The 115,343-nt window shown below is 51.3% G+C and carries 102 protein-coding genes, 1 tRNA gene and 1 pseudogene (2 of these 104 cut by a window edge); 35 read left to right on the top strand and 69 right to left on the bottom strand.

What is annotated here, in order from left to right:
- From HCX92_RS06380 to HCX92_RS06340, 9 genes are all read right to left on the bottom strand, one after another.
- On the bottom strand, nucleotides 1-207 hold the 5' portion of the coding sequence (locus tag HCX92_RS06380; protein WP_169294104.1) for a hypothetical protein. Its footprint begins 147 nt before the window's first position; the window shows 207 of its 354 coding nt (coding positions 1-207); its start codon is at nucleotides 205-207; the stop codon falls past the left edge of the window.
- Nucleotides 208-292: 85 nt separating this feature from the next.
- Complete coding sequence (gene fabF, locus HCX92_RS06375) at nucleotides 293-1,522, bottom strand: beta-ketoacyl-ACP synthase II (RefSeq protein ID WP_169294103.1); 1,230 nt, start codon at nucleotides 1,520-1,522, stop codon at nucleotides 293-295.
- Between the two features lie 199 nt (nucleotides 1,523-1,721).
- The gene (acpP, locus tag HCX92_RS06370; RefSeq protein ID WP_169294102.1) at nucleotides 1,722-1,958 is read right to left on the bottom strand and encodes an acyl carrier protein; all 237 of its coding nucleotides are present in this window, start codon (nucleotides 1,956-1,958) and stop codon (nucleotides 1,722-1,724) included.
- Nucleotides 1,959-2,214: 256 nt separating this feature from the next.
- On the bottom strand, nucleotides 2,215-2,961 hold the full coding sequence (gene fabG / locus HCX92_RS06365) for a 3-oxoacyl-ACP reductase FabG (RefSeq protein ID WP_169294101.1): 747 nt from the start codon (nucleotides 2,959-2,961) through the stop codon (nucleotides 2,215-2,217).
- A gap of 9 nt (nucleotides 2,962-2,970) precedes the next feature.
- Entirely contained in the window at nucleotides 2,971-3,903 is a 933-nt protein-coding gene (fabD, locus tag HCX92_RS06360; RefSeq protein WP_169294100.1) for an ACP S-malonyltransferase, read from the bottom strand.
- Between the two features lie 24 nt (nucleotides 3,904-3,927).
- Nucleotides 3,928-4,902: a beta-ketoacyl-ACP synthase III gene (locus tag HCX92_RS06355; protein WP_169294099.1), complete on the bottom strand. Its 975-nt coding sequence runs from the start codon at nucleotides 4,900-4,902 to the stop codon at nucleotides 3,928-3,930.
- Nucleotides 4,903-4,959: 57 nt separating this feature from the next.
- Nucleotides 4,960-6,009 carry a phosphate acyltransferase PlsX gene (gene plsX / locus HCX92_RS06350; RefSeq protein WP_169294098.1) on the bottom strand — a complete coding sequence of 350 codons (1,050 nt, stop codon included), beginning with the start codon at nucleotides 6,007-6,009 and terminating at the stop codon, nucleotides 4,960-4,962.
- A gap of 58 nt (nucleotides 6,010-6,067) precedes the next feature.
- The gene (rpmF, locus tag HCX92_RS06345) at nucleotides 6,068-6,250 is read right to left on the bottom strand and encodes a 50S ribosomal protein L32 (RefSeq protein ID WP_169294097.1); all 183 of its coding nucleotides are present in this window, start codon (nucleotides 6,248-6,250) and stop codon (nucleotides 6,068-6,070) included.
- A 64-nt stretch (nucleotides 6,251-6,314) separates the two neighbouring features.
- Entirely contained in the window at nucleotides 6,315-6,908 is a 594-nt protein-coding gene (locus tag HCX92_RS06340; protein WP_169294096.1) for a DUF177 domain-containing protein, read from the bottom strand.
- 106 nt (nucleotides 6,909-7,014) lie between these two features.
- On the opposite strand from HCX92_RS06340, the gene HCX92_RS06335 reads away from it, so the two are divergent.
- Both HCX92_RS06335 and HCX92_RS06330 read left to right on the top strand, forming a co-directional pair.
- Nucleotides 7,015-7,629, top strand: coding sequence for a Maf family nucleotide pyrophosphatase (locus HCX92_RS06335; protein WP_169294095.1), 615 nt, complete (start codon nucleotides 7,015-7,017; stop codon nucleotides 7,627-7,629).
- Complete coding sequence (locus HCX92_RS06330; RefSeq protein ID WP_169294094.1) at nucleotides 7,622-8,332, top strand: SAM-dependent methyltransferase; 711 nt, start codon at nucleotides 7,622-7,624, stop codon at nucleotides 8,330-8,332. Before HCX92_RS06335 ends, HCX92_RS06330 begins: the two co-directional genes overlap by 8 nt.
- 24 nt (nucleotides 8,333-8,356) lie before the next feature.
- On the opposite strand, the gene HCX92_RS06325 is transcribed toward HCX92_RS06330, so the two are convergent.
- The 4 genes from HCX92_RS06325 to HCX92_RS06310 are packed head-to-tail and all read right to left on the bottom strand — an operon-like array spanning nucleotide 8,357 to nucleotide 11,571.
- A complete protein-coding gene (locus tag HCX92_RS06325; protein WP_169294093.1) occupies nucleotides 8,357-9,184 on the bottom strand; it encodes an N-acetylmuramoyl-L-alanine amidase in 828 nt (275 codons plus the stop codon).
- Nucleotides 9,185-9,217: 33 nt separating this feature from the next.
- Nucleotides 9,218-9,895, bottom strand: coding sequence for a sulfite oxidase heme-binding subunit YedZ (locus HCX92_RS06320; protein WP_169294092.1), 678 nt, complete (start codon nucleotides 9,893-9,895; stop codon nucleotides 9,218-9,220).
- Nucleotides 9,896-9,913: 18 nt separating this feature from the next.
- Entirely contained in the window at nucleotides 9,914-10,591 is a 678-nt protein-coding gene (locus tag HCX92_RS06315; protein ID WP_169294091.1) for an HAD-IIIA family hydrolase, read from the bottom strand.
- Between the two features lie 23 nt (nucleotides 10,592-10,614).
- On the bottom strand, nucleotides 10,615-11,571 hold the full coding sequence (locus HCX92_RS06310) for an RluA family pseudouridine synthase (protein ID WP_169294090.1): 957 nt from the start codon (nucleotides 11,569-11,571) through the stop codon (nucleotides 10,615-10,617).
- A 542-nt stretch (nucleotides 11,572-12,113) separates the two neighbouring features.
- Here HCX92_RS06310 and HCX92_RS06305 point away from each other — a divergent pair.
- Entirely contained in the window at nucleotides 12,114-15,290 is a 3,177-nt protein-coding gene (locus HCX92_RS06305; protein ID WP_169294089.1) for an Rne/Rng family ribonuclease, read from the top strand.
- A gap of 164 nt (nucleotides 15,291-15,454) precedes the next feature.
- Here HCX92_RS06305 and HCX92_RS06300 read toward each other — a convergent pair whose 3' ends face one another.
- The 8 genes from HCX92_RS06300 to HCX92_RS06265 all read right to left on the bottom strand — a co-directional run bounded on the left by HCX92_RS06300 (nucleotide 15,455) and on the right by HCX92_RS06265 (nucleotide 24,803).
- A complete protein-coding gene (locus HCX92_RS06300) occupies nucleotides 15,455-16,381 on the bottom strand; it encodes a tripartite tricarboxylate transporter substrate binding protein (protein WP_169294276.1) in 927 nt (308 codons plus the stop codon).
- A 503-nt stretch (nucleotides 16,382-16,884) separates the two neighbouring features.
- A complete protein-coding gene (locus tag HCX92_RS06295; RefSeq protein WP_169294088.1) occupies nucleotides 16,885-17,067 on the bottom strand; it encodes a hypothetical protein in 183 nt (60 codons plus the stop codon).
- A 13-nt stretch (nucleotides 17,068-17,080) separates the two neighbouring features.
- Nucleotides 17,081-18,775: an FAD-dependent monooxygenase gene (locus HCX92_RS06290; protein WP_169294087.1), complete on the bottom strand. Its 1,695-nt coding sequence runs from the start codon at nucleotides 18,773-18,775 to the stop codon at nucleotides 17,081-17,083.
- A 126-nt stretch (nucleotides 18,776-18,901) separates the two neighbouring features.
- Nucleotides 18,902-19,345, bottom strand: a complete 444-nt coding sequence (locus HCX92_RS06285) for a MarR family winged helix-turn-helix transcriptional regulator (RefSeq protein WP_169294086.1) — start codon at nucleotides 19,343-19,345, stop codon at nucleotides 18,902-18,904.
- A gap of 159 nt (nucleotides 19,346-19,504) precedes the next feature.
- Nucleotides 19,505-20,380 (bottom strand): acetyl-CoA carboxylase, carboxyltransferase subunit beta, encoded by an 876-nt coding sequence (gene accD, locus HCX92_RS06280; protein WP_169294085.1) that lies wholly within the window; start codon nucleotides 20,378-20,380, stop codon nucleotides 19,505-19,507.
- Nucleotides 20,380-21,222: a tryptophan synthase subunit alpha gene (gene trpA / locus HCX92_RS06275; RefSeq protein WP_217734475.1), complete on the bottom strand. Its 843-nt coding sequence runs from the start codon at nucleotides 21,220-21,222 to the stop codon at nucleotides 20,380-20,382. Before trpA ends, accD begins: the two co-directional genes overlap by 1 nt.
- A 9-nt stretch (nucleotides 21,223-21,231) precedes the next feature.
- Complete coding sequence (gene trpB / locus HCX92_RS06270) at nucleotides 21,232-22,431, bottom strand: tryptophan synthase subunit beta (RefSeq protein ID WP_169294083.1); 1,200 nt, start codon at nucleotides 22,429-22,431, stop codon at nucleotides 21,232-21,234.
- A gap of 53 nt (nucleotides 22,432-22,484) precedes the next feature.
- A complete protein-coding gene (locus HCX92_RS06265; protein WP_169294082.1) occupies nucleotides 22,485-24,803 on the bottom strand; it encodes a bifunctional (p)ppGpp synthetase/guanosine-3',5'-bis(diphosphate) 3'-pyrophosphohydrolase in 2,319 nt (772 codons plus the stop codon).
- A 57-nt stretch (nucleotides 24,804-24,860) separates the two neighbouring features.
- Here HCX92_RS06265 and HCX92_RS06260 point away from each other — a divergent pair, with 57 nt between their 5' ends.
- Complete coding sequence (locus HCX92_RS06260; protein WP_169294081.1) at nucleotides 24,861-25,364, top strand: flavodoxin family protein; 504 nt, start codon at nucleotides 24,861-24,863, stop codon at nucleotides 25,362-25,364.
- 164 nt (nucleotides 25,365-25,528) lie between these two features.
- Here the strand turns inward: HCX92_RS06260 and HCX92_RS06255 are convergent, their stop codons facing one another.
- Both HCX92_RS06255 and pncB read right to left on the bottom strand, forming a co-directional pair.
- Complete coding sequence (locus tag HCX92_RS06255; protein WP_169294080.1) at nucleotides 25,529-25,879, bottom strand: RidA family protein; 351 nt, start codon at nucleotides 25,877-25,879, stop codon at nucleotides 25,529-25,531.
- A gap of 31 nt (nucleotides 25,880-25,910) precedes the next feature.
- Entirely contained in the window at nucleotides 25,911-27,086 is a 1,176-nt protein-coding gene (pncB, locus tag HCX92_RS06250) for a nicotinate phosphoribosyltransferase (RefSeq protein WP_169294079.1), read from the bottom strand.
- A 112-nt stretch (nucleotides 27,087-27,198) separates the two neighbouring features.
- Here pncB and fdxA point away from each other — a divergent pair, with 112 nt between their 5' ends.
- The 5 genes from fdxA (at nucleotide 27,199) to nth (ending at nucleotide 31,109) form a co-directional block, all read left to right on the top strand.
- Nucleotides 27,199-27,522: a ferredoxin FdxA gene (gene fdxA / locus HCX92_RS06245; protein WP_169294078.1), complete on the top strand. Its 324-nt coding sequence runs from the start codon at nucleotides 27,199-27,201 to the stop codon at nucleotides 27,520-27,522.
- A gap of 24 nt (nucleotides 27,523-27,546) precedes the next feature.
- Entirely contained in the window at nucleotides 27,547-28,317 is a 771-nt protein-coding gene (locus tag HCX92_RS06240; protein ID WP_169294077.1) for a ferredoxin--NADP reductase, read from the top strand.
- 180 nt (nucleotides 28,318-28,497) lie between these two features.
- Nucleotides 28,498-29,730 carry a polyhydroxyalkanoate depolymerase gene (locus HCX92_RS06235; protein WP_169294076.1) on the top strand — a complete coding sequence of 411 codons (1,233 nt, stop codon included), beginning with the start codon at nucleotides 28,498-28,500 and terminating at the stop codon, nucleotides 29,728-29,730.
- 54 nt (nucleotides 29,731-29,784) lie between these two features.
- Nucleotides 29,785-30,468, top strand: a complete 684-nt coding sequence (gene rsxB, locus HCX92_RS06230) for an electron transport complex subunit RsxB (protein ID WP_169294075.1) — start codon at nucleotides 29,785-29,787, stop codon at nucleotides 30,466-30,468.
- Between the two features lie 2 nt (nucleotides 30,469-30,470).
- Nucleotides 30,471-31,109, top strand: coding sequence for an endonuclease III (gene nth, locus HCX92_RS06225; protein WP_169294074.1), 639 nt, complete (start codon nucleotides 30,471-30,473; stop codon nucleotides 31,107-31,109).
- Nucleotides 31,110-31,221: 112 nt separating this feature from the next.
- Here the strand turns inward: nth and HCX92_RS06220 are convergent, their stop codons facing one another.
- From HCX92_RS06220 to HCX92_RS06205, 4 genes are all read right to left on the bottom strand, one after another.
- On the bottom strand, nucleotides 31,222-31,965 hold the full coding sequence (locus HCX92_RS06220; protein WP_169294073.1) for an ABC transporter ATP-binding protein: 744 nt from the start codon (nucleotides 31,963-31,965) through the stop codon (nucleotides 31,222-31,224).
- The gene (locus HCX92_RS06215) at nucleotides 31,962-33,785 is read right to left on the bottom strand and encodes an ATP-binding cassette domain-containing protein (protein WP_169294072.1); all 1,824 of its coding nucleotides are present in this window, start codon (nucleotides 33,783-33,785) and stop codon (nucleotides 31,962-31,964) included. The genes HCX92_RS06220 and HCX92_RS06215 overlap by 4 nt, the downstream gene beginning before the upstream one ends.
- A gap of 4 nt (nucleotides 33,786-33,789) precedes the next feature.
- On the bottom strand, nucleotides 33,790-34,830 hold the full coding sequence (locus tag HCX92_RS06210; protein ID WP_169294071.1) for a branched-chain amino acid ABC transporter permease: 1,041 nt from the start codon (nucleotides 34,828-34,830) through the stop codon (nucleotides 33,790-33,792).
- A 118-nt stretch (nucleotides 34,831-34,948) separates the two neighbouring features.
- Nucleotides 34,949-36,124, bottom strand: a complete 1,176-nt coding sequence (locus HCX92_RS06205; protein ID WP_169294070.1) for an ABC transporter substrate-binding protein — start codon at nucleotides 36,122-36,124, stop codon at nucleotides 34,949-34,951.
- A gap of 264 nt (nucleotides 36,125-36,388) precedes the next feature.
- On the opposite strand from HCX92_RS06205, the gene msrB reads away from it, so the two are divergent.
- From msrB to HCX92_RS06185, 4 genes are read left to right on the top strand one after another with little or no spacing between them, the layout of a single operon-like run.
- Nucleotides 36,389-36,781, top strand: a complete 393-nt coding sequence (gene msrB, locus HCX92_RS06200) for a peptide-methionine (R)-S-oxide reductase MsrB (RefSeq protein ID WP_169294069.1) — start codon at nucleotides 36,389-36,391, stop codon at nucleotides 36,779-36,781.
- On the top strand, nucleotides 36,778-37,323 hold the full coding sequence (locus HCX92_RS06195) for a septation protein A (RefSeq protein WP_169294068.1): 546 nt from the start codon (nucleotides 36,778-36,780) through the stop codon (nucleotides 37,321-37,323). Before msrB ends, HCX92_RS06195 begins: the two co-directional genes overlap by 4 nt.
- Before the next feature lie 7 nt (nucleotides 37,324-37,330).
- The gene (locus HCX92_RS06190; protein WP_169294067.1) at nucleotides 37,331-37,591 is read left to right on the top strand and encodes a BolA family transcriptional regulator; all 261 of its coding nucleotides are present in this window, start codon (nucleotides 37,331-37,333) and stop codon (nucleotides 37,589-37,591) included.
- Between the two features lie 17 nt (nucleotides 37,592-37,608).
- The gene (locus HCX92_RS06185; protein ID WP_169294066.1) at nucleotides 37,609-38,400 is read left to right on the top strand and encodes a peptidylprolyl isomerase; all 792 of its coding nucleotides are present in this window, start codon (nucleotides 37,609-37,611) and stop codon (nucleotides 38,398-38,400) included.
- A gap of 274 nt (nucleotides 38,401-38,674) precedes the next feature.
- Here HCX92_RS06185 and ligA read toward each other — a convergent pair whose 3' ends face one another.
- The 3 genes from ligA to smc are packed head-to-tail and all read right to left on the bottom strand — an operon-like array spanning nucleotide 38,675 to nucleotide 45,351.
- A complete protein-coding gene (gene ligA, locus HCX92_RS06180) occupies nucleotides 38,675-40,717 on the bottom strand; it encodes an NAD-dependent DNA ligase LigA (RefSeq protein WP_169294065.1) in 2,043 nt (680 codons plus the stop codon).
- A gap of 17 nt (nucleotides 40,718-40,734) precedes the next feature.
- Nucleotides 40,735-41,799 carry a cell division protein ZipA C-terminal FtsZ-binding domain-containing protein gene (locus HCX92_RS06175; RefSeq protein ID WP_169294064.1) on the bottom strand — a complete coding sequence of 355 codons (1,065 nt, stop codon included), beginning with the start codon at nucleotides 41,797-41,799 and terminating at the stop codon, nucleotides 40,735-40,737.
- 21 nt (nucleotides 41,800-41,820) lie between these two features.
- Nucleotides 41,821-45,351, bottom strand: coding sequence for a chromosome segregation protein SMC (gene smc / locus HCX92_RS06170; protein WP_169294063.1), 3,531 nt, complete (start codon nucleotides 45,349-45,351; stop codon nucleotides 41,821-41,823).
- A 245-nt stretch (nucleotides 45,352-45,596) separates the two neighbouring features.
- On the opposite strand from smc, the gene lplT reads away from it, so the two are divergent.
- Nucleotides 45,597-46,910 carry a lysophospholipid transporter LplT gene (gene lplT / locus HCX92_RS06165; RefSeq protein ID WP_169294062.1) on the top strand — a complete coding sequence of 438 codons (1,314 nt, stop codon included), beginning with the start codon at nucleotides 45,597-45,599 and terminating at the stop codon, nucleotides 46,908-46,910.
- 61 nt (nucleotides 46,911-46,971) lie between these two features.
- On the opposite strand, the gene HCX92_RS06160 is transcribed toward lplT, so the two are convergent.
- Together HCX92_RS06160 and tsaB are read right to left on the bottom strand one after the other, a co-directional pair.
- Nucleotides 46,972-47,883, bottom strand: a complete 912-nt coding sequence (locus HCX92_RS06160) for a uracil-DNA glycosylase (protein ID WP_169294061.1) — start codon at nucleotides 47,881-47,883, stop codon at nucleotides 46,972-46,974.
- A 6-nt stretch (nucleotides 47,884-47,889) separates the two neighbouring features.
- Nucleotides 47,890-49,179 carry a tRNA (adenosine(37)-N6)-threonylcarbamoyltransferase complex dimerization subunit type 1 TsaB gene (gene tsaB, locus HCX92_RS06155; RefSeq protein ID WP_169294060.1) on the bottom strand — a complete coding sequence of 430 codons (1,290 nt, stop codon included), beginning with the start codon at nucleotides 49,177-49,179 and terminating at the stop codon, nucleotides 47,890-47,892.
- Between the two features lie 366 nt (nucleotides 49,180-49,545).
- On the opposite strand from tsaB, the gene ompR reads away from it, so the two are divergent.
- Genes ompR through HCX92_RS06140 form a run of 3 tightly spaced genes read left to right on the top strand, consistent with a single transcriptional unit; the run spans nucleotide 49,546 to nucleotide 52,306 of the window.
- Complete coding sequence (gene ompR, locus HCX92_RS06150) at nucleotides 49,546-50,280, top strand: two-component system response regulator OmpR (RefSeq protein WP_169294059.1); 735 nt, start codon at nucleotides 49,546-49,548, stop codon at nucleotides 50,278-50,280.
- 15 nt (nucleotides 50,281-50,295) lie between these two features.
- Nucleotides 50,296-51,699, top strand: a complete 1,404-nt coding sequence (locus tag HCX92_RS06145; protein ID WP_169294058.1) for an ATP-binding protein — start codon at nucleotides 50,296-50,298, stop codon at nucleotides 51,697-51,699.
- 58 nt (nucleotides 51,700-51,757) lie between these two features.
- Complete coding sequence (locus HCX92_RS06140; RefSeq protein ID WP_169294057.1) at nucleotides 51,758-52,306, top strand: peroxiredoxin; 549 nt, start codon at nucleotides 51,758-51,760, stop codon at nucleotides 52,304-52,306.
- A gap of 192 nt (nucleotides 52,307-52,498) precedes the next feature.
- Here HCX92_RS06140 and ispF read toward each other — a convergent pair whose 3' ends face one another.
- The gene (gene ispF / locus HCX92_RS06135; RefSeq protein ID WP_169294056.1) at nucleotides 52,499-52,984 is read right to left on the bottom strand and encodes a 2-C-methyl-D-erythritol 2,4-cyclodiphosphate synthase; all 486 of its coding nucleotides are present in this window, start codon (nucleotides 52,982-52,984) and stop codon (nucleotides 52,499-52,501) included.
- Nucleotides 52,985-53,113: 129 nt separating this feature from the next.
- On the bottom strand, nucleotides 53,114-53,812 hold the full coding sequence (ispD, locus tag HCX92_RS06130) for a 2-C-methyl-D-erythritol 4-phosphate cytidylyltransferase (protein ID WP_169294275.1): 699 nt from the start codon (nucleotides 53,810-53,812) through the stop codon (nucleotides 53,114-53,116).
- 243 nt (nucleotides 53,813-54,055) lie between these two features.
- Here ispD and mfd point away from each other — a divergent pair, with 243 nt between their 5' ends.
- Both mfd and serB read left to right on the top strand, forming a co-directional pair.
- Entirely contained in the window at nucleotides 54,056-57,490 is a 3,435-nt protein-coding gene (gene mfd / locus HCX92_RS06125) for a transcription-repair coupling factor (protein ID WP_371808397.1), read from the top strand.
- A 57-nt stretch (nucleotides 57,491-57,547) separates the two neighbouring features.
- Nucleotides 57,548-58,402 carry a phosphoserine phosphatase SerB gene (serB, locus tag HCX92_RS06120; RefSeq protein ID WP_169294055.1) on the top strand — a complete coding sequence of 285 codons (855 nt, stop codon included), beginning with the start codon at nucleotides 57,548-57,550 and terminating at the stop codon, nucleotides 58,400-58,402.
- Between the two features lie 299 nt (nucleotides 58,403-58,701).
- Here serB and HCX92_RS06115 read toward each other — a convergent pair whose 3' ends face one another.
- The 21 genes from HCX92_RS06115 to HCX92_RS06015 all read right to left on the bottom strand — a co-directional run bounded on the left by HCX92_RS06115 (nucleotide 58,702) and on the right by HCX92_RS06015 (nucleotide 81,322).
- Entirely contained in the window at nucleotides 58,702-59,199 is a 498-nt protein-coding gene (locus HCX92_RS06115) for a DUF2818 family protein (protein ID WP_169294054.1), read from the bottom strand.
- Between the two features lie 10 nt (nucleotides 59,200-59,209).
- On the bottom strand, nucleotides 59,210-60,694 hold the full coding sequence (nuoN, locus tag HCX92_RS06110) for an NADH-quinone oxidoreductase subunit NuoN (RefSeq protein WP_169294053.1): 1,485 nt from the start codon (nucleotides 60,692-60,694) through the stop codon (nucleotides 59,210-59,212).
- A 9-nt stretch (nucleotides 60,695-60,703) separates the two neighbouring features.
- Entirely contained in the window at nucleotides 60,704-62,185 is a 1,482-nt protein-coding gene (locus HCX92_RS06105; RefSeq protein ID WP_169294052.1) for an NADH-quinone oxidoreductase subunit M, read from the bottom strand.
- Between the two features lie 10 nt (nucleotides 62,186-62,195).
- Nucleotides 62,196-64,205 (bottom strand): NADH-quinone oxidoreductase subunit L, encoded by a 2,010-nt coding sequence (gene nuoL / locus HCX92_RS06100; protein ID WP_169294051.1) that lies wholly within the window; start codon nucleotides 64,203-64,205, stop codon nucleotides 62,196-62,198.
- 13 nt (nucleotides 64,206-64,218) lie between these two features.
- On the bottom strand, nucleotides 64,219-64,545 hold the full coding sequence (gene nuoK, locus HCX92_RS06095; protein WP_169294050.1) for an NADH-quinone oxidoreductase subunit NuoK: 327 nt from the start codon (nucleotides 64,543-64,545) through the stop codon (nucleotides 64,219-64,221).
- A complete protein-coding gene (locus tag HCX92_RS06090; protein ID WP_169294049.1) occupies nucleotides 64,542-65,168 on the bottom strand; it encodes an NADH-quinone oxidoreductase subunit J in 627 nt (208 codons plus the stop codon). Before HCX92_RS06090 ends, nuoK begins: the two co-directional genes overlap by 4 nt.
- Before the next feature lie 18 nt (nucleotides 65,169-65,186).
- A complete protein-coding gene (nuoI, locus tag HCX92_RS06085) occupies nucleotides 65,187-65,675 on the bottom strand; it encodes an NADH-quinone oxidoreductase subunit NuoI (RefSeq protein WP_169294048.1) in 489 nt (162 codons plus the stop codon).
- Between the two features lie 14 nt (nucleotides 65,676-65,689).
- Entirely contained in the window at nucleotides 65,690-66,784 is a 1,095-nt protein-coding gene (gene nuoH, locus HCX92_RS06080) for an NADH-quinone oxidoreductase subunit NuoH (RefSeq protein WP_169294047.1), read from the bottom strand.
- Nucleotides 66,784-69,093, bottom strand: coding sequence for an NADH-quinone oxidoreductase subunit NuoG (nuoG, locus tag HCX92_RS06075; RefSeq protein WP_169294046.1), 2,310 nt, complete (start codon nucleotides 69,091-69,093; stop codon nucleotides 66,784-66,786). Before nuoG ends, nuoH begins: the two co-directional genes overlap by 1 nt.
- Before the next feature lie 9 nt (nucleotides 69,094-69,102).
- Nucleotides 69,103-70,461 carry an NADH-quinone oxidoreductase subunit NuoF gene (gene nuoF / locus HCX92_RS06070; protein ID WP_169294045.1) on the bottom strand — a complete coding sequence of 453 codons (1,359 nt, stop codon included), beginning with the start codon at nucleotides 70,459-70,461 and terminating at the stop codon, nucleotides 69,103-69,105.
- The gene (nuoE, locus tag HCX92_RS06065; protein WP_169294044.1) at nucleotides 70,458-70,949 is read right to left on the bottom strand and encodes an NADH-quinone oxidoreductase subunit NuoE; all 492 of its coding nucleotides are present in this window, start codon (nucleotides 70,947-70,949) and stop codon (nucleotides 70,458-70,460) included. Before nuoE ends, nuoF begins: the two co-directional genes overlap by 4 nt.
- 26 nt (nucleotides 70,950-70,975) lie before the next feature.
- Nucleotides 70,976-72,232 carry an NADH-quinone oxidoreductase subunit D gene (locus HCX92_RS06060; RefSeq protein WP_169294043.1) on the bottom strand — a complete coding sequence of 419 codons (1,257 nt, stop codon included), beginning with the start codon at nucleotides 72,230-72,232 and terminating at the stop codon, nucleotides 70,976-70,978.
- 1 nt (nucleotide 72,233) lies between these two features.
- Nucleotides 72,234-72,842 carry an NADH-quinone oxidoreductase subunit C gene (locus HCX92_RS06055; RefSeq protein ID WP_169294042.1) on the bottom strand — a complete coding sequence of 203 codons (609 nt, stop codon included), beginning with the start codon at nucleotides 72,840-72,842 and terminating at the stop codon, nucleotides 72,234-72,236.
- Nucleotides 72,843-72,874: 32 nt separating this feature from the next.
- Nucleotides 72,875-73,360: an NADH-quinone oxidoreductase subunit B family protein gene (locus HCX92_RS06050; RefSeq protein WP_169294041.1), complete on the bottom strand. Its 486-nt coding sequence runs from the start codon at nucleotides 73,358-73,360 to the stop codon at nucleotides 72,875-72,877.
- Nucleotides 73,361-73,381: 21 nt separating this feature from the next.
- Nucleotides 73,382-73,741: an NADH-quinone oxidoreductase subunit A gene (locus HCX92_RS06045; protein WP_169294040.1), complete on the bottom strand. Its 360-nt coding sequence runs from the start codon at nucleotides 73,739-73,741 to the stop codon at nucleotides 73,382-73,384.
- Between the two features lie 187 nt (nucleotides 73,742-73,928).
- Nucleotides 73,929-74,309, bottom strand: a complete 381-nt coding sequence (locus tag HCX92_RS06040) for a porin (RefSeq protein WP_169294039.1) — start codon at nucleotides 74,307-74,309, stop codon at nucleotides 73,929-73,931.
- A gap of 382 nt (nucleotides 74,310-74,691) precedes the next feature.
- Nucleotides 74,692-75,903 (bottom strand): porin, encoded by a 1,212-nt coding sequence (locus tag HCX92_RS06035; protein WP_169294038.1) that lies wholly within the window; start codon nucleotides 75,901-75,903, stop codon nucleotides 74,692-74,694.
- 487 nt (nucleotides 75,904-76,390) lie between these two features.
- Nucleotides 76,391-77,275 carry a formylglycine-generating enzyme family protein gene (locus HCX92_RS06030; protein WP_211182293.1) on the bottom strand — a complete coding sequence of 295 codons (885 nt, stop codon included), beginning with the start codon at nucleotides 77,273-77,275 and terminating at the stop codon, nucleotides 76,391-76,393.
- A gap of 220 nt (nucleotides 77,276-77,495) precedes the next feature.
- Entirely contained in the window at nucleotides 77,496-78,989 is a 1,494-nt protein-coding gene (nirK, locus tag HCX92_RS06025) for a copper-containing nitrite reductase (protein WP_169294037.1), read from the bottom strand.
- A gap of 583 nt (nucleotides 78,990-79,572) precedes the next feature.
- Nucleotides 79,573-80,928 carry an esterase-like activity of phytase family protein gene (locus HCX92_RS06020; protein WP_371808396.1) on the bottom strand — a complete coding sequence of 452 codons (1,356 nt, stop codon included), beginning with the start codon at nucleotides 80,926-80,928 and terminating at the stop codon, nucleotides 79,573-79,575.
- A 317-nt stretch (nucleotides 80,929-81,245) separates the two neighbouring features.
- Nucleotides 81,246-81,322 (bottom strand) — tRNA-Arg (locus HCX92_RS06015).
- 101 nt (nucleotides 81,323-81,423) lie between these two features.
- Between HCX92_RS06015 and HCX92_RS06010 the strand changes: the two genes are divergently transcribed.
- The 4 genes from HCX92_RS06010 (at nucleotide 81,424) to HCX92_RS05995 (ending at nucleotide 84,710) form a co-directional block, all read left to right on the top strand.
- A complete protein-coding gene (locus tag HCX92_RS06010) occupies nucleotides 81,424-82,047 on the top strand; it encodes an L-threonylcarbamoyladenylate synthase (RefSeq protein ID WP_169294036.1) in 624 nt (207 codons plus the stop codon).
- Nucleotides 82,048-82,200: 153 nt separating this feature from the next.
- Nucleotides 82,201-83,103 (top strand): 4-hydroxy-tetrahydrodipicolinate synthase, encoded by a 903-nt coding sequence (gene dapA, locus HCX92_RS06005; protein ID WP_169294035.1) that lies wholly within the window; start codon nucleotides 82,201-82,203, stop codon nucleotides 83,101-83,103.
- Between the two features lie 19 nt (nucleotides 83,104-83,122).
- On the top strand, nucleotides 83,123-84,259 hold the full coding sequence (gene bamC / locus HCX92_RS06000) for an outer membrane protein assembly factor BamC (protein WP_169294034.1): 1,137 nt from the start codon (nucleotides 83,123-83,125) through the stop codon (nucleotides 84,257-84,259).
- A 76-nt stretch (nucleotides 84,260-84,335) separates the two neighbouring features.
- Nucleotides 84,336-84,710 carry a tautomerase family protein gene (locus HCX92_RS05995; protein WP_169294033.1) on the top strand — a complete coding sequence of 125 codons (375 nt, stop codon included), beginning with the start codon at nucleotides 84,336-84,338 and terminating at the stop codon, nucleotides 84,708-84,710.
- 350 nt (nucleotides 84,711-85,060) lie between these two features.
- Here HCX92_RS05995 and HCX92_RS05990 read toward each other — a convergent pair whose 3' ends face one another.
- Both HCX92_RS05990 and HCX92_RS05985 read right to left on the bottom strand, forming a co-directional pair.
- A complete protein-coding gene (locus HCX92_RS05990) occupies nucleotides 85,061-85,336 on the bottom strand; it encodes a hypothetical protein (RefSeq protein WP_169293966.1) in 276 nt (91 codons plus the stop codon).
- Nucleotides 85,327-86,230 (bottom strand): annotated as a pseudogene (locus HCX92_RS05985) (LysR family transcriptional regulator). The gene HCX92_RS05990 and the pseudogene HCX92_RS05985 overlap by 10 nt, the downstream one beginning before the upstream one ends.
- A gap of 190 nt (nucleotides 86,231-86,420) precedes the next feature.
- On the opposite strand from HCX92_RS05985, the gene HCX92_RS05980 reads away from it, so the two are divergent.
- From HCX92_RS05980 to gdhA, 3 genes are all read left to right on the top strand, one after another.
- Nucleotides 86,421-89,978 carry an indolepyruvate ferredoxin oxidoreductase family protein gene (locus tag HCX92_RS05980; protein WP_169294032.1) on the top strand — a complete coding sequence of 1,186 codons (3,558 nt, stop codon included), beginning with the start codon at nucleotides 86,421-86,423 and terminating at the stop codon, nucleotides 89,976-89,978.
- A 154-nt stretch (nucleotides 89,979-90,132) separates the two neighbouring features.
- Nucleotides 90,133-90,543 (top strand): heme-binding protein, encoded by a 411-nt coding sequence (locus HCX92_RS05975; RefSeq protein ID WP_169294031.1) that lies wholly within the window; start codon nucleotides 90,133-90,135, stop codon nucleotides 90,541-90,543.
- A gap of 203 nt (nucleotides 90,544-90,746) precedes the next feature.
- Nucleotides 90,747-92,099, top strand: a complete 1,353-nt coding sequence (gene gdhA / locus HCX92_RS05970) for an NADP-specific glutamate dehydrogenase (RefSeq protein WP_169294030.1) — start codon at nucleotides 90,747-90,749, stop codon at nucleotides 92,097-92,099.
- Between the two features lie 326 nt (nucleotides 92,100-92,425).
- On the opposite strand, the gene pnp is transcribed toward gdhA, so the two are convergent.
- Nucleotides 92,426-94,579 carry a polyribonucleotide nucleotidyltransferase gene (pnp, locus tag HCX92_RS05965; protein ID WP_169294029.1) on the bottom strand — a complete coding sequence of 718 codons (2,154 nt, stop codon included), beginning with the start codon at nucleotides 94,577-94,579 and terminating at the stop codon, nucleotides 92,426-92,428.
- A gap of 155 nt (nucleotides 94,580-94,734) precedes the next feature.
- Complete coding sequence (gene rpsO, locus HCX92_RS05960) at nucleotides 94,735-95,004, bottom strand: 30S ribosomal protein S15 (protein ID WP_169294028.1); 270 nt, start codon at nucleotides 95,002-95,004, stop codon at nucleotides 94,735-94,737.
- A 202-nt stretch (nucleotides 95,005-95,206) separates the two neighbouring features.
- On the opposite strand from rpsO, the gene HCX92_RS05955 reads away from it, so the two are divergent.
- Nucleotides 95,207-95,725 carry a hypothetical protein gene (locus HCX92_RS05955; protein WP_169294027.1) on the top strand — a complete coding sequence of 173 codons (519 nt, stop codon included), beginning with the start codon at nucleotides 95,207-95,209 and terminating at the stop codon, nucleotides 95,723-95,725.
- On the opposite strand, the gene pssA is transcribed toward HCX92_RS05955, so the two are convergent.
- From pssA to HCX92_RS05925, 6 genes are all read right to left on the bottom strand, one after another.
- The gene (pssA, locus tag HCX92_RS05950; protein WP_169294026.1) at nucleotides 95,722-96,486 is read right to left on the bottom strand and encodes a CDP-diacylglycerol--serine O-phosphatidyltransferase; all 765 of its coding nucleotides are present in this window, start codon (nucleotides 96,484-96,486) and stop codon (nucleotides 95,722-95,724) included. The two genes, HCX92_RS05955 and pssA, sit on opposite strands and share 4 nt — an antisense overlap.
- Before the next feature lie 9 nt (nucleotides 96,487-96,495).
- Nucleotides 96,496-97,149 (bottom strand): phosphatidylserine decarboxylase, encoded by a 654-nt coding sequence (locus HCX92_RS05945; protein ID WP_169294025.1) that lies wholly within the window; start codon nucleotides 97,147-97,149, stop codon nucleotides 96,496-96,498.
- Between the two features lie 175 nt (nucleotides 97,150-97,324).
- The gene (gene pcaF, locus HCX92_RS05940; RefSeq protein WP_169294024.1) at nucleotides 97,325-98,527 is read right to left on the bottom strand and encodes a 3-oxoadipyl-CoA thiolase; all 1,203 of its coding nucleotides are present in this window, start codon (nucleotides 98,525-98,527) and stop codon (nucleotides 97,325-97,327) included.
- 40 nt (nucleotides 98,528-98,567) lie between these two features.
- Entirely contained in the window at nucleotides 98,568-99,203 is a 636-nt protein-coding gene (locus HCX92_RS05935) for a 3-oxoacid CoA-transferase subunit B (RefSeq protein ID WP_169294023.1), read from the bottom strand.
- Nucleotides 99,204-99,216: 13 nt separating this feature from the next.
- Nucleotides 99,217-99,897: a 3-oxoacid CoA-transferase subunit A gene (locus HCX92_RS05930; RefSeq protein WP_169294022.1), complete on the bottom strand. Its 681-nt coding sequence runs from the start codon at nucleotides 99,895-99,897 to the stop codon at nucleotides 99,217-99,219.
- A 168-nt stretch (nucleotides 99,898-100,065) separates the two neighbouring features.
- Nucleotides 100,066-102,156 (bottom strand): 3-hydroxyacyl-CoA dehydrogenase NAD-binding domain-containing protein, encoded by a 2,091-nt coding sequence (locus tag HCX92_RS05925; protein WP_169294021.1) that lies wholly within the window; start codon nucleotides 102,154-102,156, stop codon nucleotides 100,066-100,068.
- Between the two features lie 245 nt (nucleotides 102,157-102,401).
- On the opposite strand from HCX92_RS05925, the gene HCX92_RS05920 reads away from it, so the two are divergent.
- From HCX92_RS05920 to HCX92_RS05910, 3 genes are all read left to right on the top strand, one after another.
- Nucleotides 102,402-103,595, top strand: coding sequence for an acyl-CoA dehydrogenase family protein (locus tag HCX92_RS05920; RefSeq protein WP_169294020.1), 1,194 nt, complete (start codon nucleotides 102,402-102,404; stop codon nucleotides 103,593-103,595).
- A gap of 63 nt (nucleotides 103,596-103,658) precedes the next feature.
- A complete protein-coding gene (locus HCX92_RS05915) occupies nucleotides 103,659-104,807 on the top strand; it encodes an acyl-CoA dehydrogenase family protein (protein ID WP_169294019.1) in 1,149 nt (382 codons plus the stop codon).
- A 23-nt stretch (nucleotides 104,808-104,830) separates the two neighbouring features.
- Entirely contained in the window at nucleotides 104,831-105,259 is a 429-nt protein-coding gene (locus HCX92_RS05910) for a PaaI family thioesterase (RefSeq protein WP_169294018.1), read from the top strand.
- Nucleotides 105,260-105,926: 667 nt separating this feature from the next.
- On the opposite strand, the gene HCX92_RS05905 is transcribed toward HCX92_RS05910, so the two are convergent.
- The gene (locus HCX92_RS05905; protein ID WP_169294017.1) at nucleotides 105,927-106,754 is read right to left on the bottom strand and encodes an IclR family transcriptional regulator; all 828 of its coding nucleotides are present in this window, start codon (nucleotides 106,752-106,754) and stop codon (nucleotides 105,927-105,929) included.
- 384 nt (nucleotides 106,755-107,138) lie between these two features.
- Here HCX92_RS05905 and HCX92_RS05900 point away from each other — a divergent pair, with 384 nt between their 5' ends.
- From HCX92_RS05900 to HCX92_RS05890, 3 genes are read left to right on the top strand one after another with little or no spacing between them, the layout of a single operon-like run.
- The gene (locus HCX92_RS05900; protein ID WP_169294016.1) at nucleotides 107,139-108,104 is read left to right on the top strand and encodes a nitronate monooxygenase family protein; all 966 of its coding nucleotides are present in this window, start codon (nucleotides 107,139-107,141) and stop codon (nucleotides 108,102-108,104) included.
- A gap of 55 nt (nucleotides 108,105-108,159) precedes the next feature.
- Nucleotides 108,160-108,915 (top strand): enoyl-CoA hydratase/isomerase family protein, encoded by a 756-nt coding sequence (locus tag HCX92_RS05895; RefSeq protein ID WP_169294015.1) that lies wholly within the window; start codon nucleotides 108,160-108,162, stop codon nucleotides 108,913-108,915.
- Nucleotides 108,912-110,066 carry an acyl-CoA dehydrogenase family protein gene (locus HCX92_RS05890; RefSeq protein ID WP_169294014.1) on the top strand — a complete coding sequence of 385 codons (1,155 nt, stop codon included), beginning with the start codon at nucleotides 108,912-108,914 and terminating at the stop codon, nucleotides 110,064-110,066. The genes HCX92_RS05895 and HCX92_RS05890 overlap by 4 nt, the downstream gene beginning before the upstream one ends.
- A 506-nt stretch (nucleotides 110,067-110,572) precedes the next feature.
- Here the strand turns inward: HCX92_RS05890 and HCX92_RS05885 are convergent.
- A complete protein-coding gene (locus tag HCX92_RS05885; RefSeq protein WP_169294013.1) occupies nucleotides 110,573-111,529 on the bottom strand; it encodes a LysR substrate-binding domain-containing protein in 957 nt (318 codons plus the stop codon).
- Between the two features lie 273 nt (nucleotides 111,530-111,802).
- On the opposite strand from HCX92_RS05885, the gene HCX92_RS05880 reads away from it, so the two are divergent.
- Nucleotides 111,803-112,507, top strand: a complete 705-nt coding sequence (locus tag HCX92_RS05880) for a pirin family protein (protein ID WP_169294012.1) — start codon at nucleotides 111,803-111,805, stop codon at nucleotides 112,505-112,507.
- A 96-nt stretch (nucleotides 112,508-112,603) separates the two neighbouring features.
- Nucleotides 112,604-113,197, top strand: a complete 594-nt coding sequence (locus tag HCX92_RS05875; RefSeq protein WP_169294011.1) for a nitroreductase family protein — start codon at nucleotides 112,604-112,606, stop codon at nucleotides 113,195-113,197.
- Nucleotides 113,198-113,317: 120 nt separating this feature from the next.
- Here HCX92_RS05875 and HCX92_RS05870 read toward each other — a convergent pair whose 3' ends face one another.
- Together HCX92_RS05870 and HCX92_RS05865 are read right to left on the bottom strand one after the other, a co-directional pair.
- Nucleotides 113,318-114,286: a tripartite tricarboxylate transporter substrate binding protein gene (locus HCX92_RS05870; RefSeq protein ID WP_248290008.1), complete on the bottom strand. Its 969-nt coding sequence runs from the start codon at nucleotides 114,284-114,286 to the stop codon at nucleotides 113,318-113,320.
- 451 nt (nucleotides 114,287-114,737) lie between these two features.
- Nucleotides 114,738-115,343, bottom strand: partial view of a tripartite tricarboxylate transporter substrate binding protein gene (locus HCX92_RS05865; protein ID WP_169294010.1) — the 3' portion only. It continues 369 nt past the right edge of the window; the window shows 606 of its 975 coding nt (coding positions 370-975); its start codon lies beyond the right edge, outside the window; the stop codon is at nucleotides 114,738-114,740.

The following is a 115,343-nucleotide window of genomic DNA, read 5'->3' as shown; positions in this document are numbered from 1 at the left end:
CAGGGTCAGCCAGAAAGGCCCCTGCCAGAATTGTTGCAAGACCAGAAGCTGGTGTGAACCATTACCGGAAAGTTCCCATGGCTGGGCAGCATGGATCTTGAGAAAAGAAGAAGTGGATTGTGAAGACCGGGCATACGCCAGATAAATGGCCGCCAGCCCAAGCCCCAAAGAAAACCCGGCAAGACATGCTGCCGCAACAAACAACATGCATGCCTTGCCATAACATTCAAACCTGCCTGGTCGTATTTCAAGCAAACACGACCAATGAAGATTCAAGTGTGAAGTGGACAAATTAAACCCGTTTCACAACCATTGAGCCATTTGTGCCACCAAAACCAAATGAGTTGGACAGTGCATATTCTATTTTCATTTCACGAGCCTGGTTGGCACAGTAATCAAGGTCACAGCCCGGATCCTGATTGAAAATATTGATGGTGGGCGGTGAAATCTGATGATGAACCGCCAGGGTCGTGAAGACGGCTTCGACACCGCCTGCGGCGCCCAGCAAATGTCCGGTCATGGATTTTGTTGAGTTGACGACGGTTTTATAAGCGTGGTCACCCAAAGCCAGTTTAAGTGCATTGGTTTCGTTTTGATCGCCCAGCGGCGTTGAGGTACCATGCGCATTCACGTAATCGACCTGATCAGGGTTGATTTTTGCATTATTCAGGGCGTTCAGAATACCACGACGCGGGCCATCGCTATCGGGAGCGGTAATGTGGTGAGCATCGGAACTCATGCCATAGCCGGTAAACTCACCATAAATGCGGGCACCCCGTTTTTTGGCATGTTCATACTCTTCAAGCACCAGCACGCCAGCACCCTCACCCAGCACAAAACCGTCACGATCGGTATCCCAGGGACGCGAAGCGGTTTCAGGGTCATCATTGCGGGTTGAAAGCGCACGCATGGCGGCAAAACCACCAATACCCAACGGTGAAACGGTTGCCTCGGCACCACCTGCAATCATTACATCGGCATCACCGTATTCGATCAGGCGAGCGGCATCACCAATGGAATGCAAACCGGTTGTGCAGGCGGAAACCACGGCATAGCTGGGTCCTTTCAGGCCAAGCATGATAGTGAGGTGACCGGAAATAAGGTTAATGAGTGAGGCCGGCACAAAGAATGGAGAAATGCGGCGTGGACCTTTAGCCAGGTATTCGGTTTGTGTTTCTTCAATACGGTGAAGACCGCCAATGCCCGAACTGACAATCACGCCAATACGCTCGGCATTTTCTTCGGTGACTTCAAGCCCCGAGTCGCGCCAGGCATCAATACTGGCCGCAATGCCATAGTGGATGAAGGTATCCATTTGTTTGCCTTCCTTGGCAGACATGTATTGGGTCAGATCAAAATCCCTGACCTCGCCGGCAATCTGTGAATTGAAGCCCGAAGCGTCAAATCGGGTAATACGACCGACTCCGGAACGTCCGTTGATAATATTATCCCAGGCTGTATCAATTGAATTTCCTACCGGGGACACAATACCCAAGCCAGTAATTACGACACGTCTTTTCACAGAAGACTCCTACCTTAATTTATATTTAAATGAATGGAATGATTGCCTTGACATACTGCCATAAACAAAAAAACGCTTGGGAAAACCATAATGCAACATAACCTGAAAATCTTCCAGACTACTGACACAACGCTTTCCCAAGCGCTTTTGCATCAACCTGCCATTGACCCGTAAAGGATCAATGGCTGGTACGGCTACATTAAGCTTTATTCTTGTTAATGTACTCAACAGCTTGCTGAACTGTTGTGATTTTTTCTGCTTCTTCGTCTGGAATCTCTGTTTCGAACTCGTCTTCCAGAGCCATTACCAGCTCAACCATATCCAGTGAATCGGCACCTAAGTCGTCAAGAAAAGAAGACTCGTTTTTGATTTCAGCTTCATTAACGCCAAGCTGTTCTGCGACAATCTTCTTGACGCGTTGTTCGATGCTATCCATTTAACTCTCCAAAGGGAATGAATCCCGCGAATTATAGCCAACTGCTTATAGAATGCAAAAGGCTGTTGTGACAAAAAAAATTATTTTAGCAAATAAGTATTAAAAAACTTATAAAACCAAAATACCATCCAAAAAGTTAAAATGCGTGTACTGCCAACTGTGCATTTTATTAAAAATTAACCTTTTGTCTTTAAAAAAAGACAAACAGTGCAAATAAATTATTTGCAATACTACCTGAAGTACCGGAAAAACCGCACTACTGCATGTACATTCCACCATTTACATGCAAGGTTGTCCCGGTAATGTAAGCGGCTGCAGGACTGGCCAGAAACGCCACTGCATTGGCGACATCTTCGGGCTGACCAAGACGGCCCAGAGGGATCTGGCTTAGCAACGCCGTGGTTTGCGACTCACCCAAGGCACGCGTCATGTCGGTATCGATAAAGCCGGGCGCCACGCAGTTAACGGTAATGTTGCGACTGCCAAGTTCACGGGCCAGCGCCCTGCTCATGCCGGCAACACCTGCCTTGGCGGCCGCATAGTTGGCCTGACCGGGGTTACCGCTTGAACCAACCACCGATGTCACATTAATGATACGACCCGAACGCGCTTTCATCATGGCCTTAAGAACACCACGTGACATGCGGAATACCGAACCCAGGTTGGTATCCATGACCGCAGACCAGTCTTCATCTTTCATGCGCATAGCCAGGCCATCACGTGTAATGCCTGCATTATTGACCAGAATATGGGGAGCCCCCTCTTTGGCCAGCTCTGCCAGCAAGGCATCACAGGCAGCAGCGTCAGTGACATCAAGCACCACACCGCGGCCACCAAAGCCGGACAATTCAGCACTAATGCCTTGTGCACCGGCCTCTGAGGTTGCCGTACCAATAACAGTGGCACCACGCTTGGCCAGCTCAAGGGCAATGGCCTTACCCAAACCGCGCGTTGCACCGGTCACCAAGGCAACCTGACCACTTAACTCTTTTACTTCAGACATTGTTATTCCTTATCCCTTCAGGGTTTCCAGAGCAGCCTGCAAAGACGCCGGGTCGTAAATGGAGATCCCCGTCATTTCAGGCTCGATTCGTTTGACCAGACCACTTAACACCTTGCCTGGGCCACACTCAACCACGTGGGTCACACCCTGCTGTTTCATGGCACGGATAGTTTCCACCCAACGCACGGGATGCCATGCCTGGCGAACGAGCGCATCACGGATTGCATCCGGTGTTGCAGCCACTGCCACATCAACGTTATTGATCACATCAACGGATGGCATGGCAATTTCAATGCCAGACAGGGCTTTTTCCAGAACACTGGCGGCCGGCTTGAGCAGGCTGGAATGAAAAGGAGCGGAAACAGGCAATGGCAGGGCACGTTTGGCACCCGCCTGTTTGGCCAGGTCACAGGCACGCTCCACCGCAGCCTTATGACCGGCAATCACAACCTGGGCGGGCGCATTGAAATTGACGGCCTCAACCACTTCACCCTGGGCCGCATCGGCACACACCTGGCGTACGGTATCGTCGTCCAGACCCAAAATGGCCGCCATGCCGCCTGTTCCCACCGGAACGGCAGCCTGCATGGCATCAGCACGTATTCTGACCAGACGCACGGCATCTTCAAGTGAGAATGAACCCGCTGCCGCCAGCGCGGAATACTCACCCAGACTATGACCCGCCATTAAGGACGGTTGCGGACCTGCCGCTTCCACATATGCCTGATACATGGCATAGCTGGCAGCCAGCATGACAGGTTGGGTATTGGTGGTTAAATTAAGCTGCTCAGCCGGGCCTTCGGCAATCAATGCTGCCAGATCCTGGCCAAGCGCAGCTGAAGCACGTTCAATAACTTGCGTGACGGTCTGGTTTTCAGCCCAGTTATTAAGCATGCCCACGGTTTGCGAACCCTGGCCCGGAAATACAAAAGCAATTTTCATATTGATCTGTCTCTTGAAATTAGTTTACAGGCGCACCAGGGCAGAACCCCAGGTAAAACCACCGCCAACACCTTGCATCAGTACGCAGTCTCCCGCCTTGATGCGACCATCTTTACGGGCAGCATCAAAAGCCAGGGGAACGCTGGCTGCCGAGGTGTTGGCATGATCGGCAACGGTTGCCACGATTTTTTCAGCAGGCAGGCCCAGTTTGCGTCCAAGATAATTGATAATGCGGATATTGGCCTGATGGGGCACCATCCAGTCAATGGCATCCAGGGACACGCCGGCTTTCTCACAAACCTGATGGGCGGATTTCTCGAGTACGGTTACTGCCTGCTTGAAAACAGCCTGCCCATCCATACGCAGGAACGGATCACCAGTAACCACCCCGTTTTCGATGCGTCCCGGTGTATTCAATATCGTGTTAAGAGAACCGTCGGCATTAAGCTGGGTAGCCAGAATGCCTGGCTCATCGGAAGCCTGAAGCAGCATGGCCCCGGCACCATCACCAAACAGTACGCAGGTACCGCGGTCATTCCAGTCCAGAATGCGGGAAAAAGTTTCTGCACCTATGACCAGGGCACACTTGGCATTGTTGGCCTTGATGAAACTGTCTGCCGTTGCCAGCGCATAAACAAAACCACTGCACACAGCCTGCACATCAAAAGCGGCGCCGCCCTTAATACCCAGACGGGATTGCACCAGACAGGCCGTGCTGGGGAAAATGAAATCGGGTGTAGAAGTGGCAACGATAATCAGATCAATGTCAGCGGCATCGATACCGGCATCTTCAATGGCACGCTGTGCGGCAATGACAGCCAGATCACTGGTTTTTTCATTGTCGCCGGCCAGATGACGCTGACTGATACCGGTCCGGGTCACAATCCATTCATCGGATGTTTCTATGCCTTTTTCCGCCAGTCTGACGGCCAACTGGTCGTTAGTAACACAGTTTTCGGGCAAATAACTGCCTGAACCTATAATTTTTGCAAAACTCATGACCAACTCCTTGGGCCATGCCTGGATTGAAGGGGCAGGCACAGCGTTTTATATTTTTTATTTCTGTCCGGTGGTACTTTCAGCATTATCCCGGTCTATTCTTTGCGTCATCTGGGTGACTGCCGTTGCGGTTTTCTCAAGCAACCCCCTGACAACCGCACCACGGGCCCGTTCAATGGCCTTGGTATAAGCAAAAACATCGGCCGAACCGTGACTTTTAAAAACTATACCGCGCAAGCCCAACAGGGCAGCACCATTATAGTTGCGATTATCAACTCGGTCACGGAAACGGCTCAGCACCGGCCGGGCAACCATACCTGCCGCCATTGTAAGATAGTTTCGGGTAAATTCCTGTTTTAGCATGGTACCAATCATTTTGGCCAGGCCCTCAAGCGATTTCAGGACCACATTACCCACAAAACCGTCACACACCACAATATTGGTGGTACCCTTGAAAATATCATCGCCTTCGACATTGCCATAAAAATTCAGGCCACTGCATTGCAGCAGGCTTGAGGCTTCCTTGACAGTCTCATTACCTTTGATGGCTTCTTCACCAATATTAAGCAAGCCAACCGTTGGATTCTGGATATTGTCGATTGCTTCGCACAGCGCCACACCCATGATGGCAAATTCCAGCAAATGCTGGGCAGAACAGTCGACATTGGCACCGAGATCCAGCATGGTGGTGGCTCCACCTTTCTGGTTGGGTATGGCCGTGGCAATGGCAGGCCTGTCAATGCCTTCCATGGTTTTCAGCACATACCGTGAAATAGCCATCAAGGCACCGGTATTACCTGCCGAAACCAGTGCATCCGCCCTTTTTTCCTTGACCAGGTTGACGCCCACCCGCATGGATGAGTCTTTTTTACGACGCAAAGCGACCTCAACCGGATCATCCATTGCCACCACTTCAGAAGCGGGAACAATTTCAAAACGGCTGAGGTCGCCTGGATTTGCTTGCCTGAGAGCCTGTTCGATTTGTTCAGGAACGCCGGTTAACAGAAAATGTGTGTCAGCGTACTGCCGGGCAATTTGCACAGCAGCAGGAACAGTCACGGGCAGGCCGACATCACCGCCCATGCAATCTATAGCAATACGTACCACGATAGTAATAAACAGGCCACGCCTGACAACGGCGCGGCCATATTCTCAACGTAACCGATTATTCGTCGTTTTTTGTTTTCAGAACTTTACGGCCACGATAAATGCCGTTAGGACTGATGTGGTGACGCAGGTGCAATTCACCTGTTGTAGACTCGATCGCTGTCGCGGGAGATGTCAGGAAATCGTGTGAACGGCGCATATTGCGTCTTGAAGGTGACTTTTTGTTTTGTTGAACAGCCATGATGACTCCAAAAAATGTTGTATTAAATAAGGTAATACAAACTAAAAACTATAAACTGTAAAAATTACCGCTTTTTGAGCTGTTCCAGCACCGCGAATGGCGAAGAAGGCTTTTCAAGCTCATCGTCGGGCAGCACCGCTTGTGAAGGACAACTCTCGTGCCGTGGCACGTAAGGCAGACTTAAAATCAAATCGTCCTCAACCAAATCAAGCACACTCATGTGCCGGGAAGAGAGGATTTTCTCATCGAAAGGCTCCTCTATTTCGCCCGATTCAGTCAAATCACTGTGAAGATCGGCCTCGGAAGTAACCAATTCCAGCACCGACTCATTATTTACATCAAACCTGAATAAACCAAGACAACGCTGGCAGACAAGTTGCGGACTGGCTTGTACATGCAAACGCAATAACCGTTTGCCACGCGCGTCCTTTTCACCTTTCAGTGACCAGACAACCATACCGCTTTCATCTGTTAATTGCTCAGGCAAATCTTGTGTAAGTCTTAAAAAAGCACCTAAAGGTGTTTTACCACTTAACTCGCCAGCGCGGCGCACAAAATCAAGGGAATCAATAAAAAGACCCTTGCCTGAACCCACCTGGCCTTGTGCTGCCAGGCCCTCAGTTTGGCTTTTTTCAGCCTGGCCCTTTTCGTTACTCATATCCCCGCCTGTTCCTTATTCCCCGCACTTCTTGATTCAAGGTTTGCACAAATATCGGAAAACATAGGATAATAACCCGTTATTTATCATTTGGTCAATTAAAACAATGACAAACCGCTTTTCCCGTCTTATTCTTGCGTCATCTTCCCGCTACAGAAAAGAAATGCTGGAACGATTCCGCATCCCGTTTGAAGCAATCTCCCCTGACATTGACGAAACCCCACAACCGGGTGAAACACCGGCCCGGCTGGCCCTGCGCCTTTCGGTTGAAAAAGCGCTGGCCATTGCGGCCCACAACCCGAACAGCGTCGTTATTGGCTCGGACCAGGTCGCCACACTGGATGGCTCGCCCATTGGCAAACCCGGCAACTTTGACGCCGCCAAAAAACAACTGCAGGCGCTATCCGGACATTGCGTGGAGTTTCATAGTGCACTGGCCGTTACCGATGGCAGCAGAACCGAATCAGCCGACATTATTACGCGCTGTTATTTCAGGGAGCTGAGCGATGATGAAATTGTACACTACCTTGAAATTGAAAAACCCTTTGACACCGCCGGTAGCGCAAAAGCCGAAGGGCTGGGCATTACCCTGATGGAAAAAATGGAAAGCGATGATCCCACTTCCATCATCGGACTGCCTTTGATTACCCTGGCCCGGATGCTCCGCTCGTTCGGCATTAATCCCACCCTGTCTGCCCAGGAAAACACGCACCATGACTAAAACCCTGCATCTCATACCCGTTGGACTGGGCCAGGCCCCCACTTCATCATGGCTGCCTGCCGACACCCAGGCTGTGGCTTCACGCCTTACCTGCTATATCGCTGAAAACGCCAAAACCGCCCGTGCTTTCCTCAAACTGATTGGTACCCTAAACCCTCTTCAGGAAATCACCATTCATACACTAGGCGCAAAAACCAGCGCAGGCGAGATCAACCAATGGCTGAATGAAGTCACCCCGAACGGTGAAATTGGCCTGGTCTCCGAGGCCGGCTGCCCCGCGGTTGCCGACCCGGGAGCCAAAGTTGTAATGGCCGCCCATAAAATGGGCATTCGCGTCATTCCCTGGGTAGGCCCTTCTTCCATCTTGCTGGGCTTAATGGCCAGCGGTCTTGACGGGCAACGCTTTACGTTTCATGGCTACGCCCCAGTCAACCCGGCCGAACGCACCAAACAGCTGAAAGCCTGGGAAACCCAATCGGCCAAACTGCAGCAAACCCAGCTGTTTATAGAAACCCCCTATCGCAATGCCGCCATGTTTGAGTCTTTGATTAACGCACTGCGACCCGATACCCGCCTGTGCATTGCACGCTCTGTCACCACTCAGGACGAATGGATCAAGACCAAAACCATTGCCCAATGGAAAGCCGGCCCAGCCCCCGAATTGGATAAAAAACCCACCCTCTTCCTGTTTTTGGCCAGTTAATAGCGTTTGGAGCCAGTTAGTCGCTTAACCGTCTTCCTGAGCGGCCAAGTCCATCAGGATGGCAGCCGTCCGGATATCGGGCTGACCATCATAACGCTGCGGGCGGTAGTGCATCTGAAACGCCTGTAACACCCGCCGGGTTGACACCTGGGCCCCAGGCCCGAATTCCACCTCATAACCGATACGCCGCAGCTTTTCCTGAAACCACGGCCAATCCGGCACGCCGTCCACCGCAAAGCGGGCCTCGTATTGCCGGACACGGTCTTCATCATACCAACGCCCTATGCCTTGCCTGGCCAACGCCTCCCAGGGAAACAGGGGGCCGGGATCAATTTTTCGCTGCGGCGCAATATCGCTATGCCCCACAATATGCTTTGCCCTGACCTGATGACGCTGGGCCAAATCACGCAACAAGGCCACCAACAGATCTATCTGTTCAGGCGAATAAGCGTCCCACTGTGTTTTTTGCTCATTTAATGGCCCAAGATTGACCACTTCTATGCCGATAGACATGGCATTAAGATTCTTATAACCATACCACTGGCTGATACCAGCGTGCCAGGCCCGACGGTTTTCATCCACAAGACGATACAACACAGGGTTCTTCCCGGCAGTCAGCAAATAATGGGCACTGACCTTGTTTTGGGTAAGAATCCGCAATGAATCGGCATTGTTTTCAGAGGTGTAATGCAAGACAATAAAACGCACCCGACTATCCTGGGCTGCCGCGGTGAAGGACTCATCGACCGCATATTCCTGCTGCGAGCAGGCCAGCAATACCGACAGGCCGAACACCCCCGACAATCGCTGAAACCATCGGACAGCAAAACGCAAAAAATCTGCTTGCAACATGGCCTGCCTCCCTTCCATGCAAGTATCGTTTTCTTATCTGCCATCTTCTCTGGGATGCCGACCAGAACCTGATACATTACCCACTGAATCGACAATAGTCTGCACCTTGCGACGCAACACCAGCGCATTCACCACCCGCCAAAGCAACAAAAAAGCCATCAGCAGTGTAAACACGACAGGTGCCACCAGACTTTGCCCCGCCGGGTGCATTTTCCAGAAATGAATAATAACCAGTATGCCCACCACATACACGGCACGATGCAAACGTTGCCAATTACGCCCCAGCTTGCGAATGGATTGCTGGCGCGAAGTGGCCGCCAGCACACACATGATGGCAAAGGACAGCATGCCCAACAGGATATAGGGGCGCTCGACCAAGTCCTGAAGCATGAACGAAAAGCTGAGCTTGCGATCCAGCCAGAGCCAGGCGATCATGTGCAAAAAAGCATAAAAGAAAGCATACAAACCCAACATTCTGCGCCAGCGCAACAAGGCCGGCTGCCCCAACATTTGCCGGATGGGCGTGACCGCCAGCGCAAGACACAACATGCCCAGGGCCCATTGCCCGCTGGAGCGGGCAAAAAACAGTGCCGGCTCGGCCGTCATACCCCCCACACTACCCAGATAAAACCAGCGAATCACCGGCAACAGGCACAGCAAAAATACAAAGGGCTGAACGCGATCAATACTTTCGGCTTTCCAGGTTTTCATTTTATTTCCCAGCCCAACTCAGGAAAATGCCTGGTTTGCATTGGTTTTACAATGCATCTGCAACAGATCCGCCAAACCGGTAACATCGTCAACAATACGGGTGGGTTTGCTTTCATTAAGCTCACGCAGGCTATGTGCACCATAAGTTACCGCGATACTTTCAACACCGGCATTATGCGCCATCAGGATGTCGTGCGAGGTGTCACCAATCATGACAGTCTCTTCAGCCGGCACGGCCAGGGTTTCCATGAGCTCATTCAACATTTGCGGATGGGGTTTGCTGAATGTTTCATCGGCCGTGCGGGTAGCGGCAAAATAATGCCCCAGTTTTTTCTGCTCAAGCACCCTGTTCAAGCCCACGCGGCTTTTACCGGTCGCCACGGCCAGCATGACGCCATTGTCGCGAAGTTCATCAAAAAGCGTGGTCATGCCATCAAAAAGGCATAAATCGGGGTCACGGGTGAAATAATGAAACTTATAACGTTGAATGAATTCTGGCAACTGCTCGGCCGTCAGGGTTGGCACCACCTTATAAAGAGCACTTTCCAGCGACAGGCCAATCACCCATCTTGCCTGTGCCGCAGGCGGCACTGCCAGACCCAGATCTCTGCAGGCCGACTGTATGGCCTGGACAATAGACTGGGTAGAATCAATCACTGTTCCATCCCAATCGAATACAACCAATGAATATCGCATATGACGTTACCAACCTATAAAAATCAAATTTGTTGCTGTTCCAGTTTTTTCAGCACTTGCTGGCAGGTTGCCGGCAACGGTGCCTCAAAATCCATGGTTTCCCCACTGACGGGGTGTGGCACCTGAAGCCGGTGCGCATGCAAAAACATGCGATTGAAACCCTGGCACGCAAAATACGCCCGAACTTCATCCTTGCCGTACTTTTCATCACCAACAATCGGGAAACCGCTGGCCGCCAGATGCACCCTGATTTGATGAGTCCGGCCAGTGCGCAGCTCGGCACCCACCAAAGTATATTTCCCGAACCGTTGCAAACCGGTGACAATGGTATGGGCAAAGCGACCTTCCTTATCCACCCGGACCCGGCGCTCTCCGCCTGGCGTCAGGTATTTGGTTAAGGGCAATTTAATATGCTGCCGGTCATTGACCCAATCTCCGCATACCAGGGCCAGATATTGCTTGCGCCCACGCGATTCTCTCATGATTTCATGCAAGGCAACCAGCGCCGAGCGTTTTTTGGCAATCATGAGCAAACCCGATGTTTCCTTGTCCAGGCGATGCGCCAGCTCCAGAAACCGGGCTTCGGGCCGGGCGGCACGCAGTTGCTCAATCACCCCAAACGAAACCCCGCTACCGCCATGCACGGCCACACCGGCCGGTTTATCGATCACCAGCAAGGCATCATCTTCATAGACCACGGGAAATTCGGCGCCCGGCACCTTGCGGGGCGCATCGGGTTCGGCCGTACGCAAGGGAGGAATACGCACCTGGTCTCCGGCCTGCAAACGGTATTCCGCCTGTATGCGACCTTTGTTCACCCGCACCTGTCCACTGCGAATGGCTTTGTAAAGATGACTTTTAGGTACTCCCTTGCACACCCGGATCAGGAAATTATCGATGCGCTGATCGGCAGATTCGACGTCAATCGTGACCACTCTTACAGAAAAAGATGAATTATTATCAGAAGTTTGTTTCCACATACACAAAAGAGCTCTATAATTCCCTCACCATATGAAGACCGGCGTGGGAAGATCGGGCGTAGAGAAGCTAAAAAAGCTGTTTCCGCCAAATCGTTAAAATCACATTGTACTGCTAGTATCAAACAGCCGTACCTGTATTTCTCACCCGCTTCAGAGTTATTGGTCACCAAACAGACAACGCTTACTGTTTTTGTTATTCAATGCGGCAGGAAAATCATCTGCCCACAAAAAAGCCTCTTAGCCTGTTTGCTGTACGAATGAATGAATAAAAAACGCCTAATTTTCATTCCAGACTGGCATTGTCTATACGCTGTCTGGAATATACACAGAAGTTATTAAAAAATTGAGTTTATCAATAAATATCAATTATCTGCAGACCGGGACCCATCCTGCTTTCAAACAGGGAACCACACCCGTCAAACAAGCGTATACATGCGCGGGGCACCTGCGCGCGTTCATTTTACCCTTTCATTCGCACCCAAGTAACTCTGTGGTTAATGCATACGATGTCCGTTGCATTAGTTAAACGGAGAATACCTTAAATGAAACGCATGTTATTTAATGCGACGCACCAAGAAGAACTACGCGTCGCGATTGTAGATGGGCAAAAACTCATCGACATCGACATCGAAACAGCAGGCCGGGAACAACGCAAAGGCAGCATTTACAAAGCCGTCATCACCCGGATCGAACCCGGACTTGAGGCCTGCTTTGTCAACTACGGCCATGATCGTCACGGTTTCCTGCCCTTCAAGGAAGTGGCCCGCAGCTACTTCAAGGAAGGTATTGATGTCCGGGGCGCCCGCATCCAGGATGCCTTAAGTGAAGGCCAGGAACTCATTATCCAGGTCGAAAAAGAAGAGCGTGGCAACAAGGGCGCTGCCCTGACCACCTTTATTTCCCTGGCAGGCCGTTACCTGGTCCTGATGCCCAACAACCCGCGTGGCGGTGGTGTTTCACGCCGCATTGAAGGTGAAGAGCGCCAGGAACTGCGTGAAGCCATGGACCAGCTTGACCTGCCCGCTGGCATGAGCATGATCGCCCGCACGGCAGGGATCGGCCGTTCGGTTGCCGAACTGGAATGGGACCTGAAGTACCTGCTGCAATTATGGAACGCCATCGATTCTGCCGCCAAGGAATATCCTGCGCCGGTCCTGATTTATCAGGAATCCAGTCTGGTCATTCGCGCCATCCGCGACTACTTCTCACCCGACATCAGCGAAATCCTCATCGACACCGATGCGATTACCGACCAGGCTGTCGCCTTCATGAAAGACGTTATGCCCGATAACGTCAATCGCGTCAAACGCTACCGTGACGATATCCCCCTGTTCTCCCGCTTCCAGATCGAACATCAGATTGAAACCGCCTATTCTCGTACGGTACAGCTTCCGTCTGGCGGCGCGATTGTGATTGATCACACAGAAGCCCTGGTGGCCATCGATGTCAACTCGGCCCGCTCCACCCGCGGTACCGACATCGAGGAAACCGCCTTGCGCACCAACCTTGAGGCAGCCGAAGAGGCAGCCCGCCAATTGCGTCTGCGCGACTTGGGTGGCCTGATCGTTATCGACTTCATCGATATGGAAGACAGCAAGAACCAGCGCGCGATTGAACAAAAATTGCGTGACGCCCTGCACTTTGACCGGGCTCGCGTCCAAATGGGCAAAATCTCGCGTTTTGGCCTTATGGAACTGTCACGCCAGCGCCTGCGCCCGTCCCTGAACGAAGGTTCACACATTACCTGCCCGCGCTGTAACGGCACCGGTGTTATCCGTGACGTGGAATCCAGTGCCCTGAATATCCTGCGCCTGCTGCAGGAAGAAGCCATGAAAGACAACACGGCAGCCCTGCATGTCCAGTTGCCGGTAGAAGTGGCCACTTACCTGATGAATGAAAAGCGGTCCGACATTGTCAAAATGGAATCCCGCCTTAAAATCAACGTGGTGCTTATTCCCAACAAGCACCTGGAAACCCCTCATCATCATATCGAACGCATTCGTTACGATGACAATCGCCTTGATGAACCCAAAACCAGCATTGACCTGATTGAACAGCCCAGCACCATCGTGACCTGGGAGTCCAGTACGGAAAAAGCCGTTCATAACGAACGTCCCGAAGCCCTGGTCAAGAGTATTTCACGTGACCAGCCTGCACCGATCGTTCCGGCCCCCAAAACAGAACCTTTAACCCCCGCTCCGCAGCCTGGTTTATTCAAACGCCTGCTAAGCTGGTTTGCCGGCGAAAAAGCGGTAGCGCCCGAAGCCGAACCAGCCAAAGAAGACAAGCCACGTCAGGCAAGCCGTGGTAAAACCGGCCAACGCAACGAGCGCAACACCGGCCGTAACCGCCGCAACACGGAAAAACGCCCCGAGGCCGCTGAAACTGAAGAAGACAAGCGTCGTAATCCTCGCGCGGCAAAACCACGCGCACAGGATAACCGCAACAAAGAACGCGACGCCAAGGCCACACCGGCAGAAATCGTGAACGATACCGATAGCAGTCCATCTGCCGATGAAAACAGTCCACGCTCACGCAGCCGTCGCAGTCGCACCCGTAACCGTCGTGAAAACACAAACGACAGCAAAGAACAGAACCTGAACCAGGGCACTGACATTCCTGAAAGTGCAGGCGATGAAATCCCGGTCAAACAGCGTCCGGCCCGAGTGAAAGCCGAACCGGAAGTCGTTCAGGAAACTGACGGCACCCCCTTCACCACCGCAACTGCTGTGGTCGCCACCATGGCTGCCCTGCCCGCTACCGAAGCTACTGAAGAAACGGCTGGCGAAGAGCTGGCAGACAACGCCACCGCATTCGATGAGGAAACCGGTGAAGCGCTTGATCCAAACAAACGCCGTCGTCCACGCCGTCGCAGCCGTCGCACCCGTCGCCCGGCCGATGAACAGGGAAGCACAGAAAACACATCGGCACCTGCTGCTTTTGTGCCGAACGAAGTGCTTTTGGCCGAAGCGGAAAGCCTTTCCCAACAAGCCCCAGAGGCAGCACCAGCCGCCAAAGTGGAGCCCGTGCAAGACAGCGTGACTGAAACCATGCAGGAAGCCCCGGTAACAGCTACAGCGCCCGAGGCACAGGCTGAAGAAGCCGTTTTGGCTAGCCCTGCGCAGGCAGAGCCTGTGGCAAGCCCGTCTTCTGAACCTGCCCCTGTCGCCAGGACTGAAACGATTGAAACGGAAAAAACCGAATCAATGCCCGTCACCCAGACAGAACCCACGGCGTCTGCCGCAGATGACTCAACAGCCATCAACAGCCAGCCTGTTTTGCCTGAAGAAACCAGCCAGCCGGCCACTGCCGAACCTGCCGTATCAGCCAGCGAGACAGCTGAACAGCCAGCTGCTACAGAAACGCTACCTGAAAATGCCACTGATAACAGTGCGGCAATTGAAAGTACGCCAGCGCCTGTGGCAGAAACCGCCACTGAAGAAGTATCCAGCCCGGCAGTCGCCTCTGCAGAAAGCGAAACTGTCATAGAAAGCACTGAGGTCACACCGACACCAGTACAAACCGTGACATCCGTCTCCGCAACCGGTACACAAGCTTCACTTGAGGAAATTGCCTCCAGCACCGGCATGCAATGGGTTGAAACCAAAGCCAGTCTGATACAACCTGTGGAACTTCCCAAACCCAAATTGGGACGTGCCCGCAAAACGGTTGCAAAAACCGAAGAAGTCCCATTGGAAATAGTGGAAACCAAAAAATAAGTTTCCTTGACTTCAAGGCCTAAAAAAAGCCCCTGGAAAACCCAATTCCAGGGGCTTTTGACTGCTGGACGCCTTCTTAAGACTTGCCCATTGCCTGTGACCTAAAAATACTCAATATTGTCCGCCCTGACAAGAACAAGAGCGGACAATAAGCTTGCATAACCTCAATCCAGCGTGATATTACCTGCCTGAATGACTTTGGCCCAGTCTTCACGTTCTTTATCCGAGTAGGCCTTGAACTGCTCGGCTGTCATGGGCATGGTTTCAATACCCATACCGTTGATTTTTTCAACCAGTTCAGGATCTTCCAGGGTAAGCAGCAAATCGGCAGATACTTTATCGACGACTTCCTTTGGCAAACCGGCGGGGCCCACCAGACCCTGCCAGGCGTAAGCTACAAAATCACCCACACCTGCTTCGCCCATGGTAGGCACATCAGGAAGCACAGCAGCCAGACGTTCAGGTACCGCCACAGCCAGCACACGAACCTTGCCTGCCTTAATATTAGGCAAACCGGACCCCAGATCGGCAAACATCAGGTCTACCCGTCCGCCAATCAAATCCTGCAAGGCAGGTGCTGCCCCCCGGTATGGGACATGCAAAATATCGGTATTGGTCTGCTGTTTAAAACGTTCCAGCGCCAGATGGTGTGGAGAACCGGCACCTGCCGAACTGGCCGACAGTTTACCTGGCTCTTTACGTGCAGCCTCAATCAAATCATCCAGTTTCTGATAAGGTGAGTCAGCCGGAACCGCCAACACTAACGGAAAACGGGCCAAACCACCAAGATAGGTGAATTTGCCGGGATCGTAAGTTAACTGCTTGTACAGCGACGGGTTAAACGCCAGGGTACCGGAATCGGCCGTACCAATCACATAACCGCTTGGGTCGGCATTGGCCACAGCCGTTGCACCAATACTGGTACCACCACCGGGACGATTTTCAATAACCAGCTGTTTGCCCAGATGTTTTTCAAGATTCATGGCAACCGTACGGGCGATCACATCAGTGCCACCACCGGCTGGGTAAGGCACCACCCAGCGGATGGGCTGCTCGGGCCAGGCAGCATGCGCCACGCCTGCCACACCCATCGCGCCAACTATAAATACTTTACTGATCGCTTTAAACACTTTTATCTCCTTCCATCGAATAAACAAAAAAATTTTCATTGACGGCACCTGCCTCAGTATTCAGGTAACAGTCAATCGCATGCAGCCAGAAGAAGACAAGACTTCCCCTGTCGGAAAAAGGCCGACATGCTTGAAATAATCGGGTTGTGATTTATAACCGTATCATCATGGCCAATAAGTCTTCACTTACTGCAATGAGTTTTATCTGTTCCTGTTGCGAAAGCCCTGCGCTGGCATATGCATGTGTCTCCATATCAAAGTGTGATAGATGTTATGGCTTTTTATAATAATGCCCGTTTTTACGTGCTTACACTAGCAATCATTTTAGTTGTGAAAGCAACTATATTCAAGCGTTTTTTGATCTATATTAATAATTATTAAATTTTCACTGGATTTTATAAGGATAAAAAAATACCTGCCCGGCCTGTTTTAAGGCCGGGCAGGTGGTATTCCCATGCATTTATTTATGCTTCAAAAACCAGTGCCTCATTTATAAGGCGGCAAATCAGTTCAGCATCCTTAATTTCATTGCTTAACAACAAAACCAGTTTGGTCAGGAACAGGCTGCGTTTTTCTTCGGGTAACTTGTCAATGGCAAATGACAGGTTATCGTATACTTTCTCAAGGCTCAGGATATCAATACTCATTTTTCATTCCTCCTCAGGCAGATTTTTTAATGAATTTCTGGAACGCGTTTTCCAGGGAGCCCGGTACGTATTGTTTCCAGCGGCCGCAAATATGATGATCGGGACGAACCAGATACACCTGGCCCTGGCTGGCCCCATAGCGGTTTTGCAGCAATTGCGCATCCACCTTGAAGGTTTTACCGGCACCGGCGGTAACCGTATTTTCAGAAGACAGGACAATGACCTTGACAGGCACACCCTGCGCCTTAAGATCATTGACTTCTTTTTGCAATGAATCAGGCAGGCTGGCTTCGTTGCTAAAGTAAATAATATTGAAGTCCAGCCCCAATTCGTCATACAGATACTGTTGATCGGATAATTTCAGATTAGGAAGGGGCGCGCCATTTTCCAGCTCTGGCAGCATATCCTGATTATCATCGCCAATACTGTTAACCGGAGAAGAACGGTACACGTGGGCACGCGACGTTCTCCAGTGAAACAGCGGACGAACGAATTCATGCTTCAGGGACAGGGACAGTGTGGCATCACGCAACAAACGGAAACCATCGGTGGGGGGGGCCATGAAACGGGTGCTTTTGCCCGCTTCATCAATAATTTCCATGGCTGCGCCAACACGGTCATGGGTATAAGAATGAAGCAAATAAGAAGAGCCCCAACCTTTAATGGTGGCCACCAGCTTCCAGCATAAATCCATCACATCCTGAAAACCGGTATTGGCACCACGCACCCCAAAGATGGGGAGCATATGGGCCGAATCACCGGCAAACAAAATACGGTTGTGGACGTATTCAGGCAAGGTAAGCGCACGGGCGGAATACACCGAATACCAGTCAAGCTCCCATTGTTTGCCTTCATATCCCATCATTTTCAGCTGGGCATTGACCGCGTGGGTAATGTTTTTCAGATCCAGCGCCTCTTCATTGGACACATGGGCCGGCAATTGATAATCAAAACGCCAGATATTGTCGGGTTCCTTGTGCAGCAAAATGGTATTGCCCGGGTTCCAGTCAGGTGAAAAGTAAGCCAGGCGCTCGGTAGGCAAAGGCAGATCAATGCGGATATCCACAATCACAAAACGCCCCTCGTAGCTATTGCCCTCCATATTCAGACCCATACTTTGGCGCACACTTGAGCGGGCCCCGTCTGCGGCAATCAGCCATGGGGTTTTGTACGAATAATCGCCTTCGGGGGTATCCACCACCAGGGTCACTTCATGGTCATCTTGTGAAAATGAAGTCAAATGATTACCCCAGCGCAATTCAATCAGTGGCTGCTTGGCGGCCTCTTCAACCAGATAGGTTTCCAGATAGTTTTGCTGCAAATTGTTCAGCGGTGGATAGCTGTCCTGGGGGTCTACCGGTGTTTCCATACGGAAAACGCGCTCACCACAATAAAAAGAATTGCCGCTGGTCCAGGAAAGCGCTTTTTCCATGATTCGATCGGCCACACCGGCCACTTTCAGGATCTCCATGGAACGACGCGTATAAACCAGGCCGCGACTGCCTTCGGATACCTGCTGCTCGGATAACAACACGATGTTCTTGATGCCGTGTTTGGCCAGGATAAGCGAGGCAACCAGACCAATCGGCCCGCCGCCGACAATGGTGACTATTCCATTGGACTGGGCCGGATCAGACGGAAAAGTGTGTGGATAGACGGTGTATTCGTGATACAGGGATTTACGCGGAACAGTAACAGGCGTATGCATAATGTCTCCATGAATGGAAAGTATTCAATTTTTGTTTATAAAAAATATGCAATACGTAGGGGTATTTGCATTTGCAACCAATTTTAGTTGCAAAAACAACCATTTTCAAGCTTTTTTTGATCTGCGTTAATTGTTTTCCAGATTATGCTGGATTTTATTGATCAAATTAAGCAAATTCTGTTGTTCTTCTGCCGATAAAGTCTTCATCGCAATGTCATTGCGATGCATAATAAGTGCCACCACTTCCTCATAGACCTGCTTTCCTTTTTCAGTCAGGGACAAGTCAAAAGCCCGGGCATCCTGTTTTTGCTGACGTTTTTCAATCAGGCCCTTGTCAACCAGGGAAACCACGGCACGGCTGCCCTGACTTTTATCAAGGTTGGCTTTTTTGGCTACCTGTACCACCGACAGCACTTTATTAAAACCAATCACGGCCAGCACCCTGCCCTCTGCTGAAGAGATACGGACAGGCTCCAGGTCAGTATAGTCTGCATGTCTGTCAATTAATTTAGCCAGGGAATGCAATTTATAGGTAAGAGAATTTTCAAGATTAAATGAATCAGCCGACATTTTATTTTTGACCTGAATAATTAAATTGTCATTATTCTATCAGCCATTATGGCAATGCCATGTTTTTTATGCAAACAACCCCGACCATACTCATACAGCCAGGGTTGTAAAATATCGAAATATCATGGCAAAGGGCCCCAAAAGCCCCACCAACATTATTTATGCCGACAAGGCTTCATTGGACTGACGGGTCAGTAAAGCCATCAGGCGGGCCAGCTCTTCACGCAAGTCGTGACGATTGACCACCATATCGACTGCTCCTTTTTCCAGCAGGAATTCGGCACGCTGGAAACCTTCAGGCAATTGCTCACGGACGGTCTGCTCAATCACCCGGGGACCGGCAAAACCGATAAGCGCCTTGGGTTCGGCAATGACCACATCACCCATAAAGGCAAAACTGGCGGATACCCCACCCATGGTTGGATCAGTCAGCACACTGATAAACGGCAAACCTTCAGCGGAAAGCCGAGTCAGCATGGCATTGGTCTTGGCCATTTGCATAAGTGAAAACAGGCTTTCCTGCATCCGCGCACCACCCGATGCTGACACACAGACAAACGGGGTGCGGTTTTCTATGGCGGCCTTCACACCGCGCACAAAGCGTTCGCCTACCACCGAACCCATTGATCCACCCATGAAGTTGAACTCGAAACAGGCAAGCGTTACCGGCAAAGACATGATTGAACCGCTCATGACGACCAAGGCATCGGTTTCGTTGGTTAATTTTGTGGCTTCAGCCAAACGCTCGGGATATTTGCGACTGTCCTTGAATTTGAGGGGATCGGTTGAACGAACCTGATCACCAATTTCAACCCGCCCTTCCGCATCAAGCAGGGAGTCGATGCGCGCGCGCGCACTTAATCGCATATGATGGTCGCACTTGGGGCAAACATTCAGGGCCCGTACCAGATCTTCCTTATACAAGGCAGTCTCGCAAGAAGGGCATTTGACCCATACGCCCTCGGGAACACGCCGTGCACCCGAATCGGACTTCTTGTTGATACGGGGGGGGAGAATTTTATCGAGCCAACTCATTATTTATCCTTGTTTTGAACCTTGTCGAGCGCTTCACGTACGCCCTTGAGCCATTCGCTTGCTGCAGCAACGGCCACTTCGGTGACCTGATCTTCGGGCTTGCCAGCAATCGCCTGTTCCATGGTTTCGATGATTTTACTGCCAATCACAACGGCATCGGCCACTTGGGCAATTTTCGCGGCACTTTCGGCATCACGAATGCCAAAACCGACACCCACCGGAATTTTTACGTGTTTTTTGATATCACGCACACGTTGCTGGACATCTTCCACATTGAGTGCCCCCGAACCGGTCACGCCACGTAAAGACACATAATACACATAGCCTTCGGCCACTTGGCCCACTGACTGGATGCGGGCTTCGGTGGAGGTGGGTGCCAATAGAAAAATCGGAGAAATACCCTTTTCTTTCAGCATCCCGGTAAATTCATCAAATTCCTCGGGCGGATAGTCTACCACCAATACGCCGTCCACACCTGCGATAGCGGCTTTTTCCGCAAAAACAGCCCTGCCCATGGCTTCAATAGGGTTGGCGTACCCCATCAACACAATGGGCGTTTCGTTATTGAGCTGACGGAACTCGCTGACAATATCCAGAACCCGTGACAGGCCAACTCCCTTGGCAATGGCTCGCTCAGCAGCCCGCTGGATAACCGGACCATCGGCCATGGGATCGGAAAAAGGCACGCCCAGTTCGATAATGTCAGCCCCGGCCTCTGCCAGACTGTGCATTAATGCCAGTGTGGCTTGTGGACTGGGATCTCCAGTGGTGATGTAAGGAATCAGGGCTGCGCGTTGCCCTGCCTTTGCAAATGCATTGTCAATTCTATTTAAAGCCATTATTGTTTTCCTTTACAGCTCGATTCCGCTAAATTCAGCCACAGTATGCATATCCTTGTCACCACGGCCTGACAGGTTGACCAGAATGATCCTGTCGGCAGGCAAAGTGGGAGCCAGCTGGGCGGCATACGCCAGGGCATGGGAGGATTCAAGCGCGGGAATAATACCCTCAAAGCGGCAGCAATCATGAAACGCCTGCAGCGCCTGGGCATCATTGATGCTCTCATAGGAAACACGGCCGATTTCATGCAACCAGGCATGCTCGGGCCCCACACCGGGATAATCAAGACCTGCGGAAATGGAATGGGTTTCCTGCACCTGCCCGTCTTCGTTTTGCATGACAAAGGTACGGTTACCATGCAATACGCCTACCTGGCCTGAATTGATGGATGCGGCGTTACGTGGCGTATCAAGACCTTCGCCGGCGGCCTCAACGCCAATCAGCTTGACGTCTTCATAAGGGATATAGGGATAAAAAATACCCATGGCATTGGACCCCCCCCCTACGCAGGCAACCACGTAGTCGGGCTGACGACCTGCATCTTTGGGCATTTGCTCAAGGCATTCTTCGCCAATGATTTTCTGGAAATCACGTACCATGGCCGGATAAGGATGCGGGCCGGCAACCGTACCGATGATATAAAAAGTGTCATCTATGTTGGTCACCCAATCGCGCATGGCTTCATTCAGCGCATCTTTGAGTGTTTTGGAGCCGGACTCGACCGGCACGACAGTTGCACCCAGCAACTTCATGCGATAAACATTAAGGGCCTGACGGCGAACGTCCTCGGCCCCCATATACACCACGCACTCCAGACCATAACGGGCCGCCACGGTTGCCGTGGCCACACCGTGCTGGCCGGCACCGGTTTCGGCAATAATGCGGGTTTTACCCATTTTACGGGCCAGAAGAATCTGGCCAATACAATTGTTAATTTTATGGGCACCCGTGTGATTCAGGTCTTCGCGCTTGAGCCATATCTGGGCACCACCGAGCAACCCGGACCAGCGCCTGGCATGGTAAACCGGGCTGGGACGACCCACAAAATGGGTCAGCTCATCATTATATTCAGCCACGAACTCGGGGTCATTCCGGTATTTTTCATAAGCTTCATTCAGTTCCTTGATGGCATGCATTAATGTTTCGGCAACAAAAACTCCGCCAAACCGGCCAAAGTGACCTTTCTCATCTGGGTAATTATAGGGTTTCAAAACGCCTCCTGCAGCGCATTCAATTATTTTATTTAACAGCCATTTTACTCAATTTAACAACGGGACGCAGACATTACCCCGGGGATCTCCAATAAGGCCTGCAAAGCCCGGGACAATTGATCGCCATTCTGGATTTCGATGGTAAAGTGCATATGGGCCAGTGAACGCTTGCTTTGCGTATTAACGCCAACCACCTTAAGCTTGAGCCTGGAAAAGGCTTCAGAGACATCCCTCAGCAGACCGGTACGATCCTGGGCATGGACAGCAATATTGACCGGATAGACCGCATCTTCGGTATTGCCCCAGGCAACATCAATGACCCGCTCGGGATTTTTATGCTTTAACACGGCAAACGAGGCGCAATCCTGACGATGGATCGACACCCCTCGGCCACGGGTGACAAAACCCACGATCTCATCCGGCGGGGCCGGACGGCAACAGCGGGCCAGCTGGGTCATTAATGAATCGACCCCCACCACCAGCACACCGCCTTTACCTGTCTGGCGGGTCTCGGTCTGGCGGGCCACCTGAATTTTGTCTTCGGTACCGGTTTCGGTGGTCGGCTCGACAAAAGCCGAAGCAATCGAGCGCAGGCTGAACTCGTCTTTGGCAACGGCCACATACAGGTCATCAGCACGGGCAAAACCCAGTTTTTCAGCCAGCTGCTCCTGATTGACGGCTGTTTTGCCCAAACGCTGCAATTCTTTCTCGACCTGCTCTTGTCCGCTGGTAATACGCTTTTGCAACTCAATCGCATTAAACCACAACCGCACTTTTGCCCGGGCTCTGGGGCTGGCCAAATAACCCAGTTGCGGATTCAGCCAGTCACGGGAAGGCCCACCCGATTTGGCGGCAATGATTTCAACCGTCTGTCCGGTTTTCAGTTTGGTATTAAGCGCAACCATTTGACCGTCAACCTTGGCCCCCCTGCATCGGTGCCCAAGGTCGGTATGCAAATGGTAGGCAAAATCAACCGGCGTGCTGTCTGCAGCCAGCTCAATAACCCTGGCCTGCGGTGTGAGCACATAAATACGCTCATGCCTTTCGCCCTCTTTCATTTGCTCTAACTGTTCACCGGTTTTTTTCAATTCGGCTTTTTTGCGTTCCAGTCCGTCCTGACCGACTCCATTTTCTTCAAGGGCTTTCTTTTCTTCTTTTTCGGTAATGCCGACTTCCTTGCGCCATGACAGCAATTGGCGCATCCAGGAAACCTGGCGGTCATACAGGCTGGAAGCGGATACCTGTCCACCTTTTACCCCGGCCTCTTTATAGCGCCAGTGGGCCGCCATGCCATATTCGGCAAACTGGTGCATTTGCCGGGTGCGAATCTGCACTTCAAAGGCGCGACCGTCATCACCCATGACCACAGTATGCAGGGAGCGGTAACCATTAGGCTTGGGATTGGCAATATAATCATCGTATTCGTCCATGACCGGTGTCCACTTGGCATGCACCAGTGACAAGGCGGTATAACAATCCCGCTCGGTATCCACAATAATGCGCAGGGCCTGCAAGTCGTACAACTGGTCAAAATCAAGCTTTTTATTGCGCATCTTGTTGTAAATGCTGTAAATATGCTTGGCCCGACCGGCCACATCGGCCTTGATGCCCATTTCCTGCAAAGAGTCGCGAATTTCATTAACTGTTGCGGCCACAAGGCTTTCACGCTCTACACGACGGCTTTCCAGCTTCTTGGCGATATCCTTGTACACTTCGGGCTCAAGAAAACGGAAAGAAAGGTCTTCCATTTCCCATTTGATTTGCCAAATCCCCAGTCGATTGGCCAGTGGCGCATACACATCACGGGTTTCAATGGAAATATCTTCAGGGCAAGGTTTCTTGGTTTCGGCAAACCAGCGCAATGTTTGCAACCGTGAAGCCAGACGCACAAGCACAATTCGCAAATCGGTCGCCATGGCCAGCAACATTTTCCGCAACATTTCCTGCTGGTTGCCACTATTGCCGCTGTCCTGGCTGACCGTGCCCGCATTACGGGCCACCAGACCTATTTTGACCAGTTCCCGCGACCCCTGGACCAGATTGAAAACTTCCAGCCCAAAATGGTTAATAATTTCATTCTTATAATTTTTTTCCAAAGCCGCTTCCTGCTCTGCCGGCATGGAAGCGATAAGACCTGACACCATCGTGGTCACATCCACCTGAAGCAGGGATAAAATCCTGACGACCCCTGCCGCATGCTTAAGGGCCGGTTCTCCGGTTTCAAGCGTCTGCCCCGCCATGGCGTGCACGGCCCAGTCAACCGCTTTTTCCAGCAACCGCCTGTCTTCGGCCCCAAGGTCTTCACACACCGAATTAAGCCATACTTCATCCAGGGCATTTGTATTGTCGCTATCGGGTATCATGTGAATCATGGTTGAAAAATAAATAAGAAATCAAATGGAACACCTCGTATTGTACAGGTCGGAACTATGGACGCAAATACAAAATCGTTGTTAATCATATGGCATTCCCGTACCCATGCGGCAAAACAGGCCGCCCAGGCTGCCTTTGACGCTGCCTGCAAAATTCGTCAGGAACTGGGCCAGCAAGATCAAATCCTCATGTTATACGCCAGCGAGGTACGCCTTGAACAGCTTTTACAGGCAGATGCCTATCTGTTTTGCGCCCCTGAAAACCTGGCCAGCCTAAGTGGCGCGATGAAAGAGTTTTTTGACCGTTTTTATTATGACTTACTGGGCAACATAGAGGGTCGGCCATACAGTGCGATTATTACCGCCGGCTCTGATGGACAAGGTGCACTGCGACAGCTGCAGCGCATTTGCACCGGCTGGCGCCTTAACGAAAAAGTAGTGCCCATCATACTGAACACCGCCAGCCAGACCAAAGAGGAAATCCTGGCGCCCAAAACCCTGACTGCCGAACAGCTGGCCCAGGCAGCGGAAGTGGGAAGCACGCTTTATGCCTGGCTATGAAATACGCATTCCCACGCGGGAGCACGGGAACGAGTAAGCAGGCCCAGGCTCCTCTTGTTCCCATGCTCCGCGTGGGAACAAGAAACAGGATATTGATGCTGCTATCCGTAGGCATTCCCACGCGGAGCGTGGGAACGAGTAAGTTCAGAGCGTGGGAACGAGAATTAAAGTGCGGCTGTCACCACAATTTCAACCTTGAAGCCGGGATTGGCCAAGCGGGCCTCCACCGTTGCACGGGGTGGTGCGTTTTCTTTGGAGACCCATTGATCCCATGCTTTATTCATGGCAGGGAATTCGGCCATATTGGCCACGTAAATCTGTGCCATCAGGATTCTTTCCTTACTGGTACCGGCCTGCGCCAGCAAATCGTCGATAATAGCCAGCACCTGGGCGGTTTGGCCTTCCATATCCAGTGAAGCATCGGTGGGAACCTGCCCAGCCAGGTAGGCAACGCCATTATAAACAGCCATGTCAGACAAGCGGGCACCCACATTGGTACGTTTAATATCGCTCATTCAAGGTTTCCTGTAAAAGGTTGAGAAAAAATCAGGCAGCGGGCAAATCAAAGACATGCCGCAAATAAGACAAATAAGCAGGGTCATCACACATGGTTTTCTCGGGTTCGTCTGAAACCTTGGCAACCGGCTGGCCATTGCAACGAACCATTTTCATGACCACCTGCAAGGCTGGCACACCCATGTCGTTGGTTAAATTGGTGCCAATCCCGAAGGACACCTTGCAACGCCCCTGAAACCTTCGGGCGATATCCATGGCAGTTTGAAAATTGAGATTATTGGAGAAAACCAGTGTTTTGCTGCTTGGATCCACCCGGTTGGCCTGATAATGAGCCAACAGGCGTTCACCCCATTCGAACGGATCGCCGGAGTCATGCCGCGCCCCATCGAACAGCTTGCAAAAATACATATCGAAATCACGCAGGAAAGCATTCAGGCCGTAAACATCAGAAAGCGCAATACCCAGGTCGCCGCGATATTCCTTGGCCCACATTTCCAGGGCAAACACCTGGGAATCACGCAGGCGTGGTCCCAATGCCTGGCAGGCCTGCAGATATTCGTGCCCCATGGTACCCAAAGGCGTGGTATTGTACTCTTTGGCCATGAACACATTACTGGTACCCACAAAATGATTACCCATTTTCTCTTTCAGGGTCTTGACCACCTCATGATGCCAGGCTTTAGAGAACCGCCGGCGCGTACCATATTCGGAAATCTTGAAACTTTTCACGTCGGTACTGGCATTGACCAGCTCAATCTTCTCATTCAGACGGCGCCTGCCCTCTGTCCAGTCAAGCGTTTTATATTCATTGCGAAAATACACTTCATTCACAATGGCGAGCACCGGAATTTCAAATAAAATCGTATGCAGCCAGGGACCTTTGGCCTCGATGGTGATTTCCCCTTTCTCTTGGCCCTCGCCCACCTCAATACACTTTTCGGGCAAATGAAACAGGCCCAGGAAATCAACAAAATCACTTTTGATGAAACGCATGTTGCGCAAATAATCCAGCTCATCTTCGGTAAAACGCAACTGGCACAGATGATGAATTTCCTCGCGTATTTCATTAATGTAAGGGCGCAGGTTAACATCCTTTGAACGGCACTTGAAACGGTACTCCACCTGGGCACCCGGGAACTGATGCAGCACGACCTGCATCATGCTGAATTTATATAAATCGGTATCTAAAAGCGAGGTAATAATCATGTCGGTAACAGTAATTTTTTTATAACCATATCACAGCTATCAGGGTTTTGAGCGCCAAGTATTTCAAGATTAGGTAAAATCACATTTTTAATGTCGTTTATTGGAGTTTTAAATGACTCACGTTGTTACCGAAAACTGTATTAAATGCAAATATACAGACTGTGTCGATGTATGTCCCGTCGACTGTTTCAAGGAAGGCCCCAACTTTCTGGTTATCGATCCCGATGAATGCATTGACTGCGCCGTCTGTATACCGGAATGCCCTGCCAATGCCATTTTTGCCGAAGAGGACGTGCCACAGGATCAAATCCACTTCATCAAAATCAATGCAGACCTCAGTCCCGAATTCCCGACCATCAGCCGCTCCAAAAAACCGCTTGATGATGCTGATGAGTGGAATAACGTCCCCAACAAACTCCAGTACCTGGAAAAATAGCTGACTGAAATAAAACAGGAAAATATGACTGACCAGAAATATACCCGTGAAACCGTAATCAGCATGACCGAATGGGTGCCCGGCAAGCTGTTCTCGATCACCACCACCCGCGATCATGCCTTCCAGTTTGAACCGGGACAGTTTGCCCGGCTCGGCCTGCCCGCCAGTGATGACCCCACAGCCGAGCCCTCCATATGGCGTGCCTATTCCATGGTCAGTACCCCAGAGGATGAATTTCTGTCTTTTTACTCTATTGTGGTGCCTGAGGGGGAGTTCAGCCCACGCCTGGCCGGCCTGAAAACCGGCGACCCGATTTATATCGACAAAACCGCTTTTGGTTTCCTGACCATAGACCGTTTCCCACAAGGCGGCAACTTGTGGCTCCTTGCGACAGGCACCGGCTTATCGGCTTATATCTCCATGCTCAACACGCCTGCCACCTGGGAACGGTTTGACAAAATCATTCTGGCCCATGGTGTTCGCACCAGCGAAGAACTGACTTATCAGGATGACATAGCCAAATGGCAACAACAGTTTGGCGATCGTTTTGTTTATCTGCCCCTGCCCACCCGGGAAGCATACAAAAACTACCCACAGGAACGTTTGACCACCCTTATCAGCAATAGCAAACTTGAGCAGTTAAGCGGCTTGAAACTGGATCCGGCAACATCAAGAGTCATGTTGTGTGGCAACCCTGAAATGTTATCGGAGGCACGAAAAATACTGGCTGAAAAAGGCTTCGCTGCCGGCAGACGCGGTATCCCGGGCAATCTTGCCGTTGAAAATTACTGGTAATAATTTATTTTCACCTGTCCAAAGCATTCATGAATAGTAACAAAATAGTAATTTCCCTAATTTTTGTCGGTTTTAGGTGAAAATTCACATTTCCTGATGTTTTATCCATATTACTGGTGCTAGACTTAAATCATGCACCCGTTTTTTTTCGCTGCAAAACAACAATAAGGAAGTGAGCTTATGCTGTACCAATTTCATGAATTGACCCGTTCCATACTGGCCCCTATTTCAGCTTTCACGAATATAGGCTCTCAGCTGTTTTCCAATCCTTACAGCCCTTACGCCTATATCCCCAATTCAAAACAGATCTCAGCCGGGCTTGAACTCATTCACCGACTGGGTAAGGATTACGAAAAACCCAAATGGGACATCAACTCGGTTACTATCGAAGATCGCGAAGTAGCGGTTCATACTGAAATTGCCCAAAGCAAACCTTTTTGCAATTTGGTTCACTTCGTTCGCGACCTTGAACCCAACGCACCTGCCTGCCCCAAAGTCCTGATCGTTGCCCCGCTATCCGGGCATCACGCCACGTTGTTACGTGATACGGTGCGCACCATGCTCAGCGCCTTCGATGTATACGTGACCGACTGGGTCGATGCTCGCATGGTTTCACTGGCCGAAGGCCCTTTCCATCTGGATGACTACATTGAATATATCCAGGACTTCATCCGCAGCCTGGGACCTGACTTGCACGTTATGTCGGTTTGCCAGCCCACCGTACCGGTTCTGGCCGCCATTTCTTTAATGGCCGGCAATAATGAGGCGGTTATGCCCAAAAGCATGATCATGATGGGTGGCCCATTGGATACCCGTTACTCACCCACCGAAGTTAACGGACTGGCCAGCACCAAACCCTATTCATGGTTTGAGAACCAGCTGATTCACATCGTGCCTTCCCGCTACCCGGGTGTGGGCCGCAAGGTGTATCCGGGCTTTTTACAGCACGCCGGTTTTGTTTCCATGAACTCCGACAAACACATGCAGTCCCATTACGACTACTATCTCAACCTGATGAAAGGCAACGAGATGGAGACCAACAGCCACCGCAAATTCTACGATGAATATAATGCGGTGCTGGACATGCCGGCCGAATATTACCTTGACACCATTCGCGTTGTCTTCCAGGAGCATTTGCTACCACGCGGGCTTTGGGATGTTCGTGGTGTACGGGTAGATCCCGACCATATCCGCAATGTCAGGCTCATGACCGTTGAAGGAGAACTGGACGACATTACCGGTCATGGGCAAACCCGTGTGGCCCATGAACTGTGTGGCAATATTCCCAAAGCCGATAAACACCACCTGTTGGCCAGCGGCTGCGGACATTACGGAATTTTCTCAGGCACCAAATGGCGCACCCGAATCTTTCCTGAAGTGAAAGAATTCATCAATAACGTCGATCGGGACTGATTTCCGGTTAAAATAAGAAGGCCTGTCCAGCAACAGGCCTTTTTTATTTTTACCATGACCAATAAATCCCTACTTGAAAAAATTGATGCCATCCTGCCGCAAACCCAATGTACAAAATGCGGTTACGATGGCTGTAAACCTTATGCACATGCACTGGCTCAGCAAGAAGCCAGTATCAACCGTTGCCCCCCAGGCGGCAGCCAGGGTATACAACAACTGGCCGCTTTACTGCAGGTACCGGTTTTACCCCTTGACCCGGAATGCGGCACGGAAATCCCGCTGCAGGTGGCGGTTATTGATGAAGCCCACTGTATTGGATGTACCCTTTGTATCCGGGCCTGCCCGGTAGATGCCATTATTGGTGCCAACAAATTCATGCACACGGTAGACCCGCAAATATGCACCGGTTGCGACTTATGCGTTGCGCCCTGCCCGGTCGACTGTATCAGCATGGTTGATGCCAACCGCACATGGACCACGGAAGATGCCAATGCGGCCCGAGAACGCCATGAGCAGCGTGCCGCACGCCTGCAAAAGCTCAGGCTGCAGGAAGAGGCCCGTCTTAACCAAAAATCCATTCAAACCGCCACGAATTCCAAAGAGCTGGCCAAACCGGCCCAACCACTACCCAATGAAAAAACCGCTGAGCAACTCAAGAAAGAAGCCATTGCCCTGGCATTGCAGCGGGCCCGGGAACGACGCCAGCAAGTCATGAAAAAAGACTCCACCACCCCATAACCATGAATGCAGAAAAAAGAAAAGAGATTTTTGCCCGCTTTAAAGCCGCCAACCCCAAACCCACCACAGAGCTGGAATATGAAAACAATTTTCAGTTGCTGATTGCCGTACTGTTATCGGCACAGGCCACTGATAAGGCCGTTAATATTGCCACCAGAAAATTTTTTGATACCTGCAAAACTCCCCAGGATATCCTGGACATGGGGCTGGAAAAATTTACCGAAGCCATTCGTACCATCGGCCTGTACAAAACCAAGGCCAAAAACGCCCTGGCCACCTGTGAAATCCTGCAAAACCGGTATAACGGCCAGGTTCCCGGCAACAGGGAAGCGCTGGAATCCCTGCCTGGCGTGGGCCGCAAAACCGCCAACGTGGTACTTAACACCGCTTTTGGTCAACCTGCCATGGCAGTGGACACCCATATTTTCCGGGTTTCAAACCGCACCGGCATTGCACCGGGCAAAAACGTACTGGAAGTGGAAAAAAAGCTGCTCAGGCTGGTGCCCAAAGAGTATTTACTTGACGCGCATCACTGGCTGATTTTGCATGGCCGCTATGTGTGTGTGGCCCGCAAACCCAAATGCCCGCAATGCGGAATTGCGGACCTTTGCGATTACAAAGAGAAAACCAAAGCGTCCTGAAAAGACCAGGCTCTTCTGAAGCCGGCAGGACAGGCATCAGACACGGCCAAAAATGACCTCCCGAAATGGCAACTCAAGCTGGCGACCCGCTAAAGGGGACGCCAGACCATCGTTACTTGTCCTGCTTGCCAAAACCCAGGTAACTCTCAATCACACGGGGATCATGGAGCAACTCTGAAGCCTTGCCCTCAAGACGGACCTCACCCATTTCAAGCACATAGCCGTAATCGGCCACCTGCAGGGCGGCACGGGCATTCTGCTCGACCAATAAAATGGATACGCCGCTTTCACGAAGTCGCATAATGGTATGAAAAACCTCGCGCACCACCAATGGTGCCAGCCCCAGACTGGGCTCATCAAGCATCAGCACTTTGGGTTTACCCATTAATGCACGCCCAACCGCCAGCATCTGACGTTCTCCGCCCGACAAGGTACCGGCATTTTGCATGCGGCGCTCTTTCAGGCGTGGGAACAGCTCATAAACTTCATCCAATGTACTTCGCCAGTTTTTTTCGCGGGAACGATACCGGCGAAAACCACCCAGCAACAGGTTATCTTCAACCGGCATACTGGAAAACAACTCGCGTTTTTCCGGTACCAGACACAGGCCATTGGCCACTCTGTCCTCTACAATCAGGCGACTGACATCGTGTTCCTGGTAAAGCACCTCACCATTGGCCGAACCGGGAACCGGCAATGAACCCATGATGGAGTTGAGCAAAGTGGACTTGCCCGCCCCATTGGCACCAATCACCGTCACCACCTGGCCGCTTTTCACTTGAAGATTGATATTTTGCACAGCCAGCACCTTGCCATACTGTGCACTCAGATTTTTTGTTTCCAGTAAGATACTCATACGTTTGCACCCTTTGCGTCAATGGAAATACCCAGGTCATCATCGACACCGCCCAAATAGGCTTCAAGCACCACAGGATTAACCTGAATCTGCTCGGGCGTACCTTCTGCAATACGGGTACCAAAATCCATCACCACCAGATGGTTGGTCAGGCGCATGACAAAATCCATATCGTGTTCCACCAGCAAAATACTCATGCCTTCATCGCGCAAACCGGACAGCACGCTGGCCAGTTCCTGCTTTTCTTTATAGCGCAAACCGGCCGCAGGCTCATCAAGCAACAGCAAGGTGGGATCAAGCGCCAAGGCACGGGCAATTTCCACAATGCGCTGCTGGCCCAAAGACAGGTTACCGGCCTGCTCGTGCAGGTAATCACCCAATCCGACCCGCTCAAGCTGCTTTTTGGCCTCTTGCAACATTTGGGCCTCGGTATCACGCTCCAGATGCAGCAAACTTTGCACAATCCCGGTATTGACGCGCAAATGCGCCCCCAGTGCCACGTTTTCAAGCACACTCATGGTAGGCAGCAACTGTACATGCTGAAAGGTACGACCTACGCCAAGGGCGGCAATTTTACGCGATGACAGCGAACCGATTTCCTGCCCCATAAAACGCACGGAACCGCGAGTGAGCGAATGCACCCCGGTAATCAGGTTGAAAGTGGTACTTTTACCAGCGCCATTGGGCCCGATCAGCCCCATGATTTGACCCGCATGGATATTGAAACTGATGTCATTGACAGCTACCAGTCCACCAAACTCCTTGCGAATGTTGTCCACTTCAAGAATGAGCTCACCATGTTGTGGCCTGGCCCGCTGCGGCAACACTGAAGAGGCTTCAGGAATGGGTTTGGGCTGCACCAGCTGGTTGCCGGTGAATTTAGCCACAAAATTAACCAGAATGGGCCACAGGCCTTCGCGTGCATGGTGCAAGATAAACACCATCAAAATACCAAATACCACCATTTCAAAGTTGGCCGAGGTATTCAACAGTTGAGGCACAATATCCTGGATATGATCTTTCATGGTAAGGATTAGCGTAGAGCCGAAAACAGCCCCCCAGATATTGGCTGAACCGCCAATAACGGCCATGAACAGATACTCAATACCGTAATTGATCCCAAACGTGCTGGGACTGACCGCCCGTTGCTCGTGAGCATACAACCAGCCTGCCAACCCGGCCAATACACCAGCGTAGACAAAAGCCACTACTTTATAATATTTGGTATGCACCCCAAAGGACTCGGCCATGCCTGCCCCGCTTTTCAGCGAACGAATCGCCCGTCCGGGACGGGAGTCCAGCAGATTCTTGCTGAACCAGACGGCCAGCAATACACATGCCCAAATCAGAAAATAAATATGCTTGGCCTTGAGCAGGGAAAAACCAAAAATCTCAATAGGTGGAATACCCGGAATGCCATCGTGACGCCCCAGGAAACCCAGGTTGCCATACAGGTAATAAAAAACCAGGCAAACCGCAATTGTGCTTAGTGGCAGGTAATGCCCCGACAGACTTAAGGTTATTTGCCCCAGGACATACGATACGACAAAGGTTAACACCAGGGCTGCCAGCAGACCCACCCAGGGTGAATAACCCGCAGTGGTTGACAGGTAAGCGGTGGCATAGGCACCAATACCGACAAATGCGGCCTGACCAAAGGAAGTCAGCCCCCCCACGCCAGTCAACACCACCAGACCCAATACCACCAGGCTGGCAATACCGATAGAGTTCATCTGGTTGATCCAGAACTCGGGGGTACCTGGGAAGACGGGCAGGCCCACCAGAAAAACGATAAATAATGCAAGAAATAAACGTTTCATTTTATTATTCTTCATCCTCTTCGTGCTTGACTAAAATGGCGCGTAACAGCAGAACAGGAATAACAAGACCAAAGACAATAACTTCTTTGTAATCACTGGCCCAGAATGTGGTGAAGGCCTCGATAATGCCGATGGCAATGGCACCAAAAGCCGCCAGCGGGTAACTGACCAGACCACCAATGATGGCACCGACAAATCCTTTCAGGCCAATCATGAAGCCGGTTTCGTAGGTAATGGTAATGAATGACACAATCATGATGCCAGACAATACCCCCACCAACGCGGTCAAAAAGAAAGTCAGGTGTCCCGACATGGAAGTACCGATACCCACCAAACGGGCACCGCGACGGTTAACCGCCGTTGCACGCAAGGCACGACCATACAGGGTTTTGCCAAAAAACAGCCACAGGGCGCCAATAATGGCCACCGTCATGCCAATCACGAACAGGCTTTGGTATGACCAGTTTAACGAGGCAATTTCAACCGTGCCATCAAAGAAAGGCTCGGAAACCAGCCAGCCTTCGGCCCCAAAAAACACCAGCCCCAGACCCACCAGCGCATAATGCACGGCAATCGACACAATCAACAGGGTAAGCACCGAATGCTCGGCAACCGGTTCGTAGGCAAGCCGGTAAAGCATGGGGCCCAATGGCACGACCAGAAGCAGGGTAAGAAAGGCCTTGACCCACAGTGAAGGATCGGTAGCCAGAACGACCGGTACCGCCCACAGCAAGAACAAGGGGTAAATAACAAAAACCCCCAGTGATTTAAGCAGGGTTTTCCTGTCTTTGCCCTTATAGACAAAATACAATTCTTTCAGGAACAAAACCGCGCCAAACATGGGCAACAGCCAAATTGTGCCGGGCTTGCCACCGTCGGCCATAATCGCAAAGGTAAGTGCACCAAACGTGACAAACTCACCCTGGGCAATAAAAATAATGCGGGTAACAACAAATACAAGCACCAGCGAAACAGCCATCAGGGCATAAATAACCCCGGTAACCAAGCCGTCCTGCATGAGTATTTTGGCAATAGACCAATCCATCTTCTGCTTTTTCTCTTTTTGATATTTAGAACAATAATAGTGCCAGCGTATTTGTCACAATGGCCCGCCTGCTAACAGGACGGGCCACCAGAACCTTCATGACACTGGCCGGGCCTGCTTATTCAGTACCCAGCTCGGGGGCATACACCCACTTGCCGTCAACCACCTTGACCAGCACGCGCGAGCGCTCGTCAAGACCGGTGTGATTGTCCGGGTTCATATTGAAAATGCCATGCACACCTTTCACATCGCTGGTGTTTTCAAGCGCATCGCGCATGGCCACGCGGAACGCTTCGGTACCAGGTTGGGCACCTGTGGCGATTGCCTTGGGAATGGCCGCATTAATTAACGCTGCAGCATCCCACATATGGCCACCAAATACACTCACGGAGCCTTTACCGAATTTGTCTTCATAGCGTTCAATGTAAGACAGGCCTTCTGCCTTGACTGGATTGTCATCGGCAAGCTGCTCGGCCACCAGCAATGGGCCAACGGGCAATACCAGACCTTCACAGGCTTTGGCACATACTCGCAGGAAATCGCTATTGGCAGAACCATGGGTATGATAGATTTGGCCTTTATAACCACGCTGTTTTAGTTCGCGCTGCGGCAAGGCACCGGGTGTACCGGCAGTCGCTACCAGAACCGCATCGGGTTTGGTGGCCAGCAGTTTAAGCACCTGTCCGGTCACGCTGGTATCGGGGCGGTTATAGCTTTCCTCTGCCACAATCTTGATATCAGTGTCTTTCAGGACACTTTTCACTTCATTCAGCCAGCTTTGGCCGTAGGCATCGGCAAAACCAATCACACCCAGGGTTTTGACATTCGCTTTTTTCATGGCGTCAGCCAGGGCCTGAGCCATCAGGAAGTCATTTTGGGGGGTTTTGAACGCCCATTTCTTGGCACCTTCCTGGGGCTCAACCACCACCGCATTACCTGCCAGGCTGATAACCGGCACTTTGTTTTCAGCGGCAACATCCACCATGGCCAGTGAGCCAGGCGTTACCGTGCTGCCGATCATGACATCGATTTTGTTTTCACTGATCAGCTTGCGCATGTTCTTGACGGCTTGCGTGGTATCTGTCGCATCATCGTACACCACGTAATTGACCTTGACGCCACCTACGTCAACAGGAACCACATCTACCGTGTTTTTTTCGGGAATACCCAACGAGGCAGCCGGACCGGTAGCGGAAATGGACACACCCACATTGACCACATCCTGCGCCATCGCAGCACCCACGAATGCGGTGGCAAGCACCATACTTAAAGAGGTTAATTTAGCAAGCTTCATGTTTAATTTGTCTCCATGGACACAATAATCGGGCAGTAAAACCGCAAGTAACAAAAGGCAAACGTGAATCTTACCATTTGTCTGCCGCCAAAATAGCGCAGAACCGGTTTTTACGCTAACATAGTGTCTTGAAATGGGCGCTTGACGCACATTTTTCCTGCTTTCAAACAATGTGTAACAAAAAAATGAACTTATCCGGAAAACAAAACACATAATACTCATTTCAATTAAAATGATTCGTTTCATTCCTCAAGCAGGTGAACAGTGAAAATCATCAAATCCGATGCGCAATGGCAACAGGAACTTACTCCTGAAGAATATTATGTAGCGCGGCAAAAAGGCACCGAACGCGCTTTTACCGGGCGCTACTGGGATACTTTCTCAGCCGGCATCTACCGTTGTGTAGGGTGCGGAACCCCCCTGTTTTCCTCTGACACCAAATTTGATGCAGGTTGTGGCTGGCCCAGTTATTTTGAACCAATCAACCCCGAGCATGTCAGAGAAGAACGCGACACCAGCCATGGCATGGTTCGTACCGAAATCCTGTGTAATATCTGCGACGCCCATCTGGGCCATGTTTTTCCCGATGGACCGCCTCCCACAGGCCTGCGTTATTGCATCAACTCTCTTTCTTTACGTTTTGAACCCGCCGAATGAAAAAATTCCTGTTTGATTTTTTTCCGCTTGTCCTGTTTTTTGTCGCCTTCAAGGTGGCCGGCATTTACGTTGCCACCTGGGCGGCCATTGCAGCCAGTGTGGCACAAATTGTGTGGCTTAAATTACGTAAAAAACCTATCGAAGCCACCAACTGGATGAACGTGATTATTATTGTCGTGTTTGGTGGTGCCACCATCTATTTCCAGAATGAAGCCTTCGTCAAATGGAAACCCACCGTTCTGTACTGGATGTTTGCGCTCATTCTGCTGGGTGGCAAACTGTTTTTCAGAAAAAATCTTATTCAAAAGCTGCTTGGTGCCCAGATGAAGATGGAAGATCATGTCTGGGACAAGCTGAATTACAGTTGGTCCGGCTTTTTCATTATTGCCGGTGCCATCAACCTGTTTGTTGCCTTTTCCGGCTACTTCACACTAGACCAGTGGGCCACTTTCAAGGTATTTGGCATGACCATTCTCCTTGTCATTTTCGCCATCGGCCAATCCCTCTGGATCAGCCGTTATATAGAACTACCCGAGAACTGAACTGCCTATGTCAGATCGCATTAAATTAATAGAAGAAAGACTAGCCAAACTTTCACCACTCAAGTTGCAAATCATTGATGATTCCCATTTGCACGCAGGGCATGCCGGCAGCAAAAACGGTGCCGGCCATTACACCGTCATTATTCAGTCAGCCCAGTTCAACGACTTGAGCCGGGTTGCCCGACAAAGGCTGGTTTATGATGCCCTTTCCGGCCTGATCCCATTTCCAATCCATGCGCTTGCCATTCAAACGCAAACCACTCTCTGACTCATAAAAGGAAAACCATGAAACGTTTTATGTTACTTGCCGCAACCTGCGCGGTTGCCTTGCCTGCTTTTGCACAGAACGTTGCAACAGTCAATGGCCAAGCCATCACTGAAGCTGAACTCAACAACACCATCAAGGCCCTGGTGGCCCGTGGTGCCCAGGACACCCCTGAATTTCGCAAACAGTTAACCGAAGAACTCATTAACCGTGCCGTTCTGGTTCAGGCTGCTGAAAAAGCGGGTGTTGACAAAAAAGATGAGGTTGCCCTTGCCCTGAACAATGCAAAGCAGGAAATCCTGATTGCATCTTTACTGCAGGACTGGAGCCAGAAAAACCAGATTTCCGATGCTGAAATCCAGAAAACCTACGATGAGCTCGTTAAGGAAAGCGCCAACCAAAAAGAATATAAAGTAAGGCATATTCTGGTTAAGGATGAAACCGCTGCCAACAAACTGCTCAAAAGCATCAAAGACAAAAAAGCCAAGTTTGCCGATGTAGCCAAGAAAGAGTCTATTGACGCCGGTAGTGGTAAAAACGGTGGCGAACTGGGTTGGGCACCTGCCGAAAACTATGTACCCGAATTCGCCAATGCTGTAAAAGCAGCCAAGAAAGGTGAACTGGTTGCCAAACCCGTGAAATCACAATTTGGCTGGCATATTATCCAGGTTGAGGACGAGCGTGCTGCCCAACCACCCAAACTGGAAGAAGTCAAACCACAACTGCAGCAAATGCTGAGCCAGCAAGCGCTGCAAAAGCACATGAAAGAACTGCGCGACAAAGCCAAGGTTGAGATTACCGAGAAAAAATAAGCCCGATTGCAGACATAGGGGTTCCCACGCAGGAGCGTGGGAACCAGGAAGGTTGAGATTACCGAGAAAAAATAAGTCGGATCTGCAGACGTAGGGGTTCCCACGCGGGAGCGTGGGAACCAGGAAATGCTGAAATAGGCCTTCCCACGCAGGAGCGTGGGAACCAGGATCAGGATAGAACATTGACTCGCTCCCATGCTCTGCGTGGGAGTGCATGCCCTTCGCATTGACTGACTTGTTCCCACGCGGGAGCGTGGGAACAAGGATCAAGCAATCAGGACAGGCCCAGCATTTGCCTTAACTGGTCTTCATCTATTACGGTTACGCCCAATTGGCGTGCCTTTTCCAGTTTGCTGCCGGCATCGTCTCCGGCGACCACGTAGCTGGTTTTTTTGGATACCGAACCGCTTACCTTGCCACCGGCCTCCATAATAAGCTTGCCGGCCTCTTCGCGTGACCAGGTAGGCAAAGTACCGGTAAGCACAAAAGTGCTGCCTGCCAGCGTATCATTCTGGCTTTTTTCAATCTGTTTGGGCTGCACACCCACTTGCAGCAAATCGGCAATCACGTCCTGATTATGCTGCTCGGCAAAGAAGCGGCGAATAGAGCCCGATACCACCGGCCCAACTTCAGCCACTTTCAGCAATTCCTCTTCGGAAGCCTGCATCAGCGCATCCACACTCCCAAAATGAAGCGCCAGATCCCGTGCCGTCGTTTCGCCTACATGACGGATGCCCAGGGCATAAATCAGGCGGGAAAGCTCAACCTGCTTGCTTTTTTCTATCGCATTCACCAGGTTTTCGGCCGATTTTCGCCCCATCCGCTCAAGACCCATTATTTTTTCAACAGACAGGCGATACAAATCAGCCAGGGAGTGAACCCAGCCCTGATCAACCAATTGATCGACGATTTTTTCACCCAGACCTTCAATATCCAGCGCCTTGCGACTGGCTGCATGCAAAATGCTTTGTTTGCGTTGGGCCGCACAAAACAGCCCACCACTGCAACGTGACACCGCTTCATCAGGCAAGCGCTCAATAGCTGAACCACACACCGGACAAGCCGTGACCATCACAAACTCACGGGCATCGACCGGACGCAACTCGGGCAATGGGCGTACCACTTCGGGAATCACATCGCCTGCACGCCGCACAATAACCGTATCGCCAATCCGGACATCCTTGCGCCTGATTTCATCTTCATTATGCAAGGTCGCGTTGGTAACCGTAACACCGCCCACAAACACCGGCTGCAAACGCGCAACCGGCGTAATGGCACCCGTGCGTCCGACCTGCACCTCGATATCCAGCAATTTGGTGCTGACTTCTTCGGCCGGGAATTTATGTGCAATGGCAAACCTGGGAGCCCTGGAAACAAAACCCAGTGCCTGCTGGGCTTCCAGACGATTGACTTTATAGACCACACCATCAATTTCATAAGGAAGGTCAGCACGTATACGACTGACATGACGGTAAAATTCCAACATCCCGTCCACGCCTCTGACTACCCTGCGCTCTTGCGCCAATGGAAAGCCCAGCTGGGCAAACCAGACCAGCATATCGGCATGAGTCAATGGCAAGGGGTTTGTAAAGCCGGAGATTTCTCCCCAGCCATAGGCAAAAAACCGTAATGGACGCTTGGCGGTAATACGCGGATCAAGCTGACGCAAACTGCCGGCAGCGGCATTACGCGGATTCACAAACTTCTTTTCCCCACGGGCACCCTGCTGCTGATTCAGCTTTATAAAATCCTGGCGATTCATCAGCACCTCACCACGAACCTCAAAAACGGCCGGCAGATTGTCGCCCTGCAAACGTAAAGGTACCGAAGCAATGGTACGAATATTACCGGTCACGTCTTCGCCGGTTTGCCCGTCTCCACGGGTCGCCGCATGGGCCAGTACACCATTTTCATAGCGAATGCCAATCGCCAGGCCATCAAGTTTTAACTCACAGTTGTACTCAACCCTATCGGCCAGGTCCAGCAGACCGGCATCACGCAAACCATCAGTAACCCGTTTGTCAAATGCGGCAATATCCGCTTCATCGAACGCATTACCCAAAGACAGCATGGGTACGGCATGCCGGATACTGGAAAAAGAAGACAGCGGAGCGCCACCTACCCTTTGGGTGGGAGAGTCGGGAGTAATCCATTCTGGATGGGCGGCCTCGAGTTTTTGCAGTTCGCGCATAAGTGCATCGTATTGCGCATCAGAAATAAGCGGCGCATCCTGCACATAATAAGCCTGGTCGTGTTTTCGGATTTCATTGCGAAGCGCCTGCAGTGCCAGCGCTTCAGGGTCATGCTTGATTACCATTTTTTATACTTCAACGATCAGGAAAACACCAGCAAGGCACGGCTTGAACCGGCCGGGATACCCTGCCTGTCAAGTTCCTCATAAAGCTCCACAAGCTTGCGATCGATACCCACTTCGGCGCCATCCATGACGGGGCGTCCAGAGTCATCCACCAGCTGGGCCTTTAAGGCAACCGCCAGCTCTTTGGCGACCCCCAACATGCGACCAAATGAGTGCTCATCAGCAGGGCTGCGCGGGACATCGAGCAACAAACCGATATGATCAATACCCGCAGAACGCACACCCTGACCGGGCTCGTTACCCAGCAACAACAGAAAACGGGGGATGCCATCTTCGTTGCACCAGGCAAAATCATTGCCATACTCCACAAAACTCATGCGACGGATAATCGATACAATCGCCGCCACAGGTTGAGTACCCTGGAGTTTCAGGGTCAGTCCAACCTGCGTATCCAGGTTGGCACACAACTCATCAAGAGACTGTGCCCGTTTAAGCAGGCTATCAGCATCAGGGCTCTCTGTGCTTGCATCAAGAACATGGGCCAGCTTGTCGGCCATCACCAAGGCCTGGGACCATTCGATTTCATTCAGGGGACCCTGACGATTGGCCAGCACCACGGCCATTTGCAATGAGATATAAGACTCGTTGGGATGCAGACGGGCACGATGATAACCATCGGCGGTTTCGGCAAAATAACGAATGGACTTGGTGCCTGCCTGACGATAGGGCTGGATATGTGCCAGCAACCTGGCACCGGGAATCGCTGAAGCAAAATGCAAGTCAATCACCCCTTCGCAGACTTCATCAACCGTTTCCTCGTCATGGGCCTGTTTGATGGAGGCAACCGCAACATCGGTCTCGAAGGCGGGATCTTCATCTGGCAGGCCAAATGCCGGCTCTTCACGCAAGGAGCCAGTATGTGTATGGATGGGTTCCGCACTTAACAAAGGGTCTTGCTCCGGCTCGGGGAACCTGTTTCGCATTTTGTTCTGGATGCGCTGCTCCTGCCACCAATTGAACAGCAACACCAATAAAATCAGTACAACACCAAGTGCGATCAGACTTAGCTGCAAATTACTCATATCTTTTTAACCCTATGATTATCATGCTTCATTGGCCAGTTGGACAGCCGAATCAATATCTACGGCAACGATTCTTGAAACACCCTGCTCTTGCATCGTAACACCAATTAATTGCCGGGCCATCTGCATGGCTATTTTATTATGAGAAATAAATAAAAACTGTGTCTGGTCACTCATGCTTTTGACCAGGTTTGCGTATCGTTCGGTATTGGCATCATCCAGCGGCGCATCAACCTCATCAAGCAGGCAGAACGGTGCCGGATTCAGCTTGAACAGGGCAAACACCAGCGCGGTTGCGGTCAAGGCCTTTTCTCCGCCTGACAACAAGTGAATCGTGCTGTTACGTTTGCCCGGAGGCTGTGCCATCACCTGCACACCGGCATCCAGGATTTCCTCGCCGGTCATGATCAGGCGGGCTTCACCGCCCCCGAACAACTTGGGAAACAGTTCTCCAAAATGACCATTAACCTGATTAAAGGTTTCCTGCAACAAATCCCTGGTTTCGCGGTCAATTTTGCGAATGGCATCTTCCAGCGTATCGATAGCCGAGATCAAATCATCATGCTGGGCATCAAGAAAACCCTTACGCTTACGGGCCTCGGCCAATTCTTCAAGCGCAGCCAGGTTAACCGAACCCAAGCTGTCCATTTGCCGTGAAATCCTCTGGACCTCTGACTGAAGCCAACCGGTTTTTTGCCAATCGGGCGGCAAATCGGCCAGCATGGCCCGCAACTGAGCACGGTCAACCTGGTGCTGATCCAGCTGATCGGCAAATTGTTCAACCGCCAGCCGGGCCGCCTGTTCATCCAGCTGCAACTGCATGATGCGGGCCCGTAGCGGCTCAATGGACTGCTCAAGGGCCAACCGCCCCTCATCGGCATTACGCAATGTAGCGGCAATATTTTCCAGTTCAATCCGGGCCTGCGTCAGGGCCTCTTCTTTTTCTGCCCTGGTTTCCAGCGCCTCCTGCAGGCCGCTGCGGATGGCCTCTTCATCGAAATCAAACAGTTCCTGCTCAAGGTTATCCAGCTCCAACCTGGCTTGTCCACTTTGATGACGGGCCAAATCCCTGTTCTTTTCAAGCTCGGTAATGCGGGCTGCCAGCGAACGCTTGCTAAACTCGGCTTCCTGTGCTGAACGTTCAAGATCGCGCAGCGTCTGTCTGGCCTGTTCAACCTCTTGAGCCAGGTCTTCTCCGTGCATTTGTGCATCGGCATAACGGCCTTGTATTTCTCCCAATTCGATATCCAGCGTTTCGAAACGGGCCTCACTGGTTTCCATGACAGCATGCAGCTCTTCACGCTGCATATCCAGATCGGCCAGGTCCTCATTCAAGCGGCGGGCGCGTTCGTCTGATTGCTGGATTTGCTGTTGCAAACGGGTGTATTCCAGTTGCAGGTCATGACTGCGACGCGTTAGCTCTGCCAGTCGCTGGCGGGCCGGCACCATTGCCTGCGACACCTGGCTCCAGGCACTTTCACTGCGGGCAACCGCACTGATGGCCTGGTCGGCGATTAGCTGGACTGCCTTGATTTCCCGCTGCAGGTTTTCTATTTCATTCTGACGGGCCAGCATACCGGCCTGCTCGGAATCCGCCGCATAAAAACAAACCCCATTGGCATCCACCACATGGCCACTTTTCAGCACAAACTGGCCACCCTCTGGCAACTGCTCACGGCGGGCCAGAGCTTCGGACAGGTCATCGGCCACATAAATGCCACGCAACCACTGCGCCAGCAGAGTCTTGAGATCATTATCGTTACAGCGCACCAGAGACAACAAGGGCTTCATACCCTGTACGCCTGGCTGAACCATCAAGGGAGCCGCCGGTTTCTGGTAAAACGCCAGCCGTGAGGGTGGTGCATCCTGGTCAAAAGCACGGGTCAGCGCAAGATTACGGACTTCGATAGCCGCCATTCTTTCACGCAACACCGATTCAAACGCACTTTCCCAGCCCGGTTCAACCTGAAGCTTTTGCCACAGGCGACCAAGGCCGGACAATTCATGTTTTTGCAACCAGGGTGCCAAAGTTCCCTGTTTTTGCACGTCTTCCTGCAGTTTTACCAATGCCGCCAAGCGGGCTTCCAGACGGGCCAGATTGGCATTTTCGGCTTGGGCGTTTTCATGCGCCTGACGACGGGCCTCCTCAAGCCCGGGCAGACGCTCTTCAAGACTGATCAACTGTGCCTGCGCCTCTTCCAGCTGCAAAGCGGCAGCGGCACTGTCACCAGCCAACTGTTCACTACGGCCGGTATCGGGCAGGGCTATTTCACTTTTTTCCTTAAGCAGCCTTTCGCGACGCTGTTCAAGCGCCTGTAGCTGACGGTTGGTTTCCCTTTGCTGCTGCCCCACCAAAGCCAGATTTTGCTCAATACCGGCCAAGGTGCTACGCAAACTCTCCCTTTCTGCAGCGGCTTGCCTGAGCCGGTTTTCAAGTTCGGGCAGGCGCGACTGCATTTCTTCCACCCGGGCATGTGATTCTTCAGCCCGCTCAGCCGACACCGCGCTTTCCTCTTCAAGCAGGGCTATTTGCTCTTCACAATGCTGGTACTGCGCTTCCCACTCCTGGATTTGCGTTGTTAATTGTGACTTGCGACTGTGCAGACGATTACGTGAATCAGCCACATGCCTGATTTCTGTTTCAAGGCGGCTGACCTGCGTATTGGCTTCATACATGGCGGTTTGGGCCGCATGAACCGCGTCACTGGCCTGATAATGTGCCTGACGTCGCGCCTCCACCGCTGTTTCAGTAGAACGCAACTGAGCCAGGGCCGCCTCGAGATCGGTTTGTGCCTTTTCGCTTTCCTCGGCCTTGCGTTGCCTGTCCTGCCGGGCATTTTCTTCCCGAATCATCCACAGCACATGCTGTTTCTGCTCGCCCTCTTGCTGCAGGCTGCGATACTGCGTGGCCACTTCGGCCTGTGACTCGAGTTTACCCAGCTGGGTATCAAGCTCACGCAGGATGTCTTCCACGCGCGTCAGGTTCTCACGGGTATCAGCCAGACGATTTTCTGTTTCACGGCGTCGCTCTTTATAGCGGGAGACACCAGCTGCCTCTTCAAGGTACACACGCAGCTCTTCGGGCTTGGCTTCGATAAGACGATTGATCATGCCCTGCCCAATAATGGCATAGCCCCGGGAACCCAGACCGGTACCCAGGAACAAATCGTGAATATCGCGACGACGTACCTGCTGGTTATTGATGAAATAACTGCTGGTGCCGTCTTTGGTCAGGACACGGCGAACAGAAATCTCGGCGTAAAGGCTCCATTGCCCTATCGCACGGCCTTCGGTGTTGTCAAACACCAGTTCGACAGAAGCCCGTCCTGCAGCCTTTCGATTGGCTGAACCATTGAAAATGACATCCTGCATGGACTCGCCACGCAGCTCGGAGGCCTTGGTTTCACCCAGTACCCAACGCACGGCATCAATAATATTGGATTTCCCACAACCATTGGGGCCCACCACACCTACCAGCTGACTGGGAACAGGAATGGTGGTTGGATCGACAAATGATTTAAAACCGGATAATTTTAGTTGGGTTAAACGCACGTTAATGAACAGAAATACTTTATCAAATTGGATTCATGCATTTTATGACGGACACGTTGCATGAAGCCTCAAACCTTATATAATAACCTAGCCGCACACAAAATATAGTCAATAAAAGTCACCGTACATCTAAATTTTACCGGCCCGTTTTTACATTCACGGTAACCGAAAAAAACGGATGGCAATACTTTATTTCTTCGTGCAAGTGGTCAGCAAACAGTAAAAAACAAAAAATTGGAATTCGGTTGAAAAAAGGTTTTTATCTCGTCATGATCGCGCAAGCACTCTCTTCGCTTGCCGATAACGCTTTATTTATTGCCGCAATCGCACTTATTGCCGAGTTAAACGGACCAGACTGGATGACTCCGGCCATGAAATGGTTTTTTGCGTTTTCTTACGTGATACTGGCCGCTTTCGTGGGTGCCATTTCCGACTCTTACCCCAAAGGCAGGGTCATGTTTGTGACCAATGCCATTAAAATTTCGGGCTGTCTGCTCATGTTCGGCTTCGAGTTTGTCTCGGGTAACAACCACGCCCTTCACGCTTATATCGTTTGTTTTTCATACGCTTTGGTGGGCATTGGCGCTGCCGCTTATTCACCGGCCAAATACGGCATTGTCACCGAGCTGCTCCCCCCCAACGACCTGGTCAAGGGAAACAGCTGGATAGAAGGCCTTACCGTGCTTTCCATTATTCTGGGAGTAGTACTGGGCGGCAAGCTGACTGAACCGGCCATGTCTGGCTGGCTGCTGGCCAACCCGTTTATCAGCACCATTGCCAAAACACCGGCAGAAGCCGCCATCGTGGTAATCGCCACCATTTATATCCTGGCAGCCCTGTGCAACCTGCTCATTCCCAATACGCACTTTGTTTACCCCAAACAGGAAACAAACCCTGTCAAGCTGTGCAAGATTTTCTTCAGCTACGTCAAAATCCTGTGGCAAGACAAGGTAGGACAAATCTCCCTGGCCGTGACCACCCTGTTCTGGGGGGCCGGTGCAACCCTTCAACTGGTGGTTTTGCAATGGGGACAAGACCATTTAAACCTTACTATTGCCCAATCGGCCAATTTAATGGGCGTCGCCGCCATTGGCACCGTACTGGGCTCGGTCCTGGCCGGCAAGGTCCCTTTACGCAAAGCCCTTTTCGTGTTGCCTGTCGGCATTATAATGGGTCTGGCCGTCATGCTCATGACCATCACCCAAAGTGACTGGAGCGTTTATCTGGTCCTCATCCTGATTGGTGGCCTGGCCGGCTTCTTTGTGGTACCCATGAATGCACTGCTGCAACACCGCGGACATGTCCTGCTTTCTGCCGGGCATTCAATTGCGGTACAAAACTTCAATGAACAACTGAACATCCTGTTCATGGTCGCCGTCTATGGTGCCATGGTGGCCTTTGACATGCACATCAATACCATCATTATTATTTTTGGCTCCATTGTGGCCATCTTGATGGCATTCATTATTGTCTGGTGCCTGATCAATAAAAACCGTTGCCCTGATACCTTCGATGAAATTGGTGATATTGGCCACGGACGGGCCCAGCAAAGTACATGACGTTGGGTCCTGGCCTGAAACCGGCCAGGGAAAAACCGTTTGTACCTGCCCTGTTGGCAGGCTATGAACAGGAACGCACAATCCGCAAGGCTGTTTGCAGGTCTTGCCAAACCCTGGCCTTATCAGCTTGCGCAACCATTAAATGGTTGGGGTGATACGTTACGACTACAGGTATTTTTTGCCCATTTGCATCATTAATAAAACAGTCTTGGGCACGCAAGGCCTCAATGGTTTCATTACTGCCCAACAATAGATTGGCGGCACGCCCGAAAACCACGATACACTTGGGCCGGACCCGTTCAATCTGCGCCAGCAGAAAACCCTGGCAACTGGCCACTTCTTCTTTTGAAGGCGCAATATTGGCAACCGGCCGACATTTGACCAATGGTGTGATAAACACCGTTTCACGCTGCAAACCCAGGGCCTTCAGCATATTGTCAAACAAGGTTCCCGCTTTGCCCATAAATGGCTGCCCATGCCAGTCATCCTGCTCTCCGGGCGCTTCCTCGACAAACAACCAGTCGGCAGGCAGCGCACCTTCGCCAAAAACTGTGTGCCTGCGATGCTCACTTAAGGCGCAACGGGTGCAATTAGCCACACTTTCACGCAGACCAGGCCAGTCAAGTTGACCAAGATCGGGCCGCAGCACCATGGCGGTCGGAGTTTCTTCTTGTGGTGTTTGCGCGGGCACCGGCCTTTGCACCTGACGGGAAGGCAAACGTGAAACCACCGGACGGGCAGTGGTGAAGGCCTGCCCTTCGGCTTGCCGGCCAGACTCTTTTGTCCCTGCCAAATGACCAGGCCCTGCCACACCGGGCTTGACAGCCGAAACAGCCCCCTGACGGCCACCCCCAAGCGGCAACAGGGGCTCGCCCCAAAGACGGTCTATGCCAGCCTCTTGCAACCACAATGCCTGCAATCCGTTTATATTGGGCCGAACCGGAATCGGAGGGATTAAATTATTGGATACCATGAGCCATTATGCCACATGCTTTTGCATGACCAGCGCATCTTCACTTTCACCATTATTACCCGCATAATACCCCTTACGCACCCCGATTTGCACATAATGATGCCGCTCATAAAAAGCCCGCGCCTGACGGTTTGACGGTCGCACTTCAAGCACCTGCATATCCAGTCCCGCCTCTTTGAGACGATTCTCGGTAAAAGCCAATAAACGGGTACCCAGCCCCTGCCCCTGAAAACCGGGTTTAACGCCAATTAACAGCAAATGGGAGACATCAGGCGCCAACATTTGCATGGCAAACCCCAGAACGGTATTTTGCCTGTCTGTAACGACCCAGCCCGGATAATTGGCTTTCAGCGCGTCCCGGAAATTACCTACGGTCCAGGGGTTTTCCTGCACAGCCTGTTCAATCGCCAATACCGCATCAATATGCGACTCATCCATGGCCAGGACAAGATAATCATCTGCGGGCAACGGGCCTGGCTGTTCAGGCAAAGCCTGGCTACTGTTAACGGACGGCAAGCCTGCCTTGGGATTGCCACCTGCCCCCTGCTCACGCTCTTGGGTGGTAAATGCCACCTTGTCACGGACATACAGCGGACTGGCGTGATCGGCCTGGATAAACAACTTGTCATGCCAGGCAGGCAGGGCCAGCCGCACAATCGTATCGGCCTCTGCCCAGCCAGAAGGCCCATAAACAATACCCTCATGTCCCTGCAACAGATCGGGATAAGCGGCCAAGGCGTTACCGGCCAGCAAGAAACGGATCGGCCGGCCTGCATGACGCTCCCATTCAGGCCGCCGGCTTTCCAGCCAGAAAAAAACCTGATCGGCCGCAATCAGGCACGGCCCCTGGACGGTTTCCAGCTGATCGGGATGATTGGCATCCTGACAGTAAACCGCCATGAAAACCTCATGCATGCGGGCATCAAGCACACTGACAATATAATAAAGGCCATCGGCCTGCGCACGCGCCAGCTCGGCAGTGGCACGCAATGAAGTGACCGGATAAACCGGCACCCCAAGACCAAAACCCAGCCCCTGTGCAGCACCACAGGCGATACGCAAACCGGTAAACCCGCCCGGCCCCTGCCCGAAAGCGATGCCATGGATATCGTTTTTCTGCAAACCGGCCTCTTCCAGCAACTCATCAAGCATGGGCAACAAACGCTCCGCATGCTGCTGGCCAAGAGCATTGTGACGGAGCATTACCCTGGCATTGCCTTGGGCATTGGCGCATAGCAAGGCCACACTGGAGCTGGAGCCCGAGGTTTCAATGCCAATCAAATTAATATTCGTCATAAAAAAATTCAAGAAACTATCGTATATACCGATATGCAACAAACCTTATTTGTTACAAAATGCCAGGGTGCACCTAAGAAAACAAAAACACACCAAACCCGATTTAACGCAAATATTTTGAGAAAATCTCTTTTAAATTTGTTTTATTTCACCAATCATGGTGCATTACCCATCATAAAATAGCATTTTAATGGTTTAAAGTTCCGTATCTGCAAAATTTGGTTCAATCTCATGCAAACAAATGGATCTTGTTTATTACAGGCACAAATATCCGTTACACAAGAATCACAATTATCCGGACTTTTTTTGTGTAACATGTTGTGAAACCCCCTAGTTAACCTTTTTGAAGGCTGTTACATTTCCGGTATGAATACTCAAAATCAAACTTCACCTCGAAAAATACTGGTTGTAGACGACGATCAACGCCTGCGTGATCTACTGCGTCGCTACCTGTCTGAACAAGGGTTCAATGTTTTTGTCGCCGAAGATGGCAAAGAAATGTCCAAACTCTGGCAACGCGAACACTTCGACCTGCTGGTCCTTGACCTCATGCTGCCAGGCGAAGATGGCCTGTCAATATGCCGTCGCCTGCGTGGCGCCGGTGACAACACCCCCATTATCATGCTAACGGCCAAAGCGGAAGAAATCGACCGCATCCTTGGTCTTGAAATGGGTGCCGACGACTACCTGTCCAAACCCTTCAACCCCCGCGAACTGCTGGCCAGGGTCAATGCCATTTTGCGCCGTCGCGGCTCCGATGAACACCCGGGGGCACCCAGCCAGGAAAATGAATCCATTATTTTTGGTCCTTACACCCTGAACCTGTCAACCCGCACCCTGAGCAAAAACGATGAGGTCATCCCCATCACCACGGGCGAATTCTCGGTACTTAAAGTATTTGCGCGTCACCCTAAAGTACCCCTGTCCCGTGACAAACTCATGGAACTGGCACGCGGACGCGAATACGAAGCCTTTGACCGAAGCCTGGATGTTCAGATTTCCCGTCTTCGCAAGTTAATCGAACCCAATCCTGCCAAGCCGGTTTTCATTCAAACCGTATGGGGACTGGGTTATGTTTTCGTACCCGATGGCGGAAACTGATTCCTCTTATGCTAAATGCTGGAAGATAAAAACCACTTAAAAGGTTTACTTCACAAAACGTTATTCAAGGCCCGGCTGAGTTTATTCAGCCGGTCTTTTTTACTGCTGGCCGCCTTGCTGATTGTCAGTCTGGGCACCTGGCTGGCCGTTTTTTTCAGTATGCAGGAAGAGCCCCGTGCCATTCAATTGGCCCAACGGGTCGTGACTGCCCTCAAAATCACACAAAAATCCCTGCTGTACGTTCCTTCCTCAGAACGTAACGCCCTGGTAATCGACCTGGCCACTGACAGTGATATCCAGTTTTTTCCCCGCCAGCTCGACGACACCATCATTGCCTTGCCCAACACCTTTTTCTGGAACACCTTCATTCAGCATATCAGGCTGGAAACCAAAGATCCCAACACCCTGGTAGCCGCCAACATGAACGGCGAGCCAGGCATCTGGATCAGCTTTATGACCAATGATGACCTGTACTGGCTTTTACTCAAAAATGACAATTCCAAAGTATCCCTGATCAATGAATGGCTGGGCTGGGGGATTATTGCCCTTATATTGGCGGTAACCGGTGCCGCCATTAGTGTCCGGTTTGTCAACATCCCCCTTTCGCGTCTGTCCAAAGCCGTGCAGCAGGTAGCCCGTGGTGAAAACCCGGCCCCCCTTCCCACCAATGAGGGCCCGCTGGAAATCCGCGACCTTAACCAGGCCTTCAATCGCATGGCCCGTGACCTGCGCCAGATCGAAGCCGATAAGGAACTGATGCTGGCAGGCATTTCCCATGACCTGCGCACGCCATTGGCACGCATGCGACTGGAAATTGAACTGAGCAATGTCAGTGATGACGCCCGTGCCGCCATTGACGGAGACCTGGCCCAGATTGATCACAGTATTGGCCAGCTCATGGAGTATGCCCGACCGGCCGGTGCCATTCCCGATACCGCCATTGATGTATCAGAAGTGCTGACCATGCTTTGTCGACGCGAAAAGAACTATACCGAATCCCTGTCCGGCACACTGGATTTCAGTATAGCCCCGGGACTCTACGCCAAAATCGGCGAATTGAATCTCAAGCGCATCGTCAGCAACCTGATCGAAAATGCCCGCCGTTACGGCAAATCCGCTGACGGTGTCGTCCATATCACCGTTACTGCCCGGGAAACCGGCTCCCTGATTCATATTGATATCAGCGACCAGGGACCTGGCATCCAGAGCAAAGACATAGAGCGCCTGCTCCGCCCCTTTTCCCGTGGCGAGGTTGCCCGTACCGGCGTGAGCGGTGCAGGCCTTGGTCTTTCGATTGTCGAACGGCTGCTCAAGCACGTCGGCGGCTCGCTACGGCTCTTGCCCAACAAACCCACAGGCCTTACCGGCCACATTGAGATACCCAAAGCCAAACAGACAAACAATCAGGCAGACATCTGAAAGCGTTAGCGTTATACTGATCCGGATCTGGAAACCTTGAGAAATAAGGAAAAAAAACATGAAAACCATTGGTGACAAACTGGAAGCGTTTAAAGTAATCGGCGTCAAGCCTGGCTTCAATACACCCGAAGAAAACGGTGTTTCCGCCTTCGAAGACATTACAGAAAGCTCTTTCCCGGGAAAATGGAAAATCATCTATTTTTACCCTAAAGACTTCACCTACGTCTGCCCCACCGAAATTGTCGGTTTCAACAATCTGGTACAGGAATTTGCCAACCGTGACGCGGTTCTCATGGGCGGCTCGGTTGATAACGAATTTTGCAAATTGGCCTGGCGCCGCGAAAATGCCGAACTGGACAAACTGGGCCATTATTCATTCGCCGACTCTACCGGTTCATTAATAGACCAACTGGGCATCCGTGACAAATCGGCCGGTGTTGCCCTGCGCGCCACCTTTATTGTCGACCCCGACAACATCATCCAGCATGTCTCAGTGAACAACCTGAATGTTGGGCGCAACCCGGAAGAAGTCCTGCGTATTCTGGACGGCCTGCAAACCGACGAACTCTGCCCCTGCGGCCGTGAAACCGGCGGAAGCACACTTTGACATCGCCGCCGCCCTGAAGGACGGCGATTTTTACGGCGCTCAGGCGGCAATCGCCTGAATTTGCTACTTGAATCGCCTGAATTACTCGTTCCCACGCTCCTGCGTGGGAATGCATAACCCGTGGGCGTTACCACGCAGGAGCGTGGGAACGAGTAAATACCACGCAGGAGCGTGGAAACGAGGACGGCAAGATCACCCCTTCGCCAGCAACACCACCACCGTTGCCGCAATCCCCTCTTTCCGGCCCAAATATCCCAAATGCTCATTGGTTTTGCCTTTCACATTCACACAATCTTCCGGCAAGCCCAAATCACTGGCAATATTGGCTACCATGGCCGGTGCATGCGGCATGATCCTGGGTGCCTGGGCGTGAATCGTGGCATCCACGTTTACTGCCTGCCAACCCGATTCCCGTACTTTCGCATAGGCCGCCCTTAGCAACACACGACTGTCCGCCCCCTTATATGCCGGATCGGTATCGGGAAAATGCCGGCCAATATCACCCAGGCCCGCTGCCCCCAGCAAGGCATCGGTAATTGCGTGCAACAGGGCATCCGCATCAGAATGCCCCTTAAGCCCGTGCGTGTGCGATATGGTTACACCACCCAAAATCAAAGGCCGGCCCTCAACCAGTGCATGCACGTCAAACCCCTGACCTACTCTGAAAGGTACTGTCATTTCTTTTCCTGTTCAATTCTTTACTTTACATCCAAACTTTTTTTTCAAGCCTCAGACCACTTCACCAGACCTGATTCAAACACGCCCCGGCAAGCGGCACCGTCAATAAAGACGCTCGCCTGTCAGGCATTATAGCCAATGCGCCATCATGTCAAAATCAGCCGGCCAGGTCACCTTCAGGTTCTCGATACTTCCCTTAACCAGCAAAGGGGCATACCCGCAAAATTCCATGGCCGAAGCCTCGTCCGTTACCTCAAACCCCTGCGCCCTGGCCTTTTGCAAGGCATCGCGCAAAGGCCCGGCCCTGAACATCTGCGGTGTTTGCGCCAGCCACAGGCCGTCACGCGGCACCGTGCTTTCGATCACCTCCAAACCATTATCCACCACCGCCCTTTTAACCGTATCCGGAACGGGCGTTGCCAGAATACCGCCCCGGTCATGCAACAGACAGGTTTGAATCAGCGCCGCCAGGGAATCGGCACGCAAACCCGGACGGGCCGCATCGTGCACCAGCACCCAATCGTGATCGGCCGCCTGGCTGACCAACAAGGTATTCAGCACCGTATCGGCCCGGCTGGCACCACCACTATGATGAATGCTGACCCGTGCCGGTTCTGGCATGACACAAGCGGCAATATAGGCATCACCCGGTGCCACGCCAATATGCACCCGGTCAATACCGGCATGGCTTAACAAAGCCTTAACCGTATGCACCAGCATGGGCACGCCATTAATCACACGATACTGTTTGGGGCCCGAATGGCCGCTACCTTGTGCACGTGCACCAACACCACCGGCAGGAATCAGGGCGATTATTTTTTCATTCATCATGCTTCAATACCGGGAAATCCCGTCAATACACAAAAACAGCATTATTGCACACGCGAGGCCGCCTGCATGACAGCGGCCCTGAATACGGTTAAAACCGGCAGGCAAAGACCCGCCCGCCCAGGCTGCCCAACTTGCCACACATGACACCGGGTCAAAAGTATCCAAGAACTGTGCAGGTCTTAAAAGCACCCCACATCGCTGTTAAAATAGACCCTTTGAATCCCCCACTTTCCGACTGCTGTGTCTTTACCTTCAATACCCAAACTGCTTTCCAGCCTGAAGCCCGGCCAACGATTCAACCATCCCTGCCCGGCCGGTTCGGGAGATGCCTGGCTATTGGCTGAACTGGCCCAGGCCACCCGAAAAACCATTGTTGTGCTGTGTGCCGACCCCTTGCAGGCGCAGCGGCTGGCCGAAGAAACCAAACGTTTCAACCCGCAAGTCAAGGCACGCCAGCTCCCCGATTGGGAAACCCTGCCCTATGACGGCTTTTCACCCCACCAGGACCTTATTTCCGCACGCCTGAAAACCCTGCATGCCCTCATGCTTGAAGAGGTGGACATCCTTACCGTACCGGTCACCACGGCCCTGTACCGGCTACCGCCCCCCTCTTTTCTGGCTGCCTACACCTTTTCATTCAAAAAAGGCGATCGCGTTAATGAGTCAGCCCTGCGTGAACAACTCATCCTGGCCAACTACACCCATGTAACCCAGGTAACCACCGCCGGTGAGTTCTGCATCCGCGGCAGCTTGATTGACCTGTTCCCCATGGGTTCGGTGGTGCCTTACCGGATCGATCTTTTCGATGATGAAATAGACTCCATCCGCAGTTTTGATATCGACACCCAGCGCAGCCTGTACCCGGTCAATGAAATCCAGCTCTTGCCCGGCCGTGAGTTTCCCATGGATGAAGAAGCCCGCACCCGGTTCCGTTCGCGCTTTCGGGAAGTATTTGAGGGCGACCCGTCCCGCTGTCTGCCCTATAAAGACGTGGGTAACGGCATTGCCTTTGCCGGCATCGAATACTACCTGCCGCTGTTTTTTGATGAAACCGCCACCCTGTTCAATTACTTGAAGCCTGAAACCATCACGGTCACCCTGGGTGATCTGGAAGATGCAATTGCACGCTTTCACAGTGACACCCACAGTCGCTACAACTTCATCAAATCAGACCGCGAACGGCCCGTGTTGCCGCCCGAACAGCTGTTCCTGTCACGAGAACAAATTTACAACCAGTTCAAAAATTTCGCCCGCCTTCACCTGGACAGCAAACAGGCCTCGGAAGAAATCATCCCCGCACCCGATGTAGCCGTTGCCCGTCGTGCCGAACACCCCTTTGCCAAGTTGCAGGAAATGGTCGCACGCGGACAACATAAAATTTTACTGTGCGCCGATTCGGCCGGCCGTCGCGAAACCCTGCTGCAAATGTTGCAGGAGCACATGCTGACACCCGCCACCAGCCAGGAAACCATTCACGAATTTATCGGATCCGAGTCCGCTTTCGGCATGGTGGTGGCTCCCATCAATACCGGCTTTCTGGTCAAGCACCTTAACTTTGTCCTGCTCACCGAAAACGACCTGTACCCCGGCACGGCCACTTACACCCAACGCCGCCGCAGGCAGCAGGAACGCAGCAGCGATGTGGACGCCATGGTGCGCGACCTGTCCGAACTGCGCGAAGGCGACCCGGTGGTGCATGTCCAGTACGGCATTGGCCGCTATCATGGCCTGGTCAATATGGACCTGGGCGAAGGCAACGTCGAACTGTTACACCTGGAATATGCCAATAAAAGCACCCTGTACGTACCGGTTTCACAATTGCATGTCATTGCCCGTTACAGCGGTGCCGACCCCGAACAGGCCCCCCTGCACCAGCTGGGCTCGGGCCAGTGGGACAAGGCCCGTAAAAAAGCCGCCAAACAAATCCGCGATGCCGCTGCCGAACTGCTTAACCTGTATGCCCTGCGGGCCGCACGCCAGGGTTATTCCTTCAAGCTGCCCTTTAGCGATTACCAAAGTTTTGTGGAAGGCTTCGGTTTTGAGGAAACCGCTGATCAGGCCGCTGCCATTGAGGCCGTCATCAATGACATGACTTCAGGCAAACCCATGGACCGGCTGGTGTGCGGTGATGTGGGTTTTGGCAAAACCGAAGTGGCCCTGCGCGCTGCCTTCCTGAGTGTGGCCAATGGCAAACAGGTGGCCTTGCTATGCCCCACCACCCTGCTGGCCGAACAACACGCCCAAACCTTCGCCGACCGCTTTGCCGACTGGCCTGTGAACGTGGCCGAACTGTCACGTTTCAGGTCTGGCAAAGAAGTGGCAGCCACCATAGAAGGCATTGCCAAAGGCACGGTGGACATCGTCATTGGCACCCATAAAATCCTTTCCAAAGACGTCCAGTTCAAGGAGCTGGGCCTGGTGATTATTGATGAAGAACACCGCTTTGGCGTGCGCCAGAAAGAGGCCCTGAAAGCCCTGCGCGCCGAAGTCGATGTGTTAACCCTGACCGCCACCCCGATTCCGCGTACCCTGGGCATGTCACTGGAAGGCATCCGTGATTTTTCAGTGATTGCCACCGCCCCGCAAAAACGGCTGGCCATTAAAACTTTTGTGCGCCGTGAAGACGGCAGCACCATTCGCGAGGCCGTGCTGCGTGAACTCAAGCGTGGCGGACAGGTTTACTTCCTGCATAATGAAGTGGAAACCATCAACAACCGCAAGGCACGTCTGCAAGAGCTGGTGCCCGAGGCACGCATTGCCGTGGCCCATGGCCAAATGCCCGAGCGAGAACTGGAAGACGTCATGAAAGGCTTCTACCAGCAGCGTTTCAATGTGCTGCTGTGCACCACCATTATTGAAACCGGGATTGACGTGCCCAGCGCCAACACAATTATTATCCATCGTGCCGACCGCCTGGGTCTGGCCCAGCTGCACCAGTTGCGTGGCCGGGTTGGCCGCTCACACCATCAGGCCTATGCCTACCTGTTAACGCCGGGCGAGGATGCGATTACCAACAATGCCAAAAAACGCCTTGAAGCAATCCAATCCATGGAAGAACTGGGCTCGGGCTTTTTCCTGGCCATGCACGACCTGGAAATCCGAGGTACCGGCGAAGTGCTGGGCGAATCACAATCGGGCAATATCCATGAAATCGGTTTTTCCATGTACACCGACATGCTGAACGAGGCGGTACGCGCCCTGAAAGCCGGTGAAGAACCCGATCTGGAGTCGCCTTTTGCCCCCGTCTGTGAAGTCAAGCTGCATACTTCCGCCCTGCTGCCTTCGGATTACTGTGGCGATGTCCATGCCCGCCTGGCGATTTACAAACGCCTGTCACACGCCAAAAACGAAGACGAGCTACTGAGCATACAGGAAGAATTGATCGACCGTTTTGGCAAACTGCCCGAACCGGCCGTCATGCTGATCACCACCCACAGGCTGCGTATTCTGGCCGAACCGCTGGGCATTATCCGCCTTGATATCAGCGATGAACAGGCCATGCTGCATTTTGGCCCCAAAGCCAATATAGACCCCCTGCGCATGATAGAGCTGGTGCAGAAACAAAAACACATCCGCTTTAGCGGTGCCGACAAACTGCGCATGGAACTGGCTAAAATGCCCGATATCAACCAGCGCATGAATGCGGTACGCCAGCTGCTGAAATCCCTATACTGACTGTTTGTTTACACTTAAAATCACTCAAGCATAAACCAATTTATTTTAATCCAAACCATGACCACACACCTTATCCTGCAAACTTCAAGCATTCTTGGCAACCTGATTGAACATGCTGCCGCCATTTCAAGCGCCAATGGCATTCATCACATCAACAGCTGCGCTGCCCGCCTGATCGACGTGGATCCCGCCAGCCGTGAAGAAATCATGCAATGGGCAGCCGCCAACCGGGTGGATACGGCTTTCATCAATGATTACAAACCTCTTACCAAGATGAAAGTGCTGGCCATGGATATGGACTCTACCTTGATTAACATTGAGTGCATTGACGAAATTGCCGATATGGCCGGACGCAAGCAACAGGTGTCGGCCATTACCGAAGCAGCCATGCGGGGTGAAATCAAGGATTTTTCAGAAAGCCTGCGTCGTCGGGTGGCCTTGCTCGAAGGCGTACCGGCCAGTGCGCTTGAAAAAGTGTATGAAGAACGCTTGCGCCTGAATCCCGGCGCGGAAAAACTGGTCCAGGGTGCACAAGCGGCCGGCCTGAAAGTATTGCTGGTGTCCGGCGGCTTTACATTCTTTACCGAAAGGCTGCAGGCACGGTTGGGGCTTGATGAGATTCATGCCAATACGCTGGAGATTGAAAACGGTGTGTTAACCGGCCACGTGCTGGGAGATATTGTAGATGGCCAGGCCAAGGCAAATTTCCTGAAAGCGCTGGCAGAAAAAGAAAATGCCCTGCCCGAGCAATGCATTGCCATGGGTGATGGTGCGAATGACCTGATTATGATGGGCCATGCGGCTTATTCAGTGGCTTACCGGGCAAAACCGGTGGTGCAGGCACAGGCGGCTTTCAGCATTAATTATTCGGGGCTGGATGCGGTGCTGAATTATTTTAAACAGGATGCCTGAAGCACCTCGTTATACGCTGGTTTCCTTAAACAGGTATAAGGGGTATTGCCCCCCTATTGGGGGTGCGATTCTGCCCGCAGGGCGGTTGGAGCAACACCAATAGGGGCAATACCCCGCTTTATAACGAAGCCGAAGCCACTACCCCAGCCTATCCCGTTTCATCACAAACCCAAAATCCTGGCTTTGGCCTCACCCTAATTATTATGATAGGGTACACGGCCAGTTCCGTTTTGTACTAAAAAAGCCTGGCTATTTGCATAACCAGGCTTTTTCATGAAATACTTCCGTATATCACAATCTTAAACGTGTTTTTTGGGGTGCCGCAATAAATGCCGGAACACAAATCCCGGATAGGCCATCACGACATACAAACAGGCAAAAATGGCCCAGAACTCCCAACCCTGGGCAATCGGATTGGTATAGTAAGCCTCTAGTGCAAAACCCACGGCAGCAACCACAAAGAAAAACACGGTCACTTCAATAAGCCGGTTTACAAAGGTTTTGACTTTAAGACTTTGGGCCATTACCTGCCCTGGCAGATAAACACCACCCACTATCAAGGCCACACCCACCGCCAGCATCAGGGTATCAGAAGCAGGCCGTGACAGCAAATAACAACCCGCCCCTACCGCCACATAAGCCAACAAGGCCCGCAAGAAATAAAACAGGCCATTTTTATCAGGTTCACCCTGCTGCTTCCACGGCACGAAAGCAAACGCCCTTTCAGTCAGAAATGGCAACAATGCCGTGGCAAAAGCCAGAAGAATCAGTAACCAAATGGCAGAAGCAGGAAACATATGCAGAACCCTAGAATTTCAGTGAGGCGTCAATCACCTGCACACACAATGTCATTAAACCGCCAGGCAAGATGCCCAACAGGATAATAAGCAATACGTTGACAGACATGACACCACTACGGAAAGACAGTTGGTTGCCAATAACCGGTGCATCGGCTGCCGGTTCGTCAAAGTACATGACCTTGACCACGCGCAGGTAGTAGAACGCACCAATTAACGAGAACAGAATGGCAATAATGGACAGAGACAGGTAACCGGCGGCAATCGCTGCCTGCAGGACAACCAGTTTCGCATAGAAACCAACCAGCGGGGGAATACCAGCCAATGAGAACATCAGGACAAGAACCCCGAATGCCATCATTGGACTGCGGCGATTAAGACCTTTCAGGTCACTGATTTCCTCGCACTCAAAACCCTGACGGCTAAGTAGCAGGATAATGCCAAAGCTGGCCAGCGTGGTCAACACATAGGTAATCATGTAAAACACGGCTGAACCGTAAGCACCAATCGCCAGGGTACCGTTGGCATTCACGCCAGACAGCAGCCCAAGCAGCACAAAACCCACGTGCGAAATGGTGGAGTAAGCCAGCATACGCTTGAAGTTGGTTTGCATGATGGCAGTCAGGTTACCGATAGCCAATGACAATACAGCCAGGATCACCAGCATTTGTTGCCAGCTTTCGGCCAGGCCGTGCAGACCCTCAATCAGGAAGCGCAACACCATGGCCAGTGCAGCCAGTTTGGGGGCAGCACCAATAGTCAAGGTGATCGCGGTAGGCGCACCCATGTACACGTCAGGGAGCCACATGTGGAAAGGCACGGCACCCAGCTTGAACGCCAGGCCGCAAACCACAAACACCGTACCCAGTACCATGGCCATATAGCTGACATTACCGGACTTGATCACCTCGGCAACACCTGCCAGGTCGATATGACCGGTGGCACCGTAAACCATGGAAATACCATACAGCATGAAACCGGAGGCCAGTGAACCCAGCACGAAATATTTCATGGCTGACTCAACCGCAACCAGTGAATCACGACGAACGGCAACCAGTGCATACAGAGCCAATGACATCAACTCCAGACCCAGATAAATGGTAAGCATGCTGGATGCTGAAATCATGACCATCTGACCGACCAGGGCAAACAGGGTCAAGGAATAAAGCTCTCCTCCCTTGACCATGTCACGATCAATCACGTATTGACGGCTGTAAATCAGTGTCACCATGACTGCCAGGTATGACGCCACTTTCAGAAGGTGCGCAAGAGGATCGGTAACGTAGTGACCATAGAAAGTTTGGCCAGCGACACCGGCATTCCACTGGTACAGTGACACCAAAGTGACAATGACCAGTGCGCCCAGCGAGAGAACGTAGGTAAGTGACCTGTTTTTGGAAGGAATGAACACATCCACCAGCAGGATCAGCGTTGCCAGGACACTTAATGTAATCTCCGGCAAGGCGAGTGCAAAATTAAATTGATTTTCCATCATTGTCCAGACTTACAGTTTAGAAATTGCAACATGCTCCAACAATTGTTGGAGAGAAACGTGCATCACATCGGTGAAGGGTTTCGGATGAATACCCATGTACAGCACAAAAACAGCCAGCAAGCCCAGAATCAGGAATTCGCGGCAATTGATGTCTTTCAATTCACGGACATGGTCATGTTTGATTTCGCCATAAGCCACACGTTTGACCATCCAGAGGGAATACGATGCACCCCATAATAAAGCGGTTGCAGTCAGCAAACCAATCCAGAAGTTGAATTCGACGGCACCCAGGATAACCAGGAATTCGCCGATAAAACCGCTGGTGGCTGGCAGGCCGGCATTCGCCATGGAAAACAGCACAAAGAAGGTCACGAATTTGGGCATTACATTGACCACGCCACCGTAATCGGAAATCTGGCGACTGTGTACGCGGTCATACAGCACCCCGATACACATGAACATGGCACCAGAAACGAAACCGTGGGAAATCATCTGAACCACAGCACCTTCAAGACCGGTCACGTTGAACATGAAAAAGCCCAGTGTGACAAAACCCATGTGAGCAACCGATGAGTAAGCCACCAGTTTTTTCATGTCATCCTGAACAATCGCCACCAGACCAATATAGATAACCGCAATCAGGGACAGGGCTATCATGATGCCGGCCAGGCTTTGTGAGGCATCAGGGGCAATCGGCAAGGAAAAGCGCAGGAAGCCGTAGGCACCCAGCTTCAGCATGATGGCCGCCAGTACGATAGAACCACCGGTAGGTGCTTCAACGTGGGCATCGGGCAACCAGGTATGAACCGGCCACATGGGTACCTTCACGGCAAAAGCGGCAAACAAAGCGATAAAGATCAATACCTGTGGTGTATAACCCAGTTTGGCAGCCTGCCAGGCGGCGATATCAAAGGTACCGGTAACGGTATACAGATAGATAAACGCAACCAAAGTAAGCAGTGAACCCAGCAAGGTATACAGGAAAAACTTGAAGGCGGCATAAACGCGGTTGGGGCCACCCCAGACACCGATAATGATATACATCGGTATCAGGGTTGCCTCAAAGAACACGTAGAACAGCAAACCGTCAAGCGCCACAAACACGCCCACCATAAGACCTGACAAAATCAGGAAGGCAGCCATGTATTGGGCAACACGATTGGTAATGACTTCCCAGCCGGCCAGCACCACAATGATAGTGATGAAAGCGGTTAACAGCACAAACCAGATGGAAATGCCGTCAACCCCCAAATGGTAGGAAGCGTTGAATGCCGCAATCCAGGAAATATTCTCAACGAACTGCATATTGGCCGTTGATGAATCGAACCCGAAATAAATGGGCAGGGTAACCAGAAAACTGACGATAGCGCCAACCAGAGCCATCTTGCGAGTATAGTCGGCCCGGTCATCTCGACCGAAGATCAACACCAGTATACCCGCAATAATTGGCACGAATATCGACAAGGAAAGCCAAGGAATAGTAGTAGTCATTTCGCCCATCTTAGTTTACCAGCACAAAGAAAGTAATTAATGCAATCACGCCAGCAATCATCGCAAACGCGTAGTGATAGATATAGCCGGACTGCAAGTAGCGGCTGACGGCGGCAATCCAGCCTACCAGCCTTGTACTTCCACCAATAATTGCGCCATCAATAATACCTTTATCACCCACTTTCCAGAAAACGCCACCCAGGCCACGAACGGCACGGGCAATCACGTTTTCATTGAACCAGTCAGCATAATATTTGTTTTCCAGAATACGGTTGATACCGGAAAATGCCTGATACACCTTGGCTGGAAGCTTGGGATTAACGATATAGCAATACCAGGCAGTCACCAGACCGGCAATCATCAGCCAGAACGGAGCTGTTTGGAAAGCATGCAGGCCATAGGCAAGCCAACCGTGGAAATGACTGGCCAATTCCGCCATGGCGGGATGGTCAGGGGAAATCACGATGGCATCACCAAAGAAGCCTTTGAACAGCATTGGATCAATAGCCCAGGCACCGACAAAGATGGATGGGACCGCCAACAGGATCAGCGGCAAGGTAACCACCCATGGCGATTCGTGTGGAACGCCACCGTGATGACCATGATCATCATGTTTCTTGCCATGTGCAGGCTTGGTATTGAAACGCTCTTTTCCATGGAAAACCAGGAAATAAAGACGGAATGAATACAGTGAAGTGACAAACACACCGATGAGCGTAGACCAGTAAGCAAAATTGGCGCCCCAGACATTGGCCAGACCAGCCGCTTCAATCACGTTCTCTTTAGAGTAGAAACCGGAGAAAAACGGGGTACCGACCAGTGACAGCGTACCAATCAGGAAAGTAATCCAGGTGATGGGCATGTATTTACGCAGCCCACCCATGTTACGGATATCCTGGTCATGGTGCATGCCGATAATGACAGAACCAGCGCCAAGGAATAACAGGGCCTTGAAAAAGGCGTGTGTCATCAAGTGGAAAATAGCCACGGGATAGGCTGACGCACCCAATGCCACGGTCATGTAACCCAGCTGTGACAGGGTCGAGTAAGCCACCACACGCTTGATATCGGTTTGGATGATACCCAGGATACCCAGGAACAGCGCACCGATACTGCCGATCACGATAATGAATGACAAGGCGGTTGAAGACAGCTCGAACAAGGGAGAAAACCGGGCAACCATAAAGATACCGGCCGTCACCATGGTCGCCGCGTGAATCAGGGCGGAAATGGGGGTAGGACCTTCCATGGAGTCGGGCAGCCAGGAATGCAAAGGCACCTGGGCGGATTTACCCATTGCACCAATGAACAGGCAGATGCAGGCAACCGTGAGCAGTTTCCAGTCGGTACCCGGGAAAATCAGGGCATCCAGGGAGTCTGCCTGAGCGAAAATTTCCGAATAACGCATGGAACCGGTATAGGCAAACAACAGGCCGATACCCAATACAAAACCGAAGTCACCCACACGGTTCATGATGAACGCTTTCATGTTGGCGAAAATGGCGGTGTCACGGGTAAACCAGAAACCGATCAGCAGGTAAGAAACCAGGCCCACTGCTTCCCAGCCAAAGAACAGCTGCAGCATATTGTTGGACATGACCAGCATCAGCATTGAGAAAGTAAACAATGAGATGTAGGAAAAGAAGCGCTGGTAACCCGGATCATCAACCATATAGCCAATGGTATAAATATGCACCATAAGCGAAACGGAAGTGACCACCACCATCATCAGGGCGGTTAACGGGTCAATCAGGAAGCCGACTTCAAACACCTTGGTGCCAACCAGGGTCCAGGTATAAATGGCCTGGTCATAATAAGCACCGTTAACGGCTACTTCATACAAGGTATAAAGCGAGCCAAGGAAAGAAATGGCAACAAGCAGGATCGTCAGGCTGTGCGCACCCTTGCGACTGACCGAACGTCCGAAAAATCCTGTGCCAAAAAGACCGGTAATCACGGCACCTGCGAGCGGCGCCAGCGCGATCAGCAATAAAAAGGCACTAGAGAATGTTGGTGTCATGCTGTAATTCCCCTTACCCTTTCAAACGACCGACGTCGTCAACATTAATGGAATTGATTCTGCGGAACAACAGGACCAGGATAGCCAGGCCGATTGCGGCCTCGGCGGCGGCAACGGTCAGGATAAAGAACACGAAGATCTGTCCTGACGTTTCGGGCAAGCCATTGGCACCCGGATTCCACATGGAAAATGCCACGAAATTGATATTCACCGACAACAGCATAAGCTCGATGGACATCAAAAGACTAATAAGATTACGGCGATTCAGAAAAACACCAAATACGCCCAGGGCAAACATGATTGCCCCCAAAATCAGATAATGTGCCAAAGTTAGCGTCATTCTGAATCCCCTTCTTTTACTGGCGCAGCTTCTTCTTTTTCAGATTTCATGCTGACAAGTCTTACGCGGTCTGCGGCATTGACATGCAGCTGATCACTGGCAACAACGTATTTTCTATTGCGACGTTCACGCAGGGTAAGTGCAATGGCTGAAATCATGCCAACCAACAGCACCAGTCCACCCACCTGAATCGGGAATGAATACTCGCTGTACATCGCCACACCCAGCTCAAGCGTGTTGTTATAGGAATCGGGCAAGGCAACCGGATCACCCGAACCGTAGTACACCGTACCCAGCACAAAGGCAATTTCCAGAACCATAATGCCACCGACCACCAGACCCAAAGGCAGGTAAGTACGGAAACCGGCACGCAAGGCCTCGGGCACCACGTCAATCATCATGACCACAAACAGGAACATGACCATCACGGCACCCACGTAAATCACAATCAGCACCAGGCCCAGGAATTCTGCGCCGATCAGAATCCACAGCAAAGCTGCTGTCACAAAAGACAGAATCAGATGCAAAACAGCCGTAACGGGACTGCGCGAAGTAATCACCCGCGCACCGGCCACCACCAGGATCGCGGCCAATATATAGAACAAAACAGTAGTAAAAGTCATAGTTTGCTCACCTGCCGATTATCTGTAGGGCGCATCGGTTGCACGACGTGCAGCGATCTCGGATTCATATTTATCACCTACTGCAAGCAACATATCTTTGGTGAAATACAGATCGCCCCGTTTCTCACCGTGGTATTCGTGGATATGGGTTTCCACGATGGAATCCACCGGACAGCTTTCTTCACAAAAACCGCAGAAGATACATTTGGTTAAGTCAATATCGTAGCGCGTGGTGCGACGTGTTCCATCGTCACGCTCTTCGGATTCGATAGTAATGGCCATCGCAGGACACACGGCCTCGCACAGTTTACAGGCAATACAGCGCTCTTCACCGTTGGGATAACGGCGCAACGCATGCAAACCCCGAAAACGTGGAGACATGGGCGTTTTCTCGTGAGGATAACGCAGTGTAATCTTGCGCTTGAAGAAATACCTGCCGGTCAGGGCCATTCCCTTTAACATCTCGGTCAGCATGAAACTGCCGAAGAAATCTTTAATAGCACTCATAATTTTCTTCTAGCCTATTTCCAAATATTGAACGGTGTCTGCATCCAGATGGCAACAATCAGGAACCATACACCCGTTAATGGAAGGAAGATCTTCCAGCCCAGACGCATGATCTGGTCATAACGATAGCGGGGAAACGAAGCCCGGAACCAAATAAAGAAAGACACGACAAAGAATGTTTTAAGACCCAGCCACAACCAGCCTGGCACCCAGGTAAACGGAGCGAAATCCAGCGGAGATGACCAGCCGCCCAGGAACATGATGGAAGCCATGGCTGACAACAGAATCATGTTGGCATACTCAGCCAGGAAGAACATGGCAAAACCCATACCAGAGTATTCCACCATGTGACCGGCCACAATTTCAGACTCACCCTCGACCACGTCAAAGGGATGACGGCAGGTTTCGGCAACCGTTGAAATCACATACACCACAAACAGGGGCAACAGGGGCAACCAGTTCCATGACAGGAAAGTCAGGCCACGATCGGCAAACCAGCCACTTAATTGACCCTGCACGATACCATTCATGTTTAAAGTACCTGATACCAGCAGCACGGTAACCAGCACGACACCCATACCCAGTTCATAGGAAATCATTTGTGCCGAAGCACGCATGGCACCCAAAAACGGATATTTGGAGTTGGATGACCAGCCCGCGATAATAACGCCATAAACACCCAGTGAGGTAATGGCCATGACATACAGCAAGCCGGCATTGATGTTGGCCAGTACGGTTTCAGGGCCAAAAGGAATAACGGCCCATGCTGCCAGTGCCGGCAGCAAAGTCATGACAGGTGCCAGAATATAAAGCACCTTGTTGGATTTTTCAGGAACAATGACTTCTTTGGTAAGAAGCTTGAACACGTCCGCAAAAGGCTGCAACAATCCGCCGGGACCCACGCGGTTGGGACCACGACGAACGTGCATGTAACCAATCATGCGGCGTTCCCACAAAGTCAGGAAAGCCACACAGATAATGATTGGCAGGGCAATAATCAGGATTTTGATGATTGACCACAACACCAGCCACGGTGTTGCACCGATCAGACCGGCGCCCCAGGCATCAAATGCGGCAACGCCATCAGTGAACCAAGACCAGATATCCATTAGACGCGCTCCACAGTAAGTTGAGCAAAGGCACTACCCAATGCTGCTGTTTGTTCGAATGCGTGGGAAATACGCACAGTATTATTGACCAGCGTGTCGTCTTGCTGAACTTCAAGCGTCACTTCGCCACTGGCAGATTTCACTTTTACCTGATTGCCTGCCACCAGTGCCAAAGAGCCCATGGTTTCCGCATTCATGCGGGCCTTGGGAGCGGCACTTGCCGGAGACTGCTGCAAGGATTCGGCACGACGAACAATCGCATCGGTACGATAGATAGGCACATCAGCCACACGCTCAAGACCGACCGGCGCCACGGCAGACGCCTTGGGCGCTGCAATGACCTTGTTATCCAGGCGTGCTGTATAGCCATTTTGCAGTACTGCATCACGGATGGTTTCGGAGGTTTCGTCTTCGAAGTCGGACAACTTGAGAAGATTACCCAATACACGCAGCACTTTCCAGCCTGGGCGGCTTTGGCCTTTTCCGGCAACTACGCCCTTGAAGCTTTGCGCCCGGCCTTCGGCATTGACAAACGTACCGGAAGTTTCGGTGAACGGTGCCACCGGCAACATGATACGTGCCCAATCCTGGGCGGCCGATTTGTAAGGTGTTAATGCAATGGAGAAAGCATTGACCAGCATTTCCTGGGCCTTGGGACCATTGTCACAGTCAAGCTTGGGTTCGGCATGCAACACAATAAATGCCTTCAGCTGGTTTTGCAGCATCTTGGGCAGATTCATACCGTTTTCTTTGGCTACGGCACCTGCCAGATAACCACCCACCGTATTGGCACCGGCGGTTAAAAAGCCCAACCTGGCGTTAATGCCATCGGCAACCACTTGTGCATGAGCGGCAATATTGGAAGCGTCGGGTGCTGAAACCGCCGTATTACCCAGCAGTACCGCACTATTGCTGCCACTTGCCAGAATCGCGGCAATTTTCTGGACAGGATCTTTTTCATCGGCCTGTGCACCCTCTTTTTGGGCGGCCAATGCATTACCCAGTTTTACCAGGGTAGCAGCAAGCTGACTGGGCGCCACGGTAAGACGGGCGGCCAGCGGGAACAGCGGATTATCGCCAAAGCTGTCGATAAACACGATCTGTGCACCCTTCTTGGCAGCCTGACGCAGACGCTGTGCAAACAAAGGATGATCTTTGCGCAGGGATGATCCCACCACCAGCACCCGATCAAGATTGTTGAGTTCCGCAATGGGCATGCCCAGCCATGGCACACCGTTTAATGCGGCTTCAAAACTGGCATCGTTCTGGCGCAGGCGAAAATCAATGTGTTCGGAACCCAGACCACGCACCAGACGTCCCAGCAAAGCCAGTTCCTCAACGGTTGCATACTCGGTTGCCAAAGCACCAATCTGACCAATACCCTGGGTTTCGTTGATACGGCCCAGTGCTTGTGCAGCCGCTGTTAACGCGTCATTCCAGGAAGCTTCACGCCATACGTTATCATCACCCTTGATCATGGGGGTTTGCAGACGGTCTTCGCTGCCCAGGCCTTCATAAGACCAGCGGTCTTTGTCGGTAATCCAGCATTCGTTGACGTCTTCATTTTCGAAAGGAACCACGCGCTTGACGTTGTCACCCTTGACCTGAACCACCAGGTTGCTGCCCACGCTATCGTGTGGACTGACAGAACGGCGACGGGCCAGTTCCCAGGTACGGGCCGTATAACGGAAAGGCCTGGAGGTAAGTGCACCGACCGGACAAACGTCAATCATGTTGCCGGACAGCTCGGACTCAATGGATTTGCCTACAAATGTGGTGATTTCAGAATGCTCACCACGGCCAACCATGCCCAGCTCCATAATGCCGCCCACTTCCTGGCCGAAACGGACACAACGCGTGCAATGAATGCAGCGGCTCATTTCCTCGGCGGAAATCAGGGGACCGACGTCTTTATGAAAAACCACACGTTTTTCTTCCTGATAGCGGGATTCGGACTGGCCATAACCCACGGACAAGTCCTGCAGCTGGCACTCTCCGCCCTGATCGCAGATGGGGCAATCAAGGGGGTGGTTGATCAGCAGGAATTCCATGACCGCCTTTTGTGCGGCAATCGCCTTGGCCGAACAGGTATGGACAACCATGCCCTGGGTAACCGGTGTGGCACATGCTGGCAACGCTTTGGGTGCTTTTTCCACTTCAACCAGGCACATGCGGCAGCTAGCTGCAATTGACAGTTTTTTGTGATAACAGAAATGCGGCACGTAGACCCCCAGTTCCTGGGCCGCATGCATAACCATGCTGCCTTCAGGTACTGATACGGGTTTGCCGTCTATGGTAAGTTCAACCATTGCTTTGACCTACAGATAGTGAGGAACCACACATTGCTTATGCTCGATGTGGTGCGCGAACTCATCGCGATAATGCTTTAAGAAACCGCGTACGGGCATTGCTGCCGCGTCGCCCAATGCACAAATTGTGCGTCCCATGATATTGCCGGCAACCGTATCAAGCATATCCAAATCTTCAGGACGACCCTGACCGTGTTCAATACGGTTGACAATACGATACAGCCAGCCGGTACCCTCACGGCATGGTGTGCACTGGCCACAGCTTTCTTCATAGTAGAAGTAAGACAGGCGCAGCAATGATTTGACCATGCAACGGGATTCATCCATGACGGTAACCGCACCCGAACCCAGCATTGAGCCGGCCTTGGCAATGGAGTCATAATCCATGGTGCAATCCATCATGATGTCGGCAGGCAGTACGGGAGCACTGGAACCGCCCGGAATAACCGCTTTCAGCTTGCGTCCGTTGCGCATGCCACCCGCCAGTTCAAGCAGGGTCGCAAACGGGGTACCCAAGGGAATTTCGTAAGTGCCGGGACGCTCTACGTCGCCAGTGATGGAAAACAGTTTGGTACCACCATTATTGGGCTTGCCCACTTCAAGGTATTGCTGCCCACCGTTACGGATAATCCAGGGCACGGCGGCAAACGTTTCAGTATTGTTAATGGTGGTAGGCTTGCCATACAGACCAAAGCTGGCGGGAAATGGCGGTTTAAAGCGCGGCTGCCCTTTCTTGCCTTCCAGGGATTCCAGCAAGGCGGTTTCTTCACCGCAGATATAGGCACCATAGCCATGATGGGCATGCAATTGGAAGCTGAAGCTGGAACCCAGGATGTTATCACCCAGGAAACCGGCCTTGCGGGCCTCTTCAAGCGCCTCTTCAAAGCGTTTGTAAATTTCAAAAATCTCGCCGTGGATGTAATTGTATCCAACGGAAATACCCATGGCATAAGCACCAATGGCCATGCCTTCAATCACCGCATGCGGATTGAAACGCAGAATGTCACGATCTTTAAAGGTGCCCGGCTCGCCTTCGTCCGAGTTACAGACCAGATATTTCTGGCCCGGGAACGTACGGGGCATGAAGCTCCATTTCAGACCGGTCGGAAAGCCTGCACCACCACGACCACGCAAGCCGGATGCCTTGATCTCGGCAATCACGTCTTCCTGGGACATACCGGTCGTGAGGATTTTGCGCAAGGCTTCATAACCGCCCCGTTTCACATAATCTTCAAGATGCCAGTTCTCACCATTGATACCATCAAGGATTTGCGGTTTGATATGACGTCCGTGCAGAGCCATGCTGTTTGACAGGTCATTGCCCGGATTGGCAATCAAACCGTGGGAGTATTTATCCAGAAAACTCATGCCTTTGCCTCCTTGATCAGATCGGCCAGCATTTCATCAATTTTTTCCTGTGACATGCGCACACACATATGGTGGTTATTGACCAGCAGAACGGGTGAATCACCGCAGGCGCCCATACATTCACCCTCTTTCAGGGTAATGGCGCCATCGGGGGTGGTTTCATTAAAACCGATGCCCAGCTTTTCTTTGATGTATTCAGCGGTTTTCACGCCATCACGCAGGGCACAGGGCAAATTGGTACATACCGTTACCTTGAATTTGCCAACGGGTTTCATCTCGAACATATTGTAAAAGGTGGCAACCTCTTGGACTGCAATGGGTTCCACCCCGATATAGCGGGCTACTTCGGCGACCAGATCGCTAGACAGCCAACCATGCTCTTCCTGCGCAATGCGAAGGGAGGACATGATGGCAGACGAACGCTGATCGGCGGGATACTTTGCCAGCTCTTTATCAATCTTTGTATAAGCCTGTTCAGAAAGCAACATTTTTACTATCCAGTTATTCGCCAGTATTAGCGATCAATTTCACCGAACACGATATCTTGTGTACCGATAATGGTTACGGCATCAGCCAGCATGTGACCACGAGACATTTCATCAAGAGATTGCAGGTGGACAAAACCGGGAGCACGGATTTTAAGGCGATAAGGTTTGTTGGCGCCATCGGACACCATATAAATACCAAACTCGCCTTTAGGGTGCTCTACTGCAGAGTAAACCTCGCCAGCCGGCACCTGGAAGCCCTCAGAGAACAGCTTGAAATGGTGAATCAGCTCTTCCATGTTGGTCTTCATGCTTTCGCGCTTGGGCGGGGCAATTTTATGGTTTTCGGTAATGACCGGGCCCGGGTTGTTACGCAACCAGTGCACGCACTGGGCAATAATGCGGTTACTTTCACGCATTTCAGCCACACGCACCAGATAACGGTCGTAACAGTCGCCATTGACGCCAACCGGAATATCAAAATCCAGGCGGTCGTAAACTTCGTAGGGTTGTTTTTTACGCAAATCCCACTCGACCCCGGAACCACGCAGCATGGGACCTGTAAAGCCCAGGGCCTTGGCGCGTTCAGGCTCAACCACACCGATACCCACCAGACGCTGTTTCCAGATACGGTTATCGGTAAGCAGTGTTTCGTATTCGTCGACACAGCCCGGAAAGCGTTTGGTAAATGCCTCGATGAAGTCAAGCAGCGAACCTTCGCGGTCTTCGTTCATTTGATTGATTTCACGCTTGCTGCGGTATTTGGTGTCCATGGTGTTTTTGGGCATGGTATCGGGCAGGTCACGATACACGCCACCGGGACGGTAATAAGCCGCGTGCATGCGGGCACCGGACACGGCTTCGTAGCAGTCCATGAGGTCTTCACGCTCACGGAATGCATACAGCATGACCGCCATGGCACCCACGTCAAGCGCATGCGTACCCACACTCATGAGGTGGTTCAGGATACGGGTGATTTCGTCGAACATGACGCGGATATACTGTGCACGCAGAGGTACTTCAAGACCCAACAGTTTTTCGATAGCCATGACATAAGCGTGTTCGTTACACATCATGGAAACGTAATCAAGGCGATCCATGTATGGCAGGGCTTGCAAATAGGTTTTATGTTCGGCCAGTTTTTCGGTGGCACGGTGCAGCAGGCCAATATGCGGATCAGCCCGCTGGATGACTTCGCCATTCAACTCAAGAATAAGACGGAGCACACCGTGAGCGGCCGGGTGCTGGGGGCCGAAGTTAAGGGTATAGTTTTTAATTTCTGACATTTTAACGTCCTGCTCCGTAACCTTCTTCACGAATGACCCTTGGTGTTATCTCACGGGGATCTATGGTAACCGGTTGATAAATGACACGTTTGGCTTCTTCGTCATAGCGCATTTCAACATGGCCCGACAAAGGGAAGTCTTTACGGAACGGGTGACCGATGAAGCCGTAGTCGGTAAGAATACGACGCAGATCGGGGTGGCCTTCAAAGACGATACCGAAGAGGTCGAAAGCTTCACGCTCGAACCAGCCCAGGCTGGGCCAGACGTTTACCAAAGAAGCCAGCACAGGAAATTCGTTATTGGGTACCCAGGCACGAATGCGCAGGCGCCAGTTATTGCTTAAGGACAGCAACTGAACGGCTACCGCAAAACGAGCAGGGAATGCTTCAGCGGCGTTAACGGCCGGTGCACCCCAGGTTGAGTAGTCGACACCGGCAAGGTCTATGGCGGTTTCAAAACCCAGCTCAGGCGTATCACGCAGGCGCGCACAGGTTTCTTGCCACTTATTGGCCGGGATTTCCAGGGTGAGCTCACCATGGGCTTCAATCAGCTTGAGCTGATCGCCCAGATGGGCAAGCACATTTTGTTTTAAAGTTTGTAAACGAGACATAGGATTTTCGTGAACCTTAGCTTGCCAACATCTTACGCTTCACGCGCAATGGTGTTGGTATGGCGGATTTTATTCTGCAATTGCAACATACCGTAGATGAGGGCCTCGGCTGTTGGCGGACAGCCCGGCACGTAGATATCAACCGGCACAATACGATCACAGCCCCGAACGACCGAGTAGGAATAGTGGTAATAACCACCACCATTGGCACAGGAGCCCATGGAAACAACCCAGCGGGGCTCGGCCATTTGATCATAAACTTTACGCAGAGGGGCCGCCATTTTATTGCAAAGGGTACCGGCCACGATCATGACGTCAGATTGACGGGGACTGGGGCGAAAAATGATACCGAACTGGTCAAGGTCATACCGTGCAGCACCGGCGTGCATCATTTCAACCGCACAGCAGGCCAGCCCGAAAGTGGCTGGCCACATGGAACCGGTTTTGGCCCAATTGATGACGGCATCTGCACTGGTAACCAGAAAGCCCTGTTTATTTAATACATTTTGATCAGACATAGTTTTTACACACCACTTGGATTAATCCCAGTCAAGTGCACCCTTTTTCCATTCATAAACAAAACCGGCAGTGAGGACTGCCAGGAACACAATGACGGTCCAGAAACCAACCAGGCCGACATGCCCGTTGGCAATAGCCCATGGGAAAAGATAGGCGATTTCAAGATCGAACAGAATAAACAGGATGGCGACAAGATAGTAACGCACGTCAAATTTCATGCGGGCATCTTCGAAAGCCTCAAATCCGCACTCGTAGGGTGAGTTTTTTTCAGGGTCTGGCCGGTTGGGGCCCAGAAAACGCCCCGCTAGCAACAGAAATGAACCCAAACCACCCGCAACGAGAATAAACAGCAACACTGGAAAATATTCAGCTAAATTCATGTTACGCAGCCACCTAAATTGAAAACTTGATTAAATTTCTTAAACCTTCTGATTGTAGCATTTCATGGGCAGGATGAAACCCAATGTATTAGGGAAAACGACATATTTCCTGTTTTTTCGTGTTTATAAAGAATATTTGCAAAACTACTTGACAGGGCAAGTAGTTTTTATTACTTGTCATTTTTAGCTACCCACCAATACCAATAACGCGGGTACCCCTGTCACGGCCACGGCGGCCGGTAGCAATATCAACATCTTCTTCCAGCTCAAAAAAGATGCGGTTGCCACCACCTATTTCATGAGATCCGCGCAGACCTATTTTACTGTCGTTTTTCAGACTGCTGCCAATGCTGCTGCTTTGGGAACGGATAGAGAACGGGGTGGATTGACCGGTATCGGGATGAGTGAAGTGGCCTTGGGTTTTGCTGGAGTGATAGCGGTAACCGCCATCAAGGGTGCCGTAGAGTTGGAGATCTGTGGCGTGAGCGATGGCGGGCAAGAACAAGAGAATGAGCATGCGACCTGCCAGACGCAAGGCATTTTTAGAAAGTGATAAAGTAGAAACCATGGTGAAAATTCCTGTTTCATGCAATGGGGAATACCTGCAGGCAAGTGAACATGAGCGTTTACATTGTTCTGCTTGTCTTGCTTTTCTTTAATTTTAGCACGGTGCGGTCAGTGCAGCCTCCTTTGCTCCGACGCCCCTGCGGGCCGAAGTCGCCGCAGGAGACTACACTGGCCACACCTTTTGCCTGTTTTTAGAAGGTACGGATAGGCCTGTTTTTTGTAGCAAGCTCCATTTTTGAAACCAACACGACATACTAGAAAAATCAAAAGCCAATTTAGAACTTAAGCAAGAAGCCTTAAAAACCAAGCGCCCATAAAAAAACCACCTGCATAAACAGGTGGTTTTTTAGCTTTTCAATTACACGGCTAAGCCATGCGATTGATTAGAAGCGGTGTTGCAAGCCCAGAACAACTTCTGTTGATTTCAGTTTAGCTTGGCCATCTAATTTGTAACCTAACACGCTGCTAGTTTTCAGTTTAGACTGACCATAAGAAGCAACTGCGTAAACGCTGGTGCGTTTGGACAGGCTATGCAGGTAACCCAAGTTGAAGATGTTGCTGGTGACTTTACCATCAAACAAATCTTTGTTTTTGATGTTGTTGCCAGTGTAAGAGAAATACACTTTACCAGCTTCGGTTACAGGAGCACTCAAGCCCAGCAACCATGATTTTTGACGATAGCCATCAACTGCGATGAAATCACCCAGGTAATCTACACCACCAACAAAATCTGGCAATGCAATATCTTCTGCCAAACCAATACCACCGATGGCGCCATCATTTTGCTGACCATACATCAAGTGCAGTTTAACAACGTCGAAGTCATAAGCAAAGCCCAGGTTCCATACTTTAACTTTAGTATCTACATCAGGTGTACCAGTAAATGTATTTTTAGTACGCAGGTAATCAAAAGAAGCACCTACTTGGATAGGGCCGTTATTGTAACCTAGGCCAAAAGTGAAACCATTTGATTTGTTTTCTGCATCCCAATCAGTACCGTAAGTATCGTTACGATATGTTTGTTTATTGTTATCACCAGTCCAACCCAGACCCAACTGGAAGCCTGAGAAGTTAGGAGTTACATATTTAACAACATTGTCATAACGGGCAGAAACGCTACCACCAAAGGCCGAACCAACAGCAGCCTGACCCCAGCCGGTACCGAATGGATCGATAGGAGCAACGAAGTCATCAGCAGCGTTGTACTGACGACCCAAAGTCAATGTACCCCAGCTTTCACCTGTCAAACCAACAATAGCTTTACGACCGAACAGGCGATCCCTGTTACCATCTCTTTGAGCTTGTGTACCGTTACCCAGATCGAAACCGCTTTCCAGTTGGAAAATGGCGCTGGTGCCATTACCCAGATCTTCTGTACCTTTCAGACCCCAACGGTTACCGTTTTTAACACCGTTTTTGAATTCGAAACCACGGTTTTTGAATGAACCGCTACCGAAATCGCCACTCCATGTGGTTTTTTGAGTATTGTAACCAACACCACCGTCGACCAGGCCGTACAGTGTTACTGATGTTTCTGCGTGAGCTGCGCTAGCAAAGCCAGCAACTAGAGCTGCAGTTAGCAAAGTCTTTTTCATTTGTTAAATCTCCGTAGATTTTGAGTGATCAGAGCAGCGATCAAGACATTATGTTCTACCGCTCTATAAAACTCCGCGAAGGGAAGTTGTAGTTATTGCACCAAATTTTTGACTTTCTGGCTACCAACTTCTTCATAAAAACCCTTTTTTGTGGCTTTTATGTTGGTACCGAGCAACAAACCTGATACAACAGACCGATTATCAAGCAAGCCATTTTCCCTTCGAAACTGTTAAGCTCACCCAACTAAACACTTTAAGACATACGTCTAAAACCGCATGAATCTTTACTGTACTGCCGATTGGACAGCACTGCAATTGTTAATACACAATATCTCTTCTACAGCCCTGCCTCACTACGTAGTACGCATTTTTCATGTTGTTAAAATATAACATATATGTTGTTTTAATACAAAACCGCCCGACAATGCGAGTGGCAAATGCGATAAACAGGCCAACAAACGGCTTATTGCCTTTGCTGACCCGGCCCTTAAGGCGTTTCAGCCCCATCCATGGCACACCTGAAGCCTAATGTATCCAGTGTAAAAGGTGCTTTCAGGCTGGACCTGAAACCATAGCGCATGAAAGCAGCGTAATCGCTGGGGTCGGCCACGCCTTCGGCGCCCGCACCACAAAATGCGCCCAGATCCAGGCTTAGGGTACGTCCGTCCACCTCTACCTCTTCAACGTTGGATGTTTGCAATTTGCTGGATACGGTAGCGTTGAAGTCCTGGGTCCATTCCCAGATAAGACCATGCATGTCATAAATACCCCAATAATTGGGCTTATCCTGTTTAATGGCAGGCAAGCTGGCAGTCGCGGGCTTGGCGTACCAGTTCAGGATTTTTTGCGTAAAGGCTTTATCTTTGGTGGCATCCACCCTGGTTTCAGAGGCACGTGCGGCATATTCCCATTCGGCAATGGTGGGCAGGCGCTTGCCATGGGCCTTGCAATAGGCCTGGGCTGCAAACCAGGAAACATTGCTAACCGGGCTTTGGGCATCAATGGTCTTAGGCATCCACTGGTCATTTTCCTTTAACCAATGCTTTAAATAACCTTCTTCAGCAAACATTTTCTGGATTTTATCAGGCGCCCATTGCGGGTGCTGTTTGATGAACTCGGCAAACTCCAGGTTGGTAACCGGTGTTTTATCTATTCTGAATGCCCTGACCCATTCCAAAGGACTGGCCTGACTGGAATACAAAGGCCGATACTCTCCCTGTGGCAAACTGGCCATCTCAACTGCCTGCGCCTGCAAGGTTATGGTGCATAAAATTGTCGCAACAGCGGCCAGAACCGGCTTGCCTGCACGACACCTGGGGCCGCGCAGGACATTTGCATTTTGGAAAATCTGCTGGCAATGGGTTGTCATCATGGCTTGCTCTTTATATATAATATATAAAAACACAAAACACTGCCTTCAATGCACGGGCACCGGAGGCAGTGTGTACTGATATGGGGGATATGGCACTTTTGTTAACTACTATATTAATAATATTAAGCAAGCTTATAAATAATACCGGCTATAAACCCTTACTACTATATAGTATGTGCCATACACCCCTATTTTGGCTTTGCACACATCATATTAATGCTTAGTGCGCGCCGGGCACTGCCTGTGCAGGTGCTGCCTTGCGTTGCTCTGCCACGTCTTCGGGTGAAATTTCACCACCTTTGTTACCCCAGCTGTTCAAGACATAGGTAATGACGTTAGCCACATCATTATCGCTTAACAACATGGCGGGCATCACACTGTTCCACTTGGTGCCGTTAACGGTGATTTCACCGGACAAACCATGCACAATGGCATTAGCGGCCCGTTTGTGATCAGCATTCAGGTAATCGGATTCCGCCAGCGGAGGGAATGCGCCGGCAATACCGGTACCACCGGCCTGGTGACATGCCTGGCAGTTGGCTTCATAAACACGCTGACCAAACTTGATTTTCTCTTCCAGATTCCGGGCAACGGCCGGAGCGGGTGCCGCACCGGTATCAACCGACTGAATGGCAGAACCTTCAGGCAGGTACACCGCGTCCATTTGTTTGCCGGAATAGATTTCCTTGTTTTCAGCACCGCTTACTTTAATATTACCCAAAGCACCTTTATTAAAGGCACGGAAAATGGAGTGATCAACCATAACCAGGTCACCGGGCACGTCTACCTTGAATTCAACCATGGTGGCGCCACCGGCCGGAACCAGGGTTGTCTGGATATGTTCATTCACCAGTTTGCCACCCTCAACATAGACTTTATCGAAGATCTCACCAATCACGTGGAAGGAAGACACCAGGTTGGGACCACCGTTCCCCACAAAAAGACGAACGTTTTCACCCACTTCCGCTTTCAGGGCATTTTCACCGGCCAAGGCACCCACTGAACCGTTAAAGACCACATAATCGGCATTTTCTTCAATGGCTTTTTTCATGTCGAAAGGTTGCAGGCCGGGTTCACCGTAACCACCTTTGGTGTAGAAGTCACCTTGCATGACGTAGTATTCGCGATCCACTTTAGGCAAACCTTCTTTAGGCTCAACCAGAATCAAACCGTACATGCCGTTGGCAATATGCATACCTACGGGCGAAGTGGCACAGTGGTACACATACAGGCCGGGGTTCAGGGTTTTGAAACTGAATACAGAGGTATGCCCGGGTGCTGTCAATGATGAAGCCGCACCGCCACCAGGGCCGGTTACCGCGTGCAAGTCGATATTGTGTGGCATTTTAGAGCTGGGGTGGTTGGACAGGTGGAATTCAACCGTATCACCTTCACGTACACGCAGGAATGTTCCGGGTACGGTGCTGTCAAATGTCCAGTACATGTAATCGACACCATCGGCCATTTTCATGACTTTTTCAACGGTTTCCATTTCCACCACCACGCGAGCAGGATGCTTGCGGGTAATTGGAGGCGGCACCATTGGAGGAGCAACACGCACGGCCTGCTCAATGGGCAATTTTTTAATGGCATCTGAGGCGGGTTGCTCTAAGGCAACTTTAACAATATTGGCCTCTTTAGCCATCACGGCGCCAGACACCAAACCCATGCTCAAGGCCATAGAGACGGCGGCAACCAATTTATTCACTTTCATTAACTTCTCCTGGATAAAAAATAAAATTTCCGGGTATTGCCCTGGTGAATAATTTCCCGTTATTCATGTTCGGGCATCCGTTAATGGAAATTCTACGGGTTAAACCTGATCAACTTCTGATTTAAATCAAACAACCGCCCTGAAAGATATATTTTAGATATACCTTTTAAAAACTTCTTGATCTGTGTTGATTTTGAAAATGCTTTACTGATTAATGCTGTGTTGTTTTAGATACAAAATTTTCAAATGCAATAAAAAAACTTATGCAAAATCCGGGCTTAACCCTGTCTCTGATATTATTAAAATTTGTAAAAATTAAAAAAACGCCTAAGTCTTTGATTAAAAAGATAAATTATTGAACAACAAGAAATTCAGCTGTTTTTAAGATGTGTTAACAAGATGATATAGATTGTGGGCAAAAAAAGCCATGTTTTACCTATTAAAAACCCACAAACCACAAACTGAAACATAATGACCGAAAAAATCAAAAAACGATACATTAAAAAGGCCAGGTTTTCACCTGGCCCTTAACGGCAAACGCGGGGCTTGACTGCCTGATGCCTGCCTGTTACCAACCCGGCACTTATTTGGCTTGCAACAGCTCTTTTACATTAAGCAAAATCAATTCATTATCATCTTGCTGGTTAGGCTCGCGGCTTGAAGAGTATGGGTAGTTATTATCATTACCCACCACAATACGCTCACCATCAATCACATCCACGTCTTCAATGGTAAAGAACGGAAATTGCAATACACCATTGGTCAGGGGCTTGCGCGCCAGTTTATTGGGGTCCTGAATGTTCAGCAAATCAATATAGGCAATTTTACGTACATCCTTGCCAGCGGTTTCCGGGCTGAATTCAACTTTATAGACACGCTTGAACTTGGGTAAGTCTGCAAAGCATTTGCTGGTGTCTTCACCCTCTTTACAGGCCTTGTCGGGCGTACCCTCGCCATTGTCACGCTCAATAATAAGGGCAGTGGTGGCATCAATCATGTTGAAGTCGCCAATTGCGTGGTGGCTGGCTTCCAACGGGTAAAACCATGAACGGCCCGTCCATTTTTCTGCACCCACATCAAATTCAAGTACGCGCAATGCGGTTTTATCGCCGGACTTTTCCCAGTCTTTGGTGTTTTCATCCCAAATCGGACCTTCCATCAGCGGGTACAGGAATTTGCCATCCACCGAGGCGGCCATGCCCTCATAGCCTTTGGATCGCTTCAGGTTAACGGTTTTGTAGGTTTCGCCGGGTGCGCCGGGCGTTGCAACCAGATAGTTGTCCGGAGACTGGATTTTTTTGCCATCCACTTCAGTTTCATACACAGCCAGTACTTTACCGGTTTTATCGGCCTTGATCAGGAAGGGACCAAACTCTTCGCCAAACCAGATATTGTCACCAATGATTTGCATGCTTTCCAGATCAAAATCTGAACCGGTCAGGTAACGCTCTTTGGTATCTTCATGAACGATACGGAAAGGCACTTTCTTGTCGGGATCACTCAGGAACACCGTTTGCAAATGCTTGAACTCGCCGGTTTTCCAGTCGATCGTGTACTGGTTGGCGTACAGCATGGAGTCAAGCGAGTTGGCTTTGTTGCCAAAACCGTTGTCAGTCACAATCCAGACACTGCCATCGTCCATGACCTGAATACCCGAATGGCCCTGCAAAGGCTGGCCCTTGAATGGCACTTTATGGCCCGTCTCACGACCATTGGATTTACCCATGAGACTGCCCGGCTCCTCGACACGTGCACGGGTTGTGTATTTTCCGGCCACTTTCAGGTCCTGGGGTGCGTTATCGGGGGCCTGGATCACACTGTTGGCTGGCAAAATGGCATGACCTTCCAGTACGGCGGGCATTTCCTGCTGCGCATGGGCAGAAAAAGAAATAGCGCTTAATACCAGGCTTAATATAGATAAACGAAATGGCTTCTTCACAATAATTCCTTTGAGTTGTTTACAAGGTACGGGAAGGATAGCCAAGCTTTATGACTGGTGTATGAAATTAAAGAAATGTGAGATACGCTTGCTTCAGGCTACGTTTATGCCACACATTGGCGAAACCAGTAAGCATTCGCATGAACAGCTGGCGTGAAAATGGCCATGATTGCTGAAAAAAACCGGCATGTACAAAGCAGGCCCGATTCGGCATAATGCAGATTATGAAATTATGATTGCGTGAAACTGAAGAACGGGCATGTTGGCAATATGCCCCATGAAGTGTTGGGTGTATTGAATAACGCAGGCGTATTGAATGGCGCCTCCGGCGAGAATCGAACTCACAACCCCCCGCTTAGAAGGCGGGTGCTCTATCCAGTTGAGCTACGGAGACACACAAGCTCGCTATTCTACCTCGAGTAAATAATATTTGCATTAATTAGCTACAATAACCCATAATTTTATCACTGATAATTCCAACCAAGAGGGTCTGACATGGCAATTTTATTTGATGTTCATCCACAAAACCCGCAAACCCGCCTGCTGAAACAGGCCGCACAAATGATTAACGATGGGGGGCTTATCGCGGTGCCCACCGATTCCAGCTACGCCATCCTGGCCCGCCTTGACGACAAGGATGCCGCCGCACATTTGCGACGCATTCGCGGCCTTGACGAGCGCCATCACCTTACCCTGCTCTGCCGTGACCTGGCCGAAATCGGGCATTTTGCAAAGGTCGACAACCAGCAATACCGCCTGTTGAAAGCCGCCACGCCCGGTCCCTGGACATTTATCCTGGAAGCCACCAAAGACGTGCCACGCCGTGTATCGCACCCTTCACGCAAAACCATTGGCATTCGCGTGCCCGACCACCCCATTACCCTGGCCCTGATCGAAGCGGTCGGCTCCCCCCTGCTGTCCACCACCTTTATTCCCAAGGGTGAGACCGAACCACTGAATGATCCGGAAGAAATCATGGCCCATTACGGCCACGAACTGGCGGGCGTGATTGACAGCGGCAGCTGCCCTGGCACCCCCACTACCGTGATCGACCTGTCATCAGGCACACCAGAAGTGATCCGTCAAGGCTCCGGCAACCCCGCCAGCCTGGGCCTGTAAACACACACATACCGGTAAAAATCCCGGCAAATGCTTTGTTTATGCTTTTTTTCAACAGTTTTCCCAATCATATCGTTTATTTCTATTAAACTATTCGCGAAAAAGCGTTATGCTTAGCGGTTTGTATTTATCCCTGTTCAGGACTTTTTAATTATGACGGTCGACAGTTCTTCATATCCCATTTTTACAGGCAGTATTCCTGCATTAGTTACCCCCATGTTGCCCAACGGCAAGATTGACTATGAAGCCTACAAGAAGCTGATCGACTGGCATGTACAGGAAGGTTCCGACGGACTGGTTGTAGTGGGTACCTCGGGCGAATCACCCACGGTGGATTTTGATGAACATACCGAGCTTATCCGTGTTGCCGTTGAACACGCCGCCGGTCGTATCCCGATTATTGCCGGTGTCGGTGCCAATGCAACCGATGAAGCCATTTACCTGACCCAACAGGCCAAAAAAGTAGGTGCACAGGCCGGTCTTTCGGTTGTGCCCTACTATAACAAGCCTTCACAGGAAGGACTGTTCCTGCACTTTAGTGCCATTGCACAGGAAGGTGGGTTACCCATCATTCTGTACAACGTACCCGGTCGCACTGTTGCCGACCTGAGCAACGACACCATTCTGCGTTTGGCCAATGTACAAAACATTATCGGCATCAAAGATGCCACTGGCGACATTGCGCGTGGCGCACTGCTGCTGGCCAACAAACCCGACCACTTCCAGGTTTTCAGTGGTGATGATCCAACCGCCGCCGCCCTTATTTTGCTGGGCGCCAATGGTAATATTTCGGTCACTGCCAATGTCACCCCAAAACTCATGCACGAGCTGTGCGTTGCCGCCCGCCAGGGTGATGTACCCACAACACGGGCACTCAATGCCAAACTGGCTCAATTGAGCAAAGTACTCTTCATTGAAGCCAACCCCATTCCCGTTAAATGGGCGGTTGCCCAGCTTGGTTTGTCACAATTGGGCTATCGTCTCCCCCTGTGCGGGCTCAGTGAACAAAACAAGATTCCGGTTACCCAAGCCCTTGAAAGCCTGGGCCTTATTTAAATATCAAGGATCAAGATTTATGCGCATCAATGCACGCCATCTTACAGCATCGGGTTTAATTGCAGCCGCAACCCTGCTTGCCGGATGTAACGCCGTTTCTGAAATCATGGGAGATGGAGAACAGGTTGACTACAAAAGCACCGTTCGCGGAGACCCGTTAAGTATTCCACCCGATCTGTCCAGTGCCGATATCAAGCCACAATACACGGCACCCGGTGGAGTCGCTTCTGCCAGTGCCTATAACCAGTCCGTGGCTGCCGCCAACGCGGCCAATGCCAGGGGCGCCAACGTGCTGCCAACCATTGATGGCATGGAAGTACGCCGCAACGGAGACCTGCGCTGGCTGGAAATCAACCAGGACCCTAACATTGTCTATCCCAAACTGGTGGCTTTCTGGACCGATGAAGGCTTCACCATTAACCGTGACAACCCCAAGGCCGGTATCATTGAAACCGACTGGGCTGAAAACCGTGCCAAGATTCCCGGCAACTTCCTGCGTCGCGCCCTGGGCTCCATTGTAGACATGGTATCGGACAGTGGCGAGCGTGAGCGTTTTCATACCCGTCTTGAACGCGTAAATGGTAAAACAGAGGTATACATTAGCCATGAACGTATGGTGGAAACTCAAATGGACCGCGATGGCACCGAATTCAAATGGTTGCCCGCCAATGAAGACCCGGGTCTGAACGCCGCCATGATGTCCCGCCTGATGGTTTATCTGGGCGCAGACAAAGCCAGGGCCGAACAGCAAATCAGACAGTCCGCAGCCGCGGCACCTGCAGTCAGCCAACCCAGGATCGCCAGTTTAGTTGAAGGTTCCGCTGCCTTGTCGGTCAACGAACCGCAAGACCTGGCATGGCGTCGGGTAGGCAATGCGCTGTCGGCTTCGGGCTTCAAAATTGAAGACTCAAATGCCACAAATGGCACTTACGTTATCCGTTATCTGGACACCGACACCGGTGAAAAGCGTCAGGAAGCCAATTTCATTAGCCGTTTATGGGGTGATAAAGGCAACCTGACCCCGCTGCCTTACACCATTGAAGTCAACAGTCAGGGTGCCCAATCATTGGTGACCGTACGTGACCAAAACGGAAATCCCGACAACAGCACGACGGCACGCCGCATCCTGACGGTTATTGCCCAAAAAATGAATTAATTCGTTTTTAATCAGTTTTGCATTCCTTCCCCTTGCCTGCCAAGGGGAATTTTTTGCCCAACACCAAAGGAAAATCATGCCATTTATTCACGCACAAATTCTTGCCGGTCACAGCACGGAACAAAAACAGGCACTCTTGAAAAACGCCAACAAGGCGGTACAGGAAAGCATTGGCGCCCCCGAGGCCAGCATCCGCATTACCCTTCAGGAGTTCCAACCCCATGAGGTCATGGTTGCCGGCCAGGAAGGCAAGGCTTTTGCCACTATTCAGGTGCACCTGATTGAAGGCCGGACTGAAGCATTAAAAGCCGCCCTGATTGCCGCCTTAAGCCAGGCAGCCAGTGTAAGCCTGGGGATTTCCCAAGAAGATGTCCGGGTAATGGCCATTGATGTACCCAAAGAAAACATGGGTGTGGCCGGTGGCATTAGCGCCAAAGCGGCAGGCCGGTAATATTTGCTCCCACGCTGGAGCATGGGAGCAAGTAAAAACATGGGTGTGGCCGGTGGCATTAGCGCCAAGGCGGCAGGCCGGTGATATTTGCTCCCACGCTGGAGCATGGGAGCAAGTAGCAGTTCAGAGCGTGGGAGCAAGTAATGGCCATTGATGTACCCAAAGAAAACATGGGTGTGGCCGGTGGCATTAGCGCCAAAGCGGCAGGCCGGTGATATTTGCTCCCACGCTGGAGCATGGGAGCAAGTAGCAGTTCAGAGCGTGGGAGCAAGTAACGCCTGTACCCTGCTTACTCGTTCCCACGCTCCCGCGTGGTAACGCCTGTATCCTGCTCCCTCTCTTCCCGCTTTTTACTCGTTCCCACGCTCCCGCGTGGTAACGCCTGTCTCCTGCTCACCCTCTTCCTGCTTTTCCGCATTCAGCCGGTACAGGCTAACGCTCATGGCCAATAAAAATGAAACAAAAATGGCCACCATACCAGCGACCAGGAAATTATCCAGCACAAACCAAAGCGGCAGCCACAACAGCAATGCCACGCCCATAGGCGCACTGCCCATGGCAAACAACAGCTTTCCCAGCCTGCTTTTCAATGTTTTCAACTTACTTTTGAACTTGACTAATGACATGCGTACACCAAAAAATGTTTAAAAGCCTGTGCCGTTTCGCATAAAGGCACTGATTTGTGCCAGAACATGCCGACCTCCATCACCGGCACACCACCTTCAATGGGCACGGCATTGATTTTTTTTCCCTCAAGGGACCAGGGCCGGTACACCATCTCAGACAGAATCGTGACCCCCAGCCCCTGTGCCACAAACCCACGCACGGCCTCCATGGAACGGGTTTTCAGCACCACATTGGGCTCAAGCCGGTGCTGGCGCCAGAACCCCAGGCCAGACTCTTCGGCATTATCCACCAGAATCAGGATATAAGGGTACGGGGCAATTTCCTGTAGTGTAACCGAAGCCCGCATACCCAGTGGGTGCGACGGGGAAACCCAGAGTTTACGCGCTGAACGTAACAAAACCTGATGTTCGAACCGGCCAATATCCTTAAGATTGGAGGTCAAACCCACCGCCATATCTATATCACCATTCAACACCGCCTGCTCCATCTGGGCCAATTCCATATCAATCAGATCAAACTGTATGCCAGGGTTGGCTTTTTTAAATCGCAGCACCAATTCAGGCAAAACAATAACCCAATACGGTATAGGAAGCGGCTACCCGCAACACCCCCGAAACTCCGTTGTTTTGCTGACCGGGCCGATGCAGGGCCTCATCAAATGCATCCAGCACAAACCGTACATGGCGATAAAAATCATGTCCTGCGGCCGTTAAGGCAACGCCATGCTGCAAGCGCTCAAACAGCGTTACTTTCAGGTGAGCTTCAAGGCTTAGCACCGCACTCGTAATGGCCGATTGTGAGACGTGCTCTTCGGCCGCCGCCATGGAAAACCGCCCCGTACGGGCCGCTGCCGCAAAATACCGGAATTGCCGGATAGTAACCTGTTTGGACATTTGTTTTTCAGATACCTGTTAATGATTTTTTTAATTTTACGATACCCGGTAAAAAAGATAAACTTTAGCTGAAACCTCAGCACAATTCGCTTTTTACCTCCACAAGGGGTATTGTATGTATAAGCATACAAGGCGTTTTTGGCTGATCACTATAGAAATAATTCACAGACAAAGATTCTGGAGACAAAAAATGAATGCCCCCCTATCCAAAGCGGCTCAAGCGGCACTTGATTCCATTACCCTGGATGACAAATATACCCTTGAAAAAGGCCGGGTTTACATGAGCGGAACCCAGGCACTGGTCAGACTCCCCATGCTTCAAAAAAGCCGGGACATGAAAGCCGGACTGAATACCGGCGGTTTTATCTCGGGCTACCGGGGCTCTCCGCTGGGCAATGTGGATTTATCCCTGTGGAAAGCCCAAAAGTACCTGGATAAAAACGATATTGTGTTTCAGCCCGGTGTCAATGAGGAACTGGCAGCCACCTCTATCTGGGGCTCGCAACAGCTGAACCTTTTCCCCGATGCAAAAAAACAGGGCGTCTTTGCCATGTGGTATGGCAAGGGGCCAGGCCTTGACCGTTCCATGGACGTTTTCAAGCATGCCAACAATGCAGGCACATCGCAATATGGTGGGGTTTTGCTGATCGCCGGTGATGACCACGCTGCCAAGTCCTCCACCGTTGCCTACCAGTCCGAACACGACTTGCAGGCGGCCGGCATACCGGTCCTGTACCCGTCCAATGTGCAGGAATACCTTGATTTTGGTCTTCACGGCTGGGCCATGAGCCGCTATTCAGGCCTATGGGTCAGCCTGAAATGCGTCACCGATGTGATCGAGTCCAGCTCCTCGGTAGAAATAGATCCGGACCGCATCCAGACTGTTATTCCCAATGATTTTGAAATGCCGCCCGGGGGCCTGAATATCCGCTGGCCCGACACGCCCCTGGAACAGGAAGCACGCCTGAACAATTACAAATGGTATGCCGCCCTGGCCTATGTACGGGCCAACAAGCTGGACAAAATCGTGATTGATTCGCCCAACGCCCGCTTTGGCATCATGACGGCCGGCAAAGCCTATCTGGATGTGCGCCAGGCCCTGGTTGACCTGGGACTGGATGAACAAACCTGTGCCCAGATTGGCATTCGCCTGTACAAGGTAGGCTGTGTGTGGCCCCTTGAAGCACAGGGAGCACGAAATTTTGCCCAAGGGCTGGACGAAATCCTGGTGGTGGAAGAAAAACGCCAGATTATGGAATACGCCCTGAAAGAAGAGTTGTATAACTGGCGCGATGACGTGCGCCCCGATGTATACGGCAAATTTGACGCGCGCGATGACGGGGGTGGAGAGTGGTCGGTGCCACGTGGCAACTGGCTGCTGCCCCCCAATCATGAGCTGTCTCCGTCGATTATTGCCAAGGCGATTGCCAAGCGCCTGGCCAAACACCCCTTGCCCGAAGAGGTTCAGGCTCGCATCAAGGCCCGTATTGCCGTAATTGAGGCCAAGGAAAAAGAAAACCAGCGCCTGTCGGTCGTGGTGGAACGCAAGCCCTGGTTCTGCTCGGGCTGCCCGCACAACACCTCTACCCGGGTGCCCGAAGGTTCCCGTGCCGTGGCCGGCATTGGCTGCCATTACATGACCATCTGGATGGATCGCGACACGAACACCTTCTCGCAAATGGGAGGAGAAGGCGTGGCCTGGATCGGGCAAAAAGCCTTCACCGAAACCAAACATATTTTTGCCAACCTGGGCGACGGCACGTATTTTCATTCGGGGATTCTGGCCATTCGTGCCGCGATTGCGGCCAAGGCCAACATTACCTACAAAATCCTCTATAACGATGCGGTGGCCATGACCGGTGGCCAGCCCATAGACGGCACCTTGACCGTGCCACAAATCAATGACCAGCTGGTGGCCGAAGGCATTACGCGGGTGGTGATCGTGAGTGATGAGCCTGAAAAATACAAAGGCGTTGTCATGCAGAAAAACCCTGCCGTTTACCACCGGGACCAATTGGATGAAGTGCAAATTGAACTGCGTGACACTGAAGGCACCACGGCACTTATTTATGACCAGACCTGCGCGACCGAAAAACGCCGCCGTCGCAAACGCAACACCTACCCCGACCCGGCACGCCGTGTTTTCATTAATGAAGCGGTTTGCGAGGGCTGTGGCGATTGCAGCGTACAATCCAACTGCCTTTCCGTAGAGCCGCATGACACCCCCATGGGTACCAAGCGACGCATCAACCAGTCCAGCTGCAACAAGGACTTTTCCTGCCTGAAAGGCTTCTGCCCCAGCTTTGTAACGGCTGAGGGCGCCCAGGTACGCAAGCCGGCCGTCAACGTCAGCAATGTGGAAAAGAAAGAAGGCGGCATTCCCCTGCCTGCCGAATGCCGTCTTGAACGCCCCTGTAATATCCTGGTACCCGGCGTGGGTGGCACTGGCGTAGTCACCATTGGTGCACTGCTGGGCATGGCAGCCCATATTGAAGGCAAAGGCGTCAACGTGCTGGACGTAACCGGTCTGGCACAAAAAGGCGGTGCCGTGGTCAGCCATATCCAGATTGGCAACCACCCTTCCGACCTGCATGCCACCCGCATTGGCATGGGCGAGGCCGACCTGATCATTGCCTGTGATGCGATTGTGGCCGCATCCAGGGACATCACCTCCAAAACACGTAGTGGTGTAACTTTTGCTGCCGTCAACAGCGCCAAATCACCCACCGCCGAGATGTTCAAAGATCCGAAATGGCGCTATCCCAGCGCAGCCACCGCCCACGAATTGACAGAGATTCTGGGCCCGGATCATTGTGAATTCCTGGATGCCAACGGATACGCCGTGATGCTGCTGGGTGATGCCATTTTTGCCAACCCCTTGTTAATGGGCTATGCCTGGCAAAAAGGTAAAATCCCGCTTAAGCTGGAAAGCATCCTGCGGGCCATAGAACTGAATGGTGTTGCCGTCCAGAAAAACCTGGATGCCTTCGAATGGGGTCGCTACCTGGCCCACCACGGCACCGCTTCACTGCCACTTAACGGGCAGCAACGCCAGGAAACCGGAGTTTTGGTGAACATGCCCGAAAGCCTGGACAAGCTGATTGCCCGCCTTGAAACCCATCTGACCCATTACCAGAACAAAAAATATGCCCGCCGTTTTACCGAAGCGGTAAGCCATATCCGCAAACTGGAACAGGGTCTGGGGGTGGGTTCGCAACAACTGACCGAAGCGGTGGCACGCAACCTGGCCAAACTCATGAGCTACAAGGATGAATATGAAGTGGCCCGGCTGTATGCCGACCCCGCTTTCCTGAACCAGTTACGCCATGAGTTTGAAGGCGAGCCCGGCAAGGACTACCAGCTGAACTTTCATCTGGCCCCGCCCTCATTCAGCAAGAAAGACAAGCATGGCCACCTGATCAAGAAAAAATACGGCCCATGGATGATGAAGGCCTTTGGCTTGCTGCAACACTTCAAGGGCTTGCGTGGCACAGGACTGGACCCGTTTGGAAAAACCGAAGAACGCAAAATGGAGCGGCAGTTAATTGAAGACTACCTGGACATGCTGCGCAACTTTGGTTCAAGCCTGAACGAAAACAACCTGGATATCGCCATTGCCCTGGCCCGCCTGCCCGATGATATTCGTGGTTATGGGCATATTAAAGAAAACAATATGCGCAAGGTGGCTGCCAAAAAAGAGCGATTGCTGAAAGATTATGAAGCGGCATCGCTAAGCAAGGTGGCATAAAAACGGCTTTACCGGAAAAATCCATATTTCCGGTAAAGCACTTATAATGCACTGAGATGTCTGGCTCTTGCCAAAGTCCAGTCGCCCTCAATCCGAAAGCCTGCCAGTCATCCACACACAGGCAGGTTTTCCCTGTTTAACACAAAGGACAACCATGAAAACAAAACCTGTACTTGAGCACGCTGACGTCAAAAAAATATTGGCTGCCGCCGTTGCCCATGCCCAAAAAAACAATTGGCCGGTCACCATTGCGATTGTGGATGATGGCGGACATTTGCTGGGTCTTGAACGCCTGGACGGTGCTGCGCCCATTTCAGCGCATATTGCCCCCGCCAAGGCAAAAACGGCGGCACTGGGTCGCCGTGAGTCCAAGGGTTACGAAGAAGTCATCAATCATGGCCGTTATGCCTTTTTATCGGTTCCCGTGCTGGAAGGCATGCTTGAGGGTGGCGTTCCAATCGTTATTAACGGTGCATTTATCGGTGCCGTCGGTGTTTCGGGCGTAAAATCCGATGAGGATGCGCAAATTGCCAGGGCTGGTATAAATGCCCTGGCACAACCCTGAATAATGTCCTGACGCATCCACCTTGATAAAAAGTCTTATTTTTACGTTCGATAAGGCTCTATTTTGCGTTAAAACAACCCGCATAAAAAAAATGTTTTTTTTCATTATCGCGGTGCACAATTATTTACCATGTCCTGTCATTTTTTTTTATAATAAAAAAACAAAATTTAATTATTCATAAAAACCTACATAACACCGCAACCATGTCTTATTTTGAACAAACTTTAACAAAACTGCAAAAATCCAGTCCCGGCCAGCCCGAATTTTACCAGGCCGTCCAGGAAGTATTGGAATCCCTTGAACCCCTGTTTGCGAAAGAAAAAAAATATCTTGAGCACAACATTATTGAACGCATCATCGAACCCGAGCGTCAAATCATGTTCCGGGTCGCCTGGATCGACGACCAGGGCAAGGTCCAGGTCAACAAGGGTTATCGCATAGAATTCAATTCAGCCATTGGTCCTTACAAAGGTGGTTTGCGGTTTCACCCCAGCGTTTCCAGTGGCATCATCAAATTCCTGGGTTTCGAGCAAATTTTCAAGAACTCCTTAACCGGACTGGCGATTGGTGGCGGCAAGGGGGGTAGCGATTTTGACCCGAAAGGCAAGTCCAATAACGAAATCATGCGCTTCTGCCAGTCGTTCATTAACGAGCTGTATCGTCACATTGGCCCCACCACCGACGTTCCTGCCGGCGATATTGGCGTTGGCGGTCGTGAAATTGGTTATATGTTTGGCCAGTACAAACGGCTTACCGGTCGCTATGAAGGTGTTTTAACCGGCAAGAAAATTCCCTGGGGCGGTTCATTGGCCCGTACCGAAGCAACCGGCTACGGTACCGTATATTTTGCCCAAAACATGCTGACCAACAACGGTCAGGCCCTTGAAGGCAAAACCTGCGTAGTATCGGGCGCCGGTAACGTTGCCATCTACACGATCGAAAAACTGTACCAGAACGGTGCCCTGCCCGTTACCTGCAGCGATTCACGCGGCTTTATTTACCACAAGTCAGGCATAAATCTTGAAACGCTTAAACAGCTTAAAGAAGTTGAAAGCGCCTGCCTGTCCAAATATGCCCAAATTCACAACGATGCGGTGTACACCCCGGTTTCCAACTATCCTGCCGGCCGCAATGCGGTCTGGTCGGTTCCCTGCGATCTGGCCTTCCCTTGCGCAACCCAGAACGAATTGAACCAGGCCGATGCTCAGGAATTGCTTAAAAACGGTTGTATCCTGGTAGCTGAAGGCGCCAACATGCCTTCCACCCCCGAGGCCGTAGAGGCATTCCTGAATGCAAAAATCATGTATGCGCCCGGCAAGGCAGCAAACGCCGGCGGTGTGGCCACCAGCCAGCTTGAAATGGCCCAAAATGCCAGCATGATCCAATGGAGCTTTGAAGAGGTGGATGTTCGCCTGAAAACCATCATGAAAAACATCTACCTGACTGCTTCAGAAACCGCCCAGGAATTTGGCCAGCCCCACAACCTGGTGCTGGGTGCCAACATTGCCGGTTTCCGCAAAGTGGCAGATGCCATGATTGACCAAGGCGTTGTTTAACAGCGGCACTGTCCTGGTTCCCACGCAGGAGCATGGGAACCAGCAAAGAGCGGTACTGTCCCCCCGTTCCCACGCAGGAGCATGGGAACCAGCAATGCTCTGAACCACTCGTTCCCACGCTCCCGCGTGGTAACGAGTACCACAGAACCTGGCTGTCATTAAGCCTTGGATAAAAAAAACGCTATCTTTCGGGATAGCGTTTTTTTATTGACTGCTGCCTGGACGTTCCCACGCGGGAGCGTGGGAACCAGAAATGTTACCATGCGAGAGCGTGGGAGCGAGCCCTTCACTCGCATGGCAACGGGCAATAAGCTCATTAAAGGTGATTACTCACCATCAGCCGGGGTTTCTGTAGGCTGAACAGAGCCTTCCAGGCCTTCCAGACCACCCAAAGCCTTGGCGGACAGACGCAGACGACCACGATCATCGGCTTCAATCACTTTAACTTTAACTTTCTGGCCAACGGCAAGCACATCGTTGATATTGGCAATACGGTAATTGGCAATTTCAGAAATGTGCAGCAAACCATCGCGACCCGGCAGAATCTGTACAATACCGCCAAAATCCAGCAGGCGCTGAACCGTACCGTCATACACCTGACCCACTTCGACCACAGCAGTCAATTCAGCGATACGACGCTCGGCCTCTTTGGCTTTTTCAAGATCAGCGCTGGAAATAACCACATCACCTTCATCACTGATATCAATATGGCAGCCCGTTTCTTCAGTCAGGGCACGAATGGTCGCACCACCCTTGCCAATCACGTCACGGATTTTATCGGGATTGATTTTCATGGTCAGCATGCGAGGCGCAAAGCTGGACAGTTCGGTACGTGAACCGGTAAGCGCTTCGTTCATTTTGCCCAGAATATGCAAGCGGCCTTCACGGGCCTGCGCCAAGGCAACCTGCATGATTTCCTTGGTAATGCCCTGGATTTTGATATCCATTTGCAAGGCGGTAATACCTTTTTCCGTACCGGCTACTTTGAAATCCATATCACCAAGGTGATCTTCATCACCCAGGATATCGGTAAGAACGGCAAACTTGCCACCGTCCTTGATCAGACCCATGGCAACACCGGCCACGTGATCTTGTACAGGCACACCTGCATCCATCATGGCCAATGAGCCACCACAAACGGAAGCCATGGATGAAGAACCGTTGGATTCGGTAATTTCAGAAACCACGCGAATGGTGTACTGGAAGTCTTCGTGTTTAGGCAAAGTGGCAACCAGTGCACGTTTGGCCAAGCGACCGTGACCGATTTCACGGCGTTTGGGAGAACCGAAACGGCCGGTTTCACCGGTGGCAAACGGAGGCATATTGTAATGCAACATGAAACGGTCGCGGTACTCGCCCATGACCGAGTCGATAATTTGCTCATCTTGTTTGGTACCCAATGTAGCCACCACCAGAGCCTGTGTTTCACCGCGGGTGAACAAGGCACTGCCGTGGGTACGGGGCAAGACACCCAGACGGATACTGATTGGGCGCACGGTGCGGGTATCACGACCATCGATACGAGGTTCGCCATTCAGGATTTGACCACGAACCAGGGCTGCTTCCAGGTCAAACATGATATTTTCAACCGCAACGGTATCAGGCGCTTCTTCATTGCGCTCGGCAGCCTGATCAATTAAGGTCTGCTTGACGCTGGCATACACTTCTTTCAGTTTTTCGGAACGCTCTTGTTTCTGACGAATTTGATAAGCGGCTTTCAGACCATTGGTAGCCAATGCGGTAACTGCGGCAATAAGCGGCTCGTTCTTGGGAGCAGGTTCCCAATCCCACTCAGGCTTGCCTGCTTCCTCAACCAATTCGTGAATGGCATTGATAGCCACCTGCATTTGCTCGTGACCAAACACCACGCCACCGAGCATGATTTCTTCACTTAATTGCCGGGCTTCTGATTCAACCATCAATACGGCCGATTCGGTACCGGCAACCACCAGATCCATCTTGGAGTCCTGGAGCTGGGAAACGGTTGGGCTTAACACGTACTGCTCATTGATATAGGCAACACGGGCCGCACCGATAGGACCATTGAACGGGATACCGGAAATAGACAAGGCAGCCGATGCACCAATCATGGCAACAATATCGGGATCAATTTCAGGATCTACGGACAGGACATGGATGATAACCTGAACGTCATTATAGAAACCTTCAGGGAACAAGGGACGCAGTGGGCGGTCGATCAGGCGGGATGTCAGGGTTTCTTTTTCTGAGGGTTTGCCTTCACGCTTGAAGAAACCACCGGGAATGCGACCGGCTGAATAGGTTTTTTCTACATAATCAACCGTTAGGGGGAAAAAGTCCTGGCCTGCTTTAGCCTGTTTGGCTGCCACAACGGTGGCCAGCACAACGGTATCGCCCATGGATGCAACAACGGCACCCGAGGATTGACGGGCGATCTCACCCGTTTCCAGAACAACAGTATGGGCACCATACTGAAATGACTTGGTCACTTTATTAAACATTTGTATTCCTTACAATAATTATTTGCCCGTTCACCACAAAAATGCACCATGATCCCATGCATTTAAATTTGGCAAATAAACAACAATAAAAAAACCGTGCACAGTACCAAAATAGTACTGTGCACGGTTTTATCCTTGGGCAAAAACCCCAAAAATCACTTACGCAGACCGAGTTTTTCGATAAGAGCGCGGTAAGAATCAGGGTTACGGCCTTTCAGGTAATCGAGCATTTTGCGGCGGCGGCTAACCATGCGCAGCAAACCGCGACGTGAGTGATGGTCTTTCATGTGTGTTTTGAAGTGACCGGTCAACTCATTGATGCGTGCAGTCAACAAAGCAACCTGAACTTCAGGAGACCCTGTGTCGCCTGCCTTACGGGCAAATTCTGAAACGATTTCTGATTTTTTGATATCTGATACTGACATAATAGTTCCTCTGGGACATGCGGTAACACTGAGGGGCATTACCGTGAATTACCATTAAAAATTAAATAAAATATAACAATGCCTGTGCGATAAAGGTATCATCAATACCAGTTTCATACACCTGCAAGAGCTAAGTAGAGCATTATAACTGATTCCACCAAATAATGCCCAATTTATCTTCGGCAACAAAAAGGAAATCAAAATGTTTACTCTGTCACAACAAAAGTGGATTAAACCAACCCTGCTGGCCTGCTCCCTGCTGGCACTTTCGGCCTGCACCACTTATCGGGACATCCCGCCCAACAGCCCCCTTGGCCTGGTCGAAAACCAGCTGGGTTTACCCAATTACCGCTGTACCCTGCCTGATGGCCGTCAAAGACTGGTCTGGAGCCAGCAGCCTATGGGACAATACGCCTATGGTGCCAATGTCAACCAGGATGGCCTGATAGACAAACTCCAGTCCTTGCTGACCGATGCGCATTTCAAGCGACTTAACGAAGGTCGCTGGACACCCGCTGATGTCGCCTGTGAATTTGGCCCACCCGCTGAAATAGACCGGACTGGCCTGGGTGAAAAAAATGAAGTCGTCTGGACTTACCGCTACAAACAAAGCAATGTCTGGAATTCAGTCATGTATGTTTATTTCGGACGCGATGGCGAGGCTGTGACCCATTACCATTCAGGCCCCGATCCCCGCTATGAGCGCTGGTTCTACGATTAAACGGGCGGATCATCGGGGTTATGACGGCTGTCGTAACGCTGGCGGATTTTACGCCAGCGCACATACCAAATGCCCCAACCTGACAAACCATAAATGACAAACAGCCCAAACAGTACAATCGGAGGATCAGCCGACACAACGGCAAAAACCAATACAACCGCCAGCATAATGGTGGCCGGTGACAGTTTTTTCTCGAGAGTCATTGACTTGCCACTGAAAAATGGCGCATTCGACACCATGGTAATACCGGTATAAGTGGTAATTGCAAAAGCAATCCAGGCCTGGAACTCGTAGTTGGGAATTTTATTATCCACGGAAAGCCAGACAAATCCGGCCACCAGGGCGGCTGCCGATGGGCTGGGCAAACCCTGGAAAAAACGACTGTCCACCACCGCGATATTGGTATTGAAACGGGCCAGTCGAATAGCTGCTCCAGCCACATAAATAAAAGCGGCAATCCAGCCCCAACGGCCAATATCCTGCAGCAGGTACTCATACATCACCAAGGCGGGCGCCACCCCAAAAGAAACAATATCTGACATGGAGTCATATTGCTCGCCAAAGGACGACTGCGTATTGGTCATCCTGGCCACCCGGCCATCCATGGCATCAAGCACCATGGCGGCAAAAATGGCAATGGCCGCCACCTCAAACTGGCCATTCATGGCCTGCACAATGGCATAAAACCCGGCAAACAAATTGGCGGTGGTAAAAGCATTAGGCAGGAGGTAAACACTGCGACGGCGTTGGAGATCATTCATGATGTTTTACTATTCAGCAGGTAAATCGGCCAGGGCCGTGCTGGTGGCACTGACTTTATCACCAATAACAACTCTTGGACGGGAGCCCAAAGGCAGATAAACGTCTACCCGGGAGCCAAAACGGATAAAACCGTAACGCTGGCCACGCTTGAGCTCATCACCCTGTTTTGCATAACATAAAATACGCTTGGCAACCAGACCGGCCACCTGCACAGCGGTAACGGTGCGTCCGTCGGGCGTTTCAAGCACCATGGCGTTACGTTCGTTTTCCAGCGAGGCCTTATCGAGGGCGGCATTAAAAAACTTGCCTGAAAAATACTGGACTTTTTTAACCGTACCATCAACAGGAGAGCGGTTGGAATGCACATTGAAGACATTCATGAAAACACTGATTTTGATGGCATCGCGCTGCGCATAAATATCATACACCTCTTCAACCGCCACAATGCGCCCATCGGCCGGTGACAACACCAAATTGTCCCCCTCCGGAGCGACCCGCTGTGGATCACGGAAAAACTGCAAGACAAACAGGGCAATAATCCAGAACGGAATGGAAACGGCAAAAGACCAGAGCGAAACGATCAGAGCGGCGACAATGGAAATTGCCAGAAAGGGCCAACCCTCTTTGGCAATTATGGGATGAGGGTAATGAGGTTTATTCATTCGATTTTTCAAGCAAGGCAAATAATAATAATTGCCCATTGTAATAAAAATAAATGCTTCGCGTACAAACAAAAAACCCAAGCCCGTATATAACAGGATTGGGTTTCTTGATTATTGAACCATTGTATTGACAGCCCCACTGCCCAGAAAGGAAAACAGGGCTGCCAGACAAGCATTAAACGCGTTCGATAATAACGGCAGCACCCTGGCCAACACCAATACACATGGTGCACAAGGCATAACGGCCACCAGTGCGTTGCAGCTGATACATGGCAGTGGTTACCAGGCGGGCACCTGATGCACCCAAGGGGTGACCCAGGGCAATGGCGCCACCATTGGGGTTCACGTGCTCGGCATCATCGGCCAGGCCCAGGTCACGGGTAACGGCCAATGCCTGTGCGGCAAATGCTTCGTTCAACTCGATCACATCCATTTGATCAAGAGTCAAACCTGCTTTGTCCAATACCTTGCGAATGGCAGGTGCAGGACCAAAACCCATGATGCGTGGCGCAACACCGGCGGTTGCCATGGCAACCACACGTGCCTTGGGGGTCAGGCCGTATTTTTTGACGGCTTCGTCAGAAGCCAGCAATACAGCACATGAACCGTCGTTAACACCCGAGGCGTTACCGGCAGTCACTGACCCCCCCTGACGAACCACACCTTTCAGTTTGGCCAGTGTTTCGGCTGTGGTGGCACGTGGGTGCTCATCGGTGTCAAAAATTTTAGGATCGGCTTTTTTCTGGGGAATGGAAACCGGGATGATTTCTTCCTTGAAAACACCTTCTGCAATCGCACGTGCGGCACGTTGCTGGCTACGCAGGGCGAAAGCATCCTGGTCTTCACGGGAAACCTTGAAATCATCAGCGACGTTTTCAGCCGTTTCAGGCATGGAGTCAATGCCGTACTGCTCTTTCATCTTGGGATTGACAAAACGCCAGCCAATAGTGGTGTCTTCAATTTTGGCAGTCCGTGAAAAAGCGGTTTCGGCCTTACCCATGACGAATGGAGCACGTGACATGCTTTCAACACCACCGGCAATCATCAGGTCAACTTCACCGGATTTGATCGCACGGGCAGCGGTACCAATCGCATCAAGACTGGATGCGCACAAACGGTTCAGGGTGGCACCGGGCACTTCAACCGGCAGACCGGCCAGCAAACCGGCCATACGGGCCACGTTACGGTTATCTTCACCCGCCTGGTTGGCACAACCGTAAATAATATCGTCCAGTTCGGCCCAGTTGATGGAAGGATTACGCTCTACCAGCGCCTTGATAGGCAAGGCAGCCAGGTCATCGGTACGAACGGTAGACAGACTGCCGGCGTAACGGCCGATAGGAGTACGAACGGCATCACAAATATATGCATTAGTCATTTTGCTGATTTCCAGAAAAAGATAAAAAAATTAAAAACGATTAGAAAATGAGTTTCGCACCTGTGCGAGCCTGCAAGTCCTCATCACTGATATCCACCAGCTTTTCAATAACCTTGACACCCTCGGGGGTAATCTCAAGCACGGCGATATCGGTATAAATACGGCTGACCACACCCAGGCCGGTAACAGGCAAGGTACATTTTTCAAGAATTTTGGGAGAACCGTCTTTGGAGTTGTGCTCCATCAGGATATACACTTTCTTGGCACCTACGGCCAGATCCATGGCACCACCGACTGCCGGAGGCTCACCGGGACGACCCAGCGACCAGTTGGCCAGGTCACCATTGGCGGCAACCTGCATGCCACCCATGATACATAAATCAAGGTGACCGCCACGCATGATGGCGAAAGAATCCACGTGATGGAAGAAAGAGCCGCCTGTTAGCAGGGTTACCGGCTGTTTACCGGCGTTGATCAACTCAAAATCCTCTTCCCCTTCAGGCGGGGTTGGGCCCATTCCCAGAATACCGTTTTCGCTATGCAGCAACACTTCATCTTCAGGGTTAAGGTAATTGGCCACCAGGACGGGAATACCAATTCCCAGGTTTACATAGCTGCCAGGAGGAATATCTTTTGCCAGGCGTTCCGCCATTTGCTCGCGTGTGAACTTTTCCATTTTATTGTTTTCCTTAGCTAGAGATATGAGGATTTTCAACCTGAACCACGCGGTTCACGAAAATGCCCGGTGTAATGATATGCTCGGGATCCAGTTCACCCAGTTCAACAATTTGCTTAACCTGAACAATGGTGGTTTTGGCCGCCTGACACATGACCGGACCAAAATTGCGTGCTGCCTTGCGGTACACCAGGTTACCCCAGCGGTCACCCTTTTCAGCCAGAACGAATGCAAAATCACCATGAATGGGATACTCAAACACATAGTGCTGACCATTGATTTCGCGGGTTTCCTTGCCTTTGGCCAAATCGGTACCGTAGCTGGTACGGGTATAGAAACCACCTAAACCGGCACCGGCTGCGTGCAGACGCTCGGCAATCGTACCCTGTGGCACACACTCGAGCTCGATCTTACCGGCCTTGTATTTCTCATTGAAAACATTCGAATTGGATGACTTCGGAAATGAACAGATGATTTTGCGAACGCGATCTGCCTTAATCAGGGCTGCCAGACCGGTCTCAAAGTTACCCGCATTGTTATTGACAACCGTCAGATCACGGGCACCCTGGTCAATAAGGGCGTGAATCAATTCGGTCGGATGACCGGCACCGCCGAAACCGCCAATCAGGACGGTAGCGCCGTCAAATACGTCCGCGACAGCTTCTTCAACGCTGCCACAAATTTTATTTATCATATCTAAAGCCTTAAGTTTACGACTAATGAAAATGTGATCAATCAGCACAAAGGCAGCCTGATTTTTACACCGTAGCAATTAATCCCGAATGGCCATTTGCGTGCCATTCGGGATATCAGTACTGTCTTTGAGATCGTTAATTTTAACGTATCCTGTCGTACTAATTGCTTATTTCAGGGGTTCGTTGGATTCTGCATGTTTTTCAAGCAACGGAGAAACCTGCCAGAACCTGGCTTCTGCTTCGGAAGCAGCGGCAAACCGCTTGATGGCCCGTACGACATTAAACAGGCCAACCTGCTGTGCATAGTGCATTGGGCCGCCACGATGAGCCGGGAAACCATAGCCGTTCAGGTAAACAACGTCAATGTCGGAAGCACGCAGGGCAATGCCCTCTTCCAGAATCTTGGCACCTTCATTAACCAGCGCGTAAACGCAGCGGTTAACAATTTCCTGGTCACTGACCTCACGCGGTGTGATACCACGGGCTTCGCGGAATTCCCTGACAATGTTCTCAACCACTGGATCAACAATAGGCGTACGGTTACCAGCCTCATATTTGTACCAGCCCGCACCGGTTTTCTGGCCAAAGCGGCCCGCTTCACAAATGCGGTCGGCCACCACCGGCACATAGGCTTCAGGATTGGCTTCTGCACGACGCTTGCGCACGGCCCAGCCAATATCCAGACCGGCCAGATCGGCAACACGGTATGGACCCATGGCAAAACCGAAGTTCTCAAGGGCTTTATCAATTTGTGAAGGTGATGCACCGGCCAGCATGGCGTTATCGGCCGCATCACGGTAGGCATACAGCATGCGGTTGCCAATGAAGCCGTCACAAACACCAGAGACCACCGGTTTTTTACCGATTTTCTTGCCCAGTGCAATGGATGTGGCCAGCACATCTTTCGCGGTTTTTTCACCACGCACGATTTCCAGCAATTTCATGACGTTGGCAGGACTGAAAAAGTGCAGGCCAATGACATCTTCGGGGCGGCTGGTAAAACCGGCAATCACGTTAAGGTCAAGGGTAGAGGTGTTGGAAGCCAGGATGGCGCCTTTTTTCATGACACGGTCCAACTCTGAAAATACGGCTTTTTTGACATCCATGTTTTCAAATACCGCTTCAATCGCCAGGTCGACATCGGCAAAATCATCGTAGCTAAGGGTGGTTGACAGCAATGCCATTCTTTCTTCAACCTGTTCTGCCGTAATACGACCTTTTTTCATGGTGTTTTCGTAGTTGCGGCGAATGGTGGCCACACCACGGTCCAGGGCTTCCTGCTTCTGCTCGAGCAACACCACCGGAATACCGACGTTCAGGAAGTTCATGCTGATACCGCCACCCATGGTACCGGCACCAATCACACCCACTTTTTCAACCTTGCGCAACAAGGTATCGGCGGGCACGTCAGGAATCTTGGTGGCCGCACGTTCGGCACTGAAAATATGACGCATGGCCGCAGACTCGGGAGAGCTCATGAGCTGCAGGAACAATTCACGCTCGTATTTCAGACCTTCATCGAATGACATGAAAACACTGGCTTGTACCGCATCCAGGCATTTGAGCGGAGCGATTTGGCCTTTCTTGCCATTTTCAAGCTTCTCACGGGCGGCATCAAGGATTTCACGGGCACCCTCGGGGCTGATTTCAATATCACGCACACGCTTGAGCGGCAGATTTTGTGCAACCACTTCTTTGGCAAAAGCGATGGCAGCATCAACCACGTCAGTTTCAACCACTTTATCAAGCAAAGCGGTATCGGCCAGCGCCTTGGCCTTGATGATTTGCCCGGTGGTAATCATGTGCAAGGCTTTTTCCAGCCCGACCACACGTGGCAGGCGTTGTGTACCACCCGCGCCAGGCAACAGGCCCAGCTTCACTTCAGGAAGACCGATTTGCGCATGGGCTGCGGCCACACGGTAGTGGGCACCCAGGGCCAGCTCAAGGCCACCGCCCAGGCAAACGCCATCAATGGCGGCCACAACCGGCTTGGTGACATTTTCAAGTACTTCAATCACGACGCGCAGAATGGGTTGCTGCAAAACCTTGGGGGTGCCAAATTCGGTCACATCGGCACCACCTGAAAACGCGCGTGCGGAACCGGTAATGACAATGGCATCAACCCCACTGTCCGCTTCGGCCTGATCAACAAAAACAACCAGGCTTTTCCTGAGCTCGTAGCTCATTCCATTGACGGGAGGGTTCTGAAACGTAATTAAAGCTACACGATCTTTAATTTCATAAGTTGCGTGACTCATTCTTAATCTGGCTCCAAAGGGCTATTCAAACTACTTTGTTATTAACAATTCCGCAATGCGGAAATAACGGATTCCAATAATAATACACCATATTATTCGCCAAATACCTTATTCTTAATGATATGCCGGTTAAAACACGATGCTTTTAATGAGGGCGAATTCAAGGTATGATAATTCCATTTTAAAGATTTTCATTTTGCAATGCAGAATTACCTATTCTTCTTAAACTCTACAGAGATATAACCATGGATATCAATTTCAATGCGGAACAGCTCGCGTTCCGGGAAGAAGTCAGGACTTTCCTGAAAAATAACGTCAGTGACAGTATCAGGGCAAAAATTTTCAACTGCGAACCGCTAGGCAAACAGGAGCGGGTGGAATGGCAAAAAACCTTATACCGTCAGGGCTGGGGCGCACCCGCCTGGCCGGTTGAATATGGTGGCACTGGCTGGGATGCCGTGCAACGTCATATTTTTGAAGAAGAATGTGCCACTTATGGTGCACCTGAGCAGCTGTCTTTCGGGCTGAAAATGGTGGCACCGGTTATCCAGAAATATGCCTCACAGGAAATCAAGGACCGTTTCCTGCCCCGTATTATTTCAGGCGAAGACTGGTGGTGCCAGGGATATTCCGAACCCGGCGCCGGCTCGGATCTGGCCTCTTTGAAAACCACTGCCGTGCGCGATGGCGATCACTACATCGTGAATGGCCAAAAAACCTGGACCACCCTGGCCCAGCACGCCGACTGGATTTTCTGTCTGGTGCGCACCGACCCTGAAGTACGCAAACAGGCGGGTATTTCCTTTTTGCTGATCGATATGAAAACCCCCGGCATTACCGTACGCCCCATCATTATGCTGGACGACGGACACGAAGTGAACGAAGTATGGTTTGAAAACGTAAGAGTGCCCGTTTCCAATTTGGTGGGCGAAGAAAACCAGGGCTGGACTTACGCCAAATTCCTGCTGGGCCATGAACGTACCAATATTGCCCGGGTTGGCCGCTCCAAGGCCGCACTGGCCCGCGTTAAGGAAATGGCCCGCAAGCAGCCTGGCAATAATGGCAAACCGCTCATTGAAGATCCGCGTTTCCGTGACCGTCTGGCCCAGATTGAACTGGATCTGATGGCGCTGGAAATCACCAACCTGAAAGTGGTGTCGGCCGATGGCAAGCAGCACACACCCGGCCCTGAGGCATCCATTCTTAAGGTAAAAGGCTCCGAAATTCAACAGGACATCGCTGAACTGGCCTCACTGGCCTTGGGCAATTACGCACCTGCCCATATTATGGATTCTTCCCATGAAGATATCAGCAGCGCATTCCCGGCCGATTTTTATCATTTAACGGGCAATTCGTTCAACGTACGCAAAACAACCATTTATGGCGGTTCAAGTGAAGTGCAAAAATCCATTATTTGCCGGATGATTCTTGGCCTGTAAGGCATAACGGCGATATTGAACCCACTTACCTGAACTTAGTAAACGAATATCTGGAGCTTTTCCATGGATTTTAATTTCACAGAAGAACAGCTGGCGCTGGAAGATACCATCAGCCGGTTTATTAACAAAGACTATGCTTTTGAAGCAAGAAGAAAACTGGTCGCCAGTGAAGAGGCCTATGACCGCAATGCCTGGAATACCTACGCCGAGCTGGGTATTTTGGCCCTGCCTTTTCATGAAGACCTGGGTGGCCTGAACGGTACACCACTGGATACATATCTGGTCATGAAAGCGCTGGCTCCCGGCTTGATTTTAGAGCCTTATGTCAGCACCGTAGTGCTTTCAGGCGGTCTGATTAACGCGTTGGGTACGGCAGAGCAAAAAGAAACACTCATTGCCGGAATTGCCGACGGCTCTGTCACCTATGCCTTTGGCCATTACGAACCCGACTTCCGTTACCTGGAAAAAATGGTGTCCACCAGCGCCACAAAATCGGCCAACGGTTGGGTACTTAGCGGACAAAAAGCCATGGCCATCGACGCCCCCAGTGCCAGCCAGCTTTTGGTATCAGCCCGCACCAGTGGTGCAACCGGCGATGAGGAAGGCATTAGCGTTTTCCTGCTGGACCCTGCCACTCCCGGCGTAACACTGAAAACCTACAAAACCCACGATGGCCATTATGCCGCTGATATCGTGCTGGACAATGCCGAAGTGCCTGCCAGCGCCCTGCTTGGTGAAGAAGGCAAGGCCCTGCCCGCGATTATGGATGCAATTGCCCAAACCAACGTGGCCTTGTGCGCCGAACTGGTTGGGTTAATTAAAGCTTTGAATGATGCCACCCTTGAGTATTTAAAAACCCGCAAGCAGTTTGGCGTGGCGATTGGCACGTTCCAGGCTTTGCAACACCGCATGGCTGATATGGCGATTGCCGCCGAGCAGGCAAACTCAATGGCACTGCTGGCCGCGATCGAGATGCAGAACAAAAGCCTGCAGCACCGGATTTTCAAGGCATCAGGCGCGAAAGCTTATATTAGCAAACTGGCTCGCAAGGTTAGCCAGGAAGCGGTGCAGATGCACGGTGGCATGGGGGTTACCGATGAGCTGAATGTGGCGCATTTTTTCAAGCGTGTGAATTTGATTAACACGATGTTTGGCGATCACGATTTCCATATGCAACGCTATAGTGATATGCTTGACGTCCCTTTGAATTAACTTTTTTACATACTAATAACACCATGAGCAATCACGATATTCCCAGCGGGTTCCGTTTGTTGAACAGGAACAGCCCTTTTTCAGATTTGACGGGCCCTTATTATGAGCAGGTTGATGAGAATGGCAAACATACTGTTTTAGGTATCCGCCTGACTCACGAGCATTTGAATAAGATCGGGGTGGCCCATGGTGGCACGATGATGACGATTGCCGATAATGCTTTCGGTGATGCGATCCTGGCCCATTACGACCATCCGGTGGCTTTTGTGACGGTGACGCTGAATAGCGAGTTTATGTCACCGGCCAAAGCCGGCGATTGGGTGGAGGCACGGGTCAAGATTCATCGTGCCGGCAAACGGATGATTTTTGCCAGCTGTGCACTCACGGTTGAAGGCAAGAATGTGTTCAACGCCAGCGGCGTGTTTTCGCTGATTGAAAAGCGCCCAGCTTAAACCGCTTACACCCTCGCTCCCACGCGGGAGCGAGATGCCCCTCGTTCCCACGCTCTGCGTGGGAATGCCTATCCCAAAACAGCATCAGCTCACTCTCCCACTCGTTCCCATGCTCCTGCGTGGGAATGCATACCCAAAAATAGCACCAACCCACTCCTGCCCGGAAATGCATAAAACCAAACTACTGGCAAACAACGTGCGCCAAGTACACCCCCCACTTTGCTCCGACGCCGCTTCGCGCCGAAGTCGCTGCAGTGGGGGGTGTACTTGTCACACTTGCGTTAATTCAGAATTCAGAAGGAAGTTCACCTCAAACTGCGCTGCACATTCTGCAATGCTGAAGGAGCTCCCACGCAGAGCATGGGAACTGGATCAGGCTTCTGCCACCGCTGAAAAAACCAACCTGTGAACCAGCCTTCTTGAAACTGACAAAGCGGGGATTCACCTTGCAGGTGCAGCGACTTCGGCGCGCAGCGGCGTCGGAGCAAACCTGCAAGGTGAATCACCGCGCTGTTTATTTAGAAACCTGGCGTTCCCACGCAGGAGCATGGGAACGAGAAAAGGCAAGAATGTGTTCAACGCCAGCGGGGTATTTTCGCTGATTGAAAAGCGCCCAGCTTAAACCGCTTACACCCTCGCTCCCACGCGGGAGCGAGATGTGCCCCCCCTACACCTGCCCCATGGATTCTTTCAGCCGCTGCACAATTCCCTGCAACCGCGGACGGACTTCTTCAAGTAGAAAATCGGCAGACAAGCTAAAGGAAGGCCCACCGCAGCTAAGCGCCATGATCGGGTAATTGGGGCCCAAATTCACACCCACCGCAATCGCATTCACGTCTTTTAACCAATCACCAAAAGAGCACGTGCACCCCAGGCGCTCATAATCCCGCATTGCCTGGTTAATCCCGTCAATAATCGCCTCACTTGACTGCTCATCCAGCTCTTGCACTCGCTCTATAATCTCGTTACGCTCGGCCAGGCTTGACTCAGCCAGATACGCTCTTCCCATGGATGACGTGGCAATCGGAATACGGGCACCCACATCAAGGCTGAGCGTAAGCGCCGAACGGCTGCGGCAGTTTTCTATATACAGCATGGAAAGCCGGTCACGGGCGCCCAGCGTTACCATACCCTGGGAAAAATCGGCTACCTCTTGCATCAGCGGACGCGCCAGCTGACGAATATCCAGCTTGGCCAGCATCCCCACGCCCAATGACAGGGTAGCCATACCCAAACGGTATTTTCCACTGGTTTCATCCTGGGTTAAATAACCCAGTTTAATCAAGGTGGAGGTAAGCCGTGAAACCGTTGACTTGGGCAAACCGCAGCGCTGGGCAATTTCCTGGTTGCTCAGCACCTTGTTGCCTGAACGGAAACACGCCAGGACTTCAAGACCGCGGGCCAGAGCAGTCACAAAATGACGGTCATCTTTATATTTTTGTATAACCGAATCAGTCAGGCTTACTGAGCTGTTGGTACGCTTGGATAGTGTCATGTTCTTTTATTTATAGTCAGCATCTTTTATGAGTTTTCATTTGGTAATAATTGGCCTTGGCATATATGGCAGGAAAGCCTGAGCCTTCCCCTGTTACCAAGGCCGATCATTTGCCATGAATGCTACCATACCGGATCAATAATGAAAATATATTTTGCCATGCGGAATAAAGGGCCTTTACGCTAAAACATTTTACACCCGCCTTCAACTTCATCCCAACCGATTAAGGCATTCACCAAATCTGATTAGCACAGGGTAGCGTTACCCGTTAAAATCAACTATTGGAATAGCGTATTGAATCAGGCCAGGTGCCTGGTGAGATAACTTTCCGGCCCAATTCCATACCGCATAGCAAAACAACAACTTCATTCAGAGGCATATACAATGGCACACCCTATCGTTGAAAAACTTCACCAGCAAATGACATTACCCGTTATTTGTTCACCCATGTTCATCGTTTCAAGCCCCACCCTGGTGATTGAGCAGTGTAAAAGCGGTGTTATTGGGTCTATGCCAGCCTTAAATGCCCGCCCTTCCGAGCTGCTTGATGACTGGCTGGCGCAAATCAGTGAAACCCTTGACGATGTGCGCAGCAAGGAACCCGGTCGCAAAGTGGCACCTTACGCCATCAACCAGATCATTCACGCTTCCAATGACCGGCTTGATAACGACATGCAAACCTGCGCCAAACATAAGGTTCCCATGATTATTACCAGCCTGCGCGCGCCCGATGACGTGGTCAAGCACGTGCACGAGTGGGGCGGTTTGGTTTTCCATGACGTAACCACCATTCGCCATGCAGAAAAAGCCCTGGAGGCCGGTGTGGACGGCCTTATCCTGGTGGCCAGTGGCGCGGGTGGCCATGCCGGCAAACTCAGTCCCTTTGCCATTTTGCCCGAAGTGCGCAAGTTCTTTGATGGCCCCATCGCCCTTTCCGGCTCCATTACCAATGGCAGCAGCGTTCTGGCCGCCCGGGCCCTGGGTGCGGACTTTGCCTATATTGGCACACGCTTTATTGCCAGCCATGAAGCCAATGCCGATGAACGCTACAAAAAAATGATTGTGGAATCGTCAGCCAAGGATATTTTATACACCCCGTTTTTTACCGGCATTCCCGGCAACTATCTCATTCCCAGCATCGTTGCATCAGGCCTGAATCCCGAAAGTCTGACCGAAGAAGAAAAACTGGCCACCAACTTTGGTTCTACCCGGGTCAAGCCATGGAAAGATATTTGGGGTGCAGGCCAGGGGGTCGGCAGTATTGATGCGGTTGAAAGTGCGGCCGACATCGTTAAAAACATGAAGCGGGAATATGACGCTGCCCGTCAGCGCATTATGGCAGAACTGTAACTTTTATGCTCATGCCCCTCACACCACTGTCACTCCTACCCCTGGCAAAGAACCCATGACGCAAACTGTTTTACTTTCCGAGCACAATAAAGTGCTGACGATTACGATTAACCGCCCCGAGCGGCGCAATGCCCTGGATACGGCCACTTATGACGCGCTTACGCAGGCATTTGAATCGACCACCGGACGCAACGACTTGCATGCGATTATTCTGCAAGGTACCCAGCAATACTTTACCGCCGGCAATGACCTGCGTGACTTCCAAAGCAAGCCCAAAGGCGAAAGTGCGGGCCTGCGTTTTTTAAGGTCCCTGGTTAACACCGATATTCCCGTGATTGCCGCGGTGGAAGGTGCCGCGATTGGCATTGGTGTTACCATGCTAATGCATTGCGATTTTATTATTGCCGCCAGCGACACGACTTTCCGGATTCCTTTTGTACCCTTGGGGTTATGCCCCGAAGGCGCTTCCAGTGTATTATTGGCACAGTATGTAGGCATCCGCAAAGCCAACGAGTGGCTATACCTTGGCCAGCCTTTCACTGCCCAGGAAGCCTTAGAGAGCAAATTCATTAACGAACTGGTTGCGCCGGGCGAAACGCTGGACAAAGCAAGTAAAATTGCAAATACCATGGCCGCACAGTCTTTGTTATCATTAAAAACCACCAAGTCCCTGTTGAAAAGGACTTTAACCCCGTTAATTAACGAATCCCTTGACTGCGAACGTGAAGCCTTTGTCAAGTGCCTTATTTCTGACGAGGCACAGGCGGCATTCCAGCAGTTTTTTACTAAACCAGAGAAGTTGAAATCATGATTAGAGATCAAGAAACCCAGACATTATTAGAGGACAGCCTTCGTCGCTTCATTAACGAAGTACTCGTCCCGGCCGAGGAGCAAGTCGCGGAAACTGATCAAATCCCCGCAGAAATCATTGAGCAAATGAAAGAGCTGGGCCTTTTTGGCCTGACCTTGCCCGAAGAATACGGCGGTCTGGGTTTGACGATGGAAGAAGAAGTGCGCATTGGCTTTGAGCTGGGCCAGACTTCTCCCGCTTTCCGTTCTTATATCGGTACCAACAATGGTATCGGCGGTTCGGGCATTATTATTGATGGTACGCCCGAACAAAAAGAAAAATACCTGCCCCGCATGGCTGCCGGTGAATTGATCGGCTCTTTCGCCCTGACCGAGCCCGAAGCTGGTTCTGATGCCGGCTCACTGCGTACCACAGCGGTTCGCGATGGTGATTTTTATGTATTGAACGGTACCAAACGCTTTATTACCAACGCCCCCCATGCCGGTATTTTCACGGTCATGGCACGCACCTCCACCGAGATCAAAGGTGCCGGTGGCATTTCCGCTTTTATCGTGGAAGCCAACACCCCCGGCTTGTCATTAGGCAAAATCGACAAGAAAATGGGCCAGAAAGGCGCTCACACTTGTGACGTTATTTTTGAAAACTGCCGTATTCCTGCCAGCCAGCTGATTGGTGGCGTGGAAGGCGTTGGTTTCAAAACCGCGATGAAAGTACTGGATAAGGGTCGTCTGCATATTTCGTCTATCGCAACCGGTGCCGCCAAACGGATGTTGCGTGATGCGCTGAATTATGCCAAAGAGCGCAAACAGTTTGGTCAGCCTATTGCCAACTTCCAGTTGGTGCAGGGCATGCTGGCAGACAGCAAGGCTGAAATTTATGCAGCCGAGTGTATGATTCTTGACGCGGCACGTCGTCGCGATGCCGGCGAGAATGTATCTGCCCTGGCTTCTTGTGCGAAGTATTTCTCTACCGAGATGTGCTGCCGCGTGGCAGACCGTGCGGTGCAGATTTTTGGCGGTGCGGGTTATGTGTCTGAGTACGGTATTGAACGTTTCTATCGTGACGTTCGTTTGTTCAGGTTGTATGAAGGTACTTCACAGATCCAGCAAGTTATTATTGCGAAGGATTTGATCCGGAATGATTCCATCTAATTCTGATTGGATGTATTAACCTGTTTTAGATACCCTAACCTGATTAGATGTTGATGCGCAGTCTGTGACTTTATGTCCCAGACTGCGTTTTTCATTCCCCTCCCGTGGAGGGGTGGCAGGCGAAGCCTGACGAGGTGGTTGCATAAAACAATGAGGTAATCAAACGAAGCGACAGGGTGCTGTCATAAAGCAATGGGCTGGTTGAATAATTTCCAGGCGGATGTTTTTCTGAATTCTATTTTAATAGCGGTGTGGCAAGTGCAGCCCACTTTGCTCCGACGCCGCTACGCGCCGAAGTCGCTACAGGGGGCTGCACTTGCCACACCTTTTGCCTAATTTAGAAAGAAATGCTTGTGCCCGTTTTCGGGTACCTAAAAACAAGGGAGCGCAACAAACCTGGATAATACCAGCCAGTCTTCCGTTTGCTGCCAATGGATTTTTAACATACAATTGAATAGCAGGAAGCCAAAATATTTTCAGATATCACGAAGAAAAATAAATCCCCATCAAACAATCTGCAACAACTGGGGCCGCTTATACAGCTGCATCCTGGTAAACGCCACCATCCGCTCAAACAAATCGGGTCTTGCCAGCCGCTTCTGCCACCAGGCCAGCGCCTTGCCCGGTGATTCATTGCGCCAGGCCACATACAGCGTCTCTATCGGCTTCGGAATGCTGACCTCCATTTCAACCAACAACCGCTGGCGCACCGCTTCTTCGACATAAGGCGCTGGCAAAAAACCAAACCCCAACCCTGCCATTTGATATTCAAACTTGCTTAACAAATTGGGCACCGTAATACTGGACTGCCCCGACAACACCCCGACCGTGCGGGCCGGCAACCTTCGGGCTGAATCCGACACCACAATGGCATGATGTGCCAGTAAATCGGCCTGCGTTAGCGGACGATCCATCTGCGCAAGTGGATGACTGGGTGACACCACAAAACTAAACGGCATCTGCCCGATCAAATGTGTGTGGTACTCGCCACTTAAAGAGATATTGTCAATCGTAACCCCAATAAAAATATCGGTTCTGCCATCCTGAAGCGACTCCCAGGTGCCAGACAGCACCTCTTCTGAAACCCGTATACCCGTTTGACTGGTTTCCTGGTGGAAAGCCTGCAAATCATCCTTCAGACAAAGTGAAGAAAACATAGTATTGACACCAATCCGCAACTCGGTTTCCCACCCACTGGCAACCCTTTTCACCCTGTTTTCAAGCTCGGCCGCAGCCTGCATCAGCACCCTTCCCTCTTTCAGCAACTCGGCACCCGCCCGGGTCAGGCTGATTTTGGGGCCGTTGCGCACAAACAATTTAACATCCAGGTTTTCTTCCAATTTCTGTACCGTATAAGAAACAGCAGAAGGGACGCGAAACAATTCCTTGGCAGCACCGGCAAATGAACCGTGCCGGTCAATTGCATCCAGCAAATTCAAAGCTTCCAGACTGATCTTGAACATGAAAAACCCTTAATCCATTTCGCAACACAGGCCACCAAACCGTTGACCGTTGACCGTTGACCGTTGACCGTTGACCGTTGACCGTTGACCGTTGACCGTTGACCGTTGACCGTTGACCAAGTCATTATATTCAAATAATTTGATGATACACCATAAAACTTTCCGTTTTTCAAACAAAAATAAATAAAGCATAATACCTGCATATTGAATTTAAACAGTTTTTATAAAAAAATAATTTTTAAATAAACTGTTCTTAGATGAAAGGAATATGACATGTTATCAATTACCAGAAGTCATGAACGGGGACACGTCCAGCACGGCTGGCTGGACAGCCACCACTCATTTTCATTTGGCAGTTACTACAACCCCAAACAAATGGGTTTTGGCCCGCTTCGCGTGATTAATGAAGACAGGGTGGAACCCGGCCAGGGCTTTGGCACCCATGGACATGAAAACATGGAAATCATCAGCTATGTGCTGTCAGGTGCACTTGAACACAAAGACAGCATGGGCAATGGTTCTATCTTGCGTCGCGGCCAGGTTCAGCGCATGAGCGCTGGTACCGGTGTCTTGCATAGCGAGTTCAATCCTTCCGCCTCTGAAGAGTCCCATTTTCTGCAAATCTGGCTTTATCCCAACCAGAAAGATGTTGAACCCAGCTATGAGGAAGCCGTTTTTAACGACGAAGACAAACAGGATAAGTGGTGCCTGATCGCCTCTGGCAATGGTGAACAGGGTGCCGTGCGCATTCACCAGGATGCCAAACTCCATGCGGGTATTTTTAACGGCACCCAGGCCCCCGAATACACGCTGGCCAACGACCGCATTGCCTATATTCATGTCGTGAAAGGTGACATCACCATTAACGGCCAGCAACTGCATACCGGCGACGCGCTCAAGCTGACGGCCGAATCACGGGTTCAGATTCAGCAAGCCAATAATGCCGAAGTCCTATTATTTGATATGATAGCCCGCTAAACAGCTGTCATAAAACGTTTGATTGCCATATAAGGTTCCGGATGGCAACGTAAAAATCAGCAGGAACTGAATAATTATTTTTTCGTAAGGTTAGACATGAGTTTTTTAGATAAATTGAAATCCCGTCGCAGCATCTACGCATTGGGTCGTAACGTAAACACCGACAACAGCACGATTGAATCCGTTATCAAGGAAGCCATCCGCAACTCCCCTTCCTCTTTCAACTCACAAAGCTCACGTGCCGTTATCCTGCTCAACGGCGAACACGAGGCATTCTGGCAAATCGTTGAAGACACCCTGCGCGCGATTGTGCCCGCTGATGCTTTCGCTGCCACCGAAGCCAAAATCAACGGTTTCCGTGCCGGTCACGGTACTGTTCTGTTCTTTGAAGACCAGGACGTTGTCAAGGGCTTGCAAGAAAAGTTTGCCGCTTACGCCGACAACTTCCCGATCTGGTCAGAGCAGGCCTCTGGCATTGCCCAGCACGCAGTATGGCTGGCCCTGGCTGACCACAACATTGGCGCATCATTGCAACACTACAACCCTATCATTGACGAACAGACAATGAGCCGCTGGAACCTGCCTGCCAGCTGGAAACTGCGCGCCCAAATGCCTTTTGGCAGCATTGAAGCCCCCGCTGCTGAAAAAACATTTATGGATGATGCAGAGCGCTTCCGCGTCTTTGCCTGATTTTTGCAAGCTGTACAACCCATGCGAAGCGCTCCGCATGCGGTTGTGCAGACCGGCAAACAGCCATAACATAAAAAAGCCCGACCAGTGGTCGGGCTTTTTGCATGAAGCGACAATTAATTACTCATTGCCCATTCTTTGGATCACGTCTTTTTCGTTCTCAAAGTTCTCAATCGCAAACTGGGTATAAGCCTTGTTATCCATATAATAAGTTCTTACACCGTAATCCTTGATGACTTTAAGGAAATCCGGATCTTCCATGGCCGCTTTCACTGCCAGGTCAAGCTTTTCAACAATTTCCTGTGGCAAGCCTTTGGGGCCGGCAATACCCAGCGGAGAAGGAATCACCACTTCATAACCGGATTCGGTCAGGGTTGGAATATCAGCAAAGGCTTCGGGACGTTTTTCTGCTGCCACACCCAATACACGCACCTTGCCAGACTCCATGAATGGAATGATGACATTGGTGGACATGACGGCATCCAGATGGCCGCCCATCAATGCACCAATAGCCTCAGAGTCTGACTTATAAGGCACGTGAGTCACATCAACATCTGCCGCTTTGGCCAATTCCACAATCGCCACGTGGTTACCGGAATAACGACCGGGAGAGCTGATGGTCACTTCGCCGGGGTTTGCTTTAGCATGCTTGAGAAACTCGTCCAGTGTTTTATAAGGAGAATTGCCATCAACACCCAGTGCAAAGTCATAGCTGGCAAAAGCGGCAATATAACTTAAATCCTTGATGGGGTCGTAACGGGTTGCCTGCAAGTAAGGCTGACGGAAAATACCCACCGGTGTCAAAGCCAGTTTATAGCCATCGGGTTTGGTATTGACCATTTCATTGGCGCCCATGGAGCCGGCTGCACCGGGTTTGTTTTCAACCACAATGGTTTGACCCAGCTGTTTGGACAGACTTGCGCCCAATGCCCGTCCGATCAGGTCGGTGGTACCACCTGCCGCATAGGGAACAACCAGCGTAATGGGTTTGCCAGGGTAATTTTCTGCGCCCTGCGCCATTGTTGTCGAGGTAAAAAAAGCAGCGCCTACAGCGGTACTTAATACAGCCAATTTAAAGAATTTTTTCATAAATAAATATCTCCTGCTTCCGTGATCGGAATAATATCAGGCACAGCGCCCGGTAACCACATTGGGTATATTCTATCACCAGACGGGTTGATTTCTCTTGCTTGACATCCTCGCCCTCCTAAAGGAGGGCGATTCCTGCGGCGCTAAACAAGGGCGACCCCCTGTCCAGTCGCTTCGGCGGGTTCCTGCTTCGCTGGACGGTTTGACTGCCCCCTTCCTCCACAGGCCAACACGGCATGCCCTGCCGCTAAGATATTGATCGCGCCGACCAGATCGGCGTTTTCGCATTCCGATCAGGCCGACCAATTCGATCAATAATTATAAAATCATGTTTTGCATTGCGGAATGATTTAACTCAAGAATTTAACGCAAAAAAGGAATCCCAACAAAAACAAACCCCCTGCACTGACGTACAGGGGGTATTTCCAAGCCGGGAATTTCTTTAGAAGGATCAGGAATCCTGCCTCATTCTTTCCACAATACTGCGTTCTTCCTCAAACGTTTTCTTTGCAAACTCAGTGTATTGGGCTGAATCCATATAATCAGTGCGGATGCCGTAGTCTTTCAGCACTTTAAGAACGACGGGATCATCCATGGCAATCTTTACCGCCTTTTCCAGGATAGACACCACATTCTCAGGCAAACCTTTGGGTCCTGCCAAACCCAATGGAGAGCGAATCACCACCGGATAACCCAGTTCCTTTAAAGTGGGATACTCGGCAAAAGCTTCAGGACGTTCATTGGCAGCGGTGGCCAAAATCCTGACCTTGCCCGATTGCACAAAAGGAATCACGCTATTAGAGACAACGGACGATTTGATATGTCCGCCCATCAGGGCGCCCACGTTTTCCGCATCTCCTTTATAAGGAATATGCGTAAATTTAGCATTCACTGCCGTCCCCAATTCAGTCATGACCACGTGATTACCGGTAAAGCGCCCCGGTGTACCGTAATCAATCTTACCCGGATTTTTTTGCGCATATTCGACCAGTTCTTTAACGCTTTTGATGGGAGAATCCGCTGCGACGGAAATGGTGAAATCGTATTCTGCAAACGC

This window comes from Advenella sp. EE-W14, from assembly GCF_012923605.1.
Taxonomy (GTDB): Bacteria; Pseudomonadota; Gammaproteobacteria; order Burkholderiales; family Burkholderiaceae_B; genus Advenella; species Advenella alkanexedens.
The sequence above is the reverse complement of the archived record's forward strand: the minus strand, read 5'-3'. Positions and strand labels throughout refer to the sequence as shown.

What these genes read in the sequence shown, in the direction of transcription:
- HCX92_RS06240 (WP_169294077.1), top strand. Translation starts at nt 27,547, where the DNA reads ATGACTGACCAGAAATATACCCGTGAAACCGTAATCAGCATGACCGAA.
- nuoG (WP_169294046.1), bottom strand. Translation starts at nt 69,093, where the DNA reads ATGGTTGAACTTACCATAGACGGCAAACCCGTATCAGTACCTGAAGGC.
- HCX92_RS06235 (WP_169294076.1), top strand. Translation starts at nt 28,498, where the DNA reads ATGCTGTACCAATTTCATGAATTGACCCGTTCCATACTGGCCCCTATT.
- HCX92_RS05880 (WP_169294012.1), top strand. Translation starts at nt 111,803, where the DNA reads ATGTTATCAATTACCAGAAGTCATGAACGGGGACACGTCCAGCACGGC.
- HCX92_RS06285 (WP_169294086.1), bottom strand. Translation starts at nt 19,345, where the DNA reads ATGTCGGCTGATTCATTTAATCTTGAAAATTCTCTTACCTATAAATTG.
- HCX92_RS05875 (WP_169294011.1), top strand. Translation starts at nt 112,604, where the DNA reads ATGAGTTTTTTAGATAAATTGAAATCCCGTCGCAGCATCTACGCATTG.
- nuoI (WP_169294048.1), bottom strand. Translation starts at nt 65,675, where the DNA reads ATGAGTGCTATTAAAGATTTCTTCGGCAGTTTCATGCTGACCGAGATG.
- HCX92_RS06060 (WP_169294043.1), bottom strand. Translation starts at nt 72,232, where the DNA reads ATGTCAGAAATTAAAAACTATACCCTTAACTTCGGCCCCCAGCACCCG.
- HCX92_RS06310 (WP_169294090.1), bottom strand. Translation starts at nt 11,571, where the DNA reads ATGTGGAAACAAACTTCTGATAATAATTCATCTTTTTCTGTAAGAGTG.
- HCX92_RS05925 (WP_169294021.1), bottom strand. Translation starts at nt 102,156, where the DNA reads ATGAGTCACGCAACTTATGAAATTAAAGATCGTGTAGCTTTAATTACG.
- nuoF (WP_169294045.1), bottom strand. Translation starts at nt 70,461, where the DNA reads ATGAGTTTTCTGGATAAATACTCCCACGGTTTGATTGCCAATCCGGGC.
- HCX92_RS05870 (WP_248290008.1), bottom strand. Translation starts at nt 114,286, where the DNA reads ATGAAAAAATTCTTTAAATTGGCTGTATTAAGTACCGCTGTAGGCGCT.
- serB (WP_169294055.1), top strand. Translation starts at nt 57,548, where the DNA reads ATGACCACACACCTTATCCTGCAAACTTCAAGCATTCTTGGCAACCTG.
- HCX92_RS06105 (WP_169294052.1), bottom strand. Translation starts at nt 62,185, where the DNA reads ATGACTACTACTATTCCTTGGCTTTCCTTGTCGATATTCGTGCCAATT.
- HCX92_RS06115 (WP_169294054.1), bottom strand. Translation starts at nt 59,199, where the DNA reads ATGTTTCCTGCTTCTGCCATTTGGTTACTGATTCTTCTGGCTTTTGCC.
- HCX92_RS05995 (WP_169294033.1), top strand. Translation starts at nt 84,336, where the DNA reads ATGCCATTTATTCACGCACAAATTCTTGCCGGTCACAGCACGGAACAA.
- HCX92_RS06035 (WP_169294038.1), bottom strand. Translation starts at nt 75,903, where the DNA reads ATGAAAAAGACTTTGCTAACTGCAGCTCTAGTTGCTGGCTTTGCTAGC.
- HCX92_RS06260 (WP_169294081.1), top strand. Translation starts at nt 24,861, where the DNA reads ATGGACGCAAATACAAAATCGTTGTTAATCATATGGCATTCCCGTACC.
- HCX92_RS06220 (WP_169294073.1), bottom strand. Translation starts at nt 31,965, where the DNA reads ATGAGTATCTTACTGGAAACAAAAAATCTGAGTGCACAGTATGGCAAG.
- HCX92_RS06045 (WP_169294040.1), bottom strand. Translation starts at nt 73,741, where the DNA reads ATGAATTTAGCTGAATATTTTCCAGTGTTGCTGTTTATTCTCGTTGCG.
- HCX92_RS06290 (WP_169294087.1), bottom strand. Translation starts at nt 18,775, where the DNA reads ATGCATACGCCTGTTACTGTTCCGCGTAAATCCCTGTATCACGAATAC.
- accD (WP_169294085.1), bottom strand. Translation starts at nt 20,380, where the DNA reads ATGAGTTGGCTCGATAAAATTCTCCCCCCCCGTATCAACAAGAAGTCC.
- HCX92_RS06090 (WP_169294049.1), bottom strand. Translation starts at nt 65,168, where the DNA reads ATGACTTTTACTACTGTTTTGTTCTATATATTGGCCGCGATCCTGGTG.
- HCX92_RS05990 (WP_169293966.1), bottom strand. Translation starts at nt 85,336, where the DNA reads ATGTCATTAGTCAAGTTCAAAAGTAAGTTGAAAACATTGAAAAGCAGG.
- bamC (WP_169294034.1), top strand. Translation starts at nt 83,123, where the DNA reads ATGCGCATCAATGCACGCCATCTTACAGCATCGGGTTTAATTGCAGCC.
- HCX92_RS05905 (WP_169294017.1), bottom strand. Translation starts at nt 106,754, where the DNA reads ATGACACTATCCAAGCGTACCAACAGCTCAGTAAGCCTGACTGATTCG.
- dapA (WP_169294035.1), top strand. Translation starts at nt 82,201, where the DNA reads ATGACGGTCGACAGTTCTTCATATCCCATTTTTACAGGCAGTATTCCT.
- nuoE (WP_169294044.1), bottom strand. Translation starts at nt 70,949, where the DNA reads ATGTTGCTTTCTGAACAGGCTTATACAAAGATTGATAAAGAGCTGGCA.
- HCX92_RS06040 (WP_169294039.1), bottom strand. Translation starts at nt 74,309, where the DNA reads ATGGTTTCTACTTTATCACTTTCTAAAAATGCCTTGCGTCTGGCAGGT.
- tsaB (WP_169294060.1), bottom strand. Translation starts at nt 49,179, where the DNA reads ATGACGAATATTAATTTGATTGGCATTGAAACCTCGGGCTCCAGCTCC.
- HCX92_RS05885 (WP_169294013.1), bottom strand. Translation starts at nt 111,529, where the DNA reads ATGTTCAAGATCAGTCTGGAAGCTTTGAATTTGCTGGATGCAATTGAC.
- nth (WP_169294074.1), top strand. Translation starts at nt 30,471, where the DNA reads ATGAATGCAGAAAAAAGAAAAGAGATTTTTGCCCGCTTTAAAGCCGCC.
- pssA (WP_169294026.1), bottom strand. Translation starts at nt 96,486, where the DNA reads ATGAATGATCTCCAACGCCGTCGCAGTGTTTACCTCCTGCCTAATGCT.
- HCX92_RS06265 (WP_169294082.1), bottom strand. Translation starts at nt 24,803, where the DNA reads ATGATTCACATGATACCCGATAGCGACAATACAAATGCCCTGGATGAA.
- HCX92_RS05955 (WP_169294027.1), top strand. Translation starts at nt 95,207, where the DNA reads ATGTTTACTCTGTCACAACAAAAGTGGATTAAACCAACCCTGCTGGCC.
- HCX92_RS06255 (WP_169294080.1), bottom strand. Translation starts at nt 25,879, where the DNA reads ATGAGCGATATTAAACGTACCAATGTGGGTGCCCGCTTGTCTGACATG.
- HCX92_RS05910 (WP_169294018.1), top strand. Translation starts at nt 104,831, where the DNA reads ATGAGCAATCACGATATTCCCAGCGGGTTCCGTTTGTTGAACAGGAAC.
- HCX92_RS06055 (WP_169294042.1), bottom strand. Translation starts at nt 72,842, where the DNA reads ATGTCTCGTTTACAAACTTTAAAACAAAATGTGCTTGCCCATCTGGGC.
- HCX92_RS05935 (WP_169294023.1), bottom strand. Translation starts at nt 99,203, where the DNA reads ATGGAAAAGTTCACACGCGAGCAAATGGCGGAACGCCTGGCAAAAGAT.
- fdxA (WP_169294078.1), top strand. Translation starts at nt 27,199, where the DNA reads ATGACTCACGTTGTTACCGAAAACTGTATTAAATGCAAATATACAGAC.
- HCX92_RS05980 (WP_169294032.1), top strand. Translation starts at nt 86,421, where the DNA reads ATGAATGCCCCCCTATCCAAAGCGGCTCAAGCGGCACTTGATTCCATT.
- HCX92_RS06030 (WP_211182293.1), bottom strand. Translation starts at nt 77,275, where the DNA reads ATGATGACAACCCATTGCCAGCAGATTTTCCAAAATGCAAATGTCCTG.
- HCX92_RS06300 (WP_169294276.1), bottom strand. Translation starts at nt 16,381, where the DNA reads ATGGGTGTGGCAGGCGTGGCGCATGCTGCCTGGCCCGAGCAGCCCATC.
- pnp (WP_169294029.1), bottom strand. Translation starts at nt 94,579, where the DNA reads ATGTTTAATAAAGTGACCAAGTCATTTCAGTATGGTGCCCATACTGTT.
- HCX92_RS06330 (WP_169294094.1), top strand. Translation starts at nt 7,622, where the DNA reads ATGACTAAAACCCTGCATCTCATACCCGTTGGACTGGGCCAGGCCCCC.
- HCX92_RS06010 (WP_169294036.1), top strand. Translation starts at nt 81,424, where the DNA reads ATGGCAATTTTATTTGATGTTCATCCACAAAACCCGCAAACCCGCCTG.
- HCX92_RS06340 (WP_169294096.1), bottom strand. Translation starts at nt 6,908, where the DNA reads ATGAGTAACGAAAAGGGCCAGGCTGAAAAAAGCCAAACTGAGGGCCTG.
- rpsO (WP_169294028.1), bottom strand. Translation starts at nt 95,004, where the DNA reads ATGTCAGTATCAGATATCAAAAAATCAGAAATCGTTTCAGAATTTGCC.
- HCX92_RS05900 (WP_169294016.1), top strand. Translation starts at nt 107,139, where the DNA reads ATGGCACACCCTATCGTTGAAAAACTTCACCAGCAAATGACATTACCC.
- HCX92_RS06335 (WP_169294095.1), top strand. Translation starts at nt 7,015, where the DNA reads ATGACAAACCGCTTTTCCCGTCTTATTCTTGCGTCATCTTCCCGCTAC.
- ispF (WP_169294056.1), bottom strand. Translation starts at nt 52,984, where the DNA reads ATGACAGTACCTTTCAGAGTAGGTCAGGGGTTTGACGTGCATGCACTG.
- acpP (WP_169294102.1), bottom strand. Translation starts at nt 1,958, where the DNA reads ATGGATAGCATCGAACAACGCGTCAAGAAGATTGTCGCAGAACAGCTT.
- HCX92_RS06145 (WP_169294058.1), top strand. Translation starts at nt 50,296, where the DNA reads ATGCTGGAAGATAAAAACCACTTAAAAGGTTTACTTCACAAAACGTTA.
- nuoH (WP_169294047.1), bottom strand. Translation starts at nt 66,784, where the DNA reads ATGGATATCTGGTCTTGGTTCACTGATGGCGTTGCCGCATTTGATGCC.
- nuoN (WP_169294053.1), bottom strand. Translation starts at nt 60,694, where the DNA reads ATGATGGAAAATCAATTTAATTTTGCACTCGCCTTGCCGGAGATTACA.
- rsxB (WP_169294075.1), top strand. Translation starts at nt 29,785, where the DNA reads ATGACCAATAAATCCCTACTTGAAAAAATTGATGCCATCCTGCCGCAA.
- HCX92_RS06195 (WP_169294068.1), top strand. Translation starts at nt 36,778, where the DNA reads ATGAAAAAATTCCTGTTTGATTTTTTTCCGCTTGTCCTGTTTTTTGTC.
- HCX92_RS05890 (WP_169294014.1), top strand. Translation starts at nt 108,912, where the DNA reads ATGATTAGAGATCAAGAAACCCAGACATTATTAGAGGACAGCCTTCGT.
- HCX92_RS06320 (WP_169294092.1), bottom strand. Translation starts at nt 9,895, where the DNA reads ATGAAAACCTGGAAAGCCGAAAGTATTGATCGCGTTCAGCCCTTTGTA.
- HCX92_RS06205 (WP_169294070.1), bottom strand. Translation starts at nt 36,124, where the DNA reads ATGAAGCTTGCTAAATTAACCTCTTTAAGTATGGTGCTTGCCACCGCA.
- HCX92_RS06140 (WP_169294057.1), top strand. Translation starts at nt 51,758, where the DNA reads ATGAAAACCATTGGTGACAAACTGGAAGCGTTTAAAGTAATCGGCGTC.
- HCX92_RS06215 (WP_169294072.1), bottom strand. Translation starts at nt 33,785, where the DNA reads ATGAAACGTTTATTTCTTGCATTATTTATCGTTTTTCTGGTGGGCCTG.
- HCX92_RS06315 (WP_169294091.1), bottom strand. Translation starts at nt 10,591, where the DNA reads ATGCGATATTCATTGGTTGTATTCGATTGGGATGGAACAGTGATTGAT.
- HCX92_RS05975 (WP_169294031.1), top strand. Translation starts at nt 90,133, where the DNA reads ATGAAAACAAAACCTGTACTTGAGCACGCTGACGTCAAAAAAATATTG.
- fabG (WP_169294101.1), bottom strand. Translation starts at nt 2,961, where the DNA reads ATGTCTGAAGTAAAAGAGTTAAGTGGTCAGGTTGCCTTGGTGACCGGT.
- HCX92_RS06210 (WP_169294071.1), bottom strand. Translation starts at nt 34,830, where the DNA reads ATGGATTGGTCTATTGCCAAAATACTCATGCAGGACGGCTTGGTTACC.
- HCX92_RS06305 (WP_169294089.1), top strand. Translation starts at nt 12,114, where the DNA reads ATGAAACGCATGTTATTTAATGCGACGCACCAAGAAGAACTACGCGTC.
- fabD (WP_169294100.1), bottom strand. Translation starts at nt 3,903, where the DNA reads ATGAAAATTGCTTTTGTATTTCCGGGCCAGGGTTCGCAAACCGTGGGC.
- nuoK (WP_169294050.1), bottom strand. Translation starts at nt 64,545, where the DNA reads ATGACGCTAACTTTGGCACATTATCTGATTTTGGGGGCAATCATGTTT.
- HCX92_RS06355 (WP_169294099.1), bottom strand. Translation starts at nt 4,902, where the DNA reads ATGAGTTTTGCAAAAATTATAGGTTCAGGCAGTTATTTGCCCGAAAAC.
- HCX92_RS06050 (WP_169294041.1), bottom strand. Translation starts at nt 73,360, where the DNA reads ATGTCTGATCAAAATGTATTAAATAAACAGGGCTTTCTGGTTACCAGT.
- pncB (WP_169294079.1), bottom strand. Translation starts at nt 27,086, where the DNA reads ATGATTATTACCTCGCTTTTAGATACCGATTTATATAAATTCAGCATG.
- HCX92_RS05915 (WP_169294019.1), top strand. Translation starts at nt 103,659, where the DNA reads ATGGATTTTAATTTCACAGAAGAACAGCTGGCGCTGGAAGATACCATC.
- ligA (WP_169294065.1), bottom strand. Translation starts at nt 40,717, where the DNA reads ATGGTAATCAAGCATGACCCTGAAGCGCTGGCACTGCAGGCGCTTCGC.
- HCX92_RS05930 (WP_169294022.1), bottom strand. Translation starts at nt 99,897, where the DNA reads ATGATAAATAAAATTTGTGGCAGCGTTGAAGAAGCTGTCGCGGACGTA.
- HCX92_RS05895 (WP_169294015.1), top strand. Translation starts at nt 108,160, where the DNA reads ATGACGCAAACTGTTTTACTTTCCGAGCACAATAAAGTGCTGACGATT.
- ompR (WP_169294059.1), top strand. Translation starts at nt 49,546, where the DNA reads ATGAATACTCAAAATCAAACTTCACCTCGAAAAATACTGGTTGTAGAC.
- HCX92_RS05920 (WP_169294020.1), top strand. Translation starts at nt 102,402, where the DNA reads ATGGATATCAATTTCAATGCGGAACAGCTCGCGTTCCGGGAAGAAGTC.
- pcaF (WP_169294024.1), bottom strand. Translation starts at nt 98,527, where the DNA reads ATGACTAATGCATATATTTGTGATGCCGTTCGTACTCCTATCGGCCGT.
- HCX92_RS05945 (WP_169294025.1), bottom strand. Translation starts at nt 97,149, where the DNA reads ATGAATAAACCTCATTACCCTCATCCCATAATTGCCAAAGAGGGTTGG.
- rpmF (WP_169294097.1), bottom strand. Translation starts at nt 6,250, where the DNA reads ATGGCTGTTCAACAAAACAAAAAGTCACCTTCAAGACGCAATATGCGC.
- ispD (WP_169294275.1), bottom strand. Translation starts at nt 53,812, where the DNA reads ATGAATGAAAAAATAATCGCCCTGATTCCTGCCGGTGGTGTTGGTGCA.
- HCX92_RS06185 (WP_169294066.1), top strand. Translation starts at nt 37,609, where the DNA reads ATGAAACGTTTTATGTTACTTGCCGCAACCTGCGCGGTTGCCTTGCCT.
- HCX92_RS06325 (WP_169294093.1), bottom strand. Translation starts at nt 9,184, where the DNA reads ATGTTGCAAGCAGATTTTTTGCGTTTTGCTGTCCGATGGTTTCAGCGA.
- HCX92_RS06295 (WP_169294088.1), bottom strand. Translation starts at nt 17,067, where the DNA reads ATGAGTATTGATATCCTGAGCCTTGAGAAAGTATACGATAACCTGTCA.
- HCX92_RS06175 (WP_169294064.1), bottom strand. Translation starts at nt 41,799, where the DNA reads ATGAGTAATTTGCAGCTAAGTCTGATCGCACTTGGTGTTGTACTGATT.
- nirK (WP_169294037.1), bottom strand. Translation starts at nt 78,989, where the DNA reads ATGAAAGTGAATAAATTGGTTGCCGCCGTCTCTATGGCCTTGAGCATG.
- gdhA (WP_169294030.1), top strand. Translation starts at nt 90,747, where the DNA reads ATGTCTTATTTTGAACAAACTTTAACAAAACTGCAAAAATCCAGTCCC.
- HCX92_RS06160 (WP_169294061.1), bottom strand. Translation starts at nt 47,883, where the DNA reads ATGGTATCCAATAATTTAATCCCTCCGATTCCGGTTCGGCCCAATATA.
- HCX92_RS06190 (WP_169294067.1), top strand. Translation starts at nt 37,331, where the DNA reads ATGTCAGATCGCATTAAATTAATAGAAGAAAGACTAGCCAAACTTTCA.
- nuoL (WP_169294051.1), bottom strand. Translation starts at nt 64,205, where the DNA reads ATGACACCAACATTCTCTAGTGCCTTTTTATTGCTGATCGCGCTGGCG.